Origin of the sequence: Collinsella sp. TF05-9AC, assembly GCF_003438495.1 — a bacterium.
Classification (GTDB): domain Bacteria; phylum Actinomycetota; class Coriobacteriia; order Coriobacteriales; family Coriobacteriaceae; genus Collinsella.
In genome coordinates, this window is sequence record NZ_QSSH01000007.1 from 1 (window position 1) to 90153 (window position 90153).

At 59.5% G+C, this 90153-nt stretch carries 79 protein-coding genes, 1 pseudogene and 1 riboswitch; of the genes and pseudogenes, 42 read left to right on the forward strand and 38 right to left on the reverse strand.

Annotated features, from left to right (window positions below; genetic code table 11):
- Positions 1–26: 26 nt before the first annotated feature.
- Both DXC52_RS03250 and DXC52_RS03255 read right to left on the reverse strand, forming a co-directional pair.
- On the reverse strand, positions 27–797 hold the full coding sequence (locus DXC52_RS03250) for a hypothetical protein (protein ID WP_117746112.1): 771 nt from the start codon (positions 795–797) through the stop codon (positions 27–29).
- Positions 794–1522 (reverse strand): lantibiotic protection ABC transporter ATP-binding protein, encoded by a 729-nt coding sequence (locus DXC52_RS03255; protein WP_055309961.1) that lies wholly within the window; start codon positions 1520–1522, stop codon positions 794–796. Before DXC52_RS03255 ends, DXC52_RS03250 begins: the two co-directional genes overlap by 4 nt.
- 195 nt (positions 1523–1717) lie before the next feature.
- Between DXC52_RS03255 and DXC52_RS03260 the strand changes: the two genes are divergently transcribed.
- Positions 1718–1879, forward strand: coding sequence for a hypothetical protein (locus tag DXC52_RS03260; protein WP_199409432.1), 162 nt, complete (start codon positions 1718–1720; stop codon positions 1877–1879).
- A gap of 99 nt (positions 1880–1978) precedes the next feature.
- Positions 1979–2428, forward strand: coding sequence for a hypothetical protein (locus DXC52_RS03265; RefSeq protein ID WP_117746114.1), 450 nt, complete (start codon positions 1979–1981; stop codon positions 2426–2428).
- Between the two features lie 208 nt (positions 2429–2636).
- Here the strand turns inward: DXC52_RS03265 and DXC52_RS03270 are convergent, their stop codons facing one another.
- Positions 2637–3056 (reverse strand): YjdF family protein, encoded by a 420-nt coding sequence (locus DXC52_RS03270; protein WP_117746115.1) that lies wholly within the window; start codon positions 3054–3056, stop codon positions 2637–2639.
- A 613-nt stretch (positions 3057–3669) separates the two neighbouring features.
- Here DXC52_RS03270 and DXC52_RS03280 point away from each other — a divergent pair.
- Positions 3670–4200, forward strand: coding sequence for a flavodoxin family protein (locus DXC52_RS03280; protein ID WP_117746117.1), 531 nt, complete (start codon positions 3670–3672; stop codon positions 4198–4200).
- 109 nt (positions 4201–4309) lie between these two features.
- Here DXC52_RS03280 and DXC52_RS03285 read toward each other — a convergent pair whose 3' ends face one another.
- The 3 genes from DXC52_RS03285 to DXC52_RS03295 all read right to left on the reverse strand — a co-directional run bounded on the left by DXC52_RS03285 (position 4310) and on the right by DXC52_RS03295 (position 9264).
- Positions 4310–4600 carry a hypothetical protein gene (locus DXC52_RS03285; RefSeq protein ID WP_147330594.1) on the reverse strand — a complete coding sequence of 97 codons (291 nt, stop codon included), beginning with the start codon at positions 4598–4600 and terminating at the stop codon, positions 4310–4312.
- A 380-nt stretch (positions 4601–4980) separates the two neighbouring features.
- Positions 4981–7221: a DNA gyrase subunit A gene (locus DXC52_RS03290; protein ID WP_117746119.1), complete on the reverse strand. Its 2241-nt coding sequence runs from the start codon at positions 7219–7221 to the stop codon at positions 4981–4983.
- Between the two features lie 45 nt (positions 7222–7266).
- Positions 7267–9264, reverse strand: coding sequence for a type IIA DNA topoisomerase subunit B (locus tag DXC52_RS03295; protein ID WP_117746120.1), 1998 nt, complete (start codon positions 9262–9264; stop codon positions 7267–7269).
- Positions 9265–9582: 318 nt separating this feature from the next.
- Between DXC52_RS03295 and DXC52_RS03305 the strand changes: the two genes are divergently transcribed.
- Together DXC52_RS03305 and DXC52_RS03310 are read left to right on the forward strand one after the other, a co-directional pair.
- Positions 9583–9813 carry a helix-turn-helix transcriptional regulator gene (locus DXC52_RS03305; RefSeq protein ID WP_117746122.1) on the forward strand — a complete coding sequence of 77 codons (231 nt, stop codon included), beginning with the start codon at positions 9583–9585 and terminating at the stop codon, positions 9811–9813.
- 9 nt (positions 9814–9822) lie between these two features.
- A complete protein-coding gene (locus DXC52_RS03310) occupies positions 9823–10407 on the forward strand; it encodes a hypothetical protein (RefSeq protein ID WP_117746123.1) in 585 nt (194 codons plus the stop codon).
- An 89-nt stretch (positions 10408–10496) separates the two neighbouring features.
- On the opposite strand, the gene DXC52_RS03315 is transcribed toward DXC52_RS03310, so the two are convergent.
- From DXC52_RS03315 to DXC52_RS03330, 4 genes are all read right to left on the reverse strand, one after another.
- Positions 10497–14864 carry a hypothetical protein gene (locus DXC52_RS03315; protein ID WP_117746124.1) on the reverse strand — a complete coding sequence of 1456 codons (4368 nt, stop codon included), beginning with the start codon at positions 14862–14864 and terminating at the stop codon, positions 10497–10499.
- A 157-nt stretch (positions 14865–15021) separates the two neighbouring features.
- Positions 15022–16026 (reverse strand): helix-turn-helix transcriptional regulator, encoded by a 1005-nt coding sequence (locus tag DXC52_RS03320; protein ID WP_199409434.1) that lies wholly within the window; start codon positions 16024–16026, stop codon positions 15022–15024.
- Between the two features lie 67 nt (positions 16027–16093).
- Complete coding sequence (locus DXC52_RS03325; RefSeq protein WP_117746125.1) at positions 16094–17245, reverse strand: ATP-binding protein; 1152 nt, start codon at positions 17243–17245, stop codon at positions 16094–16096.
- Complete coding sequence (locus tag DXC52_RS03330; RefSeq protein WP_304485470.1) at positions 17242–17916, reverse strand: response regulator transcription factor; 675 nt, start codon at positions 17914–17916, stop codon at positions 17242–17244. The genes DXC52_RS03325 and DXC52_RS03330 overlap by 4 nt, the downstream gene beginning before the upstream one ends.
- A 90-nt stretch (positions 17917–18006) precedes the next feature.
- Here DXC52_RS03330 and DXC52_RS10390 point away from each other — a divergent pair, with 90 nt between their 5' ends.
- The 9 genes and pseudogenes from DXC52_RS10390 to DXC52_RS03375 all read left to right on the forward strand — a co-directional run bounded on the left by DXC52_RS10390 (position 18007) and on the right by DXC52_RS03375 (position 31115).
- Positions 18007–18153, forward strand: coding sequence for a CD1871A family CXXC motif-containing protein (locus DXC52_RS10390; RefSeq protein ID WP_040219972.1), 147 nt, complete (start codon positions 18007–18009; stop codon positions 18151–18153).
- A pseudogene (locus tag DXC52_RS10395) lies at positions 18146–19048 on the forward strand (4Fe-4S binding protein). The gene DXC52_RS10390 and the pseudogene DXC52_RS10395 overlap by 8 nt, the downstream one beginning before the upstream one ends.
- Before the next feature lie 29 nt (positions 19049–19077).
- A complete protein-coding gene (locus tag DXC52_RS03345) occupies positions 19078–20049 on the forward strand; it encodes a TlpA disulfide reductase family protein (RefSeq protein WP_117746127.1) in 972 nt (323 codons plus the stop codon).
- Between the two features lie 209 nt (positions 20050–20258).
- Complete coding sequence (locus DXC52_RS03350) at positions 20259–23507, forward strand: ATP-binding cassette domain-containing protein (protein WP_117746128.1); 3249 nt, start codon at positions 20259–20261, stop codon at positions 23505–23507.
- Between the two features lie 118 nt (positions 23508–23625).
- Entirely contained in the window at positions 23626–26070 is a 2445-nt protein-coding gene (locus DXC52_RS03355; protein ID WP_117746129.1) for an HAD-IC family P-type ATPase, read from the forward strand.
- A gap of 9 nt (positions 26071–26079) precedes the next feature.
- Positions 26080–26562 carry a winged helix-turn-helix domain-containing protein gene (locus DXC52_RS03360; protein WP_117746130.1) on the forward strand — a complete coding sequence of 161 codons (483 nt, stop codon included), beginning with the start codon at positions 26080–26082 and terminating at the stop codon, positions 26560–26562.
- 275 nt (positions 26563–26837) lie between these two features.
- On the forward strand, positions 26838–29597 hold the full coding sequence (mgtA, locus tag DXC52_RS03365; RefSeq protein WP_117746180.1) for a magnesium-translocating P-type ATPase: 2760 nt from the start codon (positions 26838–26840) through the stop codon (positions 29595–29597).
- 30 nt (positions 29598–29627) lie between these two features.
- Positions 29628–29783, forward strand: a complete 156-nt coding sequence (locus tag DXC52_RS03370) for a hypothetical protein (RefSeq protein WP_117746131.1) — start codon at positions 29628–29630, stop codon at positions 29781–29783.
- A 378-nt stretch (positions 29784–30161) separates the two neighbouring features.
- Entirely contained in the window at positions 30162–31115 is a 954-nt protein-coding gene (locus DXC52_RS03375) for a tRNA-dihydrouridine synthase (RefSeq protein WP_117746132.1), read from the forward strand.
- A 64-nt stretch (positions 31116–31179) separates the two neighbouring features.
- Here the strand turns inward: DXC52_RS03375 and DXC52_RS03380 are convergent, their stop codons facing one another.
- Both DXC52_RS03380 and DXC52_RS03385 read right to left on the reverse strand, forming a co-directional pair.
- A complete protein-coding gene (locus tag DXC52_RS03380; RefSeq protein ID WP_117746133.1) occupies positions 31180–31425 on the reverse strand; it encodes a glutaredoxin in 246 nt (81 codons plus the stop codon).
- Between the two features lie 51 nt (positions 31426–31476).
- Positions 31477–32328 carry a TipAS antibiotic-recognition domain-containing protein gene (locus tag DXC52_RS03385; protein WP_117746134.1) on the reverse strand — a complete coding sequence of 284 codons (852 nt, stop codon included), beginning with the start codon at positions 32326–32328 and terminating at the stop codon, positions 31477–31479.
- A gap of 141 nt (positions 32329–32469) precedes the next feature.
- Between DXC52_RS03385 and DXC52_RS03390 the strand changes: the two genes are divergently transcribed.
- The 4 genes from DXC52_RS03390 (at position 32470) to DXC52_RS03405 (ending at position 37735) form a co-directional block, all read left to right on the forward strand.
- Positions 32470–33207 carry a tRNA (N6-threonylcarbamoyladenosine(37)-N6)-methyltransferase TrmO gene (locus tag DXC52_RS03390; RefSeq protein WP_233504780.1) on the forward strand — a complete coding sequence of 246 codons (738 nt, stop codon included), beginning with the start codon at positions 32470–32472 and terminating at the stop codon, positions 33205–33207.
- Between the two features lie 111 nt (positions 33208–33318).
- A complete protein-coding gene (locus DXC52_RS03395) occupies positions 33319–34533 on the forward strand; it encodes a MalY/PatB family protein (RefSeq protein WP_117746136.1) in 1215 nt (404 codons plus the stop codon).
- 143 nt (positions 34534–34676) lie between these two features.
- The gene (locus tag DXC52_RS03400; RefSeq protein ID WP_117746137.1) at positions 34677–35546 is read left to right on the forward strand and encodes an ABC transporter substrate-binding protein; all 870 of its coding nucleotides are present in this window, start codon (positions 34677–34679) and stop codon (positions 35544–35546) included.
- Positions 35543–37735 carry a response regulator gene (locus DXC52_RS03405; RefSeq protein ID WP_117746138.1) on the forward strand — a complete coding sequence of 731 codons (2193 nt, stop codon included), beginning with the start codon at positions 35543–35545 and terminating at the stop codon, positions 37733–37735. Before DXC52_RS03400 ends, DXC52_RS03405 begins: the two co-directional genes overlap by 4 nt.
- Positions 37736–37805: 70 nt before the next feature.
- On the opposite strand, the gene DXC52_RS03410 is transcribed toward DXC52_RS03405, so the two are convergent.
- The 3 genes from DXC52_RS03410 to DXC52_RS03420 are packed head-to-tail and all read right to left on the reverse strand — an operon-like array spanning position 37806 to position 41130.
- Positions 37806–38285 carry a pyridoxamine 5'-phosphate oxidase family protein gene (locus DXC52_RS03410; RefSeq protein ID WP_117746139.1) on the reverse strand — a complete coding sequence of 160 codons (480 nt, stop codon included), beginning with the start codon at positions 38283–38285 and terminating at the stop codon, positions 37806–37808.
- A 41-nt stretch (positions 38286–38326) separates the two neighbouring features.
- Complete coding sequence (locus DXC52_RS03415) at positions 38327–39847, reverse strand: ATP-binding protein (protein ID WP_117746140.1); 1521 nt, start codon at positions 39845–39847, stop codon at positions 38327–38329.
- Between the two features lie 47 nt (positions 39848–39894).
- Complete coding sequence (locus DXC52_RS03420) at positions 39895–41130, reverse strand: ABC transporter substrate-binding protein (RefSeq protein ID WP_158554582.1); 1236 nt, start codon at positions 41128–41130, stop codon at positions 39895–39897.
- Between the two features lie 198 nt (positions 41131–41328).
- Here DXC52_RS03420 and DXC52_RS03425 point away from each other — a divergent pair, with 198 nt between their 5' ends.
- The 5 genes from DXC52_RS03425 (at position 41329) to DXC52_RS03440 (ending at position 44566) form a co-directional block, all read left to right on the forward strand.
- A complete protein-coding gene (locus tag DXC52_RS03425; RefSeq protein WP_117746142.1) occupies positions 41329–41754 on the forward strand; it encodes a potassium channel family protein in 426 nt (141 codons plus the stop codon).
- A 36-nt stretch (positions 41755–41790) separates the two neighbouring features.
- Positions 41791–42324: a TIGR00730 family Rossman fold protein gene (locus DXC52_RS03430; protein WP_117746143.1), complete on the forward strand. Its 534-nt coding sequence runs from the start codon at positions 41791–41793 to the stop codon at positions 42322–42324.
- Between the two features lie 125 nt (positions 42325–42449).
- Positions 42450–43082 (forward strand): chloride channel protein, encoded by a 633-nt coding sequence (locus DXC52_RS10400; RefSeq protein ID WP_199409436.1) that lies wholly within the window; start codon positions 42450–42452, stop codon positions 43080–43082.
- 63 nt (positions 43083–43145) lie between these two features.
- Positions 43146–43739, forward strand: coding sequence for a chloride channel protein (locus tag DXC52_RS10405; protein ID WP_199409437.1), 594 nt, complete (start codon positions 43146–43148; stop codon positions 43737–43739).
- Between the two features lie 35 nt (positions 43740–43774).
- Positions 43775–44566: an EFR1 family ferrodoxin gene (locus DXC52_RS03440; protein WP_117746144.1), complete on the forward strand. Its 792-nt coding sequence runs from the start codon at positions 43775–43777 to the stop codon at positions 44564–44566.
- A gap of 15 nt (positions 44567–44581) precedes the next feature.
- Here DXC52_RS03440 and DXC52_RS03445 read toward each other — a convergent pair whose 3' ends face one another.
- From DXC52_RS03445 to DXC52_RS03460, 4 genes are all read right to left on the reverse strand, one after another.
- Positions 44582–45457: an EamA family transporter gene (locus tag DXC52_RS03445; RefSeq protein ID WP_117746145.1), complete on the reverse strand. Its 876-nt coding sequence runs from the start codon at positions 45455–45457 to the stop codon at positions 44582–44584.
- A gap of 273 nt (positions 45458–45730) precedes the next feature.
- On the reverse strand, positions 45731–46429 hold the full coding sequence (locus DXC52_RS03450; RefSeq protein WP_117746146.1) for an ABC-2 transporter permease: 699 nt from the start codon (positions 46427–46429) through the stop codon (positions 45731–45733).
- Entirely contained in the window at positions 46426–47307 is an 882-nt protein-coding gene (locus tag DXC52_RS03455) for an ABC transporter ATP-binding protein (RefSeq protein WP_117746147.1), read from the reverse strand. The genes DXC52_RS03450 and DXC52_RS03455 overlap by 4 nt, the downstream gene beginning before the upstream one ends.
- 23 nt (positions 47308–47330) lie before the next feature.
- Positions 47331–47711: a GntR family transcriptional regulator gene (locus DXC52_RS03460; RefSeq protein WP_117746148.1), complete on the reverse strand. Its 381-nt coding sequence runs from the start codon at positions 47709–47711 to the stop codon at positions 47331–47333.
- 566 nt (positions 47712–48277) lie between these two features.
- Here DXC52_RS03460 and DXC52_RS03465 point away from each other — a divergent pair.
- The 3 genes from DXC52_RS03465 to DXC52_RS03475 all read left to right on the forward strand — a co-directional run bounded on the left by DXC52_RS03465 (position 48278) and on the right by DXC52_RS03475 (position 51460).
- Entirely contained in the window at positions 48278–49891 is a 1614-nt protein-coding gene (locus DXC52_RS03465; RefSeq protein ID WP_117746149.1) for a peptide chain release factor 3, read from the forward strand.
- Between the two features lie 156 nt (positions 49892–50047).
- Positions 50048–50770, forward strand: coding sequence for a VUT family protein (locus tag DXC52_RS03470; RefSeq protein ID WP_022093974.1), 723 nt, complete (start codon positions 50048–50050; stop codon positions 50768–50770).
- A 9-nt stretch (positions 50771–50779) separates the two neighbouring features.
- Positions 50780–51460: an SDR family NAD(P)-dependent oxidoreductase gene (locus DXC52_RS03475; protein WP_117746150.1), complete on the forward strand. Its 681-nt coding sequence runs from the start codon at positions 50780–50782 to the stop codon at positions 51458–51460.
- Positions 51461–51510: 50 nt separating this feature from the next.
- Here the strand turns inward: DXC52_RS03475 and DXC52_RS03480 are convergent, their stop codons facing one another.
- Both DXC52_RS03480 and DXC52_RS03485 read right to left on the reverse strand, forming a co-directional pair.
- Positions 51511–52236 carry a uracil-DNA glycosylase gene (locus DXC52_RS03480; protein ID WP_117746151.1) on the reverse strand — a complete coding sequence of 242 codons (726 nt, stop codon included), beginning with the start codon at positions 52234–52236 and terminating at the stop codon, positions 51511–51513.
- 88 nt (positions 52237–52324) lie between these two features.
- The gene (locus DXC52_RS03485) at positions 52325–53227 is read right to left on the reverse strand and encodes a DMT family transporter (protein ID WP_022093971.1); all 903 of its coding nucleotides are present in this window, start codon (positions 53225–53227) and stop codon (positions 52325–52327) included.
- Between the two features lie 158 nt (positions 53228–53385).
- Here DXC52_RS03485 and DXC52_RS03490 point away from each other — a divergent pair, with 158 nt between their 5' ends.
- Positions 53386–54252 carry a LysR family transcriptional regulator gene (locus tag DXC52_RS03490; RefSeq protein ID WP_117746152.1) on the forward strand — a complete coding sequence of 289 codons (867 nt, stop codon included), beginning with the start codon at positions 53386–53388 and terminating at the stop codon, positions 54250–54252.
- Positions 54253–54279: 27 nt separating this feature from the next.
- Here the strand turns inward: DXC52_RS03490 and DXC52_RS03495 are convergent, their stop codons facing one another.
- Positions 54280–55662 carry an MATE family efflux transporter gene (locus DXC52_RS03495; RefSeq protein WP_117746153.1) on the reverse strand — a complete coding sequence of 461 codons (1383 nt, stop codon included), beginning with the start codon at positions 55660–55662 and terminating at the stop codon, positions 54280–54282.
- A gap of 232 nt (positions 55663–55894) precedes the next feature.
- Between DXC52_RS03495 and DXC52_RS03500 the strand changes: the two genes are divergently transcribed.
- Entirely contained in the window at positions 55895–56707 is an 813-nt protein-coding gene (locus tag DXC52_RS03500; protein WP_117746154.1) for a putative RNA methyltransferase, read from the forward strand.
- Between the two features lie 128 nt (positions 56708–56835).
- On the opposite strand, the gene DXC52_RS03505 is transcribed toward DXC52_RS03500, so the two are convergent.
- Entirely contained in the window at positions 56836–57237 is a 402-nt protein-coding gene (locus tag DXC52_RS03505) for a hypothetical protein (protein ID WP_055286664.1), read from the reverse strand.
- Positions 57238–57671: 434 nt separating this feature from the next.
- Here DXC52_RS03505 and DXC52_RS03510 point away from each other — a divergent pair, with 434 nt between their 5' ends.
- The gene (locus tag DXC52_RS03510; protein WP_117746155.1) at positions 57672–58376 is read left to right on the forward strand and encodes a class I SAM-dependent methyltransferase; all 705 of its coding nucleotides are present in this window, start codon (positions 57672–57674) and stop codon (positions 58374–58376) included.
- Between the two features lie 48 nt (positions 58377–58424).
- Here the strand turns inward: DXC52_RS03510 and DXC52_RS03515 are convergent, their stop codons facing one another.
- Positions 58425–58721 carry a hypothetical protein gene (locus tag DXC52_RS03515; RefSeq protein WP_117746156.1) on the reverse strand — a complete coding sequence of 99 codons (297 nt, stop codon included), beginning with the start codon at positions 58719–58721 and terminating at the stop codon, positions 58425–58427.
- Between the two features lie 77 nt (positions 58722–58798).
- On the opposite strand from DXC52_RS03515, the gene DXC52_RS03520 reads away from it, so the two are divergent.
- The 4 genes from DXC52_RS03520 (at position 58799) to DXC52_RS03535 (ending at position 65263) form a co-directional block, all read left to right on the forward strand.
- Complete coding sequence (locus DXC52_RS03520) at positions 58799–59287, forward strand: N-acetyltransferase (protein WP_117746157.1); 489 nt, start codon at positions 58799–58801, stop codon at positions 59285–59287.
- A gap of 254 nt (positions 59288–59541) precedes the next feature.
- Positions 59542–61545 carry a translation factor GTPase family protein gene (locus tag DXC52_RS03525; RefSeq protein WP_117746158.1) on the forward strand — a complete coding sequence of 668 codons (2004 nt, stop codon included), beginning with the start codon at positions 59542–59544 and terminating at the stop codon, positions 61543–61545.
- A gap of 93 nt (positions 61546–61638) precedes the next feature.
- Positions 61639–62757: an AAA family ATPase gene (locus DXC52_RS03530; protein WP_117746159.1), complete on the forward strand. Its 1119-nt coding sequence runs from the start codon at positions 61639–61641 to the stop codon at positions 62755–62757.
- The gene (locus DXC52_RS03535; protein ID WP_199409438.1) at positions 62750–65263 is read left to right on the forward strand and encodes an excinuclease ABC subunit UvrA; all 2514 of its coding nucleotides are present in this window, start codon (positions 62750–62752) and stop codon (positions 65261–65263) included. The genes DXC52_RS03530 and DXC52_RS03535 overlap by 8 nt, the downstream gene beginning before the upstream one ends.
- A 28-nt stretch (positions 65264–65291) precedes the next feature.
- Here the strand turns inward: DXC52_RS03535 and DXC52_RS03540 are convergent, their stop codons facing one another.
- The 6 genes from DXC52_RS03540 to DXC52_RS03565 form a co-directional block, all read right to left on the reverse strand.
- Positions 65292–65891, reverse strand: a complete 600-nt coding sequence (locus tag DXC52_RS03540) for a tRNA (cytidine(34)-2'-O)-methyltransferase (protein WP_117746161.1) — start codon at positions 65889–65891, stop codon at positions 65292–65294.
- Between the two features lie 95 nt (positions 65892–65986).
- Complete coding sequence (locus tag DXC52_RS03545) at positions 65987–67117, reverse strand: GTP-binding protein (RefSeq protein ID WP_117746162.1); 1131 nt, start codon at positions 67115–67117, stop codon at positions 65987–65989.
- A gap of 86 nt (positions 67118–67203) precedes the next feature.
- Positions 67204–67545, reverse strand: a complete 342-nt coding sequence (locus tag DXC52_RS03550) for an arsenate reductase family protein (RefSeq protein ID WP_117746163.1) — start codon at positions 67543–67545, stop codon at positions 67204–67206.
- Between the two features lie 12 nt (positions 67546–67557).
- Positions 67558–68181, reverse strand: a complete 624-nt coding sequence (locus tag DXC52_RS03555) for a flavodoxin family protein (protein WP_117746164.1) — start codon at positions 68179–68181, stop codon at positions 67558–67560.
- 111 nt (positions 68182–68292) lie between these two features.
- Positions 68293–69822 carry a diguanylate cyclase domain-containing protein gene (locus DXC52_RS03560; RefSeq protein ID WP_117746165.1) on the reverse strand — a complete coding sequence of 510 codons (1530 nt, stop codon included), beginning with the start codon at positions 69820–69822 and terminating at the stop codon, positions 68293–68295.
- Between the two features lie 127 nt (positions 69823–69949).
- Entirely contained in the window at positions 69950–70207 is a 258-nt protein-coding gene (locus DXC52_RS03565; protein WP_158554583.1) for an EAL domain-containing protein, read from the reverse strand.
- A 167-nt stretch (positions 70208–70374) separates the two neighbouring features.
- On the opposite strand from DXC52_RS03565, the gene DXC52_RS03570 reads away from it, so the two are divergent.
- Positions 70375–71244: a patatin family protein gene (locus DXC52_RS03570; protein ID WP_199409439.1), complete on the forward strand. Its 870-nt coding sequence runs from the start codon at positions 70375–70377 to the stop codon at positions 71242–71244.
- 112 nt (positions 71245–71356) lie between these two features.
- Here DXC52_RS03570 and DXC52_RS03575 read toward each other — a convergent pair whose 3' ends face one another.
- The 3 genes from DXC52_RS03575 to thiM are packed head-to-tail and all read right to left on the reverse strand — an operon-like array spanning position 71357 to position 73233.
- Positions 71357–72052 carry a thiamine phosphate synthase gene (locus DXC52_RS03575; RefSeq protein WP_006234517.1) on the reverse strand — a complete coding sequence of 232 codons (696 nt, stop codon included), beginning with the start codon at positions 72050–72052 and terminating at the stop codon, positions 71357–71359.
- Positions 72049–72390, reverse strand: a complete 342-nt coding sequence (locus DXC52_RS03580; protein ID WP_022093950.1) for a thiamine-binding protein — start codon at positions 72388–72390, stop codon at positions 72049–72051. The genes DXC52_RS03575 and DXC52_RS03580 overlap by 4 nt, the downstream gene beginning before the upstream one ends.
- Before the next feature lie 3 nt (positions 72391–72393).
- Positions 72394–73233, reverse strand: a complete 840-nt coding sequence (gene thiM / locus DXC52_RS03585; RefSeq protein WP_117746167.1) for a hydroxyethylthiazole kinase — start codon at positions 73231–73233, stop codon at positions 72394–72396.
- A gap of 51 nt (positions 73234–73284) precedes the next feature.
- Positions 73285–73395: riboswitch (TPP riboswitch) on the reverse strand.
- Between the two features lie 93 nt (positions 73396–73488).
- Here thiM and DXC52_RS03590 point away from each other — a divergent pair.
- The 4 genes from DXC52_RS03590 to DXC52_RS03605 all read left to right on the forward strand — a co-directional run bounded on the left by DXC52_RS03590 (position 73489) and on the right by DXC52_RS03605 (position 78050).
- Positions 73489–74397 (forward strand): HAD-IIB family hydrolase, encoded by a 909-nt coding sequence (locus tag DXC52_RS03590; protein WP_117746168.1) that lies wholly within the window; start codon positions 73489–73491, stop codon positions 74395–74397.
- 10 nt (positions 74398–74407) lie between these two features.
- The gene (locus DXC52_RS03595) at positions 74408–75304 is read left to right on the forward strand and encodes a LysR family transcriptional regulator (RefSeq protein ID WP_117746169.1); all 897 of its coding nucleotides are present in this window, start codon (positions 74408–74410) and stop codon (positions 75302–75304) included.
- Positions 75305–75459: 155 nt separating this feature from the next.
- On the forward strand, positions 75460–76593 hold the full coding sequence (locus tag DXC52_RS03600; RefSeq protein WP_117746170.1) for a 5-methyltetrahydropteroyltriglutamate--homocysteine S-methyltransferase: 1134 nt from the start codon (positions 75460–75462) through the stop codon (positions 76591–76593).
- Between the two features lie 122 nt (positions 76594–76715).
- A complete protein-coding gene (locus DXC52_RS03605) occupies positions 76716–78050 on the forward strand; it encodes a uracil-xanthine permease family protein (protein WP_117746171.1) in 1335 nt (444 codons plus the stop codon).
- A gap of 61 nt (positions 78051–78111) precedes the next feature.
- Here the strand turns inward: DXC52_RS03605 and DXC52_RS03610 are convergent, their stop codons facing one another.
- The 3 genes from DXC52_RS03610 to DXC52_RS03620 all read right to left on the reverse strand — a co-directional run bounded on the left by DXC52_RS03610 (position 78112) and on the right by DXC52_RS03620 (position 82298).
- Complete coding sequence (locus tag DXC52_RS03610) at positions 78112–78777, reverse strand: alpha/beta hydrolase (protein WP_117746172.1); 666 nt, start codon at positions 78775–78777, stop codon at positions 78112–78114.
- A gap of 215 nt (positions 78778–78992) precedes the next feature.
- Positions 78993–80777, reverse strand: a complete 1785-nt coding sequence (locus DXC52_RS03615) for a hypothetical protein (RefSeq protein WP_117746173.1) — start codon at positions 80775–80777, stop codon at positions 78993–78995.
- Between the two features lie 207 nt (positions 80778–80984).
- Complete coding sequence (locus DXC52_RS03620) at positions 80985–82298, reverse strand: NCS2 family permease (RefSeq protein WP_099431372.1); 1314 nt, start codon at positions 82296–82298, stop codon at positions 80985–80987.
- A gap of 193 nt (positions 82299–82491) precedes the next feature.
- Here DXC52_RS03620 and DXC52_RS03625 point away from each other — a divergent pair, with 193 nt between their 5' ends.
- On the forward strand, positions 82492–82911 hold the full coding sequence (locus tag DXC52_RS03625; protein ID WP_117746174.1) for a peptide deformylase: 420 nt from the start codon (positions 82492–82494) through the stop codon (positions 82909–82911).
- Positions 82912–83045: 134 nt separating this feature from the next.
- On the forward strand, positions 83046–84011 hold the full coding sequence (bsh, locus tag DXC52_RS03630; RefSeq protein WP_117746175.1) for a choloylglycine hydrolase: 966 nt from the start codon (positions 83046–83048) through the stop codon (positions 84009–84011).
- A 79-nt stretch (positions 84012–84090) separates the two neighbouring features.
- Here the strand turns inward: bsh and DXC52_RS03635 are convergent, their stop codons facing one another.
- A complete protein-coding gene (locus tag DXC52_RS03635) occupies positions 84091–86340 on the reverse strand; it encodes a KUP/HAK/KT family potassium transporter (RefSeq protein ID WP_117746176.1) in 2250 nt (749 codons plus the stop codon).
- A gap of 139 nt (positions 86341–86479) precedes the next feature.
- Positions 86480–87391 (reverse strand): DMT family transporter, encoded by a 912-nt coding sequence (locus DXC52_RS03640; RefSeq protein WP_117746177.1) that lies wholly within the window; start codon positions 87389–87391, stop codon positions 86480–86482.
- Positions 87392–87509: 118 nt separating this feature from the next.
- On the opposite strand from DXC52_RS03640, the gene DXC52_RS03645 reads away from it, so the two are divergent.
- Together DXC52_RS03645 and DXC52_RS03650 are read left to right on the forward strand one after the other, a co-directional pair.
- Positions 87510–88367 (forward strand): LysR family transcriptional regulator, encoded by an 858-nt coding sequence (locus tag DXC52_RS03645; protein ID WP_233504783.1) that lies wholly within the window; start codon positions 87510–87512, stop codon positions 88365–88367.
- A gap of 201 nt (positions 88368–88568) precedes the next feature.
- A complete protein-coding gene (locus DXC52_RS03650; RefSeq protein WP_117746182.1) occupies positions 88569–90050 on the forward strand; it encodes an aminotransferase class I/II-fold pyridoxal phosphate-dependent enzyme in 1482 nt (493 codons plus the stop codon).
- Positions 90051–90153: the final 103 nt, after the last annotated feature.

Consider the following 90153-nt stretch of genomic DNA (forward strand, 5'->3'; position numbering starts at 1 on the left):
CGGGTCGGAGAGTCGTGTCATGGCCATCACCTCTCCTCGGAGCGCGCGAACCAGGCCGCGCCCGCCGCCGTGAGCGCGGCGAACGCGAGCGCGCAGACCGCAAGGCCCGCCAGTGTGAGCATGCCGTCCGCCGCGAGCGCCCCGCCGAGCGCCATGTCCGCCGCGAGTGGCTCGCCGCTCGGCAGCACGGGGATGAAGCTCGTGGGGATGACCATGCTCGCCGACGGCGGAAAGAGCTGCGGCAGCGGCATCAGCGACCAGGCGAAACCACCCATGAGCTGCGCAGCGAGCGGGCAGAAGATGCCCGCGAGCATGCCGAGCCGCGCCGTGAGGAAGAGCCCTGCGGGGATCATCCACGCCGCGGTCACCGTGTTGACGAGCGCGCAGAGGAGCATCGTGAGCGTGCCCGCGACCGTGAGGCCCTGCGAGGAGAACGCCGATCCCGCGAGGTAGATGCCGAAGACCACGAGGTTCGAGAGCATGCAGAGCGCGAGGCACCAGAGCGCCTTGGCCCACCAGGCGCGCCTAAGCGGGAAGCCCAGGCCCAGAAGCCCCCGCATCCGCGTGCGCGCGTCCGCCCGCGCGACGCACGCCACCACGAGCGAGAGAGTCACGGGCAGGAAGAGCGCGTACCAGTAGTTCCACGCGCTGAAGATCTGCACGCCCCGGTAGGGCATCGCGCCGAGCAGCGGCATCGGCAGCGCCATGAGCACGGCCAGGCGAACCGGTGCCGCGTGGCGCGACCTCAGGGCCTCGGCGCGCAGGCCCGCGAGCAGGCCGCCTTTCTCGCCCGTCATGCCGCCACCTCCCCGCGTGCTCGTCGCCCTTCCCGGCAGAAGCTCATGAAGAGTTCCTCGAGGTCCTGCCCGGGCCGAAGCGCATCCTCGTAGGCGAGGCGCCCTCCGCAGATGATGCCGATGGTGTCCGCCATCTGCTGCACCTCGGAGAGGATGTGGCTCGAGACGATCACCGTCGTGCCCGCCGCCGCGAAGCCGCGGATCTGGTCGCGCAGCTCCTCGATGCCGATGGGGTCGAGGCCGTTGGTGGGCTCGTCGAGCACGAGCAGGCGTGGCCGGGCGATCAGCGCCAGCGCGAGCCCCAGGCGCTGCCGCATGCCCATCGAGAAGCGCCCGGCGCGCTTCTTCCCAGTGTCCGCGAGGTCCACGGCGGCGAGCACCTCATCTATGCGGCTCTCGGGAAGGCCCAGCAGCGTGGTGCGCACGCGCAGGTTCTCGCGCGCGGTGAGGTTGGGGTAGAGCGGCGCCTCCTCGATGAGGCTGCCGATTGCGTAGAGGTCCTCGCGGCGCCAGGCGTGCCCGGCAAAGAGGATCTCCCCGGCCGTCGGCCGCAGCATCCCGCAGATCATCTTGAGCGTTGTCGACTTGCCGGCGCCGTTGGGGCCGAGCAGCCCGTACACCTCGCCCTCGCGGATATGAAGGCTCACGTCGGCCACGGCGTCCTGCGCCTGGTCGCCGCGGCCGAAGCGCTTGGTGAGCCCGCGCGTCTCGAGCATGTAATCCATGGGCTTATCCTTTCTCTTCCGGGCGCGCGGGCCGAGTCGCCGTGCCCGCGCGCCTTACCTTTCGGGTTCACCATCCATGATGGGGCGCGTTTCTAACGAAGCCGTAACGGCCGTTGGGCTCTTTTGGTGCCAGCCCTTCTCGACCCGTACACCACTCATGGTGTGTTTATCGCGATAACAAGGACGGAGGTGCCCGTGGCACGCAATAAGTACCCGAAGGAGACGGTCGAGAAGATCAGGGGTGACGGCCCGGCGAGTGTTATTTTGCGAGCCATGCGCATTGAAAGCGATCTTTCGTGGTATAAGCTACTTGCCGGAAGCCGCGGCTTTCAGAGTACGGCTTACGTGTACGTTTAACCTCCGTGGGCGACGGGGTGCCGCAAGGCGTAGAATATCGCCCACCTGTAGGGGCCTGCAGCGATGCGGGCCCCGCTTCGTATGAAGGGGGCGTAGCCGGTGAAGATCGTATCCATCCCCCAGGACTTTTTCGACCTCGTCGATGGCGACCGCGAGCTCATGCTTAAGCGCGACCGCCCCTGCATCGTGGTGGTGAGGCTGCGTTTCCACGGAAAGCGCAGGGACTTCGCCGTGCCGCTGCGTTCCAACATCGCCCCTAACGTGCCCAAAGACCAGTACTTTGCGTTGCCACCCCGCCCCACGACGCGCCCCGGCTGCCGCCACGGCATCCACTACATCAAGATGTTCCCCAGAACCAAGGCCTACCAGCGCCGCTTCAGGACCGAGGGCTCGGCCTACTACGAGACGCTCCAGCGCATCATCGACGGCAACACCAAACGCATTGTCTCCGAGTGCCAGGCGTACCTTGACCTCTATGAGCGCGAGGGAAGGCCCCGCTTTGCCGTCGACATCGATCGCATCGTGGGCCTGCTGGAAGGCGAGAAGTAGGGCACCTCGGCTCAGTCTCGAGCCATGCGGAGTCGCTCCGCATTTTTGAACGCCGCGTGTGCGTCCCAAATACTTGAGAAACAAGCTGTGAAGTGCGGTGGCGCGCCCGTGCCCGTGCATAGCCGTCACCGTCAGCGTCTACGCGGCGTCGGCTTCAAGTGGAACTGGCGCCGCTGCTGTATATGGTTTGCCTTGCTGCAAATGGCAATCAATGCCCACGATGCTTCTGCTTGCGCTTCAGCTTTCGCTGCTCGAAGCGCACATCAGCCTCTTCCGCGCGGCGTCGGCTTCTTGCATGAGCTGACTCCTGTTTCATCGCTTCTCTCTGTGCTGCGAGCGCCTGCTGCGCCTTGGTGCTCATCGCGGGCCGCTTAAGGGCTTTCGCCGCCTCACGGGCGCGCCGCTTGGGGTTCTTCGCGGGCTTGTTTGTTTCAATGGCCTTGTCGCCGAAGAACGAGAGCTTCTCCCATTCGCTTGTAACGAATCGCAGGATCTCCTCATCGGACGGCTCCGCGCCGAAGACGATGCGGGCGACGCCGTACTTTCCGCCCTCGACGTGCTCCGCCAGCCCGACCCAGAATTGACCGTCGTGATATACGGTCAGGGTGGACGACACGCTGATCTGCATGGCTGGTTCCTCCTTTATGTAGATGACCATGCAGAGAGGGGACAACCAAGGAGGCAGGTTACTGATGCGGACTCCCGCACGCCCACGACTACCCGACGGGGACTGTGTTTTCATCTCTGATGCCCGCATTGTAGCGCGCGCGGATGCGCCCTTCATCGCTGCCGACATGACGTGGCTGGGATTCGTTCCTCGACACATCCTTTTGTATATTGCCTTCCCGGTTTCGAAACTTTAAATCAATTCGAGTTTCGAAACCGGGAAGGAGAGCGTATGTGAGAGGCGATATGAGCATCAACTTGATGCTTGAGGGGGAGCTCGCGTCGCTTCTGCCCATCGGGGACGTGTTCCCGAAGGTCCTCATCTCCCGCATAGGGCATGAGACCTGTACCCGGGAAGGCGTACTCGTGCTGGACCTCGCGCGGTGCTGCTCGGTGAGCAGGGGTTCTGAACACTGCGTAGGGATATAGCGCGACAGGGGGGTGCAGCACCGTTTGCGCCTTGTCTAGAGAGCACGAACGAGAGATGTGGTCTGCGGACGACTGAATAGCTTCATCTGTTTTGGTTACAACGAAATGTGTGCCGCGCGCCTGCGGCATGAGGGAGGGAGATTTCTATGAATATCGTTGTATTGAGTGGTAGCCCGCGCAGGGGCGCCAATACCGACACCATGGTCGAGGCGTTTGCCGAGACCGCGCGCGAGGGCGGCAATACGGTCGAGGTCGTCCGCGTTGCCGGCAAAAAGATCGCTGGTTGTCTGGGATGCCAGTACTGCTTTACCCATGAGGGCACTTGCGTGCAGAAGGATGACATGGCCGACGTGATCGAGTCGCTGAAAGGCGCCGACATGGTCGTCTTCGCCTCGCCTATCTACTGGTTCGATATCACTGCGCAGGAGAAGGCCGCCATCGACCGCCTGTACGCCTTCGGTGCTACGGGCTTCCCGTTCACCAAGACGGCCCTTTTGCTCGATAGCCACAGCGAGGGCGTCTATGATGCGGCGATCGCCATGTACAAGTCAGCCTGCGCGTACTGCAAGTGGGAGGACCTGGGCATTGTCACCATCAGCGGTATGACCGAGCGCGACAGCATGGCATCCTCGCCCAAGTTGGAAGAGGTGCGAGAGCTCGCCCGCAAGCTCGCCTAAGGGCAAGAAGAACGCATGGCAATCGGTGTTGGTGGAAAATGCTTGCTGCCCTTACCAGGAGGAATGCTGATTGCCATGCAACGATGCTCCCGCGGACAATTCCGGTGTGCTAAAACGCCTTCTCGTTCAAGAATTCTCTGAACGCGGGGATGTCGAAGCCGACGAGGCCACGCCCACGTTCCCCGATAACGCCGTCCTCGAGGAGGCGGCGTTTGTATTGGCTTGCGTAGTTGCTGGCGACGCCCATGCGTTTGGCTATCTCCGAGATCCTGCTGGGGCCAGAATCGGGCAGCATCGCGAGCAAAAACTCAATGTCTTTATCGGAAAGCTCTCGATAGGTCGTTTCGAGAGAAGCCCGATGCCATGCTTCTCGAGTTGCCTGAAGATGCCATTCATGCACGTGCGCCAGTTGCCCTGGGCTTCTTGAACATATGTCCAATCGATGCCCACTGGACCAATTTGAACGCCGTTCATGCGCGCGTGAGACTGTGAAAGGTAGCTATCTGCCGCTTCTTTGGTTCGCTCGATAATATCTTCGAGCATGCCTGGCATGGCGGAGCCATTTGCTGTACTCCATGGTGGCTCCTTTGCAAGTTTTGCTAATTTTTGCAACTTTTGCTAACTTTTGCGAGTTTTGCTAACGGCTTAGGACGGTGCGGGAACCCCCCGTATCGTCGACATTTCCGAGGATGACCTCCGCAACGAGCGGGGTCCGGGGCGCGATATTGCTGCGCTCCGGACCCCGCTGCTTTGTAAAACTATGGCGGTTCTGCCGTCGTCCTAATCAAACAGACTCGGCATGTCGTTTTCTTTCATGAGGGCACCGGCTGAGGGGAGGCTCTGCGCGGTGAACTTCTCGGCCGAGACGCCGGCGCCAAGGATCTCTTCGGTTGTGCCGACGGTGGTGACCGAGCGGCCCTTCTTGGCGGTAAAGGCCTGGACGCCCTGCGTGTTGGTAGTCGTCTTGGTCTTGAGCAACGACGTGTTGAAGTTCATCAAACGATAGTCGCTCGAGACCAGTGCGATGTCGCGGTCTTCCTTGAGCACCTGGGCATACAGCAGCTTGCTGCCGCCGTAGATGGCGTTCTTGAGGCGCTTGCGGTTGGTCTTGGTGACGTATCCAGAAAGTGCGACACGCACCACGCGGCCGTTCTCAAAGACAAACAGCACGTCGGCCTTATAGTCCTCGGGGTCGATGGCCCAGATGACGCTCTCGTCGGGTTCCATCTCAAGATCGGTCGGCAGGTACGAGCCCAGCTGGGCCGACTTGGTGTCCTCAAACGCCGCAATCTTGCATTTGTATACCTGGCTCTTGTTGGTAAAGACCAGCAGCTCGTGGGTGTTGGAGGACGGGAACTCGATAAAGGGTTTGTCGCCGTCCTTGTACTTGAGCGTGGTCGCCTTCTTGAGCACGCGGTCCGTCATCTTCTTAAGGTAGCCATCGCGCGAGAGCATGATGGTAACCGGGTACTCCTCGACCTCGGGCCCCAAGCTTACCTCGATGACCTCGTGGGGCTCGATCCTGCCCGTGCGACGCGGCATCACATATTTCTTGTTGACCGCGGCCAGCTCGTCGCTGATGACCTTCTTGATGTTCTCCTCGCTGGAGAGAATCTCCTCAAGCTCGGCAATCTCGCCCTCAAGCTTGGCAATGTCCTTGGTGCGGTTGAGGATGTACTCCTCGTTGATGTTGCGGAGCTTAAGCTCGGCAACAAACTCGGCCTGGGTCTCGTCGATGTCGAAACCCTTCATAAGATTGGGCACGACCTCGGCCTCGAGCTTGGTGCCGCGGATGATGGCGATGGCCTTGTCGATGTCGAGCAAGATCGCCTCGAGGCCGTGCAGCAGGTGCAGGCGCTCGGACTTTTTGCCCAGGTCAAAGTTAATGCGGCGACGCGTGGACTCAATACGCCACTTGACCCATTCGTGCAGAATCTGGCGCACGCCCATAACACGGGGGTAGCCGTCGACGAGCACGTTGAAGTTGCACGAGAACGAATCCTGCAGCGTGGTCGAGCGATAGAGCTTGGCCATAAGCTTGTCGGGGTCGACGCCGCGCTTAAGGTCGATGGCGATGCGCAAACCTGAGAGGTCGGTCTCGTCGCGAATGTCTGCGATCTCTTTGACCTTGCCCTCCTTGGAGAGCTTGACGATGCGCTCGATGATGACATCGGTCTTGGTGGTGTAGGGGATCTCGTAGACCTCGATAATGCGCTCTTCGGGAATCCAGCGCCAGCGGGAGCGGATCTGGAAGCTGCCAAGGCCGGTCTCGATAATCTTTTCCATCTCCTCGCGGCGGTAGATAATTTCGCCGCCGGTCGAGAAGTCGGGCATGGGCATGTACTCGAGCAGGTCGCAGTCGGGATCCTGCAGGTAGTGCATGGTGGCGGTGCAGACCTCGTTGAGGTTGAAACCGCAGATGTCGGACGCCATGGCGACGCCGATGCCCTTGTTGGCCGAGACGAGGATATTGGGGAACGTGGTGGGCAGCAGGCGCGGTTCCTTCATGGCGCCGTCGTAGCTGTCGACGAAGTCGACCGGGTCCTTGTCGATGTCCTTGAAGATCTCGGCGCTGATAGGGGAGAGCTTGGCCTCGGTGTAACGCGAGGCGGCGTAGCTCAGATCGCCCGAATAGTACTTGCCAAAGTTGCCCTTCGACTCCACGAAGGGCGCAAGCAACGCTTCGTTGCCCGTCGCCAGGCGCACCATCGTCTCGTAGATCGCGGCGTCGCCGTGCGGGTTGAGCTTCATGGTCTGGCCCACGATGTTGGCGCTCTTCTGGCGCTCGCCCTTGAGCAGGCCCATCTTGTACATGGTGTAGAGCAGCTTGCGGTGCGAGGGCTTAAAGCCGTCAATCTCGGGGAACGCACGCGAGACGTTGACGCTCATGGCGTAGGGCATGTAGTTGACCTCGAGCGTCTGCGTGATCGGCTGGTCGGTGACCTCGGAGTGCAGGCCGATGACGTTCTCGGCGTTGACCTGCTTTTTCTTTGGCTGGTTCTTCGTCTTCTTCTTTGCCACGATTTCCTCTTGAACTTCTTATGGGCCGTCGTTATCGATTTACTGCTATTGCAGGTCCAGCTGGTCCAGGTATTCCTTGCCGTGCTCGGAGATATGGCGCTTGCGGCCCGCCTCGTCGTTGCCCAGCAACAGGTTGAACATGGTTTCCATCTTGGTGACGTCCTCGGGCTCAACCTTGATCAGGCGGCGCGTCTCGGGGTTCATGGTGGTGAGCCACATCATGTCCGGGTCGTTCTCACCAAGACCCTTGGAGCGGTTGATCGAGCACTTTTGGTCGCCGACCTCCTTAAGGATGCCGTTCTTCTCGAGCTCGGTGTAGGCAAAGTAGGTCTTCTCTTTGCAGTTGATCTCGTAGAGCGGCGACTCGGCGATATACACGTAGCCCTCGTCGATAAGCGTGGGCACCAGGCGGTAGAGCATGGTGAGTACGAGCGTGCGGATGTGATAACCGTCGACGTCGGCGTCCGTACAGATGATGACCTTGTTCCAGTTGAGGTTGTCCAGGTTGAAGGCGCCAAGGTTCTTGATGCGCTTGTCCTTGATCTCCACGCCGCAGCCCAGCACGCGCATAAGGTCCATGATGATGTCGGACTTAAAGATGCGCGGATAGTCCTCCTTCAGGCAGTTGAGGATTTTGCCGCGGACGGGCATAACACCCTGGAACTCGGCATCGCGCGAGGTGCGAATGGCGCCTGCTGCCGAGTCGCCCTCTACGATGTAGATCTCGCGACGGCTCTTGTCCTTGGAGCGGCAGTCGATGAACTTCTGCACGCGGTTGGCCATGTCGGTCTTCTGCTGCAGGTTGGTCTTGATGCTCTGACGCGTCTTCTCGGCGTTCTCGCGCGAGCGCTTGTTGATGAGCACCTGTTCCATGATCTTATTGGCGGCGTCCTTGTTCTCGATCAGGTAGGTCGAGAGGCGCTCCTTAAAGAAGGCAGTCATAGCCTGCTGGATAAAGCGGTTGTTGATGGCTTTCTTAGTCTGGTTTTCGTAGGACGTCTGGGTAGAGAAGCAGTTGGTCACCAGTACCAGGCAGTCCTGGACATCCTGCCACTTAATGCCGCTCTCGTTTTTGTTGTATTTGCCCTGTTGCTTAATGTAGGCATCGATGGCGCTGGTCAAAGCGCTGCGAGCGGCCTTCTCGGGCGAACCGCCATTCTCGAGCCACGATGAGTTGTGGTAGTACTCCTGCATCATGTAGGTGCGCGAGAAGCACATGCACGCGGTGATCTTTACGTTGTAGTCGGGCAGGTCCTCGCGGTCGCGACCGCGACGGTCGGCCTCGATAAAGAAAGGCTCGGTAAGGTAGTCGGTACCGACCTTCTCGAGCACATAGTCCTCGATGCCCTTGGGATAGCAAAAGTCCTCTTCGGAAAACTCGCCATCGTCGCCCTCAATGCGCAGGCGGAAGGTCACGTTGGCGTTGACCACGGCCTGACGACGCATGGTCTCGCGATACCAATCGTGGGGAATGCTGATGGAGGTAAAGACCTCAAGATCGGGGCGCCACTTGATGGTGGTGCCGGTGCGGTTCTCGTCGCTGGGCTCAATCTCGAGTGCCTTCTTTTTGGTGCCGACGACCTTGCCCTTCTTAAAGTGCAGGGAGTACTTATTGCCGTCGCGCCAAACCGTGACATCCATGTACTCGGAGGCGTACTGGGTCGCGCACGAGCCCAGGCCGTTGGTACCGAGCGAGAAGTCGTAGTCGCCGCCCTGGTTGTTGTTGTACTTGCCGCCGGCATAGAGCTCGCAAAAGACGAGTTCCCAGTTAAAGCGCTTCTCGGAGGGGTTCCAGTCGAGAGGGCAGCCGCGGCCGTTGTCCTCTACCTGAATGGAGCCATCGCGAAAGGCGGTAAGGGTGATGAGCTTGCCGTAGCCCTGGCGCGCCTCGTCAACGGCGTTGGACAGGATCTCGAAGGCGGCGTGTGCGCAGCCGTCGAGCCCGTCCGAGCCGAAGATAACGGCGGGGCGCAGGCGTACGCGCTCCTCGTCCTTGAGCTGGCGGATACTGTCGTTACCATAGTTTGCGGTGTTTTTTGCCATACTCGCTCTCTCGGTGCTCCTTTGCTGCGTTTTAGTCATATAGATAGTCAAGGTAGCATAGCCCAGCCCATGGGCGATTCCAACCAACACGAAATCCATCGAACAATCGTTCGGAGTTCGATGGAGATTTGTTTACTCGGCCAAAACCGAGTCGGTTTGTCCGAGTAAGTTTGAATAGTGAATCGAAGTTGTTGTGTCCGCATGGCGATGACGAACATGATTTTCATAATGACAGATATAGTTGACATCTTCTGATGGATGCAATATATTTCTGTCATGTTGCAACGGATATCTGTCCACATTTACGAAAGGAGCTCCATGCCGGGTAAGAAAAACCTTCGCATGAAGGCGGCGCGCGCGGCGGCTGGCCTTTCGCAAGCCGACTTGGCCGAGGCCGTGGGCGTTACGCGCCAGACTATCGGTCTTATCGAGGCGGGCGGCTACAACCCCACGCTCAATTTGTGCGTGGCAATCTGTAAGGTGCTGCGCGTTACGTTGAACGACTTGTTTTGGGAAGACGAAACCGACGCCGACCCTAATACTCTTTAGGAGTTCACTATGAAATATGAAGATCTGAAAATCGTGCAAAAGTGGCGTGAATATGCCGGCCCAAAGGATGAGCGCCTGGAGGCGGAAAGCGCAAAGATCTACAAGATTGGTTTCGTACTGCTTTCGTTTGGCATGTTGATGATCTTTTTCTACCAGTTTATAGCTCGACAGGTCGCGTGGGTTCACAGCGACGCCAGTGAAATGCCGCATGGCTTTGCAACGCCGTTCGAGGTAGCCATGTATTTGTGGCTCGTTCTCGTGATGTTGATTTGCGCAGGACTGCAAACGCGGAAGGGCTATGTCGACACCAATCGTTTTGGGCAAACCGAGCATCTTCCTGTTGGATATTTCCTGCTTCTCAGCGGTCTTAGCGGCGCCGCGTTCGCGCTTGTTATTGCCGCAATGCGCTGTATTGCTGAGGCGCAGATCGTACCACTCGAAAGCGTCTTTTGGTTGGCGAACCTGGCCACGGGCGTGTTCTGCGGTGCGACGATTTTCGCGGCCACGTTTGCTGGCCTGTGCGCAACGTTTTTCACGGCGAAAAGACGCCGTGCCAAGCTCGAGGCAGAATTCGACTCCACTGACGATATCTAATGCGAAATGGGCTGGCTCTGGGTATCCAGAACCAGCCCATTTGATGTTCGATGAGCCGAGTCGGCGTCTCTCACAAAAGTAACTAGGAGCTAGCGAGGCCTATCCGAATTGACCTCCTTGGCGGTGTCTTTTTCGAGCGCCGTGCGGCGGGCGCTGTAGGCGATGAGGCCGGCGCCTGCCGCGGCGAGTGCTGCAGCGGCTGCCGTAAGGGGAGCGTTGACATCGCCCGTGCCAGCGAGCGCGCCCGCTTTTCCGGAGCGTTTGTTATTGCTGTGGTCCTTGCCACTGCCGGAGCTGCTTCCGCCGGAGCCGCCGCCCTCGTCGGTACCGCCGCCACTCGAGCCGCCATCGTCGTCTGCTGTCATCGGGGCGTCGTGAAGTTCTGTCGTATCCGCGCTGTCGCATACGCCGACCTGAACTTCTGAGCGTTCGCATGCCGCGTCGGGCACATGAAGCTCGTGCAGTACGGCACCCAGCGCCGAGTTTGCGCCCGGTCGAATTTCCTCGAGCGTCACGGGGTCGAGCGCCACCAGATCACGCGCTTTCGCATGCAGCGTTACGCGTTTGCCCACTTCGTCGCTCCAACTCTCGGGGATGGCGAAGCTCATGCGGAACTGTGCCGTGCCACCCGGTGCCAGCACGGCGTTGCCGTTGTCGGCTACCAGCGGGTGCGTTGCAAAACGTGCGCCCAGCGTCTCGAGCGCGTACTTCACGTGTGCCATGTCGTTGGCCGAAGCGTCCTCGGCAAGCTCTGGATCGTAGATCGAAGCCATGCGTGCGTTCACTCCAAATCCGATGGATGCGCTGGAGAACGGCTGGCTGGAGCCCTCTCGGTACAGATCAATCGTGCCGGCGGTCAGCAAGGTGTTGCCGTCGTTTCGCACCGTGACCATGAAGGATTCGCCTGCCGCTCCGGGCACCACCGCGCCCGAGGTAGCGACCGCGCCCGTCGGAGTGGCGCACGCCACCAAGGGCACTTCGATGCCGTGCAGCTCTGCCTCGCTCTTCTCCGCGCTTACAATGTGCGTGGCGAGTGCGGAGAGCATGCCTCCCGACGTCAAAAATGTCGTTATCTGATCGACGGGATGGTCCAGCTCGCACATCACGAACGGCTCCGTGAACAGATCGCCTGCCAAGGTGCTGGCGAAGATGCGGAAGTGCTTGCCCATCACTGCTACCGGGTTGCCTTCTTCGTCGTAGGTTTGTCCCACCTTGCCATCGGTGTTCTCTACATAGAGCACGCACCTGCCGTTGTTGCTTACGCTAAACGATGCCGGGCCACAGCCTGCGGCACCCACGGGCTCCGACGCAAATGCCGCCGCGCCTCGCGTCCAAGTAATATGCTGCAGCTGCTCGTTGACGGTGGCCAAAAAGCCCGTGTGCTGCGGCCACGGCACCGCACGGGGTACCGTGGCGTCTGGTGACATAACGCCCCAGCCCGCAATGGACTGGCCGATCACGGCGTACGATGCGCAGCCGCAACCGTCTGCGGTCTCGTACGCAACGGGCACCACCATTTTGCCGTTGATATCCTCGGGCTCGCCCAGTTCGATACTCGACGGTGCTTGCGGAAAGCGGAGAACTTGGCGGAACGTCAGGCTGTCGCCCGAAACGTCCGACCACAGGGTAAAGCACTCCAGCGCAACCTCAGCCTCGCTGCCGAGTGCCTTTTCTGCGGTGGTTCCGCGGCGGTGGAGGTAGGCACCCGACAAGCGCCCGTCGACGAGCGTCTTGCCCACCGTGATACGCGGGCACTGCAGGCAATGGTAGCCATCCTCTTGCAGGCGGCCGCGCGAGATGCTGCGCCATGACGTATGCGACACCACGCGGATCTCGTCATTACTTATGCGCAGGCGCACAACGGACAGTATGCCGGCTGTGCTTGCCGTATCGAAAAGGGTGTTGTCGCCGTCGGGGCGCTCGCCCGAGACCAGCAACACGTAGGCGTCCTGGTTTTCTCTTCCGTCCGTATATTCCACCACGTCGAAGTCGTAATCGTATATGCCGTCGCGCTCCACGTCGCCCTCGCCAAACCCAAGGGGAAAGTCCACGGGCGTGGGAGCGGACCACGTGCCGTTTGCCTTTGTGTGCACCACCAGACGCGAGCGGCCATTGTCGCCGTAGCGCACCGAGGCGATACGGAACAGGCATTCTACGCCGGCAATCATTGCCAGCTTCATGTGAGCTTCGCTGAGAACGCCGGTAAACAGCACGTTGTCGCTCGAGGGCTTGATTCCGCCACGCTCGTCCTCCGATACACCAGCAGAATTGGCGTTGGGGTCCGCAACGGCGTTCGTCGCCTGCCTGACATAGGTGTACGCATACATCGGCGCGGCGTTTTCGTCGTTCTCTATCAGTGCGTGGACGAAATGCTCGATCTGTCCCGTGTCGTCGCTTTCTGCATCCGCCTCGAGCTCAATGCGCGTGACCGACCGGTCCCAATCGCGTACGGTAGGCGCGACATTCCTTGCAGTGGCCTTAACCTCAGCGCGTGCGAGCAGCTCGGCGTTGGTGACGATGGTGGCCAATGCAATAAATTGCGGCACGCCGTCCGCCTCGATGTTGCCGGGCATGCCGAAGCGGGCATCCAGCGTGTAAGGCGTATCTCCACCCAATGCGAGCTCAGAGCGATGGAGCACATACTGGTCGCCATTGTTCACCGACATATTCCACGAATCGAGGAGTGTGGGCCACGACCCCGACCAAGCCTTGGTGGTCCACTTGAACATTACGAACTGGAGTATCACATCGACATCGACGTCTGCACCCACGCGCAGCCGCGGAAGCTGGTGCCCGTCCGCCTTCTCGTACCCAATGAACAGGGTGAGGGATGCGGCACCACGCACGGCAGACGAGGCGACGCCTGCAACGCCGGCGCCAAAGGTGACGGCAAGCCCGATCTGGATAGTGAATGAGCCCGACGTGTTGGAATAGTCGAGCGAAATGTTCTTGAAAAACGCCGCGCCGCTGCCGTGCGTGTGGGCACCCACGGCGAGCGCCAGCTTCGCCAGCACCCAGGGGTTGACGTTTAGGAAAAACGGCACCGGTCCTAGGGTAAACTGCTCGGTCCAATTGAGGTCGGTTCTTACCTGGAAGAGGGCCTTAATATTGCCGTATGCGGGGTCGTTGTTGTTACCCCAGGTTTTGCCCACCCAATCGTAGGCGAGCGAGCCGTACACCTGTGTTGCGATATCCATCGTGAATAGCAGCGTGCAATGGTGGCGAAGGAGTTTGGTGTTTCTTGGATCGGTGCCCGAACCGGCACTCATGCTCTTGTACTGGTTCCACTTCCCCTCCATTTCGTCGAGGTAGCGGTTTGCCTGCTTGGCGCCCGACTCGCGCGGCGATTTCTTCCAGTATTCCGGATCAGGGTTGCCCGAATCGTTCATGTAACCGACCGGTTTGTATCCTCCGCCAAACAGCACGTACCCGGCAAAAGAGAAATCGAACAAAATGGGGAACGAGGGCATCCAGCACGTGAACTTGTTGCCGCCAATGCCGGGAAACGCCGCGGGGAAATCAAACGGGGTGATCTCTTGGTCCATGGTGGTGGGAATGATGGTGGTCGAGCCCGATTCTGCCTTTGCGGCCGGCGCGGCGACAACGGCCATGGGGGAGGAGAGCGTGTAGGTTTTGCCCTGGTAGCCGAGCACAAAGCGCAGCTTGCATCCTTCCTCCAGAAGGCCCGATGCCGCATCGAGGAACGTGTCTTCAAGCGTGAACGTTGCCAGATTATTCGCACCCGATGCGCTGGCCTTGATCTGGCCAATCTGCGTGACGGTTTCGGGCGAGCTACCCGTGGCGGGCATTACCTTGTTGATGTGCAGCGTTGCCTGTTCACCCTGTGGCAGATGTGCCTGCACGGTAAAGGCGTGCGTGTCGGGTTGCTCGTTTGCCGTGTCGTCCTTCGGCATTGCCATAAACGTGGCATTGGCGTACTGGATGTCCCATTCGTCGAACGTGAGCTGTCGAAAGTACGGCTCGCCATCGGAAAGCGGACGCGTGGGCGCGGTTATGGCGGTGCCGCCCTGGATACGCGCAAGGGGAATCTCGACATCGCGGTAGCCTGCCGTGCTAATGGAGATGCCGCCGTTAAAGTCGTATGCGTCGAGAAGCGTTGCCTCGTCCACGTAGCCTTCCGAAAGCGGCGCGACCTCAAAGATGGCCGTGCCTTCGTCATCGGTCGTGGCGGTGAGCTGCTTGCCTGCGGCATAGCGCGATGTGAGCGTGACCTGGGCACCCGCGATGGGCGTATTTTTGTTGGCGACGTCGACCACGACCACACCAAACATGGTGCGCGAGAGAACGAGCACCCTGAAGGGGTCTTTTTCGTCGGCATAGGCTTCGGTGGGCGCGAACGGCAATATGAAGGCGTTTGCGCTTCCCGGCACGCGCGGCAACATAATGCTCGCCAGCGAGGACGCTCCGGCAACAAGTAGCGAACGGCGATCAAGCATCTTTGGCTCCCATCCCGCAGGTATCGGTGGAAATAATCCTATTTTGCGAGAAGGTGCCCCGTGGCGGTAGTGCCGTTCGATGGCCAAAATGTCCAATTTGAGTGCGCGAAAGCGTCAGGCCCCCGGAGGGCTTTCGATACGCCGGGCAGTCTGGCCGCTAGCGCAACATGTGGGCAATCAGCTCGGCGCGAGTTCCGATACCAAGCTTGGCATACACTCCTGATAGGCGGTTTTTAACGGTGCCCGGCGATACTCCCATGTGGCGTGCGATTTCGGCGTTGGTCCATCCGCGGCAGGCGAGCATGGCCATGGTGAACTCCGTGGTCGTTAAATCGTCGGCCACGTCCTCGCCCGAATCGGGGTTGTGGATGCGCCGCCAGCCGTAGCTGAATCGATACGTAATCTCGATGATGCGAGCGAAATCGTCGGGGTATTGCGATTTTAGGCATGCCTCGATGAGTCCCTGCAAAAGGCCGTGGTGCTCGCCGATGAGTTCGATAAGGCCGTCGGGGCGCGCGATGTTCCAAGCAGCTCCGAAGTGCGTTTTTGCGGCGTCGATGTCCTTGAGGCTCATGCATGCCATGGAAGCCGCCAGGTGCAGGAACAGTTCCGAGATGGGATAGCTTCCCTGTTTCATGATCAGGGCATTTTCCACCATGCCCAGGCTGCGGCCGTATTCGCCGCGCAGATACAAGGCGTGCGCCATCACGTAGCTGGCGAACAGGCGCAGGCCTTCGGGCAGATGCGCCGCAAGCGGATAAAACTCTTCGGCGGAATACGGGGAAGGCAAGTGCAGCAGGACGCTCGCGGCAGAGGCGAACAGGATATGCATGGCGTGGACGGCAGGCGATTCATCGTCAGGTGGCGTATCGAGGATGCCCGCAAGGCACCGGCGGGCATCGGCGATACGGTTGAGCGACAGACTGGCATATCCGCAGATAAAGCATGCGGAATAGCGCAGTGCGGGGTCGGTGGCGTCAAGATAGGGGCGTGCTGTCTCGGCGGCGAGCGTGGCCTGTCCGCGAAAGTACAGTGCTTCTGCCGTGGCGATGGTGCGTGAATCGGGGTCGGAAATGCCTGCAACCGCAGCGTCAATCTGGCCCGGCACAAAGGCAGTGCACATCAACGGCATGGGAATGCGCGGGTAGCCATCGCAGTCCATCTTCCATCTCCCATCAGGTGGCAACAATGCAGCAATTGTACCCCTGTTGCTCGGGACCCCTTTCGTTTTACTGCTCGGTTAACGCTGCGGATCGTTTTGGAAGGCTTACGAGCATGGTAGTCCCGTTCTCGGAACTTGTTTCGACCTCTACCGTGCCACCGTGAAGTGCTGCAATCTCCCAAACAAGCGCTAGCCCGAGTCCTGCGCCGCCGTATGCCCTGCTGCGGGATTTGTCTAGACGAAAGAACGGCTGGAAGATGCTCTCTCGGTACTGCTTGGGTATTCCCGGGCCCTCATCTTTGACTCGCAGGAGCACGTGGCTGTCGCTGTCGCTGATGGAGACATTGACAGTCGAGCCGGAGCGACTGTAACGGATGGCGTTTTCGGCCAGGTTGAACAGCAACCGATAGAGGAGCGTGTCGCTCCCGATTACTAAAGCGTCTCCAGCACAGTTGAGGGCTATGCTCCTATTTTCGGCAAGTGGCGCAAGGTCAGTGAGGACCTCTTCGGACAAGGGACCGAGTTCAACATCGTCCTCGCAAGGAATGCTGCGGAGCTCACTCATCTCAAGCAATACCTTGGTCATTCGAGACATGCGCTCGGTTTGTTCTTGTAGCAGGCCGAGCAGCTCGGCTGTTTCGGGTTGCAAACCGGAGTGCTCGGAGACAAACAGTTCAATCTGCGCTTGCATAAGGGCGAGCGGGGTGCGCAGCTCGTGTGCGGCGTTGCCGGTAAACTGACGCTGTGCAGAGAACCCTTCGCCAAGACGGGCGATCATGTCGTTGAAAGAGGCGCTGCATCGTTGTAGCTCGGCGGGCACATCTTCGCTGAGTCTGATTTCGCTTAGGTTGTCAGGCTGCACGCGCTCTACCTGAGCGGCAAAAGCCCGCAGGGGTTTGAGCGCACGGCCGCTCACAAAGTATGCCAGTACGCCGCCAAGTAGTGTGATTCCAGCCGTGATGCACCAAGCCGTCGCGCCGAAAGATTCCTGTGCGTCGTTTACAACGATCGTGACCTCGTCATCGAGGGCTGTTTTTGTTGGGTCAAACGCCTGGGGCGAATCCACACCGGCTGCGTTAAAGGCCGAGATGTCGCTGCCGATGGCATCCATGTAGCGCATGCCCGTATAGCCGACCAGGCAGTTCGTTAGCACGCACGCCGCACACGTGAGCAGCGCCGTCATGATCGTTATGCGCCATTGCAGCGAAAGCCTTTTCATTCGCCATCCTCCATAACGTAGCCCTCTCCAATCCGATTGCGAATCGGGTCGTATCCCAAAGCGCTGCGCAACTTTTTTCGGAGCGACGAGATGTGAACGCGGGTTGCGTTGCTAAAGCTGTTCACGGTGCTATCCCAGACGTGTTCGATAAGCTCCTCTTGGCTTACCGGCCGCCCCTGATTAAGCATCAGGTATTCCAGGATTCCCGTTTCCTTGCGTGTAAGAGATAGGGCCTCACTGTTCACGGAGGCGATGCGCGCCTTGGTGTCAAAGCTGAGCTTTCCGCAGTTTAATACTATGTCGCTTTGTGCGAAACGCCTGAGGGTAAGGCTGCGAATCCTTGCCGCAAGCTCGTCCAGATGAAACGGCTTGGTAAGGTAATCGTTGGCGCCGGCATCGAGTCCAGCGACTTTATCGGATACTCCGCCACGCGCGGACAGAATCAGTACCTTGGTCTCGCAGTCGGATTTCCTAAGTTCCCTGAGCACGGTCATGCCGTCGATATGGGGAAGGTTGAGGTCGAGTACCACGAGGTCAAAGACTTCGACGCCCAGCAGGTCGAGCGCCTCCCGTCCATCGTGGCAGCAGTCGACGCTGTATGCCAGGTTTCGCAAGCTGCGTGCGATTGTGTCACACAGTGCTCGCTCGTCTTCGACGATCAAAATACGCATAAAAGTCTCCTTGCACATTCCAAATCGCGCTTAACACGGATTTTATGGTCGATATGGTCCAATGGTCGCGTAACGAAAGGAGTGGTCAGGTTGTTCAAAGCGGTAAAACCCGTGGTACAGGTCGCTTTGTTGATCGTCGGAATTGCCATGGTGTGCTTTGGCGTTATGCGTGGCGAGGCGGATGCCGTGCTGGCCAAAGCGATTAGGCTGTGCTTGGAGTGTATCGGAATTGGATAAAAGAGAAAACACTGCGTCGCATGTTTTAGCCCGATTTCGCGGATTCATTCAAGCGGCGGCGACGCTCGTCACCAACATTCACCTGCCAAACTTTGCCAAAGGCAGCATCTATCAGGGTGCGGGAAAAACAGTCTGCGTACCTGGGCTTAACTGCTATTCATGCCCCGCGGCATCGGGTGCATGTCCCATCGGGTCGTTCCAATCGGTGGTGGGTTCATCTAAGTTCAACTTTTCTTACTATGTCACCGGTACGCTCATTTTGCTCGGCGTGCTGCTGGGACGCTTTGTATGCGGCTTTCTGTGCCCGTTTGGCTGGCTGCAGGAACTGCTTCACAAGATCCCCGGAAAATAGCTTTCGACAAAAAGGCTCAAGGCGCTTACGTATATCAAATACGTTGTGCTGCTGTTTGCTGTGGTATTGCTGCCTGTGCTGGTGGTCAACGATGTGGGGATGGGCGATCCGTTCTTTTGCAAATACGTCTGTCCGCAGGGCGTGCTCGAGGGCGCCATTCCGCTGGCCATTGCCAACGCCGGCATTCGATCTGCGCTGGGGCAGCTCTTTACCTGGAAACTTTTCGTTCTCATTGCCGTGGTGGTGCTGAGCGTTTTGTTTTATCGCCCCTTCTGCAAATGGATTTGCCCGCTCGGCGCATTCTATGCGCTCATGAATAAGGTGTCCTTGCTGGGGATACGGGTCGACGCATGCAAATGCGTCTCGTGCGGCAAGTGTTCAAAGGTTTGTCAGATGGACGTTGACGTGACCCGCGCGCCCAATCATGCCGAATGTATCCGGTGCGGAAAGTGCATTGGGGCCTGTCCCGTCGATGCCATCAGCTATCGCTATGGCCTGGATGTGTCGGCAGAAAAGCTCCCCTTGACCGCCGATAAAAAGTAAACAAGCTTCGACAAAACGGAGGAATGACCATGAAGCTTTCTAAGATTGCGGCTCTGTTTATGGTGCCGGTGCTGGCCTTGTGTCTTGTGGCGTGTTCGGCGCCCGGCAGCAACGCGAGCGAACCTACGGGCTCCGATCCTAAGATCGCGGAGCTCATTGCGCAAGAGCCGGCTAACGCCGACGAGGCCGCCGAGCTGTATGCGAAGCTCATGCAAAAAGAGAACGATATCCTTTCGAGCGATAATGCGCTGTGGGAAAAGGTGTTCAATGCAGCAAATAAAGAGTCGACAATGATTGAGGACGGCAGCAATTACGGCGATTTCCTGCTCAAGACCATCGACGGCGCCAAAGATGAGTTTACGGCGGATGAACTCAAGACGCTCAAGGCGGGCGCGCAGCAGATCAAGGAGATTGAGGACAAGCTCGAGAGCCTGGAAAAGAAGTTTCCCGGCTGTGGAAACACCCCGAGCGCGGGCGAGAGTGTCGACGCTTCGACCGCGGGCATGACGGCTGGCGCCGATGCTTCGAGCGAGGCGACAAAGTTCCCCAGCTTTACAGGCAAGGACCTGGACGGCAACGACGTGAGCAGCGACGAGTTGTTCTCCAAGAACAAGGTCACCGTCATGAACTTCTGGTTTACCACTTGCAAGCCGTGCGTGGGCGAACTGGGCGATCTCGAGAACCTGAATAAGGAGCTTGCCGAGAAGGGCGGCCAGGTCGTGGGTGTCAATTCCTTTACGCTCGATGGCAACAAGGGCGAGATTGCAGATGCCAAGGACGTGCTAAACAAGAAGGGCGTGACATATAAGAACATCTGGTTCAAGTCGGATAGCGAGGCCGGCAAGTTTACGTCAAATCTGTTCTCGTTCCCGACGACCTACGTTATCGACCAGAACGGCAACATCGTAGGGGAGCCCATCGTGGGCGCCATCAACTCCGCCGAGCAGCGCGCGGCGCTCGACAAGCTTATCGACCAGGCGCTGGCGAAGAGCGAACAGTAATGTGACAAAGGGACAGTCCCTTTGTCACATTGTCGATGTTGTGTGCGGGACGGTGCGCTGTGTGGCGTGCCGTCCCGTTCGTTTTTGCCCAGTTCGTGACGTTTCTCACTGGTGTGGACTAAAAAACGGAATATAGTAGGACAAACGCGTCGAATACGAACGGCGGGGGAGAGCGGGCGAGTGCGCCCGCGCAGGAGAGGTTGCCGTCCATGCTGGAGCTCAAAGATATCTGCAAAAGGTACGTTACGCAGTCGTTTACGCAGGTGGCGCTCGATAGCGTGAGCTTGGCCTTTCGCGATAATGAGTTTGTGGCCATTTTGGGCCCTTCGGGCTCAGGCAAAACTACGATGCTCAACGTTATCGGTGGACTCGATCACTTTGATTCTGGCGACCTGCTCATCGATGGCATTTCGACTAAGGACTTCCGCGACCGCGATTGGGACGCCTACCGCAACAACCGCATCGGCTTTGTGTTCCAGAGCTATAACCTTATTCCGCATCAGACTATTTTGGAAAACGTGGAGTTGGCGCTCACGCTTACGGGCGTGGGGCATGCCGAGCGTCGCCAGCGTGCGCGCAGGGCGCTTGAGACAGTCGGTCTGGGCGAGCATGTGAACAAGCGCCCGAGCCAGCTTTCGGGCGGACAGATGCAGCGCGTGGCCATTGCCCGTGCTCTGATCAACGATCCCGAGATCGTGTTGGCAGACGAGCCGACCGGCGCCCTGGACTCAACGACGTCCGTGCAGGTCATGGACTTGCTCAAGGACGTTGCGCGCGACCGTCTGGTCATCATGGTCACGCATAATCCCGAGCTGGCGTACCGTTACGCCACGCGCATCGTCAACCTCGCAGACGGTAAGATCACCGACGATTCCGATCCCTTTGATGTTGCCAAAGCCGCGCGTCGCGAGGCCAAGCCCACGCGTAAAACCTCGATGAGCTTTGTAACGGCGCTGGGCCTTTCTGCCCGAAACCTTATGACCAAGAAGGGCCGTACGGCCATGACTGCATTTGCGGGCTCGATTGGCATTATCGGTATCGCGGCGATTCTGGCGCTGTCCAACGGCGTAAACGGCTACATCAAAAAGGTCGAGGAGGATACGCTTTCGAGCTATCCGCTCACCATTTCCAAGCAGGATTACGACCTGTCGTCCATGATGGGCGGGCAGGGGGCCACGGAGGATGGCGATGATGTGAGCGGCGCTTCCGACAGTGAGGACGATTCGGTCAAGAAGTCCGATAAGATTCCCGTGGTCACGGCCGTGAAGGACATGTTCGCGAGCGTTAAGTCCAACGATATGACGAGCTTCAAGGCATGGCTCGATGCCGGTGGCGACGGCATCGACAAAGAGGTCAACGCTATTCAGTACGGCTATGGCGTAACGCCGGTTGTCTATCGCGCGGGCAAGGGCGACGAGAAGCCCGTGCGTCTGGTGCCCAATGCCATGACCGAGGCCATGAGCGGCGGCGCGAGCTCGGCGGCAACGGTGAGCATGGAGTCCATGGGAACCTCGGTCTTCAACGAAATGATTGACGACCAGAGCCTGCTCGACCGCCAGTACGATGTCGTTGCCGGTCATTGGCCCGCGTCCGCCAACGAGGCCGTGATGGTGCTTTCGAGCCGTGGCACGGTGGGCGACTATACGCTCTATAGCATCGGTGCGTTGGATATCGATGAGCTCAACGACCTGGTCAACAGCGCCATGACGGCCGATGGCGGGGTCGAGACGCCCGAGACCGCTGCCGACTTTACCTACGACGATGCGCTGTCCACCACGTTTAAGGTGCTGTCGCCGGCAGATGCGTATCGCAAAAACGAAGAGACCGGTATGTGGGCCGATATGTCCGGTGACGCCGACTTCATGGCGGCCAAGGTTGCCGATGGCATTGACGTGCGCATTGTGGGCGTGGTACGGCCCAACGAGACGGCCAACGCGAGCGCCCTTTCGCCCGGTATCGCCTACACACATGCGCTGACTCGCCAGCTTATGGAGCGCGCGGCCGATTCGAAGATTGTGCAGGAGCAGCTTGCTCATCCCGAGACGGATGTCTTTACCGGCAAAACGTTCGACGAGTTGCAGGGCGAGGCCAAGCAGGGCGTGGACCTGGGCAGCATGTTCAGCGTTGACGAGGCGGCGCTCAAGAGCGCGTTCTCGTTCGATGCGTCCGCGCTTTCGGGTGTGGCCGGCGGTATGGACCTTTCGGGCATCGATTTGTCAGGCCTGGATATCGACCTTTCGGGCGTTGGCGAGGACATCGACTTCAACGACATCATGGCCAAGGCGCCGGCCCCCGATTTCTCGGGAGTCTTCGATGGCTTGGAACTCACACCCGAGCAGATGCAGCAGGTGGGCGCGCTTGCCAACCAGCTGTTTGAGGGCTTTATGCAGTCCGATCAGTTTAAGGCGCTGACGCCCGAAGATCTTAAGGACGCGACAAAGCTTGCCGCCGCATTCTCGGCATATCTTGAGAACGATGCCGCGGCGCAGCAATGCTTAGCGCAGCTCAAGGCGCTGGGCGGAGATGTGCTGGCTGAGCGGCTACAGCAGGCAATGACCGACTACGTACAAAAACAGCTCGCGCCCTATTTGCAGCAGGCTATGGACCAGGTGATGAAGGCGATCAGCGAGCAGATTGCGACGACCGTATCGTCCCAGCTCAAAGCAGGCGCGGCGGGGCTCATGGGACAAATGGCGACGCAGATGTCGTCGAGTTTTGCCAACCTGGCGAGCGCCATGCACGTGGATGCGAGCGCCTTTGCCCGTGCTATCCACTTCAACATGGATGCCGAGGACCTGAGCTCGCTCATGATGAGCTATGCGAAGGCGTCGCAGCTCACCTACGACAACAACCTGACCACGCTGTGTTATGCGGACGAGGCAGATCCCATCTCGGTCAAGATCTTCCCGCGCGACTTTGAGGCCAAGGAGCGCGTGCTCGACCATATCGATGCGTATAACAAGCAGGTCAAAGCCGCCGGGCATGACGAGCAGGCAATCTCGTACACCGACTACATGGGCATCATCATGGGCTCGGTGACCGATATCGTGAACACCATCAGCTTGGTGCTCATTGCGTTTGTGAGTATTAGCCTGGTGGTGAGCTCTATCATGATCGGCATCATCACCTACATCAGCGTGCTGGAGCGCAAAAAGGAGATCGGCATCTTGCGCGCGATCGGCGCGTCGAAACGCAACGTGGCCAACGTATTCAATGCCGAGACCTTTATCGAGGGCCTCATCGCCGGCGTCTTTGCCATTGTCGTCGTGGTGGCCGTGAGCTTCCCGGTTAATACCTGGGCGCTTGCGGCCAAACAGGTCCCCAACCTGATGAGCCTGCCCGTGCAGGATGCGCTGGTGCTCATTGCAATTTCGGTGTTGCTGACGGTCGTTGCCGGTCTGCTGCCGGCCCGTAGCGCATCCAAAAAGGACCCCGTGGAGGCCCTTCGTTCCGAATAATGTGACAAAGGGACAACCCTTTTGTCACGGCTAAAAGCAAGGAAGTCGCAAGGGTTGGGGCGGGGTTGTCGGCGAGTGCCCTCGGATACAATCGAAGCCGTGCTAGAAAGAGGCTTCGATGATTAGAAAATCGTTCTTTAATCCGTTCTCGTCGCTGCTGCTTGCGCTTGCCGGGCTGGCTTTTTTGGTCGATGTCCTGCCGCAGGTGGAAGGCCAGACGGGCGTGTTCGCGCCAGCTGTGCTCTTTTTGATGTGGCTGGTGGGCGGCCTGGTGCGCCTGTTTTACGAAAATGAGGCCAAGCGCAGCTTTGATCGCCATATGTTTAAAGCGAACCACGCGGCCGTTTGGAAACGCGTCGATGCGTGTTGGATTCAAGTTGATGCCGACCGGCTTGTGCCCGGCGACGTCGTCCGCCTATATGCCGGCATGCTCTGCCCGGTCGACGTGACCCTTGCCAAGGGCGACCAGGTCCTTGTCTCGGAATCGTCGCTTACAGGCGAGAGCGGTCAGACCGCCAAGCGGGAAGGGGAGACCGTTCGCGCGGGAACGACCATTGTCGACGGCAAGGCGTCGGCAACCGTCCTCGCCCGAATTGCCGATGAGCAGCCCGTTTTGCGCCGTCGCGCTCGAATGGGCACACAGTTTGGTGCCGGCGCCAAGAGCATCTGCGCCGCCCTGGTAAGATGCATGCTCATCGTACTGCCGTTTGTCATTATGATTCGAGGCTTTGTGCTGGGCGACTGGGCGCAGGCACTGCTGTTTGCCCTGGGCACGGCCGTGGGCCTGGTTCCCGAAATGCTGCCGGTTGTCACGAGCGTTTGCCTTTCGGGCAGTGCCCATCGACTAAAAAACAAGCAGGTCATCGTTAAGAACGTTGACGCCATGGAGTCACTGGGCTCCATGGACGTGGTGTGCGTTGACAAGACAGGCACGCTCACCGAAGATGCCGCGGTGCTCGAGTACTACACCGATATCCTGGGCAACGAAAGCGAGCAGACGCTCAACCTGGCGTATCTGGAGAGCACGAGCCAGGGGGCCGCTGCCAATCAGCTCAATCGGGCCATTGCCGATGCGTGCGCGGCACCCGAGCTGCACCTTGCCGCGAAAGACCTTGGCCACGCCTTTGCACTGCATGCCTCTGACCCCTTCGACCACGTCACCAAGGCTTCGGGTGTCAAGCTCGACGCCACGCCCGGGGCGCTTGGTTGTTTGGGGCTACAGGTTCGCCCCGGCAATCATCTGACCATCGTAAAGGGCGAGGTTGAAAGCGTGTGCACACGCTGCGCCTGGGCAAACTTTAAGGGCGAGCTGGTGCCCATGGATGCCGATGGCCGTCAGAGCGCCTACGAGGTTGCCGAGGACATGCGCGCCGATGGCATCAAAGTGCTCGCCGTCGCCTATAGCACGACGTCGGCGGACTGGGATGACCTGGTGCTGTGCGGCTTTTTGGGCTTTTTCGATCGGCCCAAGGCGAGCGCTCGTGCCGCCGTGCAGGCGCTGTCTAACCTTTCCGTCGAGGTGCGCGTGCTCACGGGTGATTCGGCTTCGGTCGCTCGCTCAACATGCTCGCGCCTGGGCATTCCCGCCGATAGCGTTATCACCGGCAGCATGCTTCAGGCCATGGAGGAATCCGAAGCGCTGATCCGGGTGGGGAAGGCTCGCGTGTTTGCCGAGCTTACGCCCGCACAGAAGGCGCAGATCGTTAGCCTGATTCGCCTCTCCGGCCACATCGTCGGCTATATCGGAGACGGCGTGAACGACGTGCCGGCGCTCACATCGGCAGACGTCGGCATTGTCGTGGACTCGGCTGCGGCCGAATCCAAAAAGGTGGCCGACCTGGTGCTGCTCGAGCGCGACTTGGGTGTTGTCGCCGAGGGCGTCAGCGAGGGCAGGACTTCGTTCGCCAATGCCTCCAAGTACATCCGTATCGCATCGAGCTCCAACTTTGGCAATATCTGTTCGGTTGCCGCCTCGAGCATTTTCCTGCCCTTTGTGCCGGCAACCGCTACCCAGCTGCTCTTGCTCAATCTGTGCTACGACGCCACCTGCCTGTCGCTTTCGTGGGATAACGTTGACGATGCAGAGATTGCCCGCCCCAGGGCCTGGTCGGGTAAGGGGCTCGGCAGCTTTATGCTTCATTTTGGCTTTGCGAGCTCGGCCTTCGACATCATTACGTTTGCCATTCTGTTCTTGGGCGTATGCCCCGCCGTCTGCGGCGCGCCCTTTGCCGCGCTCGACGCGGCGGGTCGAGCGGCCTTTATCGCGACCTTCCAAGCCGGCTGGCTGCTGGAATGCGCATGGACCGAATCGCTCGTGCTCCTGGTGTTGCGAACGCGCAGTGTCCGCGACGGGGATCGTCCTTGCACACCGCTCGTGGTGATGGTTGCCGTCATGCTCGTTGTCACGGCGCTCCTTGCGCTCAGTCCGGTGGCGCAGCTGTTTGGGCTCGCCACGCTGCCTGTATGGTATCTGGGCATCGTTGCGCTGCTGAGCGTGTTGTATCTTGTTGTTGCTTCGACGATCAAGCGGGTCTATCTGGCCCGCTCGAGCAGCTTGTTCTAGGGCGGTTCTATGCGTACCAACAGAACCAACATCGCGATTACGCCGGCCGAGGCCGCCGAGCTCAGCAGCGCGCTGTTCTCGTCTGGCAGCGCTGCCGCCCTGGAGCTCGCGCCCGTGTTTGCCGATATCGCATCGGGCAAGCTGACTGCTATCGAGCTGGCGGTTGCCGGCTCGCAGGCAAGTGCCGCCACTGGACCCATCGTTATCGGCGAGCTTTCGATCGACCTGGCCTCGCGCACCGTCAAGGTGTCGGACGCGCCGGTCTCGCTCACGCCCAAGGAGTTCGACATCCTTGCCTTTTTGGCGAGCAACCGGGGTACGGTCTTTAGCAAAGAGGAAATCTACCGGGCGGTGTGGCAAAACGAGTATCTGCTCGATGACAGCAACATCATGGCCTTCGTCCGCAAAATTCGAAAGAAGATTGAGCCCGAACCAGACAACCCCCACTACCTGCTGACTGTATGGGGCGTGGGCTACAAAATGGCCGAGTAACGCTTCGGGTATTCGCTCCCATCGATCCAAATAGTCACTTTGACAATCCTTGCCAAATCGCAAGAAAGCCGCAAGAAACCAGCCATGTGCTCGGTCTTGCGGCTTTTCTATTCTGTAGACAGTCGCGGACGCGAAAGAGAGGTGAGGACCGTGAGCGGCAGTGACAGTACCAGTAACGCAGGACGAAGTTGCCGGCGCGGGTCCACTTTGATGGGGGCGCGCGGCTGATTCGCCCTGCGTCCGATCGATAGAACGGAGCGAGGCAATTGAAGAAGATGACTATGCGCCATACGCCGTCTGCGGTTCAGGCGCAAAACGAACTGATGAGGCATCGCGCGGAGGGTCGCATCCAGTATGCGGCGACCATTCCGCTGACGGAGGCCCTATCCTGGGTCGGCTCGAATCTCGGCGGCCTTAATCGCGACGAGGTCGCGCACAGCGAAGCCGACAACGGGCGTAACGTGGTCACGCGTGGCAAGAAGAAGTCGATTGCCCGCAAGCTTGCGGACGCGTTCGTCAATCCCTTCACGGCGATTCTGTTTTTCCTGGCCATCATTTCGGCAGCGACCGACATGGTGTTTCCAGCGTTGTCGATGATGGGCAGCACGCCCGAAGACTTTGACCCGCTGACGGTGATCATCATCACCACGATGGTCGTGCTCTCGGGCACGCTGCGCTATATCCAGGAAGCGCGCAGCGGCAACGCGGCCGAAAAGCTGCTCGATATGATTACGACCACCGTGACAGTCACCCGCGAGGATGTCCCTAGGACCGAGATTCCCATCGACGACGTGGTGGTTGGTGACATCGTGCACCTGTCCGCCGGTGACATGATTCCCGCCGATGTGAGAATCATTGAGGCTAAGGACCTCTTTGTGAGCCAGGCAAGCCTGACGGGCGAGAGCGAGCCGGTCGAGAAGGTTCCCGCGACGTGCACCGAGTCCGATTCGGCAACGTCGTTCGAGAACATCGCCCTCATGGGCAGCAGTGTGATCTCGGGCAGCGCGACGGCGCTCGCCTTTAGCGTGGGCGAGCAGACCTTGTTTGGCTCTATGGCATCGAGCCTGTCCGAGGATGCCGTAGAGACGAGCTTTTCCAAAGGCGTCAATAGCGTCTCGTGGGTGCTCATCCGCTTTATGATGGTGATGGTTCCGTTTGTCTTTATGATTAACGGCGTCACCAAGGGCGATTGGCTTAATGCTGGCCTGTTTGCCATCAGCATCGCCGTGGGCCTGACACCCGAGATGCTGCCCATGATCGTTACCACGTGCCTTGCCAAGGGCGCCGTGGCTATGAGCAAAAAGCAGACCATCGTTAAGAACCTCAACTCGATTCAAAACTTTGGCGCGATGGACGTGCTGTGCACGGACAAGACTGGCACGCTGACGCAGGACCAGGTGGTGCTGGAGTATCACTGGAACATCGATGGCCAGGAGGATTCGCGCGTTCTGCGCCATGCCTACCTCAACAGCTATTTCCAGACGGGCTACAAGAATCTGATGGATCTGGCGATCATCAAATGCACCGAGGAAGAGGAGCAAAACGACCCGAGTCTCACCGACCTTTCCGAGGCCTATGTGAAGGTCGACGAGGTGCCGTTTGACTTTACGCGCCGTCGCCTTACCACCGTGGTGCGCGATCGAAGCGGCAAAACCCAGATGGTCACCAAGGGTGCAGTCGAGGAGATGCTGTCGGTGTGCTCGCATGCCGAGATTGACGGCGGCGTTCACGTGCTGGACGACGAGGTGCGCGAGCGCATTTTGGCAACGGTCGCCGACCTTAACGACGACGGCTTCCGCGTGTTGGCAATCGCTCAAAAGTCCAACCCGTCGCCTGTCGGTGCCTTTAGCGCCGATGATGAGCGCGACATGGTGCTGATCGGCTACCTGGCGTTTTTGGATCCGCCCAAAGAGTCCACGGCCGATGCTATCGAGGCGCTGCGCAACCACGGTGTAGCCACCAAGATCTTGACCGGCGACAATGAGAAGGTCACGCGCACCATCTGCAAGCAGGTGGGACTCGAGGTCAACAACATGCTGCTCGGCAGCGATATCGCCGCAATGGACGACGCCGAGCTCGCTCGTCGCGCCGAGGACGTGCAGGTCTTTGCCAAGCTTACGCCCGATCAAAAAGCGCGCGTCGTGTCCGTGCTGCGTGCAAACGGTCATGTGGTGGGCTACATGGGCGACGGCATCAACGACGCCTCGGCCATGAAGTCGTCCGACATCGGCATCTCGGTCGATACTGCGGTCGACGTGGCCAAGGAGTCGGCCGATATCATCTTGCTCGAGAAGGATTTGATGGTGCTCGAGGAGGGCATCATCGAGGGGCGCAAGACCTACGCCAACATGATCAAGTACATCAAGATGACCGCAAGCTCCAACTTCGGCAATATGTTCAGCGTGCTTGCCGCATCCGCCCTGCTGCCGTTTTTGCCGATGATGAGCATCCAGCTGATCCTGCTCAACCTGATCTATGACTGCAGCTGCCTGGCGATTCCCTGGGACAACGTGGACGAGGAGTTCCTGCGCGTGCCGCGTACCTGGGACGCTTCGAGTGTTGGCAGGTTCATGATCTGGATCGGGCCCACCAGCTCCATCTTCGACTTTATGACCTATATCTTTATGTACTTCGTTTTCTGCCCCCTGTTCGTGAGCCATGGCGTGCTGTTCAACGACCTGGCGAGCGTCTACTCGGGCGCCGCGCTGGAGCAGATGCAGCTGGCCTACATCGCGCTGTTCCAGGCTGGATGGTTCGTCGAGTCTATGTGGAGCCAGACGCTGGTCATCCACATGATCCGTACGCCTAAGTTGCCGTTTATCCAGAGCCGTGCCTCGGCTCCGGTGATGCTGCTCACGATGACGGGCATCGCGCTGCTCACGCTGATCCCGTTTAGCCCGCTTGGCCCCACGCTGGGTCTGGGCGCCCTGCCTGTCGAGTACTTCTTGTTCCTGATTCCGTGCATCTTGCTGTACATGGCGCTGGCGACAAGCCTTAAGAAGGCCTACGTCAAGCGCTACGGCGAGCTGCTGTAGTGGGGGATTGATGCAGAAAGGAGCGTTTGCATGAACTGGACGCAGATTTGGATGGACTTGTTTGGCACCACGGAGTGGCTCGGCCTTAACATGGGCTTTTGGGTGGCCAACGGCGTGGTGTTGGTGGTTGTCGTGATTATGAACGTTGTCTTTTGGAGCATGAAACCGCTGCCGAGGGATGAATAACAAGCGAGGGGGCCGCCTGCCGGGCGACCCCCTCGCTGTTTATAAGCACCAGTAAATCGAAGGTGAATGGTTTCCCGAGAAGTGAACGACCTAATTTGGACCCCTGAAGCACCCACGTTTTTCGACGCTAAAACCGCAGGATTTGAGTGATAAAACCGCAGGAATTGGCCTTCCCAAAGTGTCGATGCATCGAGGGTCCGATTTCACCCGTTCACTTCGCGGAAAAGCATTCACCTTCGTTGCGTAAGGCGACGGATGGAAGGGTGATTATCGTCAAGCAGCTACCTCTGCCTTGTGAATCATCTGAAGCACAAGGCATAATGCATGTAACAAGGGGGCGGTTCCTTTGTCACATCCGTTGATATGAGAGAAGAGTAGATGATTCTTTCGCTTGCCCCTATGGAGGGGATTACCGGGCATGTGTTCCGTCGCGTGCATGCGGAGTGCTTCGGTGCGCTCGATTGCTATTACACGCCGTTTTTGCCGCCGCCGCGGGTGGGAAACCGCTTTGGCGGCAAGGCGTTTAAGGAGATCGATCCTGCCAATAACCAGGGGCTCAACGTGGTGCCTCAGTTGATGTCCAAGAACGCGGACGAGTTTGTGTGGGCGGCACAGGTGCTCGCCGACATGGGCTATCGCGAGGTCAATCTCAACTTGGGTTGTCCCTCGGGGACGGTTGTCGCCAAGGGCAAGGGCTCGGGCTTTTTGCGCCACTTGGACGAGCTCGAAGTGTTCTTGAGCGATGTGTGCGAACGTTCGCCGTTGCCGGTGTCGGTAAAAACCAGGCTGGGGCTGGAGAGTGACGACGAATACGAGCGCGTGCTTGACCTGTACTGTCGCATGCCGCTGGCAGAGCTAATCGTGCATCCGCGCGTGCAAAAGGATCGTTACACGGGCTCGCCGCGCAAAGCGTTTTACGGCGAGACGCTGGAGCGCGCGCCGTTCCCGGTGGCATACAACGGCGACATCTTTGATCTTGAGGACGTGGACGCGCTGGTGGAGGCCTATCCCGGTACACGCCATGTGATGCTGGGGCGTGGCTTGCTTGCGAACCCCGCGCTGGCTCGCATGGTCAAGGGCGGCCCTGCTGCAACGGCTGCTGAGCTGCAGCGCTTCCACGACACGCTGTTTGCGGCATATGCAGAAGAGATTGGCGGCAACGCGGTCTTTCGCATGAAGGAGTGGTGGTTCTACGCCAAATGCGCCTTCGCTGACCCCGCTACCGTTCACAAGCTCGTACGTAAGACCAAAAAGGTTGACGAATACCGCGCCGCCGTCGAGCGCGTCTTTCGCGAGCAGCCACTCGCACCCATAGCCCGCTTCCACGGCTAGTTGGTCGTTGGGGACGTTCTTTAACGACTAGTCATTTAAGAACGTCCCCAATGGCTGTGTTGCACTAGAGCAGGTTCTCCTGTGCCCATGCGATGATGTCGCTCGACTCGTAGAGTGGCTTGCCGTCGATGAATAGGCAGGGAACCTGGCGCTTTCCGCCGGCGGCGATGAGTGTCTGCTCGGCTTCGGTATCGGTCGAGATATTGCGCTCGGGAATGGTCACGCCGTTATCGGCTAAAAAGCGCTTGACCTTTATGCAATACGGGCAGCCGGTCATAACGTAGAGCACGAGCTCGTGATCAGTAGTCATAGGTCTCCAATCGGTTGCGGTTTTGATTGAAATACCCAAAGCCGCCGCGGTCTATGCGCGGACCAGTGACGACTCGATGGCTTGGACCAGAAACGCCGTGGCTCCGGTGCCGCAGGGCTTGTCGTAGTAGTCAACAAAGCGCTGGTCGGCAAGATAACCATTGGCGAGGCCCAGGTACGCTTCGTTCTGGGGTTCGCGTCCCCAGTTGAGACCAATCCAACGACGATGCATCGCGACAAGCTTGCGAGCCTCGCTTCCATTCGCATCGCCATCGCCCATGGCAATCGAGAGTTGGCCCAGAATAGCGCGTTCAAGTTCCTTCATGTCGTTCCATGTCTCGGGGTCCATGTCCAGCAGTGCTTCGTTTGCTGCGTCGATCGCCTCGTCGCCGTAGCGCTTCCGGGCTTCGGCGCCGTAGCGCTTCCGGGCTTCGGCGCCGTAGCGCTCTTCGTTTTCCTGCACGGTGCGCCAGCGCTCCAGTTGCGGCAGGACGGCGCCCATGAGCGAGACGGCTTCGTCGAGCGACATACCGGTGTTTTGTGCCAGGCGCGGGGCACAATCCTCGATCATTGCCTCCATGGTGGTGTCGTAGGTGTACTTGCCGTGGTCGTAGCACCACTTGCAGTAATGGTCGGTCGTGGCGCCCGCGGCATCGGTGCCGCAGTCGTCGGGCGTGAGTATCATGCCGCAGCTCTGGCAATAATGCTCGGGCATTTCGAGCAGGTGGGACAGTGGTTCGCCGGTTACGGCGGCAATGAGCTTCATCATGTCGATGCCCGGGGTGACCTCGTCGCGCTCCCAACGGCTGACGGCTTGGCGCGTGACAAAGAGTTTGGCGGCGAGCTGCTCTTGGGTAAGGTGATGGGCGCGACGGACAGCGATGAGCTTTTCTGCAAAGGCCATAGCGGCTCCTTTCTGCTGGTTGATGGCTTAAGCATACGCGGCGGCAGGCGCCCTTCCAAGCAACCGTTGGTTGCACGACAGGAGTCCGCGGCGAAGAATTGCGCGCAACGCCCCACGCCTCCATGCCGTACAATGACCGGCATGGAACCTATTGCACACATACATACCGACCTGCCGCAGAAGTTCGGCATTCCGCGCAACAGCTTTTTGGCGCCTCATCTGCAGGGACGCATCGTTTTTGAGCCGGAATTTGCCTCCAATGCAGCGGTTGAGGGTCTGGACTCCTTCTCTCACCTGTGGCTGCTGTGGCGCTTCGAAAACGGAACGCCCGGCGGCACGGCTAAGGACATAGCTGCCGATGCCAAGTCGCAGGACAGGTCCGGCACCAACGCAAAATGGTCGAAAACTGTGCGTCCGCCGCGCCTGGGTGGAGCCGAGCGTGTGGGCGTCTTTGCCACGCGCAGCCCGTTTCGCCCTAATCCCATCGGTCTCACCTGCGTCAAGCTCGATCGTGTCGAGTTCACCGACGATGGGCCCATCATCCATGTGCTGGGGGCCGACCTGCGTGACGGCACGCCCATCTACGACATTAAGCCCTACATCCCGTTTGCGGATTGCCACTCGGATGCGACCGGCGGCTGGATTGAGGATGCTCCGTGGCAAGAGCTCGATGTTGAGTTTCCGCAAGCTCTGCAGGATATGGTCCCGCCCGCAAAGCTCCCCGGCTTGGTCGAGGTTCTACGCCAAGATCCGCGCCGCGCGGGCAGCAAACACGAGCCAAACCGCGTCTATCATCTGGCCTACGCCGGGCTCGACATATCGTTTACGGTCGACGAAACCCAGCTAACCGTAGTCGCCGTCAACGACGCTCAAGACTAACCGGCCATCCGTCCGCGCCCGTCAAATTAAGCGCCAAACCCCATGCCAAAACCGCCCACGCTGGTGGACAATAACGCCTACCAAAACAATCACTTTGCACGGGGGCTCAGCATGAAATACGACTTTAGCTCGCTTATCGACCGCCACGGTATGGACTCCATCGCCGTTGACTCCTGGGGCGAGATCCCCGGTATGGCTCCGAACGCACCCGACGAGGGCTTCGACCGCATTCCCATGTGGGTGGCCGACATGAATTATGCCACGGTGCCCACGGTCCAGGAGCACATCATTCAGCGCGCTCAACATCCCATGTTTGGCTACTTTAACCCGTGCGCCGAGTACTTCGACCGCATCATCGAATGGCAGAGCCGCCGTAATGGCGTCGAGGGCCTGGCACCTGAGCACATCGGCTACGAAAACGGCGTGCTGGGCGGTGTCGTGTCGACGCTGCGTGCGTATGTTCAGCCGGGCGATGCGGTGCTGGTCCATAGCCCCACCTACATCGGCTTTACCAAGTCCATCGAAGCCGCGGGCTATCGTATTGTCCACAGCCCGCTTAAGCTCGACGACCAGGGCGTGTGGCGCATGGACTTTGAGGACATGGAGCACAAGCTCGCCCAAAATCACATTCATGCCGCGGTGTTCTGCTCGCCGCACAATCCCTGCGGCCGCGTATGGGAGCGCGACGAGATCGAGCGCGCCATGGACATTTATCGCCAGCACGATTGCGTGGTGATCTCGGACGAGATTTGGTCCGATATCATCCTGCCGGGGCACAAGCATATCCCGACGCAGTCGGTGAGCGAGGATGCCCGCATGCGCACGGTTGCCCTCTACGCGCCCAGCAAGACGTTCAACCTGGCGGGTCTGGTCGGCAGCTATCACATCATCTATAACGAGACGCTGCGCGACCGCGTGTGCGCCGTGTCCAACAAGACCCACTACAACGAGATGAACGTCCTCTCCATGCATGCGCTTATCGGTGCCTACCAGCCGCAGGGCTACGAGTGGGTGGACGAGCTCAACCAGGTGCTTGCCGACAATATCGAGTACTTCTGCGATTACGTGGACGAGCATTTTGAGGGTGTGTCCTATTCACGTCCGCAGGGCACGTACATGGTGTTTCTGGACTGTACCGAGTGGTGCCGCGAGCATGGCCGCGATATTCAGTGGCTGCTCGACGAGGGAGCGCGCGTGGGCGTGGGGTATCAGGACGGCCGCCCGTTCCACGGGCCCTGCCACATTCGCGTGAATCTGGCGCTGCCGCTTTCGCGCGTAAGGGAAGCGTGCGACCGCCTGGACCGCTACGTTTTTAATGCACGGTAAGTGTGCGCTGCATGCGGGCCTTCTGCCAAGTCGGCTGGAAGGCCCCGCATGGTAAAGCATCTGTAACCATTGGGCGCTCGTGTGGTTTTGTTTGCTATTATTTTTTACCATTTCAGTCTGTAAACAGGATCGTCTGGAGCTCGATGAAAAGACCCTGTCGCTCGGTTGCCATTTCGTTGTTTTTTGTGCTTGCAGTGGCGAGCGCCTTTGTCGTAGCGATAGCTGGCTGTTCCGGGTCGAATGACGGAGCCTCGACGTCTGCATTAGAAGGTCTGGACGCCTCGCAAGTCAAAGACGACGACCTTACGACGCTCAACGTCGGCAGCGACCTCTATCCACCGTTTGTGTATACCGACGAGTACGGCGATATCGTTGGCCTGGATGTCGAGATATTGACCGAGGCTTTGGCCCGCATTGGTTACAAGCCAAAATACCAGCTGATCGATTGGGAAAAGAAGAAAGAGCTGCTGGCGAGCGGCGAGCTCGATTGCGTCATGGGCAGCTTTAGCATGACGGGTCGCGAGAACGAGTATCGTTGGGCCGGCCCGTACCTTGCGAGCCGCCAGGTAGTCGCGGTCGATCCCCAGAGCGATATCTACACGCTTGCCGATCTTGAGGACAAGGTTGTGGCGGTCCAGTCCACTACCAAGCCCGAGGACATTTTGCTCAATCGTACAAATGAAAACGTTCCGCAGATCAAGGAGCTCTACAGCTTTTCGGACCGCTCATGCCTGAACCCGGCGCTCGTCGAGGGCCTGGTCGACGCCATCGCCGCGCATGAGTCCTCGCTGCTCACCTACGAAAAAGACTATGGTGTGATGTATCGCATTTTGGATGAGCCGCTGCTGGAGGTTGGTTTGGGCACCGCTTTCGATATCAACGATACGCGCGGCATCGACGTTAAGCTCGCCCATGCCTACCAAGAAATGCTTGCCGATGGCACCATGGAACGTCTGGTGTCAAAGTACTTTGATGACCCTGCACCATTTTTGAATACGGAGGGCCTGTCATGATCGATGCGCCCGACCACGCCGTAGAGGAGCGGGGCGATCGTTCGGCATGGGTATGGCTTATTGCCGCCCTGTTGGGGATAGCACTCTCGGTTGTTGCCGGCATGATGAGCTACGGCTACACGACAGCCCAGGCCGAGCAGCGCTTTGCCGACGTTGTCGATTACGTGGCGACGCAGAGCCTTTCCTACGATGCGTTCAATAGCGCCTATACGACCAAAAACCTGATTCGCGTTATGGAGATCGCCGGAGAGGTGGCGCGCGATATGGAGCGCGACGGCTCGGTGGATAACGTCGCGCTGGAGCAATATGCTGATCAGTTCAACGTGAGCGCGCTGATCGTGACGGACGCATCGGGCAACTTGGTGTCCGAGTCCTCGACGGATGGCGTGGGCTACGAGTCGCTTGCTACGTATCTCAAAGAAGCGCCCGTGTTGGAGGTGGCAACCCATCCGCTTAAGTCCTATACCGATCGTATTACGCTTGCGGATGATTCGGTTGCAGACATTGGTTGCGTGACCCGGCAGGATGGCGAGGGCATCGTTATCGCGGTAAGGCATCAGAGCGCGAAGGCGGTTGCAAGCAATACGCTCAAACTGCAGAGTCTGCTCGAGGGTTATGAAACCATCGATAGCGGCAATATCGTGATCGAAAACGATGGCAAGGTCGTTGCGACCAACGCCGTTGAACCCACCATCTTGGGCGTGTTCGACCTGCCTGCGACGGACGCCATCATTGTCGACGAAATTAAGGATCGATGCCTGCCCGGCAAAGTCCGACTGGTCAACGTCAACGGCGAGTGGTATTTGGGCACATACGGCAAAGCGCAAAAATTCTACGTGTACACCTATGCCTCGGCGCAGCGCTACTTTGAGGTCGTCGCGGCTGTCGCTGCCGGCGTGCTGGTGCTTTACAGCGGTGTTGTAGCCTCTGTTGTGATGGTGCGTCGCCGCGCTGATCGTCGACGCTTGACAGACTTGCTGCAGCAGGAGCGCGACTATGGCGACAAGCTGGCAAAGGCGGCGCGTGAGGCCTCGTCTGCCAACTCGGCAAAGACGGAGTTCCTGCGTCGCATGAGCCACGATCTGCGCACGCCCATCAACGGCATTCGCGGTATGGTTGAGGTCGGCGATGCCAATGCGGACGATCTGCAAAAGCAGACCGAGTGCCGCTCAAAGATCTGGACGGCATCGGGGCTGCTGCTCGACCTTGCCAACGAGGCCCTGGATATGAGTCGTCTGGAGAGCGGGCAGATCGAACTGGAGCTTGTTCCCACAAACTTGGTGACCCTCAACCACGAGGTGCGCGATATTCTGGAGCGCCAGGCCGAGGAGCGTCTGGTGACAATTATCTGCGACCAGCAGACGCTTAATCATCCCTATGCGCGGGTGAGCGTGACGCACCTCAAGCGCTTGTTGCTCAATATTGCCGGCAATGCCGTCAAGTACAACCGCCGGGGCGGCTATGTTCGCCTGGTGTGCCGCGAGGTGGAGCCAGTGGATGGCGCCCCCGTCTATGAATACACGATCGCCGATAACGGTATTGGCATGAGCGAGGAGTTCCAACAGCACCTCTACGAACCGTTTTGTCGCGAGGAGCAACAGGTGGAAGGCGCTTCGTCGGGAACTGGTCTGGGTGCGCCTATTGCCAAACAGTTGGTCGAGCTTATGGGCGGAACCATGAGCTTTACGAGCATCTTGGGGCAGGGGACGACGTTTACCATCCGTCTGCCGTTTGAGAAGTGCGAGCGCTCCGAGATTCCTCAGGCTGTGCGCGTGGACGCGGGGGATGGCGATGCGCTCCAGGGCTTGCGCGTTTTGCTCGTAGAGGATAACGACCTGAATGCCGAGATTGCACAGTTTACGCTCGCCCGCGCCGGTGCCGTCGTGACGCATGCTAAGGATGGTGAGTCTGCCGTTGAGGCGTTTGCCGCGAGCGCACCGCACGAGTACGACGTGGTGTTGATGGACATCATGATGCCCGGTATCGATGGCCTTGAGGCCACGCGTCGAATTCGAGCACTCGATCGCGAGGATGCCGCGACCACGCCGATTATCGCCGTGAGTGCCAACGCCTTTGCCGACGACCGCAGGCTTTCGCGTGAGGCGGGCATGGATGCGCACCTGAGTAAACCCGTGAGCTCGCAGGAGCTCGTTGAGGCGCTTGCGCACATAGCCGCCGACGCTTCATAAGCATATGGCCTGGTTCCAAGGTGGGTTGGAACCAGGCCATAGTGCTATTTGTGAGTTTTGCTTTTGAGGCTTACTTTTCCTGAATCTGCTTGCCGCAAAGATGCTCAATCGTAATCTCGTAGAGCTGGACGCCCTTAATGTCCTTGGCGATTTCCTCTTCGACCTCCTCGGCAGAAGGGTAGTACTTAAGCGCGAGTTGGCGGACTTTATCCTCGATAAACGCGGGGGTGTCATTCGCCAGGCGACAGCGGCCAAAGACCACGGTACTCATAACGTAGGGAGCCCAGTCACCGTCCTTGTACCACTCGTTGCCGTAAACGGTAAAGCAGACCTTGTCATCGCGCTTGAGTGCGTCGACCTTGTGGCCGGCCTTGGCGCCATGGAAATAAATCTTGTCGTGCTCGGCGTCAAAGAAGTAGTTGACGGGAATGGCGTACGGGTAGCCATCGTCGCCGTTGACGGCAAAGACGCCGCGCTTGCAGGTAGCGAGCAGTTCGCGCGCTTCCTCGTCGGTGATGGCGCGTTTCTTTCGACGTAAGGGCCTAAACATCGTTGGCGTCCTTTCTACTGCGTATGGTTGTTGAGCACAAACTATAGCGAAACAGCTCCGTTTTTCTTGATGCGGGCGAGTATGTTTTTGAGCTTGTTAAAGTCGAGCGGTTTGGACAGATGGGCGTTCATGCCGGCTTCGTGTGCCGCCTTGGCGTCCTCGGCAAAGGCATTGGCGGTGAGCGCGATGATGGGGATATCGGCTGCATCGACCTTCTCGCTCAGACGAATCGCGCGGGTCGCCTCGTAACCGTCCATGTCCGGCATCATAATGTCCATCAGGATCGCATCGAAGCTGCCGGCGGGACGGCCAACGTATAGGTCGACCGCTTCGTTGCCATCGGCGGCGCGAGTTACGACAATGCCTTCGCTTTCGAGCAGCGCCTGGGCAATCTCGGCATTGAGCTCGTTATCTTCTGCCAAAAGAACGTTCATGCCGGCAAGCGAGCAGCTGTCTGCTTGCTCGTCCGCGCGTTCTCTTGCCTGAGGGTCTTTGTCGATATCGAGCGGAATCTGGACGTTGAACGTACTCCCCACGCCAACCTCACTCGAAATCTCAATCGTGCCGCCCATCAGTTCAATAAGCGACTTGACGATTGGCATGCCCATGCCGGTTCCTTGGAACTTGCTGCGCGCATCGTCACCTTCTTGGGCAAACGGCTCATAGATATGCTTTAAAAACTTGGGAGTCATACCAATGCCGGTGTCCGAAACGCTAAAGCAAAAGAGAGCGCGCCCGTTATCGAGTGGCTTGGTCTTTGAGCTAAAGGTGACGGAGCCGCCGTGCTTGTTGTACTTAATGCTGTTGTCTAACAGGTTGATCATGATCTGTCGGATATGGGTGGGACTGCCGACCATGTATGGCCCCGTGGCGTACGGCAGACTATTGTCCTGCATTGTGATGCCGTTACTGGACGCGCGGAGCTTGCACAGCACCAGCGTATCGTCACAGAGCTCTTTGAGGTTAAAAGGCGTATGCTCCAGTGTTAGCTTGCGGTCTTCGATTTTGCCCATCTCGAGGATGTCGTTGATCAGCGAGAGCAGGTGATTGGCGGCAACGCGCGCCTTGGCACGGCTCTCGCGGGCGACCTTGATATCGCCTTCCTTCAATTCCTCAATCTCGATAAGGCCCAGGATACCGTTGAGCGGCGTACGGATGTCGTGGCTCATGCGCGTGAGGAATGCCGTCTTAGCGGCGTTGGCAGCGTCGGCTTTTTTGCGCTCGGTTCGAGCGCGCACGAGCGCCCAGATGAGCAGGACGATGCCGACCGACAACATACCGATGAGGGTAGCGGCAATGGCGGTGCGGTTGCGAAAAAGGAATTGAAGCGTGTCTGATTCCTGGGTCGTGTACGACGTGGAGGAGTAATTGCTTGCGGAGAGCGATTCTCCGGCATTGATGATGCCCTTGTTGATGATTCCCAGCAGCTCGGGCTTTCCGTGCGAAATCCAGCACGAGAGCTCACAGGTGTCAGGGAGCTCGACCGTCTCGTAGTCCTTGAGATCATGACGGTCGCCGATGGTTTTTATGCGTGAGCTGGGAGCGACGATGCAGTGCGCCATTCCCTTCCTGAGGGCGTCGAACGCTTCATCGTCGGATTGGTATTCGGTCACGGTCGCTGTGGGGAACAGACTTTCAAGTGCATTTTGTTGACAAACGATGATTTGGTACAGGCGATGTTCTGAAGGTCTTTGTTCAGGTCGCTGCCGGTGTGGATGGCGGTGAGGGATATGGTCCCCAACGATACCGACTGCACAACGCCTGATTGCTCGGCAAACCAGTAATCTCGGTATACCGGCAGCGCAACGTCTATGCTTCCCTTTGACAGGGCCTTTGACATCATCTTGTAGCTATCAAAGGCGACGGTTTTGACCGTAATGCCAAATTTATCGTGCAACGTCGTCGCAAGCGATGCGAGCGAGCCTTCCATTTCGCCGTTTTCGTCTTCGTTGCAGTAGGGGAGTCTGCCCGTAATGTAGCCGAGCGCGATGGTGTTGTCATTTGTTTTGAGCCAGGAACGTTCGGGGCCGTTGAGCGATGATGAACCGCTGTTTTGGGCCGAGTAGTTAGATTTGACTTCGTCGATATAGCGTGGGTTGACGCGGGCGATTGCCGACATGGCGGCATTGATGTCGTCCATCAGGTCGGGGCGGCTTTTGGGGACGGCAAAATAGTAGTCGCTCGAACCAATGTAGAACATGGGGGAGGCGCTGGGTGACGAGGTCGTGTCGTTCATGATGATGGCATCGACCTCGTTGTTTGCGAGCGCGTCAAAGAGGGCACCGCCAGTGTTGATTTCTTTATAGGTGCAGGTAATGCCTTCGTTGGCGAGCCACTGCTGGCCAACGAAGGTTTGCATAACGCCGGGGTTGCAGCCGATGGTAAGGCCTTGGAGCGCTTGGGGGTCACCCTTGGCCAGATCGTCGCGATCGGGCTTGGCGTAGATGAAGTAGCGCTCGGTGCCCTCGGGGTTCGAGGAAAAGAGCAGCTTTTGGGCACGTTCCTCGGAGTAGGAGATGTTGGGCATGAGGTCGATCTCGCCCGCCTCGAGCATGTCCAAAAGCTCGGTGAAGGTGCCGGAGACGTATTCGTACCGCCAGCCGGGCGTGTAGTACGACAGGGTCTGGAGGTACTCGTAACCCCATCCCGAGAGACGCTCGCCGGGGGTGCCGTCCTGGAAGCCCTCGTTGTTGACGAGCCAGCCGACGCGGACCGTCTTGACTGGCTGACTAGAGTCATCGGCAAAAGCCTGAACAGGCGCGATTGAACTCAGCACGGCAAGCGCGGCAAGCACAATGGTCAGGGCGCGACATATAACTGAACGAAGGGCAGTGGCAGCTCTCACATGCAATCCTAACGAATCGAGACATTACCGCATAAGGATACCAGCTCAGCCTGCCCAGTTGGCAGCTGTACCGCTAAACGCTCCCGCCCGGCAGCTGGGGACAGTCCCTTTCTGCCGGCACAAAAGGAACGTCCTTAGCTGCCGGTTGTGGGACAATACCGGGCGAACGTGATTGGGCGTCTGGGAAAAGGGGTCGCGATGAACAAGTTGAGGACGCTTGCCGATGTGCTGCGACAGGCTGGCTTTGCGCGCATCACGGGTCTGTTTCTTATCTTTTACCTGCTGTGCTCGACGGCTGTCTGGCTGTCCGAGCCTACGACCCTCACCTTTGGCGATGGCCTGTGGTTTAGCTTCGAGACGGTCTCGACCATCGGCTTTGGCGACATTCCGGCCGAAACACCGGTTGCCCGCGCTATTACCGTCGTCTTGAGCGTTATTAGCATCTTCTACATCGCCATGCTCACGGGCGTGGCGGTGAACTACTGCAATACGCTCATCAAGATGCGTCAAAAGGACACCATGGCGCGCTTTATGGACGATCTTGAGCATTTGGAAGAGCTCGATCGCGACCAGCTCGCCGACCTGTCGCGCCGCGTGCGCGAATATCGGCGCCGCCAACGCTAGAGCGGGCGCCGCGCGTCACGATGAGGGGGACTGAATATGAATATCACCGTGTATCTGGGTGCCAGTGTCGGTAACGACCCAGCATTTCTGCCTGCGGTACAGGAGCTGGGCAACTGGATTGGCGCCAACGGACACGCGTTGGTATACGGCGGGTCCAAATCGGGCCTGATGGGTGCGCTCGCCGATAGCGTGCTCGATGCTGGCGGACACGTGACGGGTGTTGAGCCGAGCTTTTTTATCGAGGCCGAGTTTCAACATGACGGTATCGACGACCTCATCGTGACGAGTGATATGGCCGAGCGCAAAGCCAAGATGATTGAGCTCGGCGATGCGTTCATCGCCTTTCCCGGTGGGACGGGCACGCTCGAGGAGATTGCCGAGGTCATGTCCGCGGTGTCGTTGGGGCACCTGAGTGCTCCGTGCATCCTGTATAACCTGGACGGTTACTACAACGACCTCAAGGCGCTGCTCGGGCACATGATTGATAAAGGGCTTTCGAGCCCGAGGCGCCAGCACGGCATCTACTTTGCCGACGATTTGCGCGAGATTGTCTCGATTATCAACGGATGAGTCTTGAGCCTGTCCCGCCGTGGTCCCCGGTGGCTCCGTTTGCAGCGCAGACGGTTGGCTTGACTGGGCCACACTCGCTCTACAATAAAACGTATCTATGTCGACTTTGACCGCGGGAGGACCCGATGGATAAGCTCGCTAAACCCACGAACCGAGCGCTGTTTTTGGCCAGCGTTGCTGTGACCGGCGCACTCGCGGGTGCCGCAGTCTGGCTGTTCTTTTTTGCGATGGAGCACGGTATCGACTATCTATGGACAGAGATTCCGCACGCGCTGGGCGTCGCTTCGCCCGAGCTTGCCAGCGGCCCGTTTGGCTTTTTGCCGTATCCGTTTTTTGTCTGCCTGCTGGGCGGCCTGCTAATCGGTCTGTACGAAAAGATGACGGGCACCAGGACCGATGACCTCAACCAGGTGATGGCTAAGGTCAAGCAAGACGGGCACTACCCCTACGACAACCTGGGCAAGCTTTCGCTCGCGGCATTGCTGCCGCTGCTGTTTGGCGGCAGCATTGGACCGGAGGCCGGCCTGACCGGTGTTATCGCGGGTCTGTGCAGCTGGGTCGGCGACCGCATGCGTCGCTTTGGCGCCGAGTTTAGGGAGCTCACGCTGCTGGGCACCCAGGCTGCCCTGACGGCGCTCTTTACGGCGCCCGTCTTTGGCTTCGTGGCACCGCTCGCCGGTAGCGCCGACGGCGACGAGGGCTCTGCGTCCGGCGAGATCACCATCAAGTTGCCCAAGGCGCAAAAGACGATGGTCTAGGGCATTGCGATTGCCGGCGGTCTGGGCACCTACCTGCTGCTTGGCCAGCTTGTGGGCGGCGGCATGGGCATGCCCAGGTTCGAGTCCGCCGAGGTGGGCAACTTGGAACTTGCCTGGCTCATTCCGTTGGCGTTGGTCGGCACCGTTTGCGGCTGGCTGTACTTTGTCTCCGAGCATGCAAGCGAGGCGCTGTCCCATGCAATAGGTGATTGTCCTGTCGTCAAAGCCATGCTGGCCGGTCTGGCGCTCGCCATCTGCGGCACGGTCCTGCCCTACACCATGTTTGCCGGCGAGACCCAGGCCGACGTGCTCATGGAAACCTACCTGACCATTCCCGCCGGCGTGCTTATCGCGACCGGTCTTGTCAAAGCCATGCTGACCCCCGCCCTCATCAACTTGGGTTGGCGCGGAGGCCACTTCTTCCCCGTTATCTTCTCGGGCGTAAGCCTGGGCTATGGTCTTGCCATTCTTACCGGTGCCGATCCGGTCTTTTGCGTCGCCGTCTGCACGGCCTCGACGATGGGCGCTGTCATGCGCCAGCCGGTCATGGTCGTGGGCCTGCTGCTCATGTGCTTCCCACTCAAGGGTATCGTCTGCATGATCATCGCCGCAGCCATCGCCGCCGGCGCTCCACTGCCCAAGCCGCTGCGCAATTAGCGCGCTTTTTCACGAGTCAATTCCAGGGGTGCGAGATGATTCTGTACTTTAGCGCGACGGGGAACAGCGATCATGTGGCGCGTCGCATTGCAGCGGCGACAGACGACAAAGTTATGTCGATTGAGCGCTTTGATGCCGAGATCCTTCACCTTGCTGTGATGGAAGGCCCCCGTCGGCTGGGGTTTGTCGCCCCGGTATACGCCTGGGGCTTGCCGACGCCAATGATCGAGTTTTTGAAGACTGTCGACCTATCGGTTGCTGCCGGCACAAAGGGCGGCGAGCGCCCCTATACGTTCTATGTCTCGACATATGGTTCGACGACTGGGCAATCGGCCAAGTTTGCCCGCGATCTGCTACACGAGCGTGGGCTCGAGTTAGATGCGGCGATGAGCGTCAAGATGCCCGATACCTGGACGCCTGTTTTCGACCTGTCTGACCCTCAAAAGGTTGAGGGTATCAATAGGGCTGCCGAGGCGCAGATTGATGCCGTGATCGAGGCGGTGCGGGCGCGCCGCACGGGCAACATGATGCGCCATCGCGTGCCTCTGTTTGCATCGTGCGCGTATCACGCAATTGGGCTGCCGCGCATGCAACAGACGAGCAAGTTTGCTGTCGATGCCGATCGCTGCATCGGCTGCGGCCTGTGTGCCAAGCGCTGCCCCATGACGGCGATTGAGATGCGAGACGGCCTTCCCGTCTGGACAAAGCCGGAGTGCGCAGCCTGCCTTCGTTGCCTGCACTGTTGTCCCAAATTTGCCATCTCGCACGGTAAGCGCACGGCATCCCACGGTCAGTACAGGCATCCCAGGCCAGGTGTGAGGATGTAGCGGCCGCTGGCCGCGCTACTTCCAAACTGCGAGCGCGGCGGTGCCCAGGACGATGAGGGCGAGACCGATGGCGCTGCGTCGTGAGAGTTTTTCGTTGAATGCCAGGCGCGCAAATAGTACCGATACGACAATCGATAGTTTGTCGATCTGCACCACGACACTCACCTGGCCTGCAGCGATGGCATAGTAATAGAGCAGCCACGATGCTCCGGTCGCGATGCCCGATGTTGCGAGAAATGTGAGTTCGCGCCGGTCAGCGTGCGCGACCTGCTCCAGTTTTCCCTTGGCTGCCACGATTGCCCATGCCATAACCAGTACCACACAGGTACGGATTGCCGTGGCCAGGTTGGACTCGACGCCTTCGATGCCAACCTTGGCAAGGATGGACGTGAGCGCCGCGAACGCGGCGGCACCGAGGGCGTAAGCGAGCCAGGTCCGGTCTTGCTGCTGCTCGGGTCCGGCGGACTGCTTCTTCTCGATCATTAAAAATGCGCCGAGGGTGATGACAGCGGTTCCCACGAGCTTAACCGCAAGGTTGCTCGTCTCGCCAAAAAGCACGATGGCGATCAGTGCAGCGAGTACGGTGCTCATCTTGTCGACTGGTACGACCTTATTGACGTCTCCGATGCCCAACGCCTTAAAGTAACAGATCCACGAAGCACCGGTGGCGAGTCCCGAGAGGACGAGAAAGAGCCAGGATCTGGATTCGATGCTGCCAATGGTTCCAATGGATCCAGAAATGCCCGCCATTGCCCAGGCGAAAACGAGCACCACGCAGGTGCGAATGGCCGTCGCGACATCGGAGTCGGTCTGCTTGATGCCGCATTTGGCCAGGATAGATGTGATGCCGGCAAAGAAAGCCGACACAAATGCTGCTGCGACCCACGACACGGGTGAAATGCCTCCCCAAAGAACGACCGCGCCAGATTACGGCGCTCGTCCGATGATATCGTCCCGCCATGAAGCTTTGATATCGCTGTGGTGAGACAGGGGCCATAGTTCGAGAGGGCATTTGGTTAAGGCTCGAATCGAAGATATGCTGTCGGCTTCTCTTTGGTTGCCGAGATCTAAACGGCATGTCGTAAAGGGTGGTAGCGACGTTGTTGCTGCTTCTTCTTATCTAGTAAATGAGGTGGGGTGCCGCCCAAGCCCTTTAGCTGTCGATTACAGGTCGCGTGCTCGATAGACCTTGATGCTGATGGTGCAGCTGATTGCACATAGCGCGAGGGCCAGTACGGCAATTCCTGCGCACAGACAGCCAAGGACGGCGGGATCGGGATTCGCTCCGGCAATCGACATGAGCCAGTTGCTGATGGGGTTGGAGGAACTCAACGTTGCCATGGTAAGGCACCCGAGCATGGCAAACAGGCCGACGGATAGGCGCAGCGCCTCCATGTGTCCAAATCGAAAGAACAGCGGCTGCGCCAAAAACACCATCATGAGGGAAATGAGCATCGAGGCTGCCGAGGCGATTGCGATTTCAAAGACCGTCTGTCCCGTCGAAGGAATGCCCGCGCTGTTGAAGAGCGGGATGGCGACGATACGCAAAAGCGTAGCTGCACATGCCATGACGGCGGAGAAGACAATAACGCTCAGGTAGCGTGCACAAATAATGTCTTTGCGCGAGAAGGGCAGCGTTGCCCGATAACGCTCCCAGCTATTTTGATTGTCGAAGCCGGCCAGCGAGCTCATGACCATGATGGGCGACATGGCACTGACCGCGCAGGCGCCGGCACTTGTGCCAGAGTCGCCGACCGACGTGTTGGCGAGGGACAGCACGACGAATAAAAACAGGCCGACGCCCGCGATGCTCGGGATGAGCGTGCGAACGATGGCGAGTTCGGACATAAAGGCGCGTTTCATTTCGAAGCCCCTTTCAGCATGAGGCGCAGATAGTCATCAATGGTTGCCCGATCGCAGGGAATCTCGGGGAAGGCCTCGAGTGTTTCGCGACGGTTGGGTACGAGTCCGTCCACGCTGTAGGCATGGCGGGCGGCGCGGGCACCTTCGACGCAAGCCATAAGCTCGGCGGCCTGTGCTTGGGTGCAGTGGACGATGCCGGCTCGGTCGGTAATGTCCTCGCGCGGCAGGTCAAACACAATCGAGCCGTTATCGATGCAGATGACGCGGTCGGCAGCGCGATCGAGGTCGGACGTAATGTGGCTCGAGAGCAGCACGCTGTGCAGGCCGTCGGAAACAAAGGCGAGCAGCTCATCAAGCAGCTCCTCGCGTGCCATGGGATCGAGGCCCGCGGTGGCTTCGTCCAAAACGAGCAGCTTGGCCTTGTGGCTGAGTGCGCAGGCAAGCTGCAGTTTCATGCCCATGCCGCGGGAGAGGTCCTTGACCTTTGTCTTGGGATCGAGGCCAAATCGGTTGATGAATCGGGCGAACGTTTCGCGGTCCCACGTGGGGTACGCTGGGCCTACGAGCGACTCGATCTGGCCCACCTTGAGCGTGGAGGGGAAGGGGCACGTGTCCAGGACAAGACCGATGTGGGAACGCAGGCAGCGCTGCGCCTCACCGGGTGCGTCGGCGCCACAGTGCTGCCCAAACAGGTGTACCTCGCCGGCATCGAGTTTGATAAGCCCAAGCGCGGCTCGAATCGTCGTTGTTTTGCCGGCACCGTTGGCACCCACAAAGCCGACGATCTGGCCAGGTTCCACGGCAAGCGTGACGTCGCGCAGCGAAAAACGGTCACTCACATGGCGTGAGATGCCTTTGAGTTCTAAAAGGTTTTGCATGGTATAGCCTTTCTTGCAGATGGCTACTGCATGGTTTCGGGGGCTACCAGGTCGAGCATCTCGTGCAGCTTGTCGCGCGTGACGCCCAGGGCCTCGGCTTGGCTTGCCGCTTTCGCGAGCAGCTCTTCGATATGGCAGAGCTGGTTTTCACGCAAGAGCTCTTGGTTGCCTTCGGCGACAAAACAGCCCTTGCCCTGCACGGTGCAGATAAAGCCGAGCTGCTCCAGGTCGGCGTAGGCGCGCTTGGTGGTGATGACGCTCACGCCAAGATCGCTCGCGAGTGCACGGATGCTGGGGAGTTTGGCTCCCGCAGCGAGTGCGCCCGAGAGTATCTGTGCTTTAACCTGCGAAGATATCTGCTCGTAGATGGGCTTGTCGCTCGAATTGGATAGGATGATGTCCACAGCGGCTCCTTAGCTGATGGGCTACACGTGTATATAACCGGTAAGCACAGTATATATACACTATATACAGTTATGCAAGAGACAAATACGGAATAGCCCACCGGCGCCGCGCTTGCTCCAAAACAATCTCAATTTGTAACACCTGGGTCCGTTTTGGGTCGCCTTCTGTTACAGATTGAGATGTTATTTGCCCGCCTGCCTATTTGTCTCAATCTGTAACAGTAAGAGTCGATTTGCGCGGCTAGATGTTACAGAACGAGACATTGGCCACCCGTCTATCCTTATATCTCAATCTGTAACATCTGGAACCGATTTGGACGGCTACCTGTTACAGATCGAGATCTTTCTGGGACGCCCACCTGTTTGTCTAAATCTGTAACAGGTAGAGGTTCAAAAACCGTCTAGATGTTACAGATCGAGACAAACTGCTGCGGAGTGCCGCCATCGACTGCTACCCTAGGCCCCAACTGATGAATTTGTCCTGATAGGCGCTCTAAAACGGGATTTCGCGGCTACAATAGTGCGGTTACAACGACGTAATGCACTCAATGCAAGAAAGGATCCGCATGGCAAGCCTGTCGGATGAAATCTCGTCGCGCCGCACATTCGCGATCATCAGCCACCCGGACGCCGGTAAGACCACGCTTACCGAGAAGCTGCTGCTCTATACCGGCAGTATCCAGACCGCCGGCTCGGTCAAGGGCAAGAGCTCGGCCAAGCATGCCGTCTCGGACTGGATGGACATCGAGAAGGAGCGCGGCATCTCCGTCACCTCCTCGGTGCTGCAGTTCACCTATAACGGCGCCTGCGTCAACATCCTCGATACCCCCGGCCACCAGGACTTCTCGGAGGATACCTACCGTACCCTTATGGCCGCCGACGCCGCAGTCATGGTCATCGACGGCGCCAAGGGCGTCGAGGCCCAGACCAAAAAGCTCTTTAAGGTTTGTACGCTGCGTCACATTCCCATCTTCACCTTTGTGAACAAGCTCGACCACGAGGCTCGCGATCCGTTTGAGCTCATGGAAGAGATCGAGAATGTCCTGGGCATCAATACGTATCCTATGAATTGGCCGATCGGCAGCGGCCGCAACTTCCGCGGCGTGTTCGATCGTCAGACCCGTCGCGTTATCGCCTTTGAGGGCGACGGCCACGCCAACGCCACCAAGAAGGTCGCCGAGATCGAGGCCGAGTTGGGCGATCCTTCCATGGATGAGCTTATTGGCGAGGAAAACCATAAGAACCTGATGGACGACATCGAGCTGCTCGATGGCGCTGGCGACGAGCTCGACTTGGATGCCGTGGCCTGCGGCAAGCTGAGCCCGGCGTTCTTTGGCTCGGCGCTCACCAACTTTGGCGTGGAGCCCTTCCTCAAGGAGTTCCTGCGTCTGGCCCCGACGCCGCGCGCCTATACCGATACGCTCACCGGCGAGCCGGTCGATCCCTGCCGCGACGACTTTAGCGGCTTTGTGTTTAAGATCCAGGCCAATATGGACAAGAACCACCGAGACCGCATCGCCTTTGTGCGCATTTGCTCGGGCAAGTTCGAGCGTGGCATGGATGCCTTCCACATGCAGGGCAACCGTAAACTCAAGCTGGCCACGGGCACCTCGATGATGGCCGATGACCGCGCGATTGTTGACGAGGCGTACGCGGGCGATATCGTGGGCCTGTTCGATCCGGGTATCTTTAGCATCGGCGACACCGTGTGCTCTGGCAAGCGCCACGTGCAGTATCCGCAGATCCCGACGTTTGCCCCCGAGATGTTCGCTCGCATTACGCAGGTCGATACGCTCAAGCGCAAGCAGTTCGTCAAGGGTATGGAGGAGCTTGCCCAGGAGGGCGCCATCCAGATCTTCCGCGAGCTGGGCGCCGGCATGGAGAGCGTCATCGTGGGCGTGGTCGGCGTGCTGCAGTTTGAGGTGCTCGAGCGCCGCCTCAAGGCTGAGTACCGTGTTGAGGTTCGTCGCCAGCCGCTGCCCTATACGGACATCCGCTGGATCCAGAACGACCCCGACACTATTGATATCCCGGGCCTTTCGCTCACGCGCGACACGCTGCGCGTCGAGGACATGCGCGGCGGTAAGCTGCTGCTGTTCACGAGCCCGTGGAACGTGGATTGGGCAACCGACCACAACCCCGACCTGATCCTGTCGGAGTTTGGCAACGTGGCCTTTTAACGCATCGGCGCGGTGGCCCTGCGGAGCTGCCGCGCCGTTCGCTTGCCTGATGCCGCGCGAGCGGCTATCATACCCACCGTCGTCTCAAGACCGAGACGTCCGAGCAGTTCGGGTCCGATATCCTGCTCGTTAAACCTAAAACCAAAGGAGTACATAATGATCAAGAAGGTCATGGAGGACTACAAGGTCCTGTTGCGGAGCATTCCCGCGGCAACGGTTTCGCTGTTTTTCGTGAGCGTCATCATGATGAACCTGCTGGCCAACAAAGAACTCATCAGCCTACCGTATCTGGCACTCGATTGCGGCTTTGTGGTGAGCTGGGTCTCGTTTTTGTGCCAGGACATGATCTGCAAGCGCTTTGGCGCCAAGGCATCCATCAAAATCTCTATCCTCGCGCTGCTGGTCAATCTGGCTGTGAGCCTGTGCTTTTGGGCATGTTCGCTCACGCCCGGCATGTGGGGCGCCTACTACGACACGGGCATGATCGAGGTCAACACCGCCCTTAACGCCACCATCGGCGGCACCTGGTACGTGGTGCTGGGCTCTTCGCTTGCCATGCTCGTTTCTGCCGTGGTTAACTCCACGCTCAACCAGTCGCTCGGCCGTATGCTCAAGAAGAATAACTTTGCGAGCTTTGCCTTCCGTTCCTATGTGTCCACGGGTGTTGGCCAGTTTATTGACAACCTGGTCTTTGCCATCGTGGTGAGCCACACGTTCTTTGGTTGGACCTGGGTGCAGGTCCTCATGTGCTCGCTGACCGGCGCTGTTGCCGAGCTGCTGTGCGAGGTCTTCCTGAGCCCCGTGGGCTACAAGGTCGTGCGCGGCTGGGAGCGCGAGAATGTGGGTTCCGAGTACCTCGAGCGCCACGCAACCGCCTAAGGAGCAAGTATGCGGGTTTTGATCACGGGCGCTTCGGGCGGTATCGGAGCCGCATGCGTGCAGCGCTTTTTGGACGAGGGCCACGAGGTCGTGGGCTTTGACCTGCTGCCGGCGGCGATCGAACACGAGCGCTACCGCCATCTGATCGTTGATGTCTGCAAGCCGGACGCGTTTCCGGACGACCTTGAACCCCAGGTGATCGTGAACGTTGCCGGTACGCAGGATTCGGCCGACGACATCGCCGCCAACCTGTGTGGCACCATCAACGTGACCGAGCGCTACGCCTTTGTGGGGGAGGGGCTTGCCGCCAAGCCTGCGCCGGCTATTAGATCCGTGGTCAATGTGGGGTCGGCGAGCGGGCATACTGGATCGGAGTTTCCCGCCTATGCCGCCAGCAAGGGCGGCGTTATCGCCTACACCAAGAGCCTTGCAAACCGCCTGGCACCGCAGGCCATCTCCAACAGTGTGGACCCGGGCGGCGTTATCACGCCGCTCAACCGTTGCGTGATGGAAGACGAGCACCTGTGGAACCAGATTATGGAGCTCACGCCGCTTAAACGCTGGGCTACCGCCCAAGAGATCGCCGAGTGGATCTACTTTGTGGGCGTGACCAACCGGTTTATGACCGGACAGAGTCTGTTGATCGATGGCGGCGAGGCCGGCCGCACACAATTTATTTGGCCCGAATAGGAAACGCGCCCGATGGAAAGCCGTCGGGCGCGTTTTTGATGTATCGATTTTTAGCCGAGGCAAGTCCAGTTGACGGGGGTCGAGCCGTGCTGTTCGAGTAGCCGATTGGCTGCCGAGAAGGGACGCGATCCCATAAAGGCGGGGAGTTCTGCCGTGGCACGGTTGGCCGAAAGCGGCGAGGGGTGCGTAGAGGCCAGGCAGAACTTGCCGGTTGTCTTGCCCGCACCAGTTGCGACGATCTTGCCTTCGACCATCTGCTGGGCAAAGCGACCCCATGTCAAAAAGACTACCGGCTGGGGCAGCTGGCAGCAGCGTTCGATAACGTAGTCGGTGAGCGTGCTCCAGCCAAGCTTGGCGTGCGAGTTAGCGGCATGCTCGCGCACGGTGAGCGTAGTGTTGAGGAGCAGGACGCCCTGTTGTGCCCATGGTGTTAGATCTCCCGTGGCGGGAATGGGACAACCCAGATCGGCTTTGAGTTCCTTATAGATGTTGCGCAGGCTCGGCGGCAACTTGGTTTGCGTCACGGGGACCGAGAACGACAGCCCCATTGCCTGGTTGGGTCCGTGATAGGGGTCCTGACCCAAAATGACAACTTTGACCTGGTCGGCCGGCGTGTAGGCGAGGGCATTGAGGATGTCGTCTTGTGCCGGGTAGATGGTCTGCTCGGCACGCAAAAGGGCGATACGCTCGAGCAGCTGGTTCGTAGTGTCACGTACCGGCTGCGGCGCATCGCCCAACCAAGTTGCTATGTTGCGGTCGCGGGTCGCGGCGTCCATGGGGCTCCTTTACGTCAGATGCTCTGCTGGCATCTATTGTAAAGGCGCACCGGTTGCCTTTATGCCGCGGCTGTATGAAGAGTGGGGTCTACGAGACGTGCTCGGGCGCTCCTGCCATGCGAGCCTGTCCATGTGCGCGGAGGCGCGGAAGCTCGACGGTTGCTACCATGACGCCGGTGAGGATGAGGGCGGCACCAAAGAAGGCGATGGGGCTCAGGACCTCGCCGACCAGGAAGAACGAAAAGACGGCGGAGCATACCGGCTCGAGCGAGAAGGCGAAACCGGTGGTCTCGGCAGGCACGTGGGGCTGCACGAGCGTCTGGGTGATAAAGCCGTAGGCAGAGCAGATGAGTGCGAGCGCGACGACGACCACGATTTCGCCCGGCGTGCTGGGAAGCGTGAAGCCGCCAAAGGTGAATGCCGCGACGCCCGAGAACAAACCGCCAAAGCCTAGCTGCCAAACGCCCAGAGCCAGCGGATCGACTTCTTCGACAAAGCGCTTGGCGACAATGATGTGTCCGGCGTAGACAAAGGCGGAGAGCAGCATGATGAGTGCGCCCGGGTTCAGGCTGGTGAAGTCAGCGCCCGAGAGCAGCAACATACCGCAGGTGACGATGGCGGTGCCGACGAGCACTTTGCGCTCGGGGGCGCGGCGCAGCAGAGCTGCGTTGGCAAACGGCACGATCACGACCGTCAGGCTCTGCAAAAAGCCGGCAGTGGAGGCAGAGGTGAGGCTGGAGCCCAGGCACATGCAGGTGAGCTCGGTTGCCATAATGGCGCCGATGATGGCGGCACGGACCATAAGGTCGCGGTTAATGCGCAACGCGTGCTTGTGGAAGAGCAACAGGCAGACCACAAAGGCGATGATGCAGCGTAGCGCGACGATGCTCGTGGCGTTCATGCTGTCCATGCCGATCTTCATGAGGGGATACGAAAAGCCCCATGCGACGGGAACGGAAAATGAGAGCGCGATTGCTTTTTTGCGATCCATGGGACTCCTTTTGTTACAGAACGGTTTCGCAAAAAGGATTCTGCTCCCAGATTTGGATGTAGTAAAGCGAATGTATCTTCAGTATGATTAAGAAATGCTAATGTAGGCAGAAAAAGCGCTGGCAAAACGTTTTACGGCTGCATTGATGTGGAGGCACGATGGCATCGCGGTATCAGATTGTATGTATGGTGGTCGATTGCGGCAGCCTGAAACGTGCGGCCGACGAGCTGGGCTATACGCAAAGTGCGGTGAGCCAGGCCGTCAGGGCGCTCGAGCGTGAGCTGGGTACCACGCTTATCGAGCGCGGTAAGCGGGGTGTGTCGCTTACGCGCGATGGCAAGCAGTATCTGCCGTATCTGCGACAGATCGTAACTGCCGAGGCTGAGCTTGAGGGCAAGCGCCAGGAGCTGCTGGGGCTTTCGTCGACCGATATTCGCATTGCGACGTTTACCAACGTGAGCCGAACCGTGTTGCCGCGCGTGATTCGCGACTTTGGAGCCCTGCACCCGGGCGTGCACTTTACCCTCAAGCAGGGCGATTACACGCGCAACGCCCAGTGGGTGCACGATGGCGTGGTCGATTTTTGCTTTACGGCACGCGGGTTTACCGCGGGGCTCGAGAAGCGCGTGGTCTATCACGACGAGTTGGTGGCATTGCTGCCGGTCGCGCATCCGCTGGCGGCAAAGGAAAAGGTGACGCTCGCCGACCTGGCTTCCGATCCGTTTGTGCTTCTGGATGAGGGCGAACAGAGCCTGGTGCTCGATGCATTCGCGGCGCATGGCCTGTCGCCGCACGTGACGAGCGAGGTCACCGACGACTACACCATCATGGCGATGGTGGAGGAGGGCCTAGGCGTGAGTATGCTCTACCGTCGTACTGTGGAGGGCATGCGTGCCGATATTCGTGTACGTCCCATCATGCATGCCCCCTCGCGCGACGTGGTGGCCGCTTGGCGCAGCTGGGACACCATGCCCATCGCCACGAGGCGCTTTATCGACTATATGAGCTCGCATATTGTCAATTAATGACTGGCGTGGCTTTGAGTGCGGTGTTTAGCGGGCTGTCGCTTTGGCTTGGGTGGCGCGATAGGTGCGTGCCGGGTGGCAAAGTAGTACCGCCACGACCATAAAGAACGCCGTGGTGCCCAGGCTGATGGGGTAGACCATCATGATGTTCGCAAAGGTGCGGAAGTGCGGGAACACGCAGAACACCCAATAGAAGCGGATGCCGCAGACGCAGATCATGGTGATGAGGGCGGGCGTGAGCGAGATACCAAAGCCGCGCAGGTAGCCTGACATGTTTTCGTAGAACATGCTAAAGGCGTACGCCGGGAAGATCGAACACACGCGGATATAGCCGATCGAGACGATGTTGGGGTCGCTGTTAAAGAGCGACAAGATCTCGCGTCCCAGGCCGACAATAACGATGATCGTGGTGAGCGCGACGATACCGCCTTCGACCAGGCAGACCTTAAGCGTTTTGGTGCAGCGATCGATCTGGCGGGCACCGTGGTTTTGTCCCACAAAGGTGGTGCACGCCTGGCTAAAGCTGTTGAGCAGGTTGTAGCACACGTACTCCAGACTCATGGCGGCGCTCGATGCCGCCATGACTTCGGTGCCAAGGCTGTTGATGGCAGACTGGATGATGATGTTGGCGACGGCAAAGACAGCGCTTTGGATGCCGGCGGGCAGGCCAATCTTGACGATGCGCTTGAGGGCGACGGGGTCGATAGCCAGGTCGCGTGGGGTGACGCGGACGACGGAGTCGGTTTTGAGCAGGTGGATAAAGAGCGTAGCGGCGCTGACGGTGTAAGCGATGGCGGTGGCGATGGCGACGCCCGCGACGCCCCAGTGGAGTACAGGGACAAAGATGAGGTCCAGGCCAATGTTGAGGACGGTGGACACGGCAAGCGCCTGCAGCGGCATGCGGGTGATGCCGACGGAGCGGAAGATCGCGGCCTCAAAGTTGTAGAGCAAAATCGAGGGCATGCTCAGCAAAAAGACGCGTAGATAGAGTGAGGCGAGCGGCATGGTCTCGGCGGGAACGTTGAGCGCGGCGAGCATGGGCTCGGCAAAGATCTCGCCCAGAGCGATGACGACAAAGCCCACGAGTGCCATTAAAATCGAGGTATGGACGGCGCGTTTGACCATGTTCTGATCGTTGCGGCCGATAGCGTTGGCGATGACCACGTTGGAGCCAAGCGACATGCCAATAAACAGGTTGAGCATAAGACTGGTAAGCGGAACATTGGAGCCGACCGCCGCCATGGCGAGGGTTCCCTGGTCGCCCGAGAAGTTACCGATAATGACCGTGGCGATGAGGTTCGACAGCTGCTCCAAGATGCTCGTGGCGGCCACGGGGAAGGCGAACAGGGGAATATTGCGCCACAGCGAGCCGGTGGTCATGTCAATGTGCTTAGATACGGTGTCAGCCATACGCTCTCAATCTCTAACATGCTCTTTCGTGCTTATTTGCGCAGATGATGATACTCCTAATGCAACCAGTCGGCACTTAGGGACGTTCCTTTTCTGTCGGCAGCTGGGGACACTCCTTGTAGTCATTGGGGACGTCCTTAAACGACTAGTCATTCAAGAACGTCCCCAATGACTAGGTGGGAAAGGCGTGCGACAATGGTGGGCGTTGTGTTGTTCGCGCTAAGGAGTTGCCATGTTGTTGTGTCCCGTTTGCCATGAGCCGTTGGTGGACAATGAGCGCGGTGCTGCATGTGCGGGCGGACACCGGTTTGACCGTGCGCGCGAGGGCTATCTATATCTACTGCGCTCGTCCAAGAGCGGCGACTCCATGGGCGATCCCAAGTCGCAGGCACGCAGCCGTCGTGACTTTCTGAACCGTGGATACTATGCGCCGTTGCGCGATGCGATGGTTGAGCTGGTGCGCAAGCAGGTGTCTGGGCGCGCCGCGTCTACGAACGGCCCCATGACGTTGCTCGATATTTGCTGTGGCGAGGGCTACTACACCAGCGCCATGGGCGCGGTGCCGGGCGTGGATGCTTACGGTTTCGACTTGGGCAAAGAGATGGTTCGCCTGGCCGCCAAGCGCGGCGATGCAGCCTATTTCGTAGCCAACATGAAGGATATCCCCGTGGCCGATGGCGCCTTCGATATGGTGACCGAGCTCTTTGCTCCCTTTAACGAGCGCGAATTTGCCCGCGTGCTGGCGCCAGAGGGCTCGCTCTACACCGTGGTGCCGGGCGCCCGTCATCTCTTTGGGCTTAAGGAGGTGCTCTACGACACGCCGTACCTTAACGATGAGAAGCTGCCGAAGACCACCGAGCTCGAGTTAGTCGGAATGCAGCGGGTGTCTGCGAATATTACGCTTCAGACCCAGGCCGACATCGAGGCAGTGTTCCAGATGACGCCGTACTACTACCGTACGCGCCCTTCCGACAAAGAACGCCTGGCAAATTTGGACACCCTTCAAACCGACATCGACTTCATCATCGCCGAGTACCGCCACTAACCTACCAAAAAGGGACAGATTTATTTTGGCAGGTTTTATCTGGGAAAACGTAAAGGGTCGACCGCGGAGATGCGCGATCGGCCCTTTTTAGTTGCTTGGCTGAAACAGAGGTTATGAGAAGCGGGCGCTTACAGGCGGTCCTTGTTCTCGGCCTTAACGGCGTGTGCCTGCTGAACAAAGAACAGGTCGTACACCACGATGACAAAGGCGCCAAAGTTGATGGCGTCGCCGCCAAACGCGGGAAGCGTGAGCACCGCTTGGGCAAGCGTGGCGACCGCGGCAACAATACCGAGCTTAAACGCGCCGTCCACCTGCGAAGGCTTGTTGGCGCCCTTGATACCGGCGACGCCTGCGGCAAGGTCGACGAGACCCTTGGCGATAAGCACGACCGCTGCGAGCGTGGCGTACGAACCGTACGTGGAATCGAGACCGCCCGTGGCGATACCGACGCCGGCGGTGACGAGGCTGGCGATGCCCAAAACAAAGTAGATGAGAGCAAGGATTTTGAGAGTCTTGCGAGTGAAGCTCATGGCTGGTCCTTTCGATACGAGTACGCCAACTTGGCGCACCCAATGTACTGCACATATGGTGAAGCACATTGTAGTTCAACGCGGCGATGCATGCGTTTGAAAGCGTCTCTTGCCCGCACGGTCCAACCTTTCAAAAAAGAAAGCTGGGCGTAAGTCAAATCGATGGCAGCGTATGCGCGGCGCTGCGATGATGGGGCCATGGTAAGAGCTGGACCGAAGGAGAAGCCATGATGTACGGAGCAGGGCAAGTGCGTGAGCCGCGGTCGTTGGGAAGGCGCATGAGTGATTCCGTGATCGCTGCCGTGTGCACGGGATTGATGGCGGTGCTTTGCATTGGGATGCTGTGGACCATGTCGCATGTGGGACAATAGCGGACGGTTGGGTGCTGGCATAAACGGCGCTCACGTATTCGTTTTGCTTGTTAAGGAGTGTCCATGGGCGTCTTCGATCCCTTTTCTGCTGCTCGGGCCGCGGGGCTTGAGCTGACCGGGAAGCCCGAGGGCCTCACGCTTGCCGACGGCACGATGGAGCTGCGCGCCGATTTCGGCCGCATGCTTCCGCGGCTCAAGCAGGGCCGTCTGCAGCAAGAGCTGTTGGTAAAGGCTGCGCGCGCAAAAGGCATCGAGTGTCCATGGGCGATTGATGCCACGGCAGGCTTTGGCGAGGATTCGCTGCTGTTGGCGGCCGCGGGCTTTACCGTCGATCTGTATGAGCAGGATTGCGTGATCGCGGCGCTCCTCAAGGATGCCCTGGATCGCGCGGCAGATGATCCGGCGCTTGTGGCTGCCGTGTCGCGCATGCGCTTACATGCGGGCGAGGACAGCATTGCCGGCCTTCGCCATACGGCTGAGCTGATCGGGCGGGGCGAGCTTGCCGCCCCCGACGTGGTGTATCTGGACCCCATGTTTCCCGAGCGCACCAAGAGCGCGGCGGTAAAAAAGAAGTTCCAACTTTTGCATCATCTGGAACAGCCGTGTGCCGATGAGGAGACGCTGGTCGAAGCTGCGCTTGCGGTGCACCCGCGCAAGGTCGTTATCAAGCGGCCGGTGAAGGGGCCACTGCTTGCCGGCGTTAAGCCGAGCTATCAGCTTGCGGGCAAGGCCGTTCGCTACGATGTTTTGGTGCCGCCGCGCCCGTAGCTTGCGTGCGATGGTTGGCGCTCCGTCAGTGCCGTGCCGATGCGGGGCCTATTTCCAAGGGTGCGATGTCAGGTGCCAGCCACCGCAGTATTCGCATCTGTAGCAGGCCAGCCCGCGGCGTCCGCGGTTTTCGCAGTCAGCCATAACTGCCTCGGCCTCGGCGCGCGTGTCGTAACGGTTTTTGCGCTCACACGATTTGTAGCGCCAGGCCTCATCGCGCTCGGCGTCCAAGGCGTCGCGACGCTCGTCCTCGCGCGCAAACAGGTCGCTCATATCGCCGCCGGTGGCAGCGCCCAAAAACTCGCTTTTGGCCTTTGACCAGGCGGCTCGCTTTTTGCTTCCCATCTGCTTCGCGCCCCTCTTCAAACGCTGGTATCATTGCTCAATCAAAGTGATACCAATAAACGTGAGGCCGCCGCGTGATGATCAGAAAAACCCTCGATACCGACATTCCCGCCGTCATGGCTATCTACGACGCTGCCCGCGCCTTTATGCGCGCGCATGGCAACGCCACGCAATGGTCCGAGGGCACGCCTTCTGCCGAGCAGCTGGCTGCCGATATCGCCGCCGGTGGCAGCTATGTGTGCGAAGTCGACGGTCGCGTGGTAGCGACGTTTGCCTTTTTACCGGGCCCGGACGGGTGCTATGACGTAATTGAGGATGGTCAATGGCGCAGTGACACTCCGTACGCCGTGCTGCACCGTGTGGCGTCCGATGGCGCCGTACACGGTATCGCGGCTGCGATGTTTGCCTTTGCCAAAGAGCGTGCCGATCACCTGCGCATCGACACACATCAGGACAACCTGCCCATGCAGGGGGCGAGCATCAAGGCGGGGTTTGAGCGCGCCGGCATCGTGTATGTGTCGGACGGCACACCGCGTGTTGCGTTTGACTGGCTGCGCGAGGCATAAGAGCGACGCCTCATATCAATAATTCGCGCGAACGAAAATGGCTTCGGGTGGGGCCATTTTCGTTCGCTGCGCTGTTTTGAAAGCCGGCTTTCGCAAGGCGCGAACCTACGAAAATCGCCGCGCGGCAACGCGGGGCGATAAGCTCGGTCGGGGGATAGGGCCCGCTTCGCCCGCCGGCCCGTAAATTGTATCATCCAGTGTGGAACGAGGGTGCCCGTTGCCGCGTGCGATGGGCTTGCAATAAGAGGAGAGCCATGTCGAAGCAAGCGGTCGCTGGAATCTTGGCGCATGTCGATGCCGGCAAGACCACGCTGGCCGAGGCCATGCTGTTTAACGCGGGCCGCATTCGCAAGCGCGGCCGCGTTGACGATGGCGACTCGCATCTGGATACGAACGAGATTGAGCGTGAGCGCGGTATCACGATCTTCTCGTCGCAGGCTGTGCTCGACCATGGTGACACCCACGTTATGCTCGTGGACGCTCCCGGCCATGTCGATTTTTCTACCGAGGCGGAGCGCACGCTGCGTGCCCTGGACTACGCGATTCTGGTGGTAGGCGCCAACGATGGCGTACAGGGGCACACCGAAACCCTGTGGCGCCTGCTTGCGCGCTATGACATCCCGACGTTCATCTTCATCAACAAGATCGATTTGGAGAATCCCGGCCGCGATGTTTTGCTGGCACAGCTTGGGCAGCGTCTTTCCGAGGGCTGCCTGGATGCCAACGAACTGCTGGCGGGCGGTGCCGTTCAGGAAGACGCCGCTGCGTTAGACGAGGTGGCGCTCGACGAGTTTCTCGAGACGGGTGAGCTTTCCGTCGCGACGCTGTCGCGCATGGTTGCCGAGCGCAAGCTCTTTCCCTGTTTTGCCGGCTCGGCGCTCAAGGACCAAGGCGTGGACGAGCTGCTGGACGGCATATGCGCGCTGATGCGTGAACAGGCATGGCTTCCTGAGTTTGCCGCGCGCGTCTATCGTGTCAGCCGCGGGGATCGTGGCGAGCGCTTGGCTTGGGTTAAAGTGACCGGCGGCACGCTGCATGCCAAGCAGATGATTGACGGACGTTCCGGCGCCGAGGCATGGGAGCAAAAGATCGACCAGGTGCGCATCTATAACGGCGAGAAATACGAGCTTGCCCGGGAAGTTGCCGCTGGTGGCATCTGCGCCGTGACGGGTCTTGCGCACGTTCGCCCAGGGGACGCCCTGGGCGCGGAGCCCGCGGGCGATGCGCCCGTCATTGCGCCGGTCCTCACCTATACGGTGCTGCCGAACGAGCACGATGTCCATACGGTGTTCAAAGCACTGACTGAGCTGGCGGACGAGGATCCCATGCTCGGCGTAAACTGGAATACGCATCTTGAACAAATACATCTGCAGCTCATGGGGGCGGTGCAGCTCGAGGTCGTGCAGCGGGTGCTGGCCGATCGCTTCGGTCTTTCGATTGCGTTTGAGCCCGGCGGCATTCTCTATAAGGAGACTATTTCGCAGCCGGTTGAGGGCATGGGCCACTTTGAGCCACTGCGCCACTATGCCGAGGTGCACCTGCGTCTGGAGCCGTTGCCAGCGGGTTCGGGCGTGCAGTTTGGCACCGTGACCTCGACCGATGAGCTCGATCTTAACTGGCAGCGTTTGGCACTCACCAACGCCATGGAGCGCGATCACTTGGGCGTGCTGACCGGCTCGCCCATCACCGATATTCGCATTACGCTCACGGGTGGCCGCGCTCATGCCAAGCACACCGAGGGCGGCGACTTTCGCCAGGCCACGTACCGCGCGATTCGTCAGGGTTTGATGCAGGCGCGTGAGGCCGGCGCGGCCGTGTTGCTGGAGCCGTGGTACCACTTTGAGCTCGAGGTGCCGGGGGAGTGCGTGGGCCGGGCGCTCTCGGATGCCACGCGCATGGGTGCCGAGTACGAGCCGCCGACGATGGCGGGAGACCGGGCGAAGCTTGTGGGTCGCGTGCCGGCATCCGAAGTGCAGAATTACGCGCTAGAGGTGGCTGCCTACACGAGTGGTCGCGGACATCTGTACCTAGAGTTTGCCGGCTATGCGGCTTGCCATGATGCCGAGCGCGTCATCGAGACGGCCGCCTATGGGCCCGAGGCCGATCTGCCCAACACGCCCGACTCGGTCTTTTGCTCTCACGGCGCCGGTTACACGGTCAAATGGTACGACGTACCCGCCGCGGCGCACGTAAAGATCGATCCCGCCACCTTCCGCCCCTGGCGAGCAGCAGACGCCGAGTTTTTCGGCCACATGTGACAAAGGGACAGTTCCTTTGTCACATGCTATTGGTATAACTCGGTATAAGTTGGTATAACTATTACCAGGGTTTGCCAATCCGAGGAGGCCGACATGAATCCAAATCCCTTTAAGCCCACGGCTGGCAAGCAGCCTCCGATACTCATCGGCCGCGAGTCGGTCATCGAAGATTTCGAGGAAGGGCTCGATAACGGCGCCGGAGCGCCGGGTAGACTCATGCTCATTACGGGAAACCGCGGCTGTGGCAAGACGGTTCTCCTACGGGAGCTGCAACGTCTAGCCAATGAGCGTGGATGGGCGGTTGTCTCCGATTCCGCTTCGCTTGGCTTATGCGACCGCTTGGCCGACGCGCTTCGTTCGAATAAACCCGTTGTGACGTCAATGGAGTTCGGTCCGTCGTTTGGCCGGATGTCGGTCGAGGCGGCGCGAGCAAAGGGCGAGACGTTGCGAGGGCTGGTTAACGAGCGCCTCAAGAGGCTCGGTCCAGGCAAGGGCATACTGTTTGCGATTGACGAGGCGCAATCGGCGTCTATCGAGGAACTGGCGGCTCTTGCCGTTCTCTATCAGCAGGTGCTCGGAGATCAAGATGCCACGGGCTTGCCCGATAGCGACCAGCGCGGTCTTGCGCTGGCGTTCGCCGGCTTGCCCAGTATGGTTGATGACTTGCTCGAAGAGCCGAGCGTGACGTTTTTGCGGCGTGCCCAGCAGCGTACGTTGGGGGCGATATCTTTGCCCAAGGTGCGCGATTCGTATATCCAGACGGTCAAAGACGCTGGTCTTTACGTTGACGCGGAGACGGCGGACCTTGCGGCGCGCAAGAGCATGGGGCATCCCTACATGGTTCAGCTGGTGGGATATTACATGTGGCGGTCTGCTGTCCGGCGTGGCTCGCAGGTCATCGAAAGGCGCGATGTCGAGGATGGCCATGCGGATGCCGTCTCCGAGTTCTACGAAGCGGTTGACGCGCCCCTGTATTACGGGCTGCGCAGTCCACAGCGCCTTTTTATCGAGGCTATGGCGGTTGACGAGAACAAACCGACGCGCATGGCGGATATCATTGAGCGTTGTGATCGTACCCAGAGCTGGGCGAGTAAATATCGCGCAAGCCTGATTCGCGAGCGCGTCATCGAGGCTGCCGGATACGGCCTCGTCCGGTTTACCGTGCCCATGCTGGGCGCGTACGTTCGCGATCGAGTTTTATGGCATGAGTAGGGTGATAAAGGTGACGGAACAGAAGATGAGCCCGCAGGCTATCGAGGTGCGTGGCGCGCGCGTTCATAACCTTAAAGACATCGATATCGATATTCCGCTGGGAAAGCTCGTGGGCATTGCCGGCGTGTCGGGTTCGGGCAAGAGTTCGCTGGCGCTGGGGGTTCTTTATGCCGAGGGCTCGCGTCGCTACTTGGAAGCACTCAGCACCTATACTCGACGTCGCCTAACGCAGGCCGAGCACGCTCAGGTGGATGAGGTATTGCACGTGCCGGCGGCACTCGCATTGCATCAGCGCCCCGGCGTGCCGGGCGTGCGGTCCACTTTTGGCACCATGACCGAGCTCAACAACAGCCTGCGCCTACTCTTTAGCCGCTGTGCCCATCACGTGTGCCCGCATTGCGGGGCGCGTGTGGAGCCGAGCCTTAATGTGGCTGCGGGCCTGTCGCTCACGTGCCCCGCATGCGGCCGCGAGTTCTACGCGCCGGGTGCCGAGGACCTTGCGTTTAACAGCGGCGGCGCGTGCTCTACCTGCGGCGGCACTGGTGTCATGCGCGAGGTGGACGAGGCGAGCCTGGTGCCCGACGAGTCAAAGACCATCAACGAAGGCGCGGTGCTTCCCTGGGGTACGCTCATGTGGGATCTGATGAAGCAGGTAGCCGGCGAGATGGGCGTGCGCACCGACGTGCCGTTTAACCAGCTCACGCCTCAAGAGCGCGACATCGTGTTTCACGGCCCCGCGGTTAAGAAGCACATTCTTTACGTTCCCAAAAACGGCGAGGGCGCCACGCCGCTCGACTTTACCTATTACAACGCCGTCTATACCGTCGAGAACGCACTCGCAAAGGTCAAAGACGATAAGGGTCTCAAACGCGTTGCACGCTTTTTGCGCGAGGGGCCATGCCGTGACTGTGGCGGCACGCGTCTCTCCGAGGCCGCACGCCAGCCCCAGGTACGCGGTATCAATCTGGCACAGGCCGCGGCCATGACGCTTGGTGATGCGGTTGAGTGGATGCGCGAGGTGCCCACATCCTTGCCGACCGAGATGCAGCCCATGGCGACGGATATCTGCGATTCGTTTTTGGGTGCGGCCCGTCGCCTGGTCGATTTGGGCCTCGATTATCTTTCGCTCGACCGCGCCGGCGCCACGCTCTCCACGGGCGAGCGTCAGCGCGTCCAGCTCGCCCGTGTGGTGCGTAACCGATCGACGGGCGTGCTCTATGTACTGGACGAGCCTTCGATCGGCTTGCACCCTGCCAATGTCGACGGCTTGGTGGGCGTAATGCGCGATCTGGTGGATGATGGCAACACCGTGGTTGTTGTCGACCACGATACGCGCGTACTGGCGGAAGCCGACTATCTGGTCGAGATGGGCCCCGTTGCCGGAGCAGGCGGCGGCAATGTGATCGCTGCAGGTACGGTGGGTGAGGTCGAACAATCGCAGGGCAGCCGCATCGCCCCGTTTTTGTGCGTAGGGTCCAAGCGCTTGCGTCCGCAGGTGAATGACGACGAAATGTTCGACCAGGGGCATATCCGCATGGCAACCGATGCCATCCATACCGTCAAGCCGCTCGAAGTCGATATTCCGCGCGGTCGTCTTGTCGCGGTGACGGGCGTTTCGGGTTCGGGCAAGACGACGTTGGTGCTCGAGACGCTCATCCCGGCACTCAAGGCGCAGGCAGCCAGTGAGCGCCTGCCAAAACATGTGCGTTGGGTCGACGCCGAGGGTATCGCCCGCGCCAACCTGATTGACGCCACGCCCATCGGCGCCAACGTGCGCTCGACGGTAGCGACCTATGCCGACATTCATGACGAGCTGCGCCGCGCCTTCGCCCGTACGCCCGAGGCCAAGGCGGCCGGCTACAAGGCGGGTGCCTTTAGCTACAACACCGGTGCCTTGCGCTGCCCTACGTGCGATGGCACGGGCTCGATATCGCTCGATGTGCAGTTTTTGCCCGATGTCGAGATCGTCTGCCCGGCATGTCGCGGTTCGCGTTATGCGGACGCGGCTTCGCGTATCCATCGTGAGGGCAAGGACGGGAGCTTGCTGACGTTGCCGCAGCTCATGGATATGAGTGTGGATGAGGCGCTCGACGCCACGGTGGGACTCAAGAAGGTTCAGGCGCGCTTGCAGACCTTACACGACCTGGGCTTGGGTTATCTCACGCTCGGTGAGCCCACGCCGGCGCTTTCGGGCGGCGAGGCGCAGCGTCTAAAGCTTGCGAGCGAGATGGGCCGCGTGCAGGATGATGCTGTATTCGTGTTCGATGAACCCACGATCGGCCTGCATCCGCTCGATGTTCAGGTGTTGCTGAGCGTGTTCGACGGCCTCGTTGCCAAGGGCGCCACAGTCATCGTGATCGAACACGATCTCGACCTTATCCGTAACGCCGATTACGTGATCGACATGGGCCCGGGCGGTGGCGACGCGGGCGGGCAAATCGTCAGCGCCGGCACGCCGGACGACATCGTGGCCTGCTCCAAGAGCATTACCGGCCGCTACCTATAGACAATGAGGCAAAGGGACTGTCCCTTTGTCACATGTTGGCGAAGCCTGTTTGGCGTAGGGCCTCGTAGAGGACGATGGCGGCGCTGTTGGAGAGGTTGAGTGCACTGATGCGGTAGTCGTCCGGATTGACGAAGTTGCCGCAGATATCCTGCTGAAGGATGGCCTCGTGGCTGTCCTCGGTATGTCCCAGCGATTCCTCGTGGGCTTCCCAGGCCTCGGCGTTGTCGAGTGAGTCACAATCGCGCAGCATCGGGATGCGCTCGCAGCGCTCGGGCGCCGCGGCAAGCAGTGGCTCGGGAATGCCCGAGCTCTCGCTGCCAAAGACCAAGTAGTCGCCATCGCGGTAGGTACTCTGCGCATAGGTGCGGCGTGCCTTTTTGGTCAGCAGATGCAGACGTTCGTCGGCAGGGGAGAGGCCGTTGCGCGCAAGGAAATCCTCCCAGCCGGCATAGGTCGTCACGTCCAAGTTTTGCCAGTAGCCCAGTCCGGCGCGACGCACCGTCTTGTCATCGAGCGAAAACCCCAGCGGCTCTACCAGATGCAGGCGGGCGCCGGCAACCACGCAGGTGCGGCCGATATTGCCCGTATTGGCCGGAATCTCGGGCGCATACAGCACGATGTTGAACATGAATCTCCTTGGCTCAGAACGAAAAACCACCACGAAGGGTACCTTCGTGGTGGTTTGGCGGTTATGTAGGCGGAAAAATGCCCGCTTGGATAAACCTAGGCACGGTGCCAGTCGGTCAGGCAGGCATCGAGGGAGGCGATGAGCGCATCCTTGTCCATGTGACGGCCGATGATGCACAGGCTCGTCATACGGTCGCCCGTCTCGTCGTCCCAAATCTGCATGATCTCGGGATTCTCGTCGATGATCTTCTGCTTCTCGCCCTCGGGCGCGGAGTCAACGAACAGACCGTTCTCCATTAGGCGCATCTGGTGGCCGGCCTGCTCAAACATGTAGCACATGTCCGGATTGCCGGTCTGCCACAGCGGGCCCTTGACGCGAATGACCTCGTCGGGCCACTCCTGCTCAACAAAATTGGTGAACTTCTGCAGGTCAAATGGCTTGCGGCGCGAGTACACAAAGGTCTCGATGTCGTACTCGAGCACTTCGGGGTCGTCGTGCTCCTCGGGATGCTCCATGGCCTCGATCCAGGCGGCGGAGTTGTAGGCGCGCATAAAGTCGAAGCGGTCGGTATCGAGCAGCTCCTCCATGGGGACCTCGCCGTTTTGAGCCTCGACAATCACAGCGTCCTTCTGCAGGCTGCGCACGATGGCCTTGAGCTCGGCGATCTGCTCAGGGCTCACGGTATCGGTCTTGTTGAGAATCAGCGTGGAACAGAACTCGATCTGCTGGATGAGCAGGCTTTCGATGTCGTCCTCGTCGATATCCTCGGCCAGCAGGTCGCGACCGCCGTTGAACTCGTCGTACATGCGGGCGCAGTCGACCACAGCCACGATGTTGTCGAGCGCAAGCTTGGGCTGACCGCCCACCTTGGCCTCGTCGCAGAAGCTCGAGATGGTGTAGGCGATGGGGATGGGCTCGCAAATGCCCGAGGCCTCGATGATGATGTAGTCGAAGTCGCCCGAATCGGCGATGCCCTGCAGCTGGTTGGCCAGGTCGTCCGAAAGCGTGCAGCAGATGCAGCCGTTGGTGAGCGGGATGAGGTCGTCGGTCTCGGAAAGACCGCCGTCGGCGATAAGGCTGGCGTCGACGTTGATCTCGCCGATGTCGTTGACGATCACGGCGGCGCGGATGCCGCCGTCGTTAGCGAGGATGTGGTTGAGCAGCGTGGTCTTGCCGGCACCGAGGTATCCGGTAAGCATGATGATCTTCACGGGTTTGTTGGGCATGTGCCCTCCTTTGTTAGACATGGCTTACAGTTAAATCTTATGCCAAACGTTCGCTCTTATACCCACGCGCCGGCAAATAACACAGGCTACTCCCAGGCTCCCCATACATCAGGGCAATAGCCGACGGTGGCCTTTTTGCCGTTGCGCACGATGGGCTCGGCCAAGACCTGCTGATTCTCGAGCAGTTTATCGAAGCGCTGACTGGGGGTGAGGTGCTGGATGAGCGCGAGCGTCTCCTCGTCCTTGGCCTTGGGGTTGAGCAGCTTGTCGATGCCGCCGACCGCTTGCATTACGCTCGTAAGCTCGCCCTTGCTCATCTCCTTTTCCTTAAGGTCGATAAACTGCACCTTAATGCGGCGCTCTTTGAAGAAGCGCTGCGCTTTCTTGGTATCGAACGACTTCTTAGTCCCGAAGATTTGAATATTCATGGCCCCGCCGCTCTATCGAATGAAGTTGGTCGTTGCGCGATCGGCTTCGGGCGCGTTGATACCGGCGGCCTGACCTGCCTCGATGCAGCGCAGGAGCCAGGCCATGTTCTTGCCGATGTTTCGCATGGTGGCAAGGCCCTCGGCGTCCCCATCGGCGTCGCCGGGCACGCGGCCAAACACGTTGTTCCAGTAGGTGGAAGCAACCACGGGCATTTGCTTAATGGTGAAGTACTTGTTGAGCACATCGAAGGTGGTCGACGTACCGCCGCGACGGGCGACGGCGACTGCGGCGCCGGGTTTGTGCTCAAAGGCATGCCCGCCTGCATAGAAGGCGCGATCGAGGGCCGAAAGGATGCGGCCGCTGGGGTGCGCGTAGTAGACGGGCGAGCCAAAGACAAAGCCGTCGGCCTGTTCGGCGGCAGCGATCAGCTCGTTGACCACGTCGTCGTCAAAGGTGCAGCGTCCGCCAAGCTTGCCGCACTGACCGCAGCCGATGCAGTCGCGAATGGGCTTGGCGCCCAGCTGAAACACCTCGGTATCAATGCCTTCGGCATTGAGCTGCTCGGCGACTTCGGCGAGTGCGCGGGCGGTGTTGCCGTTTGCCTTGGGGCTGCCATTGACCAAAAGAACCTTCATCACAAACTCCCTCTGCTGTCGGTGACTTCTGCGGAGGATTATCGCACGAGAGGGTAGATGGCGTGGGGCGCGAAGTGAAACGGCTCGTGTTTCACATCGCGCCCCACAACGCTAGTCCAGCTTGGTGCCCGGTACTTGCGGCGCCTCTTTAAGCAACGCTTTGAGCTCGTTCAAAATGGAAACGGGCTGTCGATCAACGCTGTCCAGATGAAGCGTCGCCACACGAATGGGTGGCTGATATTCAAGCGAGCCGATGAGCACGGGAGAACCCAGGAACCGCTCGATTTCTTCTGCGATCGCGTCGGTCTCTTCGGGATCAAAGTCGTCGAAAAGCGCCGCGAATGCCGGCCCCGTCGAGCGGAACAGACGACCCTTGCCGCGCGAGCATTCCATGAGGCAGGCGGCGCTTTCTGCCAAAACGCGGTCGCCCGCATCAAAGCCAAAGCGGGCATTGACCTGAGCGATATCGTCGATTTTAATGGCGATCAAACCAGCCCTGCGCGCCACGCGACGCATTTCGCCAATGGCGTTGACCAGGGCGTGAATATCGCCCAGGCCGGTCACAGAATCAGTCGTATCTGCCAAGCTTCGGTTGACGATAATGCCTACATACATGCTGGGCTCGGTATCGGTGCCGTCCAAGCGGTAGCCCGTGCAGTCGCAAAGCACGTACGCTCCGGTGGCATTCATTACGCGATACTGCATGTAGTGGAAGTGCCACGTGCTGTTTATCACCATGTCGAGCTCGGCGCGTACGTTGTCGCGGTCCTCGGGATGAACGCGGGCGAGCCACATGTCGAGTGAGTTAAAAGGGTGCTGGGAGGGCAGGTCAAAATCGCGCACGGCGTTAACCGACCATTGCGATTCTCCCGTATCGAGGTTAAGGATAAAGGGATAGCGCGTCTCGGAGCTCATGGAGATCGCTTGGAACACTCGGTCGTTACAGGGAAGCTGGTCGGCGATTGGGCGTTGCGGCGCGTCGCTGTCTTTCGGTTGCTGCACACGATGCATAAGCTTGTAGCGATACATCTTGCGATCGGCATCCATCGTCATCTGGCGACGCGTGTCGCCGGCAAGTGGATCGACGCGCGAGCAGCCAAAGCTAAAGCTGCCGATCATGGGCGCCTTGCCACCTGAGCTCGCCTCGATCAGTCCGGTACGTACCTGCTCCAAGCGCTGCTCGAGTTCAGTCTCGTTTGCGGAGAGCGAGATGAGCACAAACTCGTCGCCACCGATACGGAACAGCATCTCATCGTGCTCCATGGTTTCGGAGAGCGTGCGGCAGATGCCCAGAATATAGCGATTGCCTTCGGCGTGGCCAAACCTATCATTGCAATGTTTGAGATGGTCGATGTCAATATAGGCGCAGGTGAAGGGGTCGCCTTTGTGCCAGAGTTGCTCGACGTGACGGTCGAATCCGTTGCGGTTGCCCAAGTTGGTGAGCGGGTCGATATAGGCGTTGCTCTCAAGCAGCCGGCGCTCTTGCTGCAGGATGGCGTGCGTCTTTTGCAGTTGCTCGCCAACGGCGCGTAGCCCAGCAGGCAGCGCGGCAACATCGAGTTCGGCGGTCGAGATGCCATTCGCAAGTCGCTGAAGATAGGCAATAATCGATTGCTCGCCCAGGCGATATGATTCGTTCATGATGGATAACCTCCCTGGGCGGAACAGCGGTTTGTATCATATCCCCAATTCGGTTTGAATTGGGGATATAAGTTAACTAATGGAGGCAAATTCCCCCTTCGGCGGTGGTGTTTTGCGCGCGAGCGTATCAGTTGTTATTGCCACCATCGAGCAATGCCTCAAAATCCTTCGCTGGCATGGGGCGGTAGTAGAGGAAGCCTTGAGCGTCGCGGGCGCCCATTTGCCGTAGCACGTTCGCCTGCTCATTTGTCTCGACGCCTTCGACCACGACGGGCAGATGGAGCGAATGCGCCATCTCGAGCATTGATGAAATGATTTGCGTGCTGCGGCCATGATCGCCGTCGATGGGTGCAATCTGCCAAATGTGCTTGTCGAGCGTCACCATAAAGCCGCTTTCCTCGAGTGCGGGGATATGGGTGCACATGCTGTGGGCGGCTATCATTCGACAAGCGGTAGCGCGATGATGCGATGTTCGATAAAAATGCGACTGGGACGATATATGTTGACGGGTATACTTGTCCCGTTTTAAAACGCAGGAACGGAGATGGTCGCATGGCACAGCCAAATATGACGCGCACGGTGGGGCTGGCGCTCGAGGGGGGCGGCTACCGCGGTATGTATACGGCGGGCGTGCTCGACGTTTGGATGGAGCACGGTTTGACCTGCGACCATATGGTGGGTGTCTCGGCGGGCGCGGCGTTTGGCTACAACTTTAAATCGCGCCAGATCGGCCGCGCCATTCGCTATAACAAGGCCTATTGTGCCGATAAGCGCTATGCGGGTGTAGTAAGCTGGCTGCGAACCGGCGATATGTTCAATGCCGACTTTGCTTATCACGAGGTGCCTATCGAGCGCGATCCCATCGACTTGGAGGCGTATCGCGCCTGCCCCATGCGATTTACGTGCGTGTGTACCGATATCGAGACGGGCAAGGCCGTCTACCACGACCTGCCCTATGGCGACGAGAGGGATATCGAGTGGATCCGGGCATCGTCGGCGATTCCTGTGGCGACGCGTCCTGTTGCCATTGAGGGCCGTAAGTACCTGGATGGCGGCGTGGCTGATTCCATTCCCAGCGCTTGGTTGTTTGCGCAGGGGTATGACCGCAATATCGTGGTGCTCACACAGCCGGCGGGCTTTGTGAAGCAGCCCAACAGTGTGATGCCCATGCTGCGGCGCGTGTTCCGTCACTACCCGGAGTTTGTCGCAGCGCTTGAGCATCGGCATGAGGTCTACAACGCCACGCTCGATGACCTGGCGCGTTGCGAGGCTGCCGGCGAAATCTTTGTGGTACGGCCGAGCGAATCGGTGAAGGTGCCGTCGCTGTGCCGCGAACCGGATGAGCTCGAGCGCATCTACCAGGTCGGCCGCCACGATGCGGAGGCGACTTTGCCGGCGTTGGAAGCGTATCTGGCGGGGTAGGGCAAACTGCCGTGGACTCGGCGGAAAGCGCATCCCGGAATGGAGGTCCAAACTGGGATGCGCTTTCCATTGCTGAAGATATGAGGCTGCGGATCAGCTGCTCGGCTTATGTCTATGCCTGCTGCCAGGTGTCGACAAGCTCCTTGGCCGCGGCGTAGGGGTCGTCGGCACTGCAGACGGCGCTCACCACAAAGAAGCCGTCGACGCCGGTGGCCTTAAGCTGTGGCAGGTCGGCCGTCTTGACGCCGCCGCCCACCACGATGGGCACGGGGCTTGCCGCGTGGAGTGCGGCCAGATCCTCAAAACTTTTGGTGATGATGGAGCCATCGGCTGCGCGTCCGCAGTCGCGCTTGGTCTCGGTTTCGTGGAGCGGGCCGATGCCCAGGTAGTCGACCAGGCTCATGTCGGCGGTCTTGACGTACTCGAGCATCTCCTCGCAGCGGGCCGAAAGGCCCACGATGGCATCGGGGCCCAAAAGTTTGCGGCAGACCTCGACGGGAATATCGCTCTGGCCGACGTGCACGCCGTCGACAGCAATGCCCTGCTCACGCGCGGCGAGTACGCAGTCCAGGCGGTCGTCGATCAGCAGGGCGACCTGACCGGTCTTGCCGGCCTGTGCGATTGCCTGCGCGGCGTCGCCGGTCAGTGCGATGATCTCGCGGGCGCTTGCCACCTTGGAGCGCACCTGGATGCAGGTAAAGCCTGCGTCGAGCGCCTGGGCCACCACATCGCCCACGGGACGCCCCAGCGTGTTTTCGGGGCCGAGTACCAGATAGGCCGAGATATCAAGGTTGTCGCGGATGCTCATCGTGCTTCCTCCTGCTTTTTGATTTGTGCTTCCATGCGCTCGAGCTTGCCGGTCATAGTGTCAGTAAATCCAGGTCGAATATCGGCTTTGAGCACGACTTCGGTGCGGATGCCCTTGCTCGCCAACACGAAGGTTGCGTCGCGCACGACCTGCATGACCTCGTCCCAGTCGCCCTCGATTTCGGTGAACATCGAGGTGGTGCGGTTGGGAAGGCCGCTCTCGCGAATAACACGCACGACCTCGGCGACCTCGGCGGACAGCTCATCGCCGGTGCCGCATGGGGCGATGGCCACGGCGACGAGTGTGTTCATGCCGGTATTGGTTGCGGGCTCGGACATGGTTTATGCCTCCTCGAGCTCGAGTTGGTTATCGGCGATGTCTTGGGCGGTCGCGCGGTAGAGCTCGTCGATAAAGGCGACCTTAAAGCTTGCCGGGGCATCGGCGACAGCGGCGGCACGCGTGCCGGCAACGTTGTAGACGGCGGTGCCGCAGATGGCTGCCGTAAACGGATCGGTAGCGCAGGCGTACACGGCCAGCACACCGCCCTGCGAGCAGCCGCAGCCGGTAATCTTGGACATGAGCGGGCTGCCGCCGTGGGACTTGGCCACCGTCGTGCCGTCGGTAATCAGGTCGACTTTGCCCGAGACCACTACGGCACCGCCGGTGTAGCGAGCGAGCGCCACGGCGGCATCGCGGGCGGCGTCGACCGTGTCGGTGGTATCGACACCGCGTACGCGGCTCAGATCAGCCGCCTCGCCCTCAAGACCCCACAGACCGGCGAGCGCGATGATCTCGGAGGCGTTGCCACGCACGATGGCGGGCTTGCACTGCTTGAGCTCGTTTACCAACTGGGTGCGCAGGCTACCGATGCCCAGACCCACCGGATCGAGCACCCAGGGCTTGCCGGCGTCGTGTGCCGCCTTGGCCGCGCGGGGAATCGTCTGTTCGTAGATGGGGAAGAGCGTGCCCATGTTGAGATAGATGGCACCGCCGCCGGCAACGAGCGCCTCGCCCTCGTCGGGCAGATAGACCATGGCGGCCGAACCGCCCACGGCGAGCTGCGCGTTGGCGACAAAGTCGATCGTCACCGTGTTGGTGATGGAGCCGGCCATCGGATTGGTGGCGCGAATCTCATCCACGGCCTTGACCACATTTTGCTTAAGCTGTTCCGAATCAATCACTGCACATGCCTCCTTGGCATAGAAAAGGGGCGCTGTGCATAGACAGCGCCCCTGTAAAGGCGGCATGCTCCCTACGCCAGCATTAACTGACAGGTTCAAAGGATTGGGCCCCATGCCCTCTCAGCCTTGTGGCTTGCACCGCCGGCACTCCCGCATCGAATCTGTTGTTCCCTATACTAGCGCACCTGCCAATAAGGGACAGGTTTATTTTGGCAGGTCGTTACAATAGGTAGGAACGATACGAATGGGGGTCTTATGATTAAACTTGTACTGACCGATATGGACGATACGCTGATTCCGGCCGGGCATGACGGCGCCAGCGACTACGCCATCGAGGGTATTCATGCCATGCAGGCGGCGGGTCTGCACTTTGGCCCGGTTTCGGGTCGTCAGCCGTCCGCGATGGGCTGGATGTTCCGCAATCGCGCCGAGTGCTTCTCGACCGGCGCGTTCTGTAACGGCCAGGTCATGTTTGTGGACGGCGAGGCGGTAGCCTCGCATGCGACCGACAACGCCGCCCTTATGCGCTTGGCTGACTACTTAGAGCAGGAGACCGACGATACGTATCTGAAGCTCTACGGCCTGGGTGATGACTTTTGGGGTAACGATGCCTACTGCGTGACGAGCGATCCCGAGCGCGTGCGTCGCGCCATGGAGTCGGGCGGCAACGCGTGGCTCAAAGGCGAAGAGGCCCCGTGCCGTCCCGTCGTCGATGATGCGCCGGTGTTTAAGGCGAATATTTGGAGTGCCCGTTCACGTGAGGAGCTCGTGGAGCTACGCGAGCGCGTTGCCGCCGAGGTGCCGGAGCTCTCGCTTGTGTTTCCCAACAACCGTGTGCGCCTATTCGATATTCTCCCGGCCGGTTGGGACAAGGGCTGCGCCGCCTTGGAGCTGGCGCGTGCCCTGGGTCTGACGCCTGATGAGGTGGCCGTATTTGGCGATTCCGATAACGATCTGCCCATGATCGGTGCCGTTCCCAACTCCGTTGCAGTCGCCAATGCCAACGAGGCCGTCACGGCTGCCGCGCGCTGGCATATCGGCGCTGCGGCAGACGATGCGGTTGCCGGGGCTCTGCATCAGATTGCCGCCTGCGCCGCGACGGGGGAGATGCCGCCGTTTATGCGTCAGATGGATGCGACGGGTTTCGACGTCACGAACGTCTAGGGAGAAAGCTATGAAGCTTCAGCAGCTCAGGTATGTCGTCAAAGTTGCCGAATGCGGCAGCATCACCGAGGCCTCGCGCCGGCTCTTTGTGTCGCAGCCTTCGATTACCGCATCGATCCGCGATCTCGAAAACGAGATGGGTGTGCATATCTTTGAGCGCACCAACAAGGGCGTCATTGTGTCCGAGGAAGGCGAGACCTTCTTGGGCTACGCGCGCCAGGTGCTCGACCAGGCCGACCTGCTCGAGGGCAAGTACAAGGGCGCGTCCGAGCAGGTGCCGCACTTTAGTGTGAGCTGCCAGCATTATTCCTTTGCCGTTAATGCGTTTGTCGATGTGATCCGTGAGTTCGATGCCGCGCGCTACGACTTTACCCTGCGCGAGGAACAGACTCACGAGATTATCGAGGACGTCGCGCATATGAAAAGCGAGCTCGGCATCCTGTATCTATCGGAGCACAATCGCGAGGTCATCGAGCGCATGCTCGCCGCCAACGAGCTCGTATTCGAGGGACTCTTCTGCGCCGCGCCGCATGTCTTTGTATGCGCCGACCATCCACTGGCGGACCGCGCCAGCGTGACGCTCGAAGATCTCGAGGACTATCCGTTTTTGTCCTACGAGCAGGGCGGCTACAACTCGTTTTACTATTCCGAGGAACTGACCTCGACCTTTGAGCGCCGCAAGAATATCCGCGTGCGCGACCGTGCGACGTTGTTCAATCTGGCCATGGGCCTTAACGGCTACACGGTGTGTTCGGGCGTGATCAGCCATGAACTTAACGGCCCCGGTATTATCTCGATTCCGCTCGATGTAGACGAGTACATGGAGATTGGCATTATCACGCGCAAGAACACGACGCTCACGCGCTACGGTCGGGCCTATATCGACGCGATTCGTCAGCATATCTAGGGTGCTGTGCTCCGCACGGTTCAAGTCTCTTTATGGCAGTCCAGACTGATATAGGAAACATCTATATCAAACTGTTATAAACATATATTTTACGATGGCCATATGAGCGCTCATACTCTGTCTCGGTAAAGCAACCAATGCAAAGGGAGATATCTATGAGCACTTTGATTCAACCGAACGCGCCGTTTCGCGCCGATATCGTCGGCAGCTTTCTTCGTCCACAGGCTGTTAAGGATGCACGTGCCGCCTATGCCGCGGGCACACTCGACGCCGCCGGCCTTAAGGCCGTCGAGGACGATGCCATTCGCGATTTGGTGGCCAAGCAGAAGGCCGCCGGCCTGCAGGTTATCACCGATGGCGAGTTTCGCCGCAGCTACTGGCACCTCGATTTTATGTGGGGCCTTAACGGCATTGAGCGCCGCGCCTCACGCACGGGCTATATGTTCCATGACGAGGAGACGACGGCCGACACCGCCGTGGTAACCGGTCCTATCAGCGGCGAGAATCACCCCTTCGTCGAGCACTTCAAGTTTGTTAAGGCGCTCGAGGGCGAGGGTCAGGTCGCGCGCCAAACCATTCCAGCACCGATCCAGACGTTCTCTGAGGTCACGCTCGATCGCTGCGACGGCCAGCAGGAGAGCCTGCGCGCTGTCTATAAGACCGATGAGGAGCTTGCCGATGCCATTGCAGCCGCTTATCGCACGGTGATCGCCGACCTGTACGCAGCAGGCTGCCGCAACATCCAGTTTGATGACTGCACCTGGGGCATCTACTGCGATACCGATTTTGTCGCCAAAACCGGCATGAGCCCGGTCGATCTGCAAAAGGTAAGCGAGCTGGGCGTGGCGCTCAACAACGCCGCCATCGAGGGCAAGCCCGACGATCTGGTCATTAACACGCATGTGTGCCGCGGCAACTACCACTCCACCTATGCCTTTGAGGGCGGCTACGACCCCATCGCGCCGTACCTGTTCGCAAACGAGGATGTCGACGCATTTTACCTGGAGTTCGATACGCCGCGCGCCGGTGGTTTTGAGCCTCTCAAGTACGTTGCCCCGGGTAAGAAGGTCGTGCTGGGCTTGGTAACCACCAAGGTCGCTGAGCTTGAGGACGAGGATGTTATCGTCGAGCGCATCCGCGAAGCCGCAAAGTACGTGCCGATCGAGAACCTGTACCTGTCGCCTCAGTGCGGCTTTGCCAGCTGCGAGATTGGCAACAAGCTGACCGAGGACGAGCAATGGGCAAAGATCGCGCTGGTCAAGCGCATTGCCGAGCGTGTTTGGAAGTAACACTGCCGTTTGCAGGTGACGGCGTGTGCGAGACATAGCATATCGCGTACAATGGTTCGGATCGTATCGTTTGGGCAGGTTATCCGATATGCCCGATCGCCCTTCCATTCGAAAGGACATCCATGTCCCAGTCCTCGACGCCCGCCGTCAGCGATGCCATCTACGACGCATCGTCGCTCGGCCGCCCGCGCATGTATTTGCTCGGTCTGCAGCACCTGTTTGCCATGTTTGGTGCCACCGTGCTGGTGCCCGTGCTCACCGGCCTTTCGGTCTCGGCAACGCTTTTGTTTGCCGGCTTGGGCACTCTGCTGTTCCACTTCCTGTCGCGCGGTAAGGTCCCCGCATTCTTGGGCTCATCGTTTGCCTTTATTGCCGGTTATGCCGCAATCGCGCCCAACGGCGAGGCCGAGCTTTTGCCCTACGCCTGCCTGGGCGTAGCTTGTGCCGGCCTGCTCTATCCGGTGCTTGCGGCACTCTTCCGCGCGTTTGGCGCCAAGCGCGTCATGCGCTTCTTCCCACCGGTGGTGACTGGCCCCATCGTCATTTCCGTCGGCTTGATTCTGGCGAGCTCCGCCATTGCCAGCTGCCAGACCAACTGGTTTGTTGCCGTTGTTGCCGTGGCTGTGATCGTCATCTGCAATATTTGGGGCCGCGGCATGGTCAAGATTGTGCCGATCTTGCTGGGCGTTGTGGTGAGCTATGCCGTTGCGGCTGCGCTGGGCGAGGTCGACTTTTCTGGCGTCGCAGCCGCTCCCTGGGTTGGTTTGCCCATCGTGTGGGATGACACCGTGTTTGCGCTCTTTGGGCCGCAGTTCGATAGCGGCCTTGCCACGACGGCCATCATCACCATCATGCCGCTGGCCTTTGCAACCATGATCGAGCATATCGGTGATATCTCCGCTATTGGCTCCACCTGCGAGCGCAACTACATTGCCGATCCCGGCCTGCATCGCACGCTGCTCGGCGATGGTCTCGCCACGATTCCGGCTTCGCTCTTTGGCGCTCCGGCCAACACCACGTATGGCGAGAACACCGGCGTGCTCGCCCTGACGCGTGTGTTCGACCCGCGCGTGATTCGCATTGCCGCGTGCTGTGCCATCGTGCTTTCGTTCTGCCCCAAGTTCGCTGCCGTGATCGCCGCCATGCCGGCATGCGTTATCGGCGGCGTTTCGCTCGTGCTTTACGGCATGATCAGCGCCGTGGGCGTTCGCAACCTCATCGAGAACCAGGTCGATTTCCAAAACAACCGCAACGTGCTGGTGACCGCTCTGGTGCTCGTGCTTTCGCTCGGCATCGCGTACAGCACCGCCGGCGCCATCGTGCTGGAGCTGGGCGGCGTGACGATTTTGCTTTCCGGTCTTGCCGTGGGCTCGCTGGTGGGCATCGTACTCAATGCCATCCTACCGGGTAACGACTTTGAGTTTGATGTCTCCGAGCTTGAGGAAGCTGTTGAGTAGTAGCTGCGTTCAGCTAAAACAAGATATGGTGCCCATGCGTATATGCGCGTGGGCACCATTTTTAATGCGTCAGTATCCAGTGGATGCCGCGGGCCATGCGCAAGTCGGTTTGGGCAAAGTGATTGCCGGGGTTGAGCTCCAGCGTTGTTGGAATGCCGCGCCCGACGAGCAACGCTTCCATCGTGCGTGTGTCGTCGAGTACATGCCGCATCATGCGGTTGGGCGTCTTGGCCTCCTTTTTGCCGAGTGACAGGTAGACGGCGTCGGGCGTAACTGCCATCGCGTGCTCGTGCGCATAGTCGATAAAGCCAGGAAACCACAGGGACCCCGATGCGCTCGCGGCGCGGTCAAAGGCGTCGGTTTGCCAGAGGGACCAGAGCGCGAAGAGGCCCGCGAGCGAGTAGCCGGCAATGCAGCGCCAGGTGGGCGGCAGTGGGAGCGATAATTCGACCTTTGGGATTATCCGGTTCAGCAGTTCATCGAGAAATCCGGACGCCTGCCCACCAAAGGGTTCGGCATCGCGCACGGTCCCGTCGCATGCCCAGGGGCTCAGCTCGCGATTCCAATCGAGCCCGCCAATGGCGACGAGGGTGAATGGCGGGCAGTCGAGCTCAAGACAACGGTTGTAGACCTCGCTGCCGTCGCCCATGACCACGGGGAGGTAGATGACAGGTGCGCTTTCCGCATGATTCGAATAGACGGTTATCTGCTTTTGGTGCGCTTCCATGGCCCGCTTCTCTCAGCGTTGTGATATCGACGGTCTCAATTGTCGCACGCTGGCACATACAGGTTGGGCTGCATTAAGAACAATCGCATACGCACCGCGTGAGCACAAACAGGAAGACGCTACCGCCGGAGGGGAGCTCGACGGTGGCGTTGCTAAACGGTGTGCAGGCTAGCACTTCTGTGGGTGCCGTCCCGTGCGTTAAAGGCCAAAGGCGTCTATGAGCGCTTGCGGCTCACCACGGCGCCTGCGGCGATGGCGGCTGTTCCCGCAAGGGCGGCTGCCACGATGGCTGCGCTCGAGGCGTCGCCGGTTGCCACAAGCTTGCCGGTGGTCTTGGCTCCCGTGGCTGCAACTGCAACAGTCTTGATCGTCTTTGTACCCTCGGACTTGGAACCCTTGGGCTTGGTCTCGCCGGGCTTCTCCTCGGGCTTGGTCTCCTCGGACGGTGCGATGACCGTGCTCTTGGCAACAGCTTCGTTATAGGGGGAGTCGACTACGGCATCGCCCGTGCCGATGGTTTGGCCTGCCTCGTACATGATGCCTTCACTGAGCTCTTCTTTGTTGCGATAGTCAATGACCTTGCCGCCTTCAGGCGTCAGGATGCTGGCGCCTTCGATTTCGATGGTGCCGATCGCCTTGCCGTCCGCACTCATGGCAAGGGCGAAGATCGCTGCCGTGTCTCCCTCGGCCGTGACCTTGCTGCGGACGATGGAGATGGTCGCGGGCATAATACCCTCGCTGGTCTGAGCAAAGATGCCGATGTTCACGCCCCTGTGCTCAGGGGTGATCTCGCCATCCTGGTCTGTACTGTAGCAATCGGGGCCATCGCCACCGGTCTCGACATAGCGGGCTATAGCCTTAACAACGGAGTCGCTGATGTAGATGTGACCGCCAGCGACGTTTGGCTGGTGGTTTCTGGTAGAGATTGCAACCGAGAATTTGCCTTCCGCGAACGCGTCCACGATGGAACCATTCTTGATGACGATGTCGTCCCCGTCAGTGATGAGGGCGATGGCCTGGCCGCCGCTCGCGCTTGTGCGGACCGTCACGGTCGCGTGATCGAGCGTAACGCCCTTGTAGGCATAGACACCATATTCAACACCGCTTGCGTCAAGGGAGGCGTTCGTGACCGCGAGACTGCCCTCAGCGTCGACGGCAAGATCTCCCTGGGAGCTTGCCTCGACCTGGCTGCCGCCCGAGATGTCGATGTTGCCGTCAGCCCAAATCGCCGCTTCTTCTATCGAGCTTGCTTCTACCTTGCCACCGCCTTTGATGATGATGTCACTGCCCGCGGCGACGCCGTAACCTTCGCCTCCTTTAGCGATCACTGTGCCAGAGGAATCGATGGTGGTCTTGCCCTTGGATTGGATACCTTCGGTACCGCCCGTTGCATTCACGGTGCCCGAGCCCGTGATAGAGAGGTCGCCCTTTGCCTCAATTCCGTCGGAAGTAGTGCTTGTGGTGTTCACGGTGCCTGGGCCAGAAATGGAGAGGTCGCCTGTGGATTTAATTGCATCGGCCTCGGCTGTCACATTGAGCTCATCCGTGCTATTCGAGCTCGTTATGTTCAACTCCGCTTTTTGGTTAGTGCCATCCTGCGCTTTGATGGCGGCTCCGGTGTAATCGGGCTCGGTTTTCACGGTGTTCTTGCCCTCGTACGCAATGTTGAGCTTGCCCGCGGCCTTGATCTCGCCGCCGTTATAGCCGTTGAGCTTCATGTCGTCGGCGCCGTCCCAGGCCCAGGTGCCCGCCTCGTCGCCTACCGCGGCGCCAGCTTCATACCAGGTGTCGCCGACGTTGACCCGCTCGGCCGCGAGCGAGACGCTCGGCATGAGCAGCGAGCTCACCGTGAGCGCGCAAACGGCGCCTACAACGATGCGGCGTGTCACGCGGCGCCAGCTGCCGTGTGCGAGCAGCGTGCGGCGGCGCACGTCGGGCTCGACAAAATGGGCTCCAGAGGTTTTGTCATTGCGCTTGGGGGTCGTGAACAAGGCGGCCATGGTTACTCCCATCCTCATAGGGCCTATGCGATTAAGCCCAGCATATCTGCAGGATGTAGCCGGCGGTAGTGCCGTTTTGAGGGCAAAATGTCCAAAACTTGGGAAGCAATATATCGCGCGTCCGTGCGTTGCCTGGCTTTAAAAGAAAAGCGCGGAGCCGCTCGATGCGACTCCGCGCTTTGGTGTTCTGCTTTGGCAGCTTTGCCGCTACGCTACAAAGAAGTAGACGAGGAAGGCGAGGGCTGCGATCCACATGAGCGGCTTGATCTTGGAGGCCTCGCCCTTAAAGAGTGCGACGATCACGTAGGCGATAAAGCCCAGACCGATGCCGGCAGAGATGGAGTAGGTGAAGGGCACGCCGGCGACAATCATGAACGCCGGGAAACCCTGCGACACGTCGGACCAGTCGATCTCGGAGGCCTCGCTCATCATGAGGTAGCCGACGTAGACCAGGGCACCGCAGGTGGCGGCGCTGGAAACGATGGTGACGATGGGGGAGAAGAACGCGGCGAGAATGAACAGCACGCCGGTGGTGACGGAGGTGAGGCCCGTGCGGCCACCGTCGGCAGCGCCGGAAGTGGACTCGACGAAGGTGGTGATGGAGGAGACGCCCATAAAGCCGCCGGCAGCAGCGGCCACGGAGTCGACGACCAGGATGGGACGGATGTCCTCGACATTGCCGTCCTCGGTCAAGAACTCGCCCTGCTTGGCGACGGCCATCGCGGTGCCCATGGTGTCGAAGAAGTCGCTCATGAGCAGCGAGAAGGCAACGACGAGCAGCATCGGGTCGGTCAGAACCTTCACGATGGCCATGTTGCCATCAGCGGTGCTGGCAAACGGGGCGCCAAAGGTCGAGAAGTCGAGCGGTGCGATGAGGCCCTCGGGCGCATGGGTGACGCCCAGCGGGATACCGGCGATAACGGCGACGATGATGCCGATGAGCAGCGAGCCCGGCACGTTGCGGGAAGCCAGGGCAACCGTCACGATGATGGAGATGATGCCGACGATAAAGGTGGGGGAGGCGATGTCGCCCAGGCCGACGAGCGTACCGGCGCCAGCGGTGATGATGCCGGCGTCGCACAGGCCGATCATGGCGATAAACAGGCCCAGACCCACCGAGATGGCGTGGCGCAGGACCACGGGGATGGCGTCCATGATGGCCTCGCGCAGGCCGCAAAGGACGAGCAGCAAGATGACGATACCCTCGAGGAAGATAACGCTCATGGCCACGTGCCAGTCGCCGCCGCACATGGTGGTGGCGATGCCCGCGATCATGGCGTTGATGCCCAGACCCGACGCGCAGGCGAGCGGGCGGTTTGCGAAGATGCCCATGCAGATGGTCATGATGCCGGCGCCCAGGCAGGTGGCGCAGGCGAGCGCTCCCGCATCGATGCCAGCGCCCGAGAGCACTGCGGGGTTGACGGCGATGATGTAGGCCATCGCCAGGAATGTTGTCAGTCCAGCGCGGAGTTCGGTCCCGATTGTGGACTTGCGCTCGCTGACGTGAAATAGTTCGTCCATGCATACCCTTTCCTTGTTCGGCCCCGAGTTTAGGCCGATTGACACGAACGCTCCCACTATAGTCCCTTTACGACGCTGTTGTTCCTCGCATGTTGATGTTCGGCGCTTTGCAGCAGACGGACGGTATTTTTCGCATGAAAATGTGTGGGTACCGTATACTTAAGCGGTTACAACGACCCCTATGGAGGAACGTATGATTAAAGAGCTTTGCCACGACGAGGCTATCCTGTCCCAGCGTTGCGAGGTTGCGACCGTCGAGGACGAGTCGGTTGCTCAGGACCTGATCGATACCATCAAGTCGCTCGACGATGCCGGCTGCCTTGCCGCCAACCAGATCGGCGTCACCAAGAAGGTCTGCGTCTACCTGGACGATGCCGGCGAGCCCCATGTGCTCTACAACCCCCGTCTGGTGTTTGGCCTGGGTGCCAGCAAGATGGAGGAGAGCTGCCTGACGCACGAGGAGGTCACCAAGTCCACGCGCTACATCAAGTGCAAGGTTGCTTATGACGTGATCGTCGACGGCAAGATGCGCGAGCGCAAGCAGGACTTTGTGGGCTTCGAGGCACAAATGATCCAGCATATGATCGACCACTGCTTAGGCAAACTCGTCTAGAGTGGTTCAATTGGGGACCGATTTTGCGGTCTTTGCCCCGGGCGTGACATTGTTGTCATGTCCGGGCTTTTTTGTTTAGCGCCTCTTTGATTGGTGACAATAACCTTAGCAAGAACGTAAAGCTAGGAGGCGCTATGTGCACGAGCATTCGATTTACCGATAATTCTGGCCACATGTATCTGGGCCGCAACCTCGACTGGAGCTTTGACTACGGCCAACAGGTTCGCGTGATGCCGCGCGGGTTTCACATCCCGTATTCGTTTATCGACGACGCGACGGCGACACACGCGGTGATCGGTATGTGCATCGATTACAAGAACTACCCCATGTTTTTCGATTGCGGCAACGATGCGGGCCTCGCCGTGGCGGGTCTCAATTTCCCGGGTTATGCCGAGTATGCCGAGGACCCTGTCGACGGCAAGACCAATATCGCGGCCTATGAGTTTCCCCTGTGGGTGGCAGCAACGTTCTCGACGGTCGATGAGGTCGAGGCCGCGCTGCGCGACACGGTGATTGTCGCCAAATCTGCCGGAGAGGGGCTGGGCGTGTCGCTGCTCCATTGGATTATCGGCGACAGCCAGCGTAGCATCGTGGTCGAGATGATGGCTGACGGCCTGCATGTATACGACGATCCGGTCGACACCCTTGCCAACCAGCCGACCTTCCCGTGGCACATGGAAAACCTCCGCACCTATATCACCGCCACAAGCGATTTTCCGCAGACGGCGACATGGCGTGGCGCCGAGCTCAAGCCCTATGGAGCCGGTGCCGGCATGCGCGGCATTCCGGGCGATTGCTATTCGCCGAGCCGTTTTGTAAAGGCGGCGTACCTCAATGCCAATTACCCGCAAAAGGAGAGCGAGACCGAAAACGTCGTTCGCATGTTCCGCTCGCTCGAGGGCGTGGTGATGATCGAGGGAGCGTCCAGGATGGGCGATGGCAAGTTCGAGAAGACTATCTACACCGGATGCTTTAGCGCGCGCACGGGCAATTATTACTACGCGATGTATGATGATCCGTCGATTCGCTACGTGAGCCTGATGGATGCCGAGGGCGCAAGCCCCGATAGGCTCGTGGTTCCCGAGCCGCGTCGTTCGTAGCCGTTAGCTTTACTGCAATGCAAAGCGTCCCTGCGTCTCTCGTGAGGTGCAGGGCCGCTGTCGTTGATTTATGACGTCGCTAGAAGTTGGCGTCGTTGAGCTGTTCGTTCTCGAGGCCGTCGAGCTGTTGCTGTTCGGGCATATCGGCGATGCTCTCGAGCAGCTCGGTGGGATCGACGTTCATGTCCCTACCGGCCTCGTTGCCGTTGACCAAGTCGTCCGAGAAGATGTCGACTTCCATTTCCTCGGCCTCTTCGATCTGAACCTCGAGCGGCACCTGGGTGCGCACGAGCTTAACGGCTGGGCGCATGCGGGCAAACAGCGGCACGTACTCGATGATGATGGCCGAGTTCTCGAGACCGTACCAGCGTGCCGGGCTTCCGCAGGCGCGGCGGACGGCGTACTTGATGGCCATGACGCGGTGGTCGTTGCGGTTGATGTCCGTTTCGGGGGCGAGCATCTTGCGCAGCATGCAAAAACGGAAGTCGCCCACGTTGCCGCGTGTCTCGTAGATGGAGTAGGTGTGGTGCTGCGGCGGTAGCTCGCCCGATGCCATCAGGTCTCCAACAATCTGGCGCAGGTAGGCATTAACGCGCTGGTTGACCTTAAAGCCCAGGTCCAGGCGCACGCGGAACAAAAAGTCCGTGCCAAAGGTCTCGACGGAATATTCGTGCGTATAGGGCTCGTCGGTAACGTGCACGTTGATAAACCAGTATGCCTTGGCGCGCTTGGGATGCTTGTCCAGGATGGAATAGAGCACGTCGCGGTCGAGCGTGAGCGGATCGGGGCTGTTGGTGAGGAACACCAGATTGTCGGCGAGTACGGGGTAGGTTTCGTCGTTGCGCAGGCGGTCGAGCTGATCGATGTACTTGGAGACGGGCAGCAGAATCGTCTGCGTGCGCTCGATGGCGGTGCCGCGACGCCACACGTACATAAGGCCAAACAGCAGCGCGGCCAGGAAGATCATGACATAGCCGCCGTCAAAGAACATGGTGAGGCACGAAGCGAAGAAGCACAGCTCAATGGCGCCAAAAAGCAGGGCAAAGACGCAGGCACCCAGCTTGTGCTTGAGAATGCCGGCAATATAGCTCGTCAAAAGCGTCGTGGTCATGAGCATGGTCACGGTGATGGCGAGGCCATAGGCGCTCTCCATGCGCTCGGAGTTCTGGAACAGCAGCACGATGAAGATGCAGCCGACCCACATGATGTTGTTGACGAGCGGAATATAGAGCTGGCCCTTGGTGTCGCTGGGGTAGTGGATGCGCAGGTGCGGCATGAGGTTGAGGCGCGTTGCCTCGGATACCAGCGAGAACGAGCCGGTGATGAGCGCCTGCGAGGCGATGATGGCCGCCACGGCCGAAAGCACGATGGCAAAGGGGCGCAGGGGCTCGGGAAGCATCATATAGAACGGGTTGACGATATCCATCGTGAGCATCTGGGGGTTGGAGTTATTGGCGAGCAGCCAAGCTCCCTGACCCAGATAGTTGAGGATAAGGGCCGCCTTAACAAACGGCCAGGATGCATAGATGTTTGCCTTGCCCACGTGCCCCATGTCCGAGTAGAGGGCCTCGGCGCCGGTCGTCGACAGAAAGACGAAGCCGAGCACCATAATGCCCGAGTGGTTGATGGGCGAGAACAGGAACATGATGCCGCGGATGGGGTTGAGCGCGCGCAAGATGGACAGGTTGCCGAGCATGTTGAACAGGCCGGCGCCTGCCAGGAACAGGAACCACAGTGTCATGAGCGGGCCGAACAGCTTGCCGATCGACGAGGTACCGGCGCGCTGCATGGCAAACAGGCCGCAGATAATGATGATGGTGATGATGATTACGTTGGTCTGGCCGTCACCCAAAAGCGCATGGCCCCACTCGATAGTGCGCAAGCCCTCGATGGCCGTGGTAACCGTGACGGCGGGGGTGAGGATGCCGTCGGCGAGCAGCGCCGCGCCGCCGATCATGGCAGGTAGGATCAGCCATGGTGTTACTTTTCGCACCAGGCTAAACAGGGCGAAGATGCCGCCTTCGTTGTGGTTATCGGCCTTCATGGCGATTACCACGTACTTGACCGTGGTCACGAGCGTCATAGTCCAGATGACGAGCGAAAGCGCGCCCAGAATCATGTCCTCGCTGACGGTGCCGATGCCGCCGTTGTTGGCGACGATTGATTTCATGGTGTACATAGGGCTCGTGCCGATGTCGCCGTATACGACGCCGAGCGTTACGAGCAGCATGCCAGCGGAGAGGGGAATGACGCCATGCCCGCCTTGACCACGCTGGTCTTGGGGGCTTGCCTCCAGTTTGTTGTGTGCCACGTGGACTCCCTTGGACATCTGGCCTCTGCAAGGAGCAGTAGACCTTTATGCCATCTTTATACATATAAGAGCAGTTTGGCACATCGGGGTGTTTTAGACAATAATCCCCAGCTGGGGATTATTTATATACGTAGGTAACATTTCAAAACAGGGGCTTTTAAGCACGTACTGTTTGGACGATGCCGGCCTTGGCGCTTGCGCGTTTGCCGGCGAGTTCGCAAAAAATCGCGCCGCCGATGATAAGCACGGCGCCCATCAGACGGATCGGTGTTATGGCTTCGCCCAAAAGGACGGCCGAGAACACGACCGCTGAAAGCGGCTCGAGGTAGCCGACGACGGCGACGGTCTGGACGGGCAGTTTGGCGACAGCACTAAAGTAGAGCAGGCAGCCGATGCCGGTGTTGACGACGCCGAGCATGACGACGGCGCGCCAATCAATACTGGCGGCGACGCCGGCGGACAGGAATGAGGGGACGCCCTGCGTGATGAGCGTGAGGACCAGCGCGGTCACAAAGGCGGCGCTCACCTGGAGCGTGGAGTTTTCGAGGCCTTCGATGTGTGGCGCACCCTTGCTGGCGATGACCATCAGCGCATAGCAAAATGCCGAGGCGATGCCGCAGGCGATACCCGCAATGGGCATATTGCCGCCTAGACCTTGCGCTGCAATGAGAAAAGCGCCGCAGGCGACGGCGATAAACCCGGCGATTTTGCCGCCGGTCAGTTTTTCGCCAAAGATGAGCGGGGAGAGGGCCATGACGATGATGGGGCCGCAGTAGTACAGCAGCGAGGAAACGCCGACGCCGATCGTCTGGTAGGCTCGGAACAGAAAAATCCAGCTGGCGCCCAGCGCGGCTCCCGAGAGGAGGAGGGCTGCGGCTTCGCGGGGGCGAGATGGCGCCTGCAACTTATGGCGTTGGGTGATGGCGAGGATGGTGACAAGCGAGAGTGCGCCCAAAAACGTGCGCAGGAGCACGATATCGGAGCTCGGGAGCGCGATGGCGGCGGCGATGATGCCGTTGGAGCCAAACAACAGCAATGCTGCTAAGTACGTAAACAGTCCGTTGTTCATACGCCGACATCCCCTCTATATCCGAGCATGTTCACTATGGGTGAACTGGCTTTAGAAGAAAAGCGAATATAATGCATGGATAGCATGAGAAAAACTCATGCAAAGGTGGAGGGGTGCCGTGGAAACGAATATTCAAAAGATGCAGGTGCTGCTTGAGACCGTGCGCGCCGGAAGTTTTACGCGCGCCGCCGAGCGGCTGAGCTATTCGCAGTCGGGCGTGAGCCGTATGGTGGCCGATCTCGAGGCCGACTGGGGCTTTAAAGTGCTCGATAGAAGCCGCGAGGGCATAGTACTTTCTGCCGATGGGCGGCAAGTTATGCCGGCGGTCGAGGCGTTGTGCGAGGAATTTGTTCGTTTGCAGCGACGGGTGGATGAGATGCGTGGGCTCATGCGCGGCAAAATCTGCATCGGTACGTTTTCGAGTGTGGCGACCCACGTGCTGCCGCCGGTGATCGCGCGCTTTCGCGCCGATCACCCGGACGTCGATTATGAGTTGCTGATGGGCGATTACTCAGAGATTGAACAATGGGTGGCTGATGGTCGTTGTGACCTGGGCTTTATCCCGCGTGAGCCACGAGAAAACGGCATGGCATCGCGGCCGTTGGTGCAAGACGAGCTGATGGCCGTGGTGCCAGCGGACTCCTCGCTTGCCACCGCGGAGGTCGTTTCCCTTGCCGATTTGGCCAACGAGCAGTTTATTCTGCTGGAACGGGGTAGCGACGACGAGATTACGCCGCTGTTTCGCCGCGCGGGGCTGACAGTGCGCTCAAAACTGTCGACCTGGGATGACTATGCGATTATGGCTATGGTCGAGGACGGCCTGGGCGTGAGCATTCTTCCGGCGCTCATCTTGCGCCGCTGCCAGTTCGATGTTGCCGTGCGCCCACTCGAGGGACATCCTCATCGGCAGATCAATGCGATATATCGCACGGCTGACGTTTCGCTTGCGGCGGCTCGTCTCCTTGAATATCTCTAAAGGCGCGTACCTGTTATCCACTTTGGGACAATCCTCGGGGTTCGGTACATTTTCTTATGAAATTGAACTTTCGAATGAGGTGCCGCGTTATACTGCTGCCTAAATTGAACTCTGGTTCAATTCGTGTTCTATAAATTGAACTTTGCCAGCAAGGAGGTTCTAGTGGCCCAAGAGACGTTTAGCGATCGCCTGCGACAGACTATGTCCGATCGCGACGTTCGCCAGTCGGACGTAATCCGCGCATCGGAGATGCTCGGCAAAAAACTCGGCAAGAGTCAGATGAGCCAATATGTGAGCGGCAAGACGATTCCGCGGCGCGATGTGGCAGAGCTGCTCGCCCGCATTTTGGAGGTCGATGTTACCTGGCTGCTTGCCGGTGACGCCGATCAAGGCGAGGCATCATCGCCCCGTAACGTTTCCAAGCCCGAACCCCATCCCTCAGCTCAAATTCCAAGGAGCACCACCATGCGTACTTTTTCTAAATCCACCAAGCTTGATAACGTCCTGTATGATGTGCGCGGTCCCGTCGTCGACGAGGCCGCCCGTATGGAGGACGAGGGCGAGCGCATTCTCAAGCTCAATATCGGCAACCCGGCGCCCTTCGGTTTCCGCACGCCCGACGAGGTCATCAAGGACATGCGCCAGCAGCTGCCCGACTGCGAAGGCTATTCCAACTCGCGCGGTCTGTTCTCTGCGCGCAAGGCGATTATGCAGTACTCGCAGATCAAGGGCCTGCCCAACGTTCAGATGGAGCACATCTACACGGGCAACGGCGTGTCCGAGCTCATTCAGCTTTCGATGAACGCGCTGCTCGACAATGGCGACGAGATTCTGATCCCCAGCCCCGACTATCCGCTTTGGACGGCGTGCGCAACCCTTGCCGGCGGCCATCCCGTGCACTATCTGTGCGATGAGCAGGCGGATTGGTATCCCGACCTGGAGGATATGGAGTCCAAGATCACGAGCGCGACCAAGGCCCTCGTCATCATCAACCCCAACAACCCCACGGGCTCGGTCTACCCGCGCGAGGTGCTCGAGGGCATCGTCGAGGTTGCGCGCAGGCACCAGCTCATGATCTTTGCCGATGAGATCTACGACCGTCTGTGCATGGACGGCTACGAGCACGTCTCGATTGCCTCGCTCGCTCCCGATCTGCCCTGCGTCACCTTTAGCGGCCTTTCCAAGTCGCACATGATTGCGGGCTATCGTATTGGCTGGATGGTGCTTTCGGGCAACCAGCGCTGTATGAGCGATTTCATCATGGGCATCAACATGCTCTCTAACATGCGCCTGTGCTCCAACGTGCCGGCCCAGTCGATCGTCCAGACGGCACTCGGCGGCCATCAGTCCGTTAACGACTACATCCGTCCCGGCGGTCGTGTCTACGAGCAGCGCAACTTTGTGTATGAGGCGCTCAACAAGATTGACGGCATCTCGGTGGTTAAGCCGCGTGCGGCGTTCTACATCTTCCCCAAGATGGATGTGAAGAAGTTCAACATCACCGATGACGAGCAGTTCGCTCTCGACCTGCTGCACGAGAAGAAGATCCTGATCACGCGCGGCGGCGGCTTTAACTGGGCCGAGCCTGATCACTTCCGCATCGTGTACCTGCCGCGCATGGAAGTGCTTAAAGAGTCGCTCGAAGACCTCGCCGACTTCTTCGATCATTACCGCCAGGCGTAGGGGATTAGGTATCTGCCGCCGCAAGAATCGAGGCGTCGCAGGATAGACATACGACAGACACTATGACCCAATCCGAGGGCACGGAAACGACAGGAGCCCCCGC

What these genes read in the sequence shown, in the direction of transcription:
- DXC52_RS03250 (WP_117746112.1), bottom strand. Translation starts at nt 797, where the DNA reads ATGACGGGCGAGAAAGGCGGCCTGCTCGCGGGCCTGCGCGCCGAGGCC.
- DXC52_RS03255 (WP_055309961.1), bottom strand. Translation starts at nt 1,522, where the DNA reads ATGGATTACATGCTCGAGACGCGCGGGCTCACCAAGCGCTTCGGCCGC.
- DXC52_RS03270 (WP_117746115.1), bottom strand. Translation starts at nt 3,056, where the DNA reads ATGCAGATCAGCGTGTCGTCCACCCTGACCGTATATCACGACGGTCAA.
- DXC52_RS03280 (WP_117746117.1), top strand. Translation starts at nt 3,670, where the DNA reads ATGAATATCGTTGTATTGAGTGGTAGCCCGCGCAGGGGCGCCAATACC.
- DXC52_RS03295 (WP_117746120.1), bottom strand. Translation starts at nt 9,264, where the DNA reads ATGGCAAAAAACACCGCAAACTATGGTAACGACAGTATCCGCCAGCTC.
- DXC52_RS03305 (WP_117746122.1), top strand. Translation starts at nt 9,583, where the DNA reads ATGCCGGGTAAGAAAAACCTTCGCATGAAGGCGGCGCGCGCGGCGGCT.
- DXC52_RS03310 (WP_117746123.1), top strand. Translation starts at nt 9,823, where the DNA reads ATGAAATATGAAGATCTGAAAATCGTGCAAAAGTGGCGTGAATATGCC.
- DXC52_RS03315 (WP_117746124.1), bottom strand. Translation starts at nt 14,864, where the DNA reads ATGCTTGATCGCCGTTCGCTACTTGTTGCCGGAGCGTCCTCGCTGGCG.
- DXC52_RS03320 (WP_199409434.1), bottom strand. Translation starts at nt 16,026, where the DNA reads ATGGACTGCGATGGCTACCCGCGCATTCCCATGCCGTTGATGTGCACT.
- DXC52_RS03325 (WP_117746125.1), bottom strand. Translation starts at nt 17,245, where the DNA reads ATGAAAAGGCTTTCGCTGCAATGGCGCATAACGATCATGACGGCGCTG.
- DXC52_RS03330 (WP_304485470.1), bottom strand. Translation starts at nt 17,916, where the DNA reads ATGCGTATTTTGATCGTCGAAGACGAGCGAGCACTGTGTGACACAATC.
- DXC52_RS03345 (WP_117746127.1), top strand. Translation starts at nt 19,078, where the DNA reads ATGAAGCTTTCTAAGATTGCGGCTCTGTTTATGGTGCCGGTGCTGGCC.
- DXC52_RS03350 (WP_117746128.1), top strand. Translation starts at nt 20,259, where the DNA reads ATGCTGGAGCTCAAAGATATCTGCAAAAGGTACGTTACGCAGTCGTTT.
- DXC52_RS03355 (WP_117746129.1), top strand. Translation starts at nt 23,626, where the DNA reads ATGATTAGAAAATCGTTCTTTAATCCGTTCTCGTCGCTGCTGCTTGCG.
- DXC52_RS03360 (WP_117746130.1), top strand. Translation starts at nt 26,080, where the DNA reads ATGCGTACCAACAGAACCAACATCGCGATTACGCCGGCCGAGGCCGCC.
- mgtA (WP_117746180.1), top strand. Translation starts at nt 26,838, where the DNA reads ATGACTATGCGCCATACGCCGTCTGCGGTTCAGGCGCAAAACGAACTG.
- DXC52_RS03370 (WP_117746131.1), top strand. Translation starts at nt 29,628, where the DNA reads ATGAACTGGACGCAGATTTGGATGGACTTGTTTGGCACCACGGAGTGG.
- DXC52_RS03375 (WP_117746132.1), top strand. Translation starts at nt 30,162, where the DNA reads ATGATTCTTTCGCTTGCCCCTATGGAGGGGATTACCGGGCATGTGTTC.
- DXC52_RS03380 (WP_117746133.1), bottom strand. Translation starts at nt 31,425, where the DNA reads ATGACTACTGATCACGAGCTCGTGCTCTACGTTATGACCGGCTGCCCG.
- DXC52_RS03385 (WP_117746134.1), bottom strand. Translation starts at nt 32,328, where the DNA reads ATGGCCTTTGCAGAAAAGCTCATCGCTGTCCGTCGCGCCCATCACCTT.
- DXC52_RS03390 (WP_233504780.1), top strand. Translation starts at nt 32,470, where the DNA reads ATGGAACCTATTGCACACATACATACCGACCTGCCGCAGAAGTTCGGC.
- DXC52_RS03395 (WP_117746136.1), top strand. Translation starts at nt 33,319, where the DNA reads ATGAAATACGACTTTAGCTCGCTTATCGACCGCCACGGTATGGACTCC.
- DXC52_RS03400 (WP_117746137.1), top strand. Translation starts at nt 34,677, where the DNA reads ATGAAAAGACCCTGTCGCTCGGTTGCCATTTCGTTGTTTTTTGTGCTT.
- DXC52_RS03405 (WP_117746138.1), top strand. Translation starts at nt 35,543, where the DNA reads ATGATCGATGCGCCCGACCACGCCGTAGAGGAGCGGGGCGATCGTTCG.
- DXC52_RS03410 (WP_117746139.1), bottom strand. Translation starts at nt 38,285, where the DNA reads ATGTTTAGGCCCTTACGTCGAAAGAAACGCGCCATCACCGACGAGGAA.
- DXC52_RS03415 (WP_117746140.1), bottom strand. Translation starts at nt 39,847, where the DNA reads ATGGCGCACTGCATCGTCGCTCCCAGCTCACGCATAAAAACCATCGGC.
- DXC52_RS03425 (WP_117746142.1), top strand. Translation starts at nt 41,329, where the DNA reads ATGAACAAGTTGAGGACGCTTGCCGATGTGCTGCGACAGGCTGGCTTT.
- DXC52_RS03430 (WP_117746143.1), top strand. Translation starts at nt 41,791, where the DNA reads ATGAATATCACCGTGTATCTGGGTGCCAGTGTCGGTAACGACCCAGCA.
- DXC52_RS10400 (WP_199409436.1), top strand. Translation starts at nt 42,450, where the DNA reads ATGGATAAGCTCGCTAAACCCACGAACCGAGCGCTGTTTTTGGCCAGC.
- DXC52_RS10405 (WP_199409437.1), top strand. Translation starts at nt 43,146, where the DNA reads ATGGGCATGCCCAGGTTCGAGTCCGCCGAGGTGGGCAACTTGGAACTT.
- DXC52_RS03440 (WP_117746144.1), top strand. Translation starts at nt 43,775, where the DNA reads ATGATTCTGTACTTTAGCGCGACGGGGAACAGCGATCATGTGGCGCGT.
- DXC52_RS03450 (WP_117746146.1), bottom strand. Translation starts at nt 46,429, where the DNA reads ATGAAACGCGCCTTTATGTCCGAACTCGCCATCGTTCGCACGCTCATC.
- DXC52_RS03455 (WP_117746147.1), bottom strand. Translation starts at nt 47,307, where the DNA reads ATGCAAAACCTTTTAGAACTCAAAGGCATCTCACGCCATGTGAGTGAC.
- DXC52_RS03465 (WP_117746149.1), top strand. Translation starts at nt 48,278, where the DNA reads ATGGCAAGCCTGTCGGATGAAATCTCGTCGCGCCGCACATTCGCGATC.
- DXC52_RS03470 (WP_022093974.1), top strand. Translation starts at nt 50,048, where the DNA reads ATGATCAAGAAGGTCATGGAGGACTACAAGGTCCTGTTGCGGAGCATT.
- DXC52_RS03475 (WP_117746150.1), top strand. Translation starts at nt 50,780, where the DNA reads ATGCGGGTTTTGATCACGGGCGCTTCGGGCGGTATCGGAGCCGCATGC.
- DXC52_RS03480 (WP_117746151.1), bottom strand. Translation starts at nt 52,236, where the DNA reads ATGGACGCCGCGACCCGCGACCGCAACATAGCAACTTGGTTGGGCGAT.
- DXC52_RS03485 (WP_022093971.1), bottom strand. Translation starts at nt 53,227, where the DNA reads ATGGATCGCAAAAAAGCAATCGCGCTCTCATTTTCCGTTCCCGTCGCA.
- DXC52_RS03490 (WP_117746152.1), top strand. Translation starts at nt 53,386, where the DNA reads ATGGCATCGCGGTATCAGATTGTATGTATGGTGGTCGATTGCGGCAGC.
- DXC52_RS03495 (WP_117746153.1), bottom strand. Translation starts at nt 55,662, where the DNA reads ATGGCTGACACCGTATCTAAGCACATTGACATGACCACCGGCTCGCTG.
- DXC52_RS03500 (WP_117746154.1), top strand. Translation starts at nt 55,895, where the DNA reads ATGTTGTTGTGTCCCGTTTGCCATGAGCCGTTGGTGGACAATGAGCGC.
- DXC52_RS03505 (WP_055286664.1), bottom strand. Translation starts at nt 57,237, where the DNA reads ATGAGCTTCACTCGCAAGACTCTCAAAATCCTTGCTCTCATCTACTTT.
- DXC52_RS03510 (WP_117746155.1), top strand. Translation starts at nt 57,672, where the DNA reads ATGGGCGTCTTCGATCCCTTTTCTGCTGCTCGGGCCGCGGGGCTTGAG.
- DXC52_RS03515 (WP_117746156.1), bottom strand. Translation starts at nt 58,721, where the DNA reads ATGGGAAGCAAAAAGCGAGCCGCCTGGTCAAAGGCCAAAAGCGAGTTT.
- DXC52_RS03520 (WP_117746157.1), top strand. Translation starts at nt 58,799, where the DNA reads ATGATCAGAAAAACCCTCGATACCGACATTCCCGCCGTCATGGCTATC.
- DXC52_RS03525 (WP_117746158.1), top strand. Translation starts at nt 59,542, where the DNA reads ATGTCGAAGCAAGCGGTCGCTGGAATCTTGGCGCATGTCGATGCCGGC.
- DXC52_RS03530 (WP_117746159.1), top strand. Translation starts at nt 61,639, where the DNA reads ATGAATCCAAATCCCTTTAAGCCCACGGCTGGCAAGCAGCCTCCGATA.
- DXC52_RS03535 (WP_199409438.1), top strand. Translation starts at nt 62,750, where the DNA reads ATGAGTAGGGTGATAAAGGTGACGGAACAGAAGATGAGCCCGCAGGCT.
- DXC52_RS03540 (WP_117746161.1), bottom strand. Translation starts at nt 65,891, where the DNA reads ATGTTCAACATCGTGCTGTATGCGCCCGAGATTCCGGCCAATACGGGC.
- DXC52_RS03545 (WP_117746162.1), bottom strand. Translation starts at nt 67,117, where the DNA reads ATGCCCAACAAACCCGTGAAGATCATCATGCTTACCGGATACCTCGGT.
- DXC52_RS03550 (WP_117746163.1), bottom strand. Translation starts at nt 67,545, where the DNA reads ATGAATATTCAAATCTTCGGGACTAAGAAGTCGTTCGATACCAAGAAA.
- DXC52_RS03555 (WP_117746164.1), bottom strand. Translation starts at nt 68,181, where the DNA reads ATGAAGGTTCTTTTGGTCAATGGCAGCCCCAAGGCAAACGGCAACACC.
- DXC52_RS03560 (WP_117746165.1), bottom strand. Translation starts at nt 69,822, where the DNA reads ATGAACGAATCATATCGCCTGGGCGAGCAATCGATTATTGCCTATCTT.
- DXC52_RS03565 (WP_158554583.1), bottom strand. Translation starts at nt 70,207, where the DNA reads ATGGTGACGCTCGACAAGCACATTTGGCAGATTGCACCCATCGACGGC.
- DXC52_RS03570 (WP_199409439.1), top strand. Translation starts at nt 70,375, where the DNA reads ATGGCACAGCCAAATATGACGCGCACGGTGGGGCTGGCGCTCGAGGGG.
- DXC52_RS03575 (WP_006234517.1), bottom strand. Translation starts at nt 72,052, where the DNA reads ATGAGCATCCGCGACAACCTTGATATCTCGGCCTATCTGGTACTCGGC.
- DXC52_RS03580 (WP_022093950.1), bottom strand. Translation starts at nt 72,390, where the DNA reads ATGTCCGAGCCCGCAACCAATACCGGCATGAACACACTCGTCGCCGTG.
- DXC52_RS03590 (WP_117746168.1), top strand. Translation starts at nt 73,489, where the DNA reads ATGATTAAACTTGTACTGACCGATATGGACGATACGCTGATTCCGGCC.
- DXC52_RS03595 (WP_117746169.1), top strand. Translation starts at nt 74,408, where the DNA reads ATGAAGCTTCAGCAGCTCAGGTATGTCGTCAAAGTTGCCGAATGCGGC.
- DXC52_RS03600 (WP_117746170.1), top strand. Translation starts at nt 75,460, where the DNA reads ATGAGCACTTTGATTCAACCGAACGCGCCGTTTCGCGCCGATATCGTC.
- DXC52_RS03605 (WP_117746171.1), top strand. Translation starts at nt 76,716, where the DNA reads ATGTCCCAGTCCTCGACGCCCGCCGTCAGCGATGCCATCTACGACGCA.
- DXC52_RS03610 (WP_117746172.1), bottom strand. Translation starts at nt 78,777, where the DNA reads ATGGAAGCGCACCAAAAGCAGATAACCGTCTATTCGAATCATGCGGAA.
- DXC52_RS03615 (WP_117746173.1), bottom strand. Translation starts at nt 80,777, where the DNA reads ATGGCCGCCTTGTTCACGACCCCCAAGCGCAATGACAAAACCTCTGGA.
- DXC52_RS03620 (WP_099431372.1), bottom strand. Translation starts at nt 82,298, where the DNA reads ATGGACGAACTATTTCACGTCAGCGAGCGCAAGTCCACAATCGGGACC.
- DXC52_RS03625 (WP_117746174.1), top strand. Translation starts at nt 82,492, where the DNA reads ATGATTAAAGAGCTTTGCCACGACGAGGCTATCCTGTCCCAGCGTTGC.
- bsh (WP_117746175.1), top strand. Translation starts at nt 83,046, where the DNA reads ATGTGCACGAGCATTCGATTTACCGATAATTCTGGCCACATGTATCTG.
- DXC52_RS03635 (WP_117746176.1), bottom strand. Translation starts at nt 86,340, where the DNA reads ATGTCCAAGGGAGTCCACGTGGCACACAACAAACTGGAGGCAAGCCCC.
- DXC52_RS03640 (WP_117746177.1), bottom strand. Translation starts at nt 87,391, where the DNA reads ATGAACAACGGACTGTTTACGTACTTAGCAGCATTGCTGTTGTTTGGC.
- DXC52_RS03650 (WP_117746182.1), top strand. Translation starts at nt 88,569, where the DNA reads ATGTCCGATCGCGACGTTCGCCAGTCGGACGTAATCCGCGCATCGGAG.